Genomic DNA, 115,343 nt, shown 5'->3' on the forward strand with positions numbered 1-115,343 from the left:
TTTTTCTAATGAATTATTACAAATACTTCCTCAACTACGCTTAAAAAAAGAGCAGGCAATAATTTTGATTCCTAGGAGGGGGCACAGTGGTTTTTTAAGTTGTAGAAATTGCGGATATTTAATAAATTGCCCTAACTGCGACGTTCCTTTATCTGTGCATCTTGGTTCACAAGGAAAAAAATGGCTAAGCTGTCATTGGTGTGATCATAAATCTAGATTGATCAATCGATGCCCAGATTGTCATTCAACTGCCTTTAAACCTTTTGGAATAGGTACACAAAGGGTAATAGAGTTTTTAAATGAAGAATTTCCAGACTTAAGAGTACTTCGCTTCGATAGAGATACAACCTCAGGGAAAGATGGTCATAGAGAGATTCTTTCAAAGTTTTCTAAAGGTGATGCTGATATTCTTGTGGGAACTCAAATGTTGGCAAAAGGTATTGATATACCAAATATTACTCTTTCAGTAGTTATTGCAGCAGATGGGTTGCTTCATCGCCCAGATATTTCTGCAGAAGAAAAATCATTACAGTTGTTTTTGCAATTAGCTGGCAGGGCTGGCAGGGCTCAAAAAAAAGGAAAAGTAATTTTTCAAACATATAAACCTAACCACCCGGTTATTTTCTATCTTCAGAAAAGAGATTATGAAGGATTCTTAAGTGAAAACTCGAAATTGAGAAAAGATTCTAATTTATTTCCATTTTGCACTATTTGCCTTCTTAAATTATCAGGTGAAAATTATGAATTAACTGAGTCAATTGCAATAAAATTAGCAAAATATCTACTCAATTTTTGTGAGAAAAAGAACTGGAAATTAATTGGTCCTGCACCTAGTTTAATTGCTAAAGTCGGTAAAAAATTTAGATGGCAGATATTAATACATGGTCCTGAAGGAACAAAGATACCTTTACCTGATAGATCAATATTATGGAAACTTATTCCAAAAAATGTTTTTTTAACTATAGATGTTAATCCAGCAGAATTGTAATTACTTTGATGGTAGTTGAGGTAAATCTGAACCTAATTTAAATCTATAGAATCTTAATAAATAAGCAAATATTATAGTTATTAAAATAATAGATGTCCCAATCAAAAGTTTGTTGAGGCTCCAGAAAGAAAATTCAAGACTATTTATCTGCCCTTGATTTAAATTCCAAATTATTAGATTTTTTGTGATTTCTAAATTTGAATTATTTTTATCGGTAAGTGTAGCTTTATTAGGGTGAATAATTTTGAAAATGAGTTCTAAATTGTCAATACCTTGAATAGAATTTAGATCCAAATCTAATCTGTAAAAGTATTTTTTAAAAAAAATGAAGTTTTTTTGAGTAGTATTAATTTCTATATTTGTTGATTCTCCCGCTAACTCTCCAGCTGTATTTTGGGTGATTTTAAGAACTTGTTTTGTATCTTCTAAATTGAGATTTTTATGTTTCAAAGAAAAGGTTGATTCGCCTTGTTCAATTTCTGCGTCAGGAAAAATATCTTTCATCTTCTTTTCAAATTTTATTTGCCAAGGAAATTTCTTTATATATTTACTTTCTATCACTAAATTATTGGTTATTGAATCAAGTTCACTAAGATCAAGGGTATCCTCAACTTTAACGCAGCCACTTAAAAGTGGAATTAATAATAATAGTATTAAAAAAATTATCAATGAAAAGCCTTTCTGAAAAGGTTTTGTTTCACCAGTTGGATTCTCAGTTACATTAATAAACTTTTTTTTCTTCAAAACTTCTCTTTTTTTGCGCAGTGAGTTAAGAGATTTTTTATTGAGTGATGGGTTGCTTTCAAACTGTACATTCCAATTTTCTGGCTTTTTAATGTCAGGAGAGTCTATAACTTCCATCAAATATTTTGCATTTTCTCTCGTCTTACTATCGTAAGATTTTAGAAGTTCTTTACAAAACCTTTTAGCCTCCTCCTTTTTATTGATACCACAAAGAGCAGTAATTAAGATTGTTCTTAAATTTACTCCCTCTTTGCTTGATAAAGGAAACGATTCGATTATGGGCAAAAGAAATTCAATACAATAATGATATTCACCTTTAGATAAAGCAAGTTCTACTTTTTCTAAAACTTGCTCATAAGTTTTCATGGGTTAGGCGACTATCATTGTACCTATTCCTGAATTTGTAAAAATCTCAAGAAGTAATGAATGTTCTATTCTTCCATCAATTATGTGAGCTGCTTTGACTCCTTGTGCTAAAGCTCTTATACAGCATTCTGTCTTTGGAATCATACCTTCAGTCACAATTTTTTTCTCAATAAAATCTCTTGCCTCTTTGAGATTCGTTTTTTCAACAAGACTATTTTTGTTATCTTTTTCTTTTAAAATCCCTTGAGTATCAGTAAGAAGAATAAGTTTTTCTGCATTTATTGCAGCAGCAATTTCTCCAGCAACAAAATCTGCATTAATGTTATGGGAAATACCCTCCAAGGTTGATCCAATACTAGAAATAATTGGGATATATCCTTTAGAAATAAGAGGATCTAATATTTCGGGATTGATTTTTGTAACCTCTCCCACCAACCCATGGCTTCCATCTCCTAGTTCTCTAGATTGAATTAAGTTCCCATCAAGACCTGATATTCCAACAGCCAAGGATCCAGTTTTATTAATGCCTTTTACAATTTGTTTGTTAACTCTACCCATTAGAACCATCTCGACAATTTCCATTGTTTTTTGATCAGTAATTCTTAATCCATCTTCGAATTTAGGAGATATTTCTAATTTTTTTAACCAATTATTAATCTCAGGTCCACCTCCATGAATTACTATCGGACAAACCCCCACGGTTGATAAAAGGGCTATGTCTCTAAAAAAAGCATTTTTTAAATCATCATCCTCCATAACCGAACCACCATACTTGATAACAATTTTTCTACCTGAAAAACTTTGTATGTATGGAAGTGCTTCGCTTAATATTGATACTCTTTGAGAATCATTCATTATTAGAAATCATTAAAACTAGATAGAAATGAGAAATTAGTTTTTTTCAAATATATCCCTATATTCAATAAAAGAGAATAAAATCAAATTCTTTTTTATTATCGTCGATAATAAATTCTGATTCAAGACCTTTGACGAAAAACCTGTTTAATCTTTCTTGCTTTTCAATCCATTTTTCTAAAGGAACAGCATTTAATTCGAAACGCATTCTGAGACCATTTTTTTCTTCTTTTGTAATTTCTTCAATTTCTTTTAATTGAGGAGGATTATCCTCGTCCCACAAATTTAAAGATTCTAATGACGATTCAAGATGAGCTTTTATCCCATATCTCCACCTTGTAACATCTTTAACTAGTGCTGTTAGTTCTTTTGGTCTATTAAATTTATTTGTCGCAAAATTTGTCTTGTCAAACAACTCTACAGGAGGTATTTCAGAAGTCTTTAAACCTAATCCAATTAGAAAAATAGGTACTCCATAAAAAAAAGTAGGTACACTTAAATTTACTGAGTCTGTAAAATAAGCAGTCATTCCAACAAAAGCTAATATACCCCCAGCGGTTACTATAAAGTTTCCAGGCGATAGGTATTTCTTCATTTTGATTTAGTAGAATGAGTTTGAATGGTCTAACAAGTATTATGCAAGATCCTAACACTGCAAATCAAGGAGATTTAATTTTTAAACTTGATCAAGATAGAGCATGGCTATTAGAAAATCTTGATAAGGGTAAATGGGCAGAAATCAGAAGCGAACTTGCTGCACTTGAAAGGAAAATAAGCAAATTAATTATAAGTGTTCAAGAAAATAATGTTGATATTTGATTTAAAAAGGTATTTCGTCAACTTCGGGTACTAAAGGTGAACTATCCCAACTGGAATTTTTGGTGCTTTCTTTATTTTCAAATGACTTATTTTTTTCTTTTTGATCAGACTTAATAACGCCAACTGGCGATATTTTATGAATCTTTGAAGCTGTTAATTCTGGTTGCTTTTCTTTCGTTCCATCTTTTCTAGTGACAGAATTCATCTTTAGACGTCCCTCAATAACGATATTTTGCCCCTCCTTTAGTTCATCTACCATCTCTTGGGCAATATTTCCCCATCCTATGATCTTGAGATCTCTAGTTGGATCTTCACTACGTAATCCTTTAAAATTAACAATCATTTCTGCAATTGGAGTTTGGTTTTCTTTGGTATACCTCATTTGGGGAGCGCTATTAATGACCGCCTGAATTAAACAATGATTCATTACTTACTATTTAATTAAAGACATACTGATGCAGAATCAAGGAAATTGCTATAAAAATGTTTGGATCCTATCAGGAACTTCGGATGGGCCTGTAATAGCTAATAGGCTTCTTCAACTTAATTATTCAGTGTTTGCAAGTGTTTTAACTTATAGAGCAGGGCAAGCTTATATTGAAAATCCAAAGTTACATATCATTACGGGTAAATTAAATAATAAAGATCAAATAATTAATTTCATAAATAAAAATAAAATCACATGCGTTGTCGATGCTACTCATTCGTTTGCCGTGATAATTTCTAGAAATCTTAATAATGCATGTAAAGAGATTAATATACCTCTCTTACAATTTGAGAGGAAATCTCTAATAAATAACACTAATAATTTTTTTTACATTGATGATTTAAAGGATATAAATAACGTTGATCTAGAAAATAAGAATATTCTACTTGCAATAGGATCAAGATTCCTTAATGATACAGCTAATTATTATATGAATTGTAAAGCAAATGTATTTACAAGGGTACTTCCAACTTATGAGAGTATTACTAAATCTTTTGGATCATGTATTGAAAATTCAAACATTGCAATACTGGAACCGAGTAAAAATAATAAAAGCATTTTAGAAAAAAAACTTTGCGATTTTTGGGAAATAGATTATGTTCTATGCAGAGAATCTGGAAGTTATTCTCAGAAAAACTGGGAGAGTATAGTCTCGGGAACTAAAATGAAGTTATTTTTGGTTAAAAGGCCGAAAGTTAAAAATGATTATTCTTACTCTTTTAATCAATACCACAATTTGATAAATCACATAATTAAAAAATATTGATGTTTTATTAATTATGGAAGTATTAGTTATGATCACAACTGAATCAAGCAAAGCAAATGCTTTGCGAATGGCTAAATTACTTATACAAAATAAACTTGCAGCTTGTGTTTCGATAAAGCAAAATTTTTCAATTTATAAGTGGGATGATGATATTGAAGAAACTAAAGAGTTTGAAATCACAATAAAAAGTAAACTAAAATTTAAAGATCATTTAATTGAATTCTTAAATAAAAATTCCACATATGATGTCCCTCAAATTATTTACAATAAATACCATGCTGAGATGAAATATTATGATTGGTTGAACAAGACTATTTGATTGAATTTATTTTATCAACTCTTTAAGATCAATATTTGATCTTGATCCTAATTGCGTAATTATTTCTCCAGCACAAATTGAAGCTATCTCTCCGCATTTTTTGAGGGAACAATTGTTTATTAATCCATGGATAAATCCTCCCGCATAGATATCTCCCGCTCCAGTAGTATCAATAATCTTGCCTCTCGTTTTTGACTCAATTATTTCAACGTTATTTTTATTAACTATAAGAGAACCATTACTTCCAAGAGTTACTATGACTAATTCACATAAGGAAGATAGGTCTTCTTGGCAGCTTGCTAATTTATCATTTTTACATAGACTTAACACCTCAGATTCATTACAAAAAACGATATCTACATATTCATCAATTAATTCCAAGAAACTCTCACGATGTCTATCTACACAAAATGAATCAGACAATGAAAGGATTATTTTTGTATTAGATTGTTTTGCTATTTTGGCTGCTTTAATAAAAGCATTTTTAGCTAATTCGCTGTCCCATAAATACCCTTCTAAATATAAGTATTTACTTTCCTTAATTACATTAAAGTCAATGTCTTCTGGTTCAAACTCAATAGATGCTCCTAGGTAAGTGCACATAGTTCTTTGTGCATCAGGTGTAATCAAAATGATTGAATGTGCTGTTGAAGCACCTTCAATAGTTGGTGGAGTATTAAATATAGTTTTACTTTGTTTAATATCTTCAGAAAAGAAATTCCCAAGTTGATCATTTTTCACCCTTCCAATAAATTGAACATGATTACCTAATTCTGCTAAACAAACAACGGTATTTGCAGAGGACCCCCCTGATATTTGTTTGATCACTTTGCAATTTTCTAACAATCTCTGAGATTCATCAGAATTAATTAGATTCATTGATCCTTTATCCAGATTATTTATCTCAATAAACTCATCTTCAATATTTACAATAATATCTACTATTGCGTTGCCCAGACCAATGAGATCAAAAGTTTTATTATGTTCAAAATGTCTAAAGGATTCATTCATTAATTTTGAAAGAATTACCTTAAAAGTGCTCTTTTAGGACCATGAATTGGGTCTTCAATTACTATAGTTTGATCTCTGTTCGCCCCTAACGAGACAATGGCAATTGGAACCTCCATTAATTCAGCTAAAAATCTTAGATAATTCATAGCGTTCTCTGGGAGATCAGATAGTTTTCTACAATCTGCAGTTGAACATTGCCAACCTTTTAATTTTTTGAAGATTGGCTTACATTTTTTTAAGTCATCTGAATTTGTAGGAAAGTAGTCTATTTCCTCTCCATCGAGATCATATGCAATGCAAACTTGAATCTCATCTAATTCATCTAAAACATCAAGTTTAGTAACGGCTAAACAATCAAGACCATTTACAGATACAGCATATTTACCAATAACTCCATCAAACCAGCCACATCTTCTCCTTCTCCCAGTAGTGGTTCCAAATTCACTACCTCTATCACAGAGTTGATCATTTATACTCCCTTGCAATTCTGTTGGGAATGGCCCTTCACCTACTCTTGTGGTATAAGCTTTTGCGACACCTATGACTCTATCAATTAAAGTGGGACCCACTCCAGCGCCAATACATGCCCCTCCCGATATAGGGTTTGATGAGGTAACAAAAGGATATGTCCCATGATCTAAGTCAAGTAAAGTCCCTTGAGCACCTTCGAAAAGAATATTCTTCTTGTTTTTTGAGGCTTCATGGATAGTCCTCGTGCAGTCAACAACATGCTTTGATAATCTTTCCCCATAGTCAAGATATTCTTCAACAATGTCTTCTAATTTAAGCGGTTTTATACCATAGATTTTTTCTAGTAAACCGTTTTTTTCTCTTAATGGAATTTTGATTACATCACTTAGCCTTTCCTTATTAAGCAGGTCTCTTATCCTAATACCATTTCTTTGTGACTTATCCGCATAAGTTGGGCCAATCCCACGACCTGTTGTACCTATTTTGTTTGAACCTCTATCAGCCTCCATCGCTTCATCTAATATTCGGTGGTAGGGCATTGTTACATGGGATGTTGATGAAATTTTCAATCCTGAGATATCAATTCCATTATCAATTAACATATCAATTTCTTTAAGCAAGATTTTTGGATCTACAACAGTTCCAGACCCAATTAGACAAGAAGTATTTTTATAAAGTATCCCTGAGGGGATTAAATGTAATTTTAAGACTTTATCATCTACGACTATGGTATGACCCGCATTTACTCCCCCTTGGTAGCGAACGACAACATCTGCCGAACGACTAAGTAAATCAGTTATTTTACCTTTTCCTTCGTCACCCCATTGGGCTCCGATTACAACAACATTGGCCAATTTTAGAAGAGCATTATTTTTGTGCGAATATTTAATATATTCAAAAATCTTGGTTTACTTTTAAAAAGTAAATGAATTGTATCAACTTTCTCTTAGAACCATTTTTTCAGCAAGAGAAAATTCTTTGGTTAAACGCTCTTTAAGTTTATCTGGTAAAGGTCTACTTGCAAAGTTTTTGTAATGACCTGCCATAGCATTTAATGCTGTTTGCATGGTGGTGAATGATTGCGTTTTATTTACCATCCCTCTATTTCTGTATCTGGAAATATAGTCAGTTATGAGAATAAGAGCCTCACTTCTTACTTCATCTTTATCTGGAGAATCTTTTGGAGTATCAACAGCTGTTTGTAATGTTTTGACAACTGAAATTGTATCCTTTGTATAATCTCCTGTCATAGAGGTTTTTGCAGCTATGGAAGGGGAACTAAATAGTGTACAAACAACAATTAAGGATATTGCAAAAGATATGACTTTGGTAAGATTCTTAAAAAATTTTGATGTCCATTTCAGTAACATAACTTAGCTCCCAAAAAAATATGCCTTAAGACTTTTTATTGTACATTATTTCAGATTCGGAAATAAATGTTTCCAACAATTTATCAGTATTAATTTTAGATTTAGTATTATTTTTTCTGCATAAAAATTCTACTTCTTTATTAATAGAATCTCTTCCAATAATTATCTGAAAAGGAATACCAATTAATTCCGCATCTTTAAATTTCACTCCAGCTCTATCATTTCTATCATCAAGAAGAACATCAATTTTATTAATTAAAAAGTTGTTATAGATTTGCTCAGTAAGATCACTTTGAATAGGATCTTTTAGGTTTGTTGGAATAATAATAACTTCAAAAGGAGAAATCTGGATAGGCCAACAAATTCCTTTTTGGTCATAATTCTGTTCAATAGCAGCTTGAGCTATTCTCGTCACTCCTATTCCGTAACAACCCATCCATAAATTTTTTAACTGACCATCCTTATCAGAGAACTTTGCATTTAATTTTTCACTATATTTTTGCCCTAGTTGGAAAATATGTCCAATCTCGATACCTTTTTTTTCTTTAAGTTCTTCATTATCATCAATACTTATTTTATCTCCTTTTTTTGCATTTCTTATATCCCCAATTAGATAGTCTTTCGAAGCAAAAGAAAATTCTTGAAAAACTTTATGAAAATTAACTTTATTCCCACCACTTATAAACTTTGAAAGGCCACTTGCAGAATGGTCAATTATTCTTGTCCATTTTTTATCCCAATTAGAAGTAGCTTTAATAGTCTTATTATCTAAATCTGGCCCGATAAAACCTAAGGGAAAATCAATTAGATTTTTTTCGATATTATTTTTGTCTTCAATCTTTTTAAGATTAAGGAGATTGAAATTATGAAGTTTATTGATTAAGTTGAAAAGCTTTACTTCATTAATATGTTGATCGCCTCTTATGCATGCAAGAATTGGGACCTCAAATTTACCTTCGAACTGTGCAAGGAATACTACTACCTTAATAATCTGACTAGGTTCTAAATTATTATTATCGCAAATTTCGATGATTGTTTTTTGTTGAGGTGTTTCTATTAACCCTGAAATACCATCTTTGAGTGGAATAGGTTGAGAGGGTAGAGAAACAGCTTTTTCAATATTTGCAGCATAAGAACCACTTTGAGTAAACAAAATGGAATCTTCCCCAGCATCAGCAGTGATCATGAATTCTTTAGAGGAAGCACCGCCAATTGCTCCACTATCAGCTTCAACTCCTACAGTCTGCAGTCCACAAGATTTAAAAATATTTTCATAAGCATTGCCCACCTTTTCATAGAAAGAAGCCAGATCGTTTTCTGAAGAATGAAAAGAATAACCATCTTTCATTATAAATTCTCTACTTCTCATCAACCCAAACCTTGGCCTTATCTCATCTCTAAATTTTGTCTGAATTTGATAAAAACATTGAGGTAATTGCTTATAGGACTTGATGATCTCTGATGCAATACTTGTGATCACCTCTTCGTGAGTTGGAGCTAAACCAAATTCTTTACCTTGTCTATCTTTGAGATTAAACATTATTCCTTCTCCTGCAGTATATCCTTCCCACCTTTCACTTTTTCTCCATAAATCTGCAGGATGAAGTTGAGGTAATAGTAATTTTGTACAACCAATACTATTAAGTTCTCTCTCTATTATTGAGGATATTTTTTCAATAACTCTAAGCATTAATGGCATGTATGCATAAATACCGCTGTTAACTCTGCGAATATAACCAGCTTTTAAAAGTAATTGATGTGAAATAATCTCTGCTTCAGAAGGTGTGTCACGAAGTGTCCCCAGAGGAAATGAGGTTGTCACGCGCATACAAAAAAATCCTTAATGATACTTAATTTTATCAATTAAGATGAAAAAAGAATTTAAAGTGTCTTGAGTCCCTAAACGCGGCTAGTCTAAAAATATTCTTTCTGCTAACTTCTTCAGTAATGAAGTTCTAAATCTTTTAAAAGTTCATTATGACTAAAACATTTTCTTAAGCTTATGGAAAATATAGATTCCAATATTTCTAGCGAAGAGGAATTAGTAGGTATTGATGAAGTTCAAAAATTCCTAAACAGATCAAGAGCTTCTGTCTATAGGTATACAAATACAGATTTAAGAAATCTAAACCCTAGCTTTAATCCAAGAAAGTTAAATCCCGAATTTAGAACTGATCAAAAAGATCCTTTAAAATTTCATCCTAATGAAGTAGCGCGATTTGCTAAAGATATTTTAAGAATTAAGGAAGTTACTGTAGAGGTCTTTAATACACCTTCTTCAGCAGCTCAAAATATACTGGTGCAAATATTAGATGAACTAAAATCTATTAGGTCTTTGCTTGAAAAAGATTAATTAAAAAGTTCCCAATCAATGTTTTGATTTATTGACATTTTGATTGTAGGATAATGATGTTTAATTATCTCCTTAATCTTTACCAATTAAGAGTTCTTGAGTTACACGAAATCAAAGCAGTTTACTCAAAGTAAATCAAGCGAAGAATCTTCTCTTGGTTCTGCTCGAAGTGATTTTGAAAGAGATGATGATGACCCCTTAAGTATAAGGAGTTTATCAATAACATTTTTAGGTATTATTTTTGCTTTTTTGACAATTTTTTTACCTTCAATAAGCATTCTAATTGGCAGACCTTTATCTCAAGGAAAAGAGATAATTCATAATCACGATTTTAAAAAAGATGGACCTTAGTTCAATACCTCCATCTCCAATGAAGGGAATAGTAAATATTGTTGTTGAAATACCTGCAGGGAGTAGGAATAAATATGAATATTGCTCTGATGCAGGAATAATGGCTTTGGACAGAGTATTGCATTCTTCAGTTAGATACCCTTTTGATTATGGTTTTATCCCAAATACCCTTGCTGATGATGGAGCTCCTCTTGATGCAATGGTGATAATGGATGAGCCTACTTTTGCTGGTTGTCTAATAAAAGCAAGACCTATTGGAGTATTGGATATGCATGATTGCGGAGCATATGATGGAAAACTTTTATGTGTACCTATGGCTAATCCTAGACAGGCTAATATATTGAGTATTAATCAAATTGCTCCTAATCAGCTTGAGGATGTTGCTGAATTTTTTAGAACAAGTAAAGGACTTGATGGAAGAACAGTTCAAATTGATGGTTGGAGAGATTTTGATGTGGTTGAAAATTTATTGAAAAGTTGCATCCCCCTAAAAAAGAAAAACTTTAAAGTACTTAAGAAATCAAACATTAGTAAATTAAATTGAAAAAAATAATTTTTTATAGTTATTTAAAATGCTCTACTTGCCGAAAAGCTGCAATATGGCTTGAAAGCAAAAATTTCGAATTCCAATTAATTGATATTGTAAAAGAACCACCACTTGTTAATTATTTAAATCTGGCCCTAGAACAATACTCTGATGATAAGAAAAGGATTTTTAATACCAGAGGTAAAGCCTTTAAAACTATTAATCTTGATATTTATAGTTTATCAAGGGAAGAAATTATTAAACTTCTTTCAAGTGATGGCAAATTGATTAAAAGACCATTTTTGATTTACGAAGAAAAAAAAGTAATATTAGGTTTTAACGAAATTGAATATTCAAAAAATTTATATAAGTTTAAAAAATCAAGACTTTATTAATTTTATGCCTGCTTCTATTAAAAGTTTTTTAAAAGAATGGGGTCTACTAGTTCTATTGACTTTCTTCGTTTCTTCTTGTAGATCATTTTTTGCAGAACCACGTTATATACCATCTGGTTCAATGCTCCCAGAATTACAAATAAACGATAGATTAATTATTGAAAAATTTTCGCTAAGAAACTCTTTACCAAAAAGAGGAGATATTGTTGTTTTTAACTCACCTTACTCATTTGACGAAAAACTAATTTCATCAAGATCTAAGCCTTTACCAAAAAAAACATATTGTTTTTTTATGAGTTTCCCCCCAATGTCTTTTATTCCTGGTTTGAGGGATCAAGCTTGCGATGCATATATTAAAAGAGTGGTTGCACTTCCAGGAGAAATTGTAAGTGTAAACACTAAGGGTGAATTAATAATAAATAATAGATTAATTCCTGAACCTTATGTCTCTTATAAATGTCCATTTTCTGTATTTAATAAATGTGGTAAATTTGAAAACATAAAAGTTCCAGAAGATCATTTTTTGGTTTTAGGCGATAATAGGTCAAATAGCTGGGATGGAAGATATTGGCCTGGAAGTAAATTTCTTCATAAAAAGGAGATAATTGGTAAAGCATATTTCAGATTTTGGCCTCTTAGTCAAGTTGGCTTTTTCAATGATTAAAGCCTTTTTTACTCTGGCTTCATTAGAGTAGGTTTTTAAAAAATTTTAATTTAAAGTGCTCCAGAAGCAGTTGAATCAATTATTCCTCCTAGATGTGTTGTAATGTTTAAAGCGCTAATTACAGGAGGTTTATTGGGATCCTTAAAAAGGTCAATTATAGTTATGCCGCCATTACCTTGTTTTATCAGCCAAATATTTGAATAATTAATCCCAAGGATATTACAAATTAGAGTTTTATTGACTGCATCATGAGCAACCAGAAGACTTATATCATTATCTTTTTGAGATAAACAAATTTTGTCAAAAGCTTCTACGGACCTTTCAGATACGTCTTTGATAGATTCACCTTTGGGCATTATTACTTCTTCAGGTTTATCATGCCAATTTTTTAGTAAAGCAGGCCACTGTTCTCTGATTTCTGATTCGAGTTTACCCTCCCATAATCCGTGACCAATTTCTACAAGTGAATCTATTTTTTTTATTTTTAAATCTTTGCTATTTTGAAGGATTATTTGTGCAGTCTCATAAGGCCTATTCATTGAACTTGAAAATGCCTTATTGAAAGAAACATTTCTCAAATATTTAAAAGTCTTTCTAGCTTGATCCCTACCGTTTTCATTTAAAGGGATATCAATTTGACCTTGGAATCTACCTTCTTTGTTCCAGTTTGTTTCACCATGCCTTATTAGAAATATTCTAGAATCTCCAATCTGATTTGGAATATTTTTATTCAGATGGGAAGTTTGATTTAAGCATTCAATTTGGGTCTTAAAAGATTTATCTTTCTTTGAAATATTTAGTATCGAGAAAGAGGCATTTTCTAATCTTATTTTCCTAAAACCTTGCTTAGGCTTTCCTATTAACAAAAGGATTAAACATCTGAGAATCGCATTGTGTCCCACAATTAAAATATTTACATCATCTTTGTCTAGATAAATTTTTAAAATATCATCTACAAAATTTGTTGCTTGAAAAAATAACTCTTGAATTGGTTTATAAGTTTTATTATTATTTCTTTTTAAGATTAGATTTTCTGGATCATTTTTCCATATAGGATAAATTTCTGGGAATTTATTTTTTATTTCATTAATTTTTAGACCAGACCATTCACTAAGATCTACCTCTAGCAAATTATCATCAAATACAATATCTTGTTCTTTATTGAAGGTCTTTGTAATTGTTTTTGCAGTCTCTGCCGCTCTTAAAAGAGGGGAGGAATAGATTTTATCGAAGTTTATTTTTGATAATGCTTTTCCTGCTTTTCGGGCTTGTTCGTAACCTTCATCAGTCAATAATGAATCATCTGTTCTTCCTTGAATTAATCCTTTGGCATTGAAACTGCTTAGTCCATGTCTAATTAAAAATAATCGTATAGTCATTATATAAATTTGAAAATTAAGTTAATTTAATCATCTCATGGTGTGATTAAAATAGATACATAAATATCAGGAATTTCAATGATAATTAAGTATAGTTTTCAACAATATAATAAGATATGATCCTTAAAAATATTTCTAAGTCAAAACTTACTTTAGCTTTCATTTCTGTTGTCATAACTTTTTTTGTATGGCAGCAAGGCTTAAGAGATAGTTTACAAAGACCATCTGTTTCATTTGATATAAGTCAAAAAGAGCAAGAAATTGCTGCATTATCTAACCAATCAATTCCTGAGAATCTTAAAAAATTTTTTATAATAAATGATCCTGTTGATCAAATAAATAAATCACTCTCTGAGGTCTCATTTGATGAACTAACAGAAAGAAATAAATTAATTAGAATAATTACTTCACAATCAAATAATTCTATACTTTATAAAAATATATCCAAAGATTTTCAAAATAAAAACTTTAAATTACTGATTGATGAGATAGAAAAAAAATCCAATAATAATTCATATAAACCAAATTCTCATAAATTTGATTTATTTAAAAGTGATAGATTTTTATATCATCTTTTAAGTCAGAAATTTGATTTTGACGATAGTTCATTAATAACAAAGACATTTTCAAGAAAAATGTTTTTAAAATTATTAGCCATCAGACTAATACCACTTTCAACAATTCTTCTTGGCTCAATTCTGGCTTTAAAAATATTATGGGATACTATATCTTTGAAAAAGTTTGGTTGGCAAGAAATTAAATCCTTAGATTTAGAATTAATAGATATGGTTTTATTAATTGCAGGTGGATTTGTTGTTTTAGGTGAAGTGATATCACCTTTGTTTTCTATCAGTTTAGTTGAACTTTTTTCTAAAAATATCTCTAATGAATTGTCTCAATCTTTGAAAATATTCTTTGGATATCTTTTTATGGCTATTCCACCATTAGGAATAGTTTACTACCAAATTAAATCTTTGCATGGAGAATTTATTTTTAAAAAGGATTATTTACAGTTCAATTTCTTGCCAATAAAATATGCAATTATTCAGGGAATTAAAGGTTGGTTAACAGTAGTTCCTTTTGTTTTATTGATTTCTCTAATTATGAATAGCCTGATTGATAATCAGCATGGTAGTAATCCTTTGCTGGAAATTGTTCTTAATAATAATAATTATTTATCATTTTTCCTATTATTTTTAACAACAACTCTTTTAGCTCCTTTATTTGAAGAGATAATATTTCGCGGTGTTTTACTACCAACTCTTTCAAGAGTTTATGGAATAATTTCGGGCATCATAATTTCAGCTTTTATCTTTGCATTAGCTCATTTAAGTTTAGGAGAAATGCCGCCATTATTTGTTTTAGGGATTGGATTAGGAATTACAAGAATTGCTTCAGGGAGTTTGTTCTCTTCAGTGATTATGCATTCTTTATGGAATGGATTGACTTTTTTAAATTTGTTCTTATTGAGGACATAAAGAATTTAATTTTTTACTTGCGAATCAAACAAATAGATGTTTATTTAATTAATAACACTTCTTTTATTTAAAAATAAATCATAGATGAAACCTTACGGGAATCAACTTAATTTAAAAAAAAAAGTTTCATATGAAAGTGAAAAAAATTCTGAAAAAATATCCATACTCAATATCAAATTTATACATCAAATTTTCGATACCATTAATATCTCCCTTTTGGCATTAATTTTCACCTTATTTTTCTTATCTTTTGATAGTCAAAGAAAATGGTCAAATACATATAAAATCTTATCTACAACAAAAGCTATTAATAGTAATCTCATTGATTATATTTCTAAAATTGAGGAATTTTATATTAGTGAATTTGAGTCTCTCAACATTTATAGAAAAACCAAACCTGAAGATTTAATCTATCTAGATAAATTTGCAGAAATAAAAGAAAGTTTATTTAAGAAAAATTTAAGTAGTTTCATTGAAGGTTTTAGTGATAGCAAATATCAAAGGGGATATTGATGAAAAAATACAAAAAAATTGTTAGTCTAATACCTCTTAATCAAAGAAGATTTAAGTTTCTCTATATTTTTAGCTTACTATTAATATTTTGTTTGTTTGGTAGATTAGTTAAATTGCAAGTCTTTAACGCCTCTGATTTGCAAAGGAAAGCTAGATTAATACAGTCCTCTAAAACTAACTCCTTAAAAAAAAGGAGATCAATTGTTGATAGAAATAATAGACTAATTGCTTATGATAAACCGCTCTATAAATTATGGGCTCATCCAAAATATTTTAATTTTCCTGGGGATTCAATCAACAGACTTCGCAGTATTGAAGAAGTTATAGAAAAATTGTCACCTATCTTAGATATTAATTATGAAATACTCCTTGGGAAATTTAATAATAAAATGATTGGCATCAAGCTTTTGGATAAAATTTCCGAAGAAAAGGCAGAAAAGATTAAGAACCTGCAAATAAGCGGACTTGATTTGTTTAAATATTCGCAGAGATATTATCCACAAGGTGATATTTATTCTAATCTTGTCGGTTTTGTTAATGATGAGAATATAGCTTCTGCAGGTTTAGAGCTTCATTTAGATAATCAAATTAAGGTTTTTAATAAAAGTAATTTAATAAAAAGAGGAGGAGATGGAACTCCTTTACCGGATAATTCAGCTCCAGGTGATTTTATTTCTGATTACAAAAGTTTAGGGTTAACCATAGATTCAAAATTACAGAAAGCGTCATTTAATGCATTATCAAAGCAAGTAAGGAAATGGAATGCAAAGAAGGGATTTGCGATAGTTATGGATGTTAATAATGGACGGATTCTTTCATTGGTTTCAGTCCCGTCATATGATCCAAATAAATTTTGGCAGTATGATTCTGAACTCTTTAGGGGTTGGTATTCTCAAGATTTATTTGAGCCTGGTTCAACTTTTAAACCTATTAATCTTGCCTTAGCTTTAGAAGAAAAAGTAATCCAGAAAGATGGAGTAGTTGAAGATATTGGAAAGATTAATGTTGGAGGATGGACACTTTCTAATTGGGATAAAAAAGGTAATGGATACATCGACTATCCAAAAGTATTGCAGGTTTCAAGTAATGTTGGGATGGTAAAAATAATGCAAAATTTAGAACCCACAATTTATTGGGATTTGTTAAAAAATTTAGGTATAAATCAAAATTTAGAGACTGATTTATTTGAATCAACTGCTGGCCAACTAAAGAGAAAAGATTTATTTGTAAATCAATTAATTGAGCCTGCTGTAACTTCTTTTGGTAAAGGTTTCTCAATCTCCCCACTTAAATTGGTACAACTTCATGCGGCGTTAGCAAATGGGGGTTTTGAAGTCACTCCACATGTAACCTCAACTTTCAAAGAAAGATTTAATAAAAATCCAAAAAAACAATTCTTTTCACACGAGGTTTCTAAAACTGTTCTTGAATGGATGGAGAGCGTAGTTGATAAAGGTAGTGGATCTGGAGCAAAAATTGAAGGTTACAGGATAGCAGGGAAAACAGGCACGTCTCAAAAAGCCTTAAATGGTTCGTATACAAGTAAAAAAGTTTGTAGTTTTGTCGCAACCTTACCAGTTAATGATCCAAAATATACTGTCCTTGTAGTCGTTGATGAGCCATCTAAATCATATGCATATGGTTCAACCGTTGCAGTACCAGTTGCAAAAGAAATTATCGAGAGTTTGATAGTAATTGAACAAATACCTCCTAAGATTAAAGATCACGGAATGATTGTTAAAAAACCATAAAATTTTCCTATTTTCTAAATATTTAGTTCAATATCTGATGATTTCATAAGGAATAAAAGCTAGTTTGTATATATATATGATTATCTAGACATGAAATCAATTTTAGAACAATTGTCCTCAATGACCGTTGTTGTTGCTGATACTGGAGATTTAGAATCGATAAAAAAATTTAAACCAAGGGACGCAACCACCAACCCATCGCTAATACTTGCGGCTGCTAAGAATCCTGATTATGTGAAAATAATTGATAAAGCTTTAGAAAGTTCAGAAAATAACTTGCCTCAAGGATTCTCTGAAATTGAATTAATTAAAGAAACTGTTGATCAAGTTTCTGTATTTTTTGGAAAAGAAATTTTGAAAATTATTTCTGGGCGAGTATCTACAGAAGTTGATGCAAGACTGAGCTTTGATACTGAAGCTACGGTAGAAAAAGCGAGAAAATTGATCCATCTTTACAAAAATTTTGGAATTGAAAAGGAGAGAATTTTGATTAAGATTGCCTCAACTTGGGAGGGAATTAAGGCAGCTGAAATTTTGGAAAAAGAGGGTATTAAGTGCAACTTAACTTTGCTTTTTAACTTCTGCCAAGCTGTAGCTTGTGCCAATGCAGAGATAACTCTAATTTCTCCGTTCGTTGGCCGTATATTGGATTGGCATAAAGCAAAAACTGGTAAAACTAGTTTTGTTGGTGCTGAAGACCCTGGTGTTATTTCAGTTACACAAATTTACAAGTATTTTAAAGAAAAGGGATTCAAGACAGAAGTAATGGGGGCAAGTTTTAGGAATCTTGATGAAATAAAAGAATTAGCTGGTTGCGATCTTTTGACAATCGCACCAAAATTTCTTGAGGAACTAAAAAAAGAAAAAGGAGAGTTAATTAGAAAATTAGATGTAAGTAGCCAAATAAATAATTCTATTGACTACCAATTTGAAGAAAAAGATTTCAGATTAAGTATGTTAGAAGATCAAATGGCGAGTGAGAAGCTTAGTGAAGGTATCACTGGATTTAGCAAGGCTATAGAAGAATTAGAAGAGCTGCTTCTTAGGAGATATTCAGAAATTAAAAATCATAAATTAATTTCTGCTAGCTAAATTTAAGTTTTACTTGAAAAAGAATTAAGTCTCACTTTTTGTTAGAAGTCTTCTGATAACCCTTTTTGCAATATCTTCATAACTCATTTCTCCTGATAATATTTGGGCAATACGTTTAGGTGCTGTTTTTCTCTTGATACCTAATTGATATCCAGTTCTGGGAAATCTATAAAATACCTGGGCTATTCTCCTCCCCCAAGCCATTGATTTCCCCCAAATGTTGTTAATTTTTTTCGTATAAAGATTTAAATCATCTACTTTCCCTGATAGGCACTGATCTATGAATTCTGCGGCATAAAAACTACTAATTAAAGATGGTCTAATCCCTTCAGCTAAAAATGGATCACATAAAGATGCTGCATCTCCAACTGCTAAAACTTTATCACCATTAATTGAGTAGAAGCCATTCCATATTCTTAGTTTCTTGGTAGTTGTTTTATAAGGAAAATCATCAAAACCGAAGCTTCTGAGCACTTGTTTATTTATAGCCTGATTTTCTAAGAGACTATTATTTATAAAAGTACCTAAACCAATATTTAAGCTTTCTCTAAGGGGGAATGCCCATGCAAAACCATATTTTATAAATCCAAACTCAAATCTAACTGCATCTCTCGGTATATCCCCCAACCCTTTCAATCTTAATGAGATTGTGTTGGCAAATTTAGGTTTTCTTGGCCCTAAATTGAAATATCCTGCCCATTTGGATTGGGAACCATCTGCAACAACAAGAAATTCTGAAGTGTATTTTATTTTGTTTTTACAAGTAATTTCCCATTTATCATTTTTTTTTATGATTTTTTCTATTAATAATAGTCTCATAATTTGAGCTCCATTACTCAAGGACTCTTCAAGTAATAATTGATCAAGTTTCTCTCTTTTGATAATCCAAAATGGGGATTCACCAGTCAGATCAGCAGTCACATTATCTGCAGCTTTCCATCTGAATTCCACATTCTTGATTTTTGATTCTATGGAATCTTCTATATCTAAAGGAAGAAATCTTTGCATTGAAGATGCCATCCCTCCTGCACATGGGCAGTGATGTTGGAATTTTTCTTTTTCAATAATTAAAACAGAATATCCTTTCTTTGATAGATTAAGAGCGGTAGAGGATCCTGATAAACCTCCACCAATTATTACAACGTCAAATCCTTTCAAACTTTTAGAATTTCCTTCTCTTTTTCAGACAATTTAGTATCTATTAAAGCAATATATTTATCAGTAATTTTCTGAATTTTAGATTGATTATCTCTCGATTCGTCAATAGAAATAAGACCATCTTTTTCTTCTTTTTTTTCTTTATCAACAGCATCTCTTCTAATATTTCTCAAAGCTACTTTCCCTTCCTCTGCATATTTAGAGGCTAATTTGCAAAATTCTTTTCTTCTCTCTTCTGTTAAAGGAGGAACATTTATTCTTATTACTTTCCCATCATTATTTGGAGTAATACCTAAATCACTCATAGAAATAGATTTCTCTATGGCTTGTAAACATGAAATATCAAACGGTTGTATTGAAATTGTTTGTGAATCAACAGTGCTTATTGTGGCAAGTGATTTGATTGGTGTTTCTGCCCCATAGTACTCAACACTTACTCTGTCTAACAATGAAGCATTAGCTCTACCTGTCCTAATTGTATTAAAGTTTCTTTGCGTTGCTTCAATACTTTTGTTCATATTTTCTTGAATTTCTTGTTCTTTCATAAAAAAAAATTAATAACCTTTAACTAATTAATGAACCTATAGGATCCCCAGCAACAGCTTTAGAGATGTTTCCTTTTTTGAATATATCAAATACCATGATAGGGATATTGTTATCTTTGCATAATGCAATTGCAGTACTATCCATTACTGCAATTTCATCACTAAGAACTTGTTGATAACTAAGAGTAGAAAATTTCTTTGCGTCTTTAAATTTATTAGGATCACAATTATATACTCCATCAACTTTGGTAGCCTTCATAACAACTTCAGCGTTTATCTCGGCTGCCCTCAGAGCTGCTGTAGTGTCAGTTGTGAAAAATGGATTTCCGCATCCACCTCCGAATACTACAACTCTGCCTTTTTCAAGGTGTCTCATAGCTCTTCTTCTAATGTATGGTTCTGCAATTTCCTGCATTTCTATTGCAGTTTGAACCCTGGTTGCAACTCCTACTCTTTCTAAACCATCTTGAAGCGAAATAGCATTCATTACTGTTGCGAGCATTCCAACATAATCAGCCGTGGCTCTATCCATGCCATCAGCAGACCCTTTAAGCCCCCTAAAAATATTCCCTCCCCCAACAACGATTGCAAGTTGTACATTATTATCTATAACTTTTGAAACATCCTCTGCAATTGACTGAACTATGGCTGGATCAATACCATAAGGTTTTTCACCCATTAGTGCTTCACCACTAAGTTTTAAGAGAACTCTTTTGTAAGTCATTCAATAATTGTACTTTTAAGACATTAGCAAGTAAATGTACCAAATTTATTTTTTGTTCAGATATTGCTTGCGTCTTTAAACATTTCTAAACCTCCCTAAAGAAATTTAAATAATAATTTGCTTTAATTAAAATTCAACACACTTTTGTGCTTTTATTCCTTGTTCTTTAAATGGATGTCTTATTAGTTTCATCTCTGTAACAAGGTCTGCGTAATTGATAATTAAATCAGATGCTCCCCTTCCAGTTAAAACAATATGATTTTTTCTATTATTTAATCTTTTTAAAAAAGTTATTATTTCTTCTGGTTTAAGGTAACCAAGTTTTGTAGCAATATTAATTTCATCAAGAATGATAAGTTTAAAAGATTCGTTCTGTATGTATTTTTTGGCTAATTGCCATGCTTCTTGAACTAATTTTTCATCTCTTATCCTGTCTTGTGTTTCCCAAGTAAATCCTTCTCCTAATGAATGCCAAGTAATGTTTGAAGAAAAATTTTTAAGTGCTTTTTCTTCTCCGGTGGTCCAACCTCCTTTGATAAATTGAATTATTGCCACTTTATAGCCATGCCCTAACGTTCTTAAAGCCATACCTAATGATGCAGTTGTCTTGCCCTTACCATTACCTGTAAAAACAATCAATAATCCTTTTTTTGTTTTTCTCATTTGTAGTCTTTCGGCTTGAATATCTTTTCTTTGCTGCATTCTTTCTTTATATGAGCTCTCATCGCTATCCGGTGATAATTTACCTCCCATTCCAAGTTTATCTGCTTGATTATCGAGGTTAAATATTTTTTCGGAAGATGAAGGTTTTTCTTGCATATGAACCTAATTTTAATTTACTGATTATAAATCTTTAAATACTTTTCATTTTTTTTACTTTCAAAAGTGCATTATTAACCGCCTTTTGCTGGTCTCTTTTAGTGATCCAGTGGTGATAAGTTTGAGTATGTAAGCTAACAGAATGTCCCATCATTCTGGCAGCCACAGTATCAGGTAAATCATAAAAGATTGTTCTTACTGCCCAAGCATGCCGTAAATCATAAGGCTTTATTTGTAAAGAGTAACTATTAAATTTGTCTGTAATTTTTTTCCCAATATTCTGTAATGTTGTAATTTTTAGGTCCCTATTAATTTTTGGAAGTAGTTCTGGATTATTGCCAAGTTTGAACAATTCGAACCTTTCAATCCACTCAGGATGGAAAGGCCAAACTTGATGTTCTCCCGTTTTAGTAGTAGGTAGAACTCTAATAATTTTGTCTCCATTATTTGTAAGAGAACTTAAATCACAAAAAAATACTTCATGATTTCTTAATCCATATGTGGCCATAAGACCAAAAACAAATTTCCAAGATTTGTTTGGTATTTTCTCCCAAAGTTTTTCAATTAAATCGTCAGTCGGCAGATCTCTGTATCCAGCTTTATTAAGACCATATCCTTTAGATTTTAATTTCCAATCTTCAGGAAGTTTGATATCTAAAAACTTAGCTAAAACACTTAGAGAGGTGGCGCATTGTTTCCTACTTCTGCTTCCTTCCTTGTAACTTTCAAGGGTTTTTTGAAATATTTTTACCAAATCTTGGTTGTGATGATCATTATATATATTGAGAATTCTTTTAAGATAGGGTTTATAAGAACTTCTCCAAGTAGTTTTTCTAGTGCTATTTAAATATTCATTTTTTCTTTCTTTAAAAAAAAATTCCTCAAATTGATTTAATTTATTTGGAAAATCAAAACTATTTTTATTTCCTTTTTGATTTAACTTTCCTGTCCAATTCATCCAGTCGAATTGGTTTAATTCCAGTTGTAAATTTATTAATTGTAATTTTTTTTTAGCCTCCTCTAATCCAGAAATATCTGCTTTTATACCAAGAGATATTCTTTGGATTTTAAAGTTTTTTTTATCTTCTTTTGAAGGTAGGGAACCTCTAATATTTAATTTATCTCCTCTTTTTTCAATCCTAAGTTTGCTGCCTTGCGTAGCAAATTTATCATTGATAATATAAATTTCCTGAATTACGTTCATTTACTTATATAATTGACCATATAATGACGTTTTTAATGTTGATTTTCAATCTTCATAAATTTTAAATGGATAAAATAGGCGTCTTACTAATGAATTTAGGAGGGCCTGAACGCATTACCGACGTAGGTCCATTCTTATACAATCTTTTTTCTGATCCAGAGATTATCAGGACTCCTTTCCCTGCTTTCCAAAAACCTTTGGCTTGGTTAATTAGTACCCTTAGAAGTACTACTTCACAACAGGCTTATCTATCAATAGGTGGTGGATCACCAATAAGGAGAATAACTGAGCAACAAGCAAGAGAATTGCAATCAAAATTGAGGAATAAAGGCTTTAATGCTACTACTTATATAGCTATGAGGTATTGGCATCCTTTTACGGAATCAGCCATCGCTGACATAAAAGCAGATGGCATAGATCAAATTGTAGTTCTTCCTTTGTATCCACATTTTTCAATCAGTACAAGTGGTTCAAGCTTTAGGGAATTGAAGAAATTGCGAGACTCTGATAATGACTTTAAGAAAATACCCATGAGATGTGTACGGAGTTGGTTCAGTCAATCAGGTTACTTAAAGTCCATGGTTGAATTAATTTCTGAGCAAATTTCACTTTGTGAATCACCTTCAAATGCGCATATTTTTTTTACTGCTCATGGTGTGCCTAAGAGTTATGTAGAAGAAGCTGGAGATCCTTATAAACAACAAATTGAAGATTGTTCGTTGTTAATAATAAATGAACTGGAAAAATATTTAGGTCATAGTAATCCTTATACGCTCTCTTATCAAAGTAGAGTTGGTCCAGTCGAGTGGTTAAAACCTTATACAGAAGAAGTGTTAGCTGATCTTGGGAAGTCAAACGTTAATGATTTGATTGTGGTTCCAATAAGTTTCGTTGGAGAGCATATTGAAACATTGCAAGAAATTGACATTGAATATAAAGAAATTGCTGAAAAAGCTGGCATCAAAAACTTTCGGAGAGTAAAGGCTTTAAATACTCATCCTACTTTTATTGAGGGACTAAGTGATCTAGTGATTTCATGCTTGGAAGGGCCTTTAATAAATATAGAGGAGGCTTCTCAATTACCTGAGAAAGTTAAACTTTATCCCCAAGAAAAATGGCAATGGGGTTGGAATAATAGTTCAGAGGTATGGAATGGAAGAGTTGCTATGATTGTTTTTTTAGTACTTTTCATTGAACTTATTTCAGGCTCTGGACCCTTGCATAGGCTAGGGATTTTATAAGTATCAACATATATTTATTTAAAAAATCAAAACTTATTAAAAAACTTAAAAAAAAATATTCTGACATTACATTTCTAAATGAGGCAAAAGTATTTAATTAAGTTTAGAATTTATAATAAATATTGAATTTCGTAAGTGACTCTTACCTCGAGATCCTTGTTAAAGGATAATTCAAAACATGAAAATCCCATTTGGATAACAGGTGCAGAAGCACTAATGGATTCTTTAAAAATTCATGGTGTAGAGATTATATTTGGATATCCAGGAGGAGCCATTCTTCCAATTTATGATGCTGTTCATAAAGCGGAAAAAGATGGTTGGTTAAAGCACTATATGGTCAGACATGAACAAGGCGGCACCCATGCAGCTGACGGATATGCGAGATCTACGGGTGAAGTAGGAGTTTGCTTTGGAACCTCAGGTCCAGGTGCAACAAATTTGGTTACTGGAATTGCAACTGCACAAATGGATTCAGTCCCTCTAGTAGTCGTTACAGGTCAAGTTCCAAGACCTGCTATTGGGACTGATGCTTTCCAAGAAACTGATATTTTTGGTATAACTCTTCCAATAGTTAAACACTCATGGGTAATAAGAGATCCAGCAGATATAGCAAGAGTTGTTTCAGAGGCTTTTTTTATAGCATCTTCAGGAAGACCTGGCCCTGTTTTAATAGATATACCAAAGGATGTAGGCCAAGAATTCTTTAATTATCAAAGAGTTTTGCCTGGCGAAATTATTCCTAAAGGGTTTAAGAGAATCGGAGATATTAATGATTGTGATATAAAAAAAGCGATTAAATTAATAGAGAATTCTGAGAGACCTCTTCTTTATGTTGGCGGTGGTGCAATATCTTCTGGAGCTCATGATGAAATTAGAATTTTGGCAAAGAACTATCAAATACCAGTCACTACAACTTTAATGGGAAAAGGTGCTTTTGATGAAAAAGATAATTTATCAGTTGGCATGTTGGGAATGCACGGAACTGCTTATGCGAACTTTGCAGTTACGGAATGTGATCTTTTAATTGCTATTGGAGCAAGGTTTGATGACAGAGTAACAGGAAAATTAGATACTTTTGCTCCTAATGCAAAAGTCATCCATATAGATATTGATCCAGCAGAAGTTAATAAAAATAGACGTGTAGATGTTGCAATTGTCTCTGACGTTTCAAAAGCTCTTCGCAAAATTAATCAAAAATATCTAAACAACAAATTTGCTTTTAAGACGAAGAACTGGTTAGAGAAAATAGATTTCTGGAAAAATAAACATCCTTTATATAAACCGCCTGAAGAAGGAGAAATTTATCCTCAGGAAGTTCTTATGAAAATAAGGGAACTTTCACCTGAAGCTTATGTAACTACAGATGTTGGACAACATCAAATGTGGGCTGCTCAGTACCTTAGGAACTCTCCAAGAAAATGGATTAGTAGTGCAGGCCTAGGAACTATGGGTTTTGGATTACCAGCTGCAATTGGGGTCAAAACAGCCTTACCTAATTCAGACGTGATTTGTATAGCTGGAGATGCAAGCGTCTTAATGAATATTCAAGAATTAGGCACTTTGTCCCAATATGGATTGAAGGTAAAGTTGATCATTATTAACAATCGCTGGCAAGGGATGGTTAGGCAATGGCAGGAAAGTTTCTACAATGAAAGGTATTCCTCATCGGATATGAGTTGTGGCGAACCTGATTTTGTAAAACTTGCTGAGTCTTTTGGAGTTAAAGGATACTTAATTTCTGATAGAAAACAGTTACAGAATGAATTGCAACATGCACTTGATCATGACGGCCCTGCCTTAATTAATATTCTTGTAAGAAGAGGTGAAAATTGCTATCCAATGGTGCCTCCTGGGAAAAGTAATGCTCAAATGGTTGGATATGTTAATTGTGAAGACTAATTTTTTTAAACCCTTCTTTTTTTAAAAAATTAAATTAACATAATCTAGAAACTTAGAGTTTTTTGTGACTTGAAAAATTTATCAATAATTTTAATAATCTTCTTGATTATTTTTAACCCTCTAGTAGCTAAGGCGGCTGAAATACTACAAATTAAAAGCTCAAATATTATTTTAGTGGGTGATCAAAATAGGAATTTAACTATTGGATTATTTTGTGTAGATGTAAATGAAAATGATGAGCTAGAAGCAACTAATTTGCTTAAGAGTGAATTCCCAAGGGGAAGCAAAGTAAAAATCAAACCTTTTGGTTCTAAAGAGAATATATTGTTAGCCAAAGTTTTTAATATTAAAGGTACTAAAGAGATGACCGAATTATTAGTCGCTAAAGACTTGACTAGTGAAAATTGTCCAAGTTAAATATCTCTAATAGCAAATAAAATTCCATTGCCTTGAGATTGTTTTGCTCCTTCTCCAGGAATTAAATTCATTTTTTAAATTGTACGTGCATAAATTTGAGATATCTATATTAGTATTGAGGACCTTCTCATTTAAAAGTTGTCTGTAAGCAGATTTTTTAAGATCGAGTTGATTTAAGTTTTGCTCTTTTAAGTGATTTGAATCACCAAAACAATAATCTTTTTTAGTTTTAGTCAAATCGACTGTTGTTTTTTTATTTTCGGCCTTTCTATAAAATTCTTTGAGTGTCACATTATCAACTAAATAATGTTCCTTCGATATCGATGGACCTATTGCAACAAGTAAATCATCTCTAGATGCCCCTAATTTATCAAAAATTTTAACCAGACTTTTTATTATTTTTTTTTCTAAACCTTTTCTTCCACAATGCAAGGCTGCTACATTTCTTGTTCTTTTATCTGCAAAAAATATTGGCATGCAATCAGCTGTGTAAACCCATAAGTTTTGATTGAATTTATTACCAACAAGACCATCTGCATCAACCTTATTCCCTTTTTGCGAATTTGATCCAAAGACTATCACATTACTGTGAATTTGATTAGAAACACAATTTATGTAATTTTCATTAAAGTGATTCCCTAATCTTTGAAGAAATTTTTCAGAACTAGACTTTGTAAAAAATGCATGTTTGAAATTATATTGACTGAGAATAGGAGAAATATAATACTCAAATTTTTTGTTTTGAATAAAAATTTCATCTTTTGAGAAATATATTTCTTCGTAAGGAATAGTTCCTGCTCCTAAACTGAATTTATGAAATTAATTCAATATCTCTCAAGATCCAGAATCCTGCAAATTTTTCGATGTATGGCGTTGACTGTATGGAAATAAATTGATAACCAAAAGAATTTTTTTTATTCTCTATAAACTTTGTACTTAAAATGTTTGCTTCTATTTCTGGCAAATCAGTCACCAGCCACTTATCGTCTTCTGAAGCTTCAAGTATGAGTTGGTTTTTATTGATAACTAATTTAATGGGTTCTAAACAACTGAACCATGCAGAAAGTGCTAAAGATCTATCTTTACTGAAAAGTCTTAATCCTGGAACTAAATAATTATCATCTAAATCTTGCTGAATTGGAAAAATATCTCCAAATTCCACAGGCCAATTTTCTGCTGATTTTAATTCGCCAATTGATATTTCAGAGATAGTTAAAGCATCACCCCTGACTGCTTCAGGTAGTGGTTTAGGAGGGTTTTCCATTTTAGAATTAAAAGTTGGAGCTAATACACCTCTTACATAACCTTTTTCCTTTGGATAAATCTCTTTTTCAAGAAATTCTATTCTATCTAATAAGTCGTAAGTTCTCCTACTTACAAGAGCCTCAATACTTACGGCCTCCAAAGATTTCTTAATGATCGATTTCATTGATGACCTCCAGAATCGAACTATTGAAGGTTTCGCCCAGCCTCGTTTTTTTGCTTCATTTATTGCTTCATTTAGTGCCTTTGTAAGCCATACAGAATTAACTTCATTGGCAGGGCATTTTTTATTCCAAAGAAAAATATCTTCTGCCTTATAACTTCTTGTAGAGCAAATAATTAACTCCCACCTTTTTTTTCCATTAGCTTCAATAATTGGTCTTGAGTAAAAGTCTAATTCCCAATCTGAAGTTTTTAATTGAAGACTTGCTTCTATTTTATTATTTATGCTCATTTATCTTGTTCTTTTTTATTGAAGAGTGCTTTAGTTTTTAGTGCTCTCTCTGTAGCTTCTTGCATAACTTTTTGCTTATCAATAATTAATTCTCCCGCAGAGTTTTCTAGAAGTGCTGTATTGAGACCAATACGCCCTTTTTCGAGGTCAATTTCAGATATTAAAGCTTTAATAGTTTCTCCTTCTCTAAAAACTTCTCTTAAAGAACGAATCGATCCATTTGTTAGTGAGGATTGATGAAGAAGTCCACTAGCTCCTCCTAAATCTATAAAGAAACCATATGGTTTTACTGCTAAAACTTCTCCTTCAATTAATTGACCTAATTCTAGACTTGTAAGTTTAGAGACTAATGATGCCTTTTTTTCAGAGAGAACTAATTTTCTAGATTCTGGATTCACCTCAAGGAACGCTACTTTTAGAGTTTTGCCAACAAAAGATTGATAATCTTGGTTATCTTCAAGTTGTGATCTTGGGATGAATCCTCTCAATCCATCTACATCACAAGTAAGCCCACCTCTATTAAATCCATTAATCAAAACGTTAATTAATTCTCCATTTTTTGCGAAACTTGATACTTTTTCCCAACTTTGCCTGAGAATTAATGCCCGAGCGCTCACTGTTACCATCCCATCAGCATTTTGTTCTTTGATAACTAAAACTTCCATTTCAAGGCCAATAGAAAACTTTTCTTTAAAGTTAGTTATGACACCCAATCCACATTCTTTTTTGGGCATATAACCAGGTGCTTTCCCACCAATGTCTACATAAAGTCCATCACTTTCGATTGCTATAACCTTACCTGTAATTGTTTCTCCTGTAGTCCCAATTGGCTCATTTGCATTTAAAGCCTCCAAAAAAGCACTTTCATCAAAATCGAATTCATCAACTGTTCTTTCAAATTGAAAATCTTTGTTTTGCGTAGAAAAATCAAGTGGTCTATTTAAATCTTGTTGAGAAGTATCAAAAGCTTTAGAGTTTTCATCACTTTCCTCAATTTCTTTTACTAAATCATCTTTAATGATTTGAGGTTTGATTGCAATACTTTCTTTTTTAATTTCTTCTTGCGAATTGTTTTGATCATTATGTATTTCTTGAGATTTTTTTTGAGTATCTTTCTTGCTTATGTGAAGTACCTGAAGAGGTTTTTTATTGCCCTTTGGTTGGATATTATCTTGGGCATTTTTATTACTGGCTCCCATCGTAGGTAAAATAAGAATAATTAATTATTAACATACTTTAAATGTTAGTACTCAAATTTAAAATTAATGAACTTTAAACCAATACCTAATAAATTTGAATATTTAAATTGGCAAGAAATTGAGAGTGTTGCAAAAAACGAAAGATCAACAGTGATTTGGCCATTTGGTGCTGTTGAGCAACATGGGCCGCATTTACCTCTTGCTACAGATAGTATTTTTGTTGATGAAATAATTAGCGAAGTTTTTAAATTATTCTCTGCAGATATTCCATTAAAAAAACTTCCGACTCAATACATTGGTTTTTCTCCAGAGCATAAGGGTTTTGCTGGAACAATCTCTCTTTCCTCAAATTTAATAACCTCAATGATTAAGGAAGTCGGAGGTCAATTATCTGAAATGGGTTTTAAAAGACTGATATTGATTAATGGACATGGAGGTCAAATCTCATTATTAAATACAGCTGCAAGAGAGCTAAGAAGTTTTGCACCAAAGATGGCAGTTTTCCCTTGTTTTTTATGGAGTGGTGTTAACGGATTAAGTGAATTGTTAACAAAAAGTGAGATTGAGGATGGGCTTCATGCCTCTTTAGCTGAAACAAGTTTGATGCTCGCTTTAAAACCAGAATTAGTAGGTGATGAACGCCCAAATGAAAGAGTTAAAGGACAGATCCCAGAAGGTTGGAGTCTAGAGGGCAATGCGCCTACTGCTTGGCTTACTAACGACTTCAGTAAATCAGGTGTTATTGGGGATAGCAGAGAAGCAAATGAGTCTTTAGGAAAAAATCTAAAGGAATTATTGATTAATCATTGGTTCAAATTGATTATGAATCTGATGGAATCAGATTGGCCAAATAATACTTAAATAAGTTTAAGTTAAAATTGTGACTTAACAATTGAAACTATTTTCATGATATTTAAATAAACTCACTATAATCATGTAAAATTCATGCATAATGAGCTAAAGATTACTGACATGCAAACATTAGAATCAAATAAAAAAACTATTGAAGAATCGACTAGTTCGATTTCTTTAAAATTGCCCGACTTCACTACGGATTCTTATAAGGATGCATATAGCAGAATAAATGCAATCGTTATAGAGGGTGAGCAAGAGGCTCATGATAATTACATTTCAATAGCAACTTTAATACCAAATGAGTTAGAGGAGTTAACTAAATTGGCGAGAATGGAAATGAAACATAAAAAAGGCTTTACTGCATGCGGAAGAAATTTAGGCGTAGAAGCTGATATGGAATTTGCTAAAAAATTCTTTTCTAAATTACATGGTAATTTTCAAGTTGCTCTTGAAAAAGGGAATTTAACAACATGTCTGTTAATACAAGCTATCTTAATCGAAGCATTCGCAATTTCTGCTTATAACGTCTATATAAGAGTTGCTGATCCTTTTGCAAAAAAAATAACAGAGGGAGTTGTTAAAGATGAATATCTTCATTTAAATTATGGTCAAGAGTGGCTTAAAGAGAACCTGACTACATGTAAAGAGGAATTAATGGAAGCTAATAAAGTTAATCTTCCCTTAATTAAAAAGATGTTAGATGAAGTAGCAGATGATGCATCAGTTTTAGCCATGGATAGAGAAGAATTAATGGAAGAATTTATGATTGCTTATCAAGATACACTTATGGAAATAGGTTTAGATAATAGAGAAATTGCAAGAATGGCTATGGCAGCTATTGTCTAATTATATTTCTACTTAATTAATTAATTTTAGTAATTAATCTTCCTATTTAAGTAGTTACCTTTGTGCTATTGTTCATAAGATCATATAGAAACCATTAATAAATTTTAAATGTTTGGGTTAATAGGCCACTCAACAAGTTTTGAAGACGCAAAACGAAAAGCTTCGTTACTAGGCTTTGATCATATTGCAGATGGCGACCTAGATGTTTGGTGTACAGCTCCTCCTCAATTGGTTGAAAATGTAGAAGTAAGAAGTGCTACTGGAATATCTATAGAAGGTTCATATATAGATTCTTGCTTTGTTCCTGAAATGCTTTCTAGGTTTAAAACGGCAAGAAGAAAAGTATTAAATGCTATGGAATTAGCGCAGAAAAAAGGAATTAACATTACTGCTTTAGGAGGTTTTACATCTATTATTTTCGAGAATTTTAATCTTCTTCAGCATAAACAAATTAGAAATACTCAATTAGAGTGGGAAAGATTTACTACTGGCAATACTCATACCGCCTGGGTTATTTGTAGGCAACTAGAAACAAATGCCCCTCGCATTGGTATAGATCTTAAAAAGGCAACTGTTGCTGTAATTGGTGCTACAGGGGATATTGGTAGTGCTGTTTGTAGATGGCTTATAAACAAAACTGGGATTTCAGAACTTCTTATGGTCGCAAGACAACAAGAACCACTTGCTCTATTACAAAAAGAATTAGATGGTGGCACGATAAGAAGTTTAGATGAGGCATTGCCTGAGGCGGATATTGTTGTATGGGTTGCAAGTATGCCTAAAACTATTGAAATTGATACTTATAAATTAAAAAAAACATGCTTAATGATTGATGGTGGATACCCTAAAAATCTTGATGAGAAATTTCAGGGTGAAAATATTCATGTTTTAAAAGGAGGCATAGTAGAGTTCTTTAAAGATATTGGCTGGAATATGATGGAGCTTGCAGAAATGCAAAACCCCCAGAGAGAGATGTTTGCTTGCTTTGCAGAAGCCATGATTTTAGAATTTGAGAAGTGCCATACAAACTTTAGTTGGGGAAGAAATAACATTTCTCTTGAAAAAATGGAGTTTATTGGAGCAGCTTCACTAAAACATGGGTTTTCTGCTATAGGACTTGATAAGCAGCCTAAGGTACTAACTGTTTAAATTATGGCTAAACGTTACCTCCTAGATTTTGAAAAGCCTCTTGTGGAACTTGAGAAACAGATAGAGCAAATTAAAGAATTAGCTCGAGATTCAGAAGTAGATGTCAGTCAACAGCTTTTACAGCTTGAAACCTTGGCTGCCAGGAGAAGAGAAGAAATATTTAAATCTCTTACTCCTGCACAAAAGATTCAGGTAGCTAGACATCCTCAAAGACCTAGCACTCTGGACTTTGTTCAAATGTTTTGTGATGACTGGATCGAATTACATGGGGACAGAAATGGTGGCGACGATATGGCACTAATTGGGGGGATAGGTTCGATAAATAATAGATCAGTTTTAATGTTAGGGCACCAGAAAGGAAGAGATACAAAAGAAAATGTAGCAAGAAACTTTGGGATGGCAAAGCCAGGAGGTTATAGGAAAGCTCTTAGATTAATGCAACATGCTGATAGATTTTCCTTGCCAATTCTTACATTTATTGATACTCCAGGAGCATATGCAGGTTTAACCGCTGAAGAACAGGGGCAAGGAGAAGCAATAGCAAGAAACTTAAGGGAGATGTTTGGTTTGAAAGTCCCTATAGTTGCCACTATTATTGGAGAAGGTGGTTCTGGAGGTGCGCTTGGAATAGGTGTTGCTGATAGGTTACTAATGTTTGAACACAGTGTTTATACGGTTGCTAGTCCAGAAGCATGTGCTTCAATTTTGTGGAGGGATTCTGCAAAGGCGCCAGAAGCGGCGTCAGCACTTAAAATTACTGGTAAAGATTTACTTAAATTGGGGATAATTGATGAAGTAATCCCAGAACCTTCTGGTGGAAATAATTGGGCTCCTTTAGAAGCTGGTAATTCTCTGAAGCAGGCTATTGAGAAACACCTTGATTCATTACTTCAAATGACTAAAGATGACCTTATTGAAGGAAGATATAAAAAGTTTAGAGTTTTAGGTAAATTTATTGAAGCGAATAATATTGAAGAGATATATAGTGAAGTTCCCCAAAAAACTGAATAAATTGAAATTAGCTTTTATAACTGGCGCAACAAAAGGTATTGGTAGATCTACCGCAATTACTTTTGCTAATGCTGGTTGGGATTTAATTTTACTTTCCAGAAGCATGGATTTAATGGAGAAATTAAAGAGTGAACTATTGACTACTAATTCAAAAATTAACCTAGTTAGATGCGATTTATCTAATCCTTTAGAGATTGAGAATAATGTGAAAGTAGCAATTGAGAAATATGGATGCCCCTCAGTCTTGATAAATAATGCCGGTTGTGCGTTTAATAGTTCGCTAGTTGCGATGGATTTGGGACAATGGGAACAAACTATGCAAATAAACCTTACAAGTGTTTTTCAAATTTGTAGATCAATTGTTCCTCAAATGAGAAAAAATGGTGGTTTAGTTATTAATGTTAGTAGCCATGCTTCTTATAATGCATTCCCCCAATGGGGAGCCTATTGTGTTTCAAAGTCTGCACTAGCAATGTTTACTAAATGCTTAAGAGAGGAGGAAAGGTCCAACTCTATAAGAGCATGCACAATAACTTTAGGTTCAGTAAATACCCCTCTTTGGGACTCAAAATCAATTAATTCTGATTTTGATAGAACTTCTATGCTTTCCTCAAGCGAGGTGTCAGATACTATTCTTTATATGGCACAAAAACCTGAATCACAATTAATTGAAGACTTAACCTTAATGCCTTCTGGAGGAGCTTTTTGAAAATTATATTTCTCTACTTAAACTTAAAAAAGTAGTTTTTTTTAGGGCCACTTGAACCCGATTGAACAAGAGAATGTGATATAGTGTATAAGCAATCAAGCTTTTAGAAGATACAGTTAATTAAGTTGCATACAATTTTCTGTTAAGAATTTTATGACCTCTACATTACCAAACGATAATATTAGAAACTTTGACGATCAGATCACTAATAAATTAATTTCTGAAATTATTAGAGACAGAATTAAGAATTCTGATAAAAGATTTAGTGCTAATGATAATATTGCAGATTTCATAAATCCTGGAGAACTAGAAATTTTAGAAAAAGAAGTTGCCTCAAGGATAAAAGACTTACTTAAGTCTCTTGTAATAGATGTTGAAAATGACCATAATACCCAGGAGACTGCTGAAAGAGTCTCAAAGATGTATTTAAATGAGGTCTTTAAAGGGAGATATCATGAACAACCGAAAGTTACAAGCTTCCCTAATGACAAGAATCTTGATGAGATTTATACAGTTGGCCCTATATCTGTAAGATCAGCATGTTCACATCACTTAGTTCCTATTCTGGGAGAGTGTTGGATAGGTATTAAACCTGGGAATAAAGTCATAGGCCTTTCAAAATTTGCGAGAGTTGCTGATTGGGTTTTCTCAAGACCACATATTCAAGAAGAAGCCGTAATGATTCTTGCAGATGAAATCGAAAAACTTTGCGAGCCCAAAGGTTTAGGCATTATTGTAAAGGCCCAACATTATTGTATGAAATGGAGGGGAGTTAAAGAGCCAAATACAAGTATGATTAATTCTGTAGTAAGGGGTGACTTTAGACATGATTTAAGTTTAAAGCAAGAATTTTTTGAGCTTGTCAAACAGCAATCTGCTACAAATAATTACTAATTATTTTTTAAAAATTTTATAAGAGCTTCTGTTTTTTTTATATCTTTTAAACCTGGAGATATTTCAATACTGCTTGAAATATCAAGTCCATCAGGTTTTATATCTGTAAGAATTTCATTAATCCATTCAATTGATATTCCACCTGCTAACCACCAAGGTTTGCTAAATTGCAAATTCTTAAGATAAATAGATTTTATTTTTTTCCCTGAGCCTCCATAAGTTTCTCTGTTCCAAGAATCAAGTAATATCGCATCTACAAAATCCTCAAAAGGTTTTATTTTATCTAAGTCCTTTTCTGTCTTTATTCTAAAAGCCTTCCATAATCCAATATTCGGAATTTCGCTCTTTATTTTTTTGCAGTAATCAATATTTTCATCTCCATGTAATTGGATGATAGTTTCACTAGGTTTGCCTAAGAAATTTTTTATGATTGTTTCTATTGGACAGTTCTGTACAACAGATACTCTCTCAATATTTGGATAAGAAGTTTCTAGGGCTTTAAAAATTTTTTTCTTTTTTATAGCTGGTATGTATCTTGGTGACTCTTTAACCGAAATAATCCCTATAGCATGCGCTCCTATTTTAGCAACTTGAAGGGCTTGCTCTTCTGACGTTAGTCCACAAATTTTAACTAAAGTATTACTCTTGGGCATATCATTATCCTGTATGTAAAATTTATATTATTGCTAAATATAGCGGAGATTATTTTTGAAAAGTTGGCAAATTTTTAAAATATGGGGAATTCCCTTCAAAATTCATTCCTATTGGTTTGTTATTCTTTTTTTATTCTCATGGAGTATAAGTAATCAGATTAATTTATCTTCCGGTGATATTTACAATCCTAAAGAAGCTTGGATTGTAGGGTTTTTAACTTCTTTTTTCTTGTTGTCTTCAATTATTTCTCATGAAGTTTTACATACCTTTGTTTCCTTAAATCAGGGTGTAAAAATAAAAAAAATTACTTTTTATTTTCTCGGAGCAATTTTACAAATAGATAAGTATTGTCAAACTGCTATAGGAAATATAAAAATCGCAATTGTTAGACCTCTATCATGTTTCGCTACAGCATTTATCCTACTTTTTATTAGTAATATCAATTCATCTCAAGAATTAATATTCCTTAGTATAGTTTCTAGAGTAGGTATATTAAATTTATTATTAGGCTTCTTAAATTTGCTTCCAATTGGATCTTTAGATGGGGGAAATTTATTGAAAAGTATTATTTGGTATTTTTCAGGGAGTAAAAATAAAGGAAGAAACTTTCTTAATAAAGTAAATTTATCTTTATCTTTTTTAGTTCTTATATTTGGAATAATTTGTTTATTTAGATTTAATTTTTACTATGGTTTTATTCTTTCTTTTTTAGGATTGTTTGGGGTTAATTCTTCAAAATCAGAAAATCAATTTTTTAAAATTGAAAACATACTTAAATTCAGTAAAGTTTCTGAGCTTAAACTAAAGCCTTTGAGGAAAATTGAATTCGATTCTAATTTCTCAGAATTAAATAAATTAGTTAAAAATAAAAATGATGCTTCAGATAAATATTTTTTTGTTACGAATAATGGCAGATGGACTGGTTTTATTGATGAGAATATTTTAAAAAATGTCTCCATAAAAAAATGGGAAAGACACTTTGTTGGAGATTTTAAGAAATCAATAGATAGTTTTGAAAGTGTGTATAGTAACGATAAGTTATGGAAAACTATAGAAAAACTTGAAGAAACAAATGACGGTTTTATACTAGTTCTAAATGCTGCAGATATCCCTTTAGGGATCATTGATAGATCAAAAATTGGAAACTTTATATTTAATAAATTAGGATTTAATTTGCCTTTAGATATAGTCAACAAATTTAACTATAAAAACCAGTATCCCTTGGGGATTGAATTGCCAAGAATAATTAATTTAATGAAGCAGAAAGGAGATCTTTAAGAATTCGTTTCATGAAGATTTTTTTATATTTTTATTATCTATGGCAATATTTTTGAACTTTATATTTGATTTATTATGTATGAATGAATTTCTTAAATGTTGAACTATTGAGTCATTTGTAAGGCCTAGATTTATTTTTGGTGGAGCTTCCTCTCTAAATAATTTGAACCATAAATCTTTTGGAGGATTTGTTTGAATCTCTCCATGTTGAAGGAAGGCACCTTTTTTACGATATTGGGCACTTCCTATTCTCTTAAACCCATCCTGATCAACTAAATCAGAAATTAATGTAGTCCCAAAACAATTATATGTTATGGGTGATTTTCGTAAATTACCATATTGTAAGTTTAAGCCTAATTCTCGAAAACTCTTAATTAACCAATTATTTACCATTTCGTAACTGAAGATTTTATAGTAAGTTTTTTTAAATGTTAATGCATATGTTATTCCTCCTGAATGCAAAACAGCACCCCCTCCAGAGGGACGTCTTACAATGTTGATTTCCCCATTTGATAATAATTTTTCCCAATGAGAAGGAATATCCTTTTGGTGATAACCAATTGAAAGCCAATCTCCAGTCCAATAATAGAACCTCAATGTGAGAATTATATCAGGATTGGAAATAGTCTGTTCTAGAGAATTTAGATCTAAAGCCATTTGATCAAATCCAGGTAAATTATTTGTTGAAAAAATTAAAGCTTGATTTCCTCTTCCCAAAATTAATTTTGTAAGTCTATTTATGATAATTTTCAATAAATATTTTCTTTCAATTTATTAATTACGTAACATCATTTTGTAATAGTGTGTCAAATTCGCTCTTTTGGGTGGAGAATATAGGAAATATTTTTTTACTATGGAGCCAACTCAAACAATAAATTTAATTGCACTTAGCCTAATAGTAGTTATACATGCAGGAGTTTTAGCTCTTAGGTTAGGAATTAGTTTAGGTAGAAACTAAAATCTATTAGAAAATTCATATTTTTAAGGTAATAATATAGTGAGGCTGAATTATTTATTCAGTAAATGTCCCTATAATTTAATTTGTTAAAATCTTCTAATAAAAATAGTAATTTTTACAAAAAATATCTAGCTTCTGCTCTTAAAAGAAAGCAACGGAAACAGGATAATTTAGTATCTTTTGTTTTTTTGATTATAAAAATTTGCTTTTCCCTTCTAGCAACAATAAGTTTAATTAAACTTGGACATAGCTCCAAAGTCAGATTAACAAGACTTAAGGAAATTCAAGACTCATATTCATTTGAAAAATATCGATACAATAATCTGACGAGTAGGTTTGATGATTTATTTTCTTCTGAAGGTGAGCAAAGATTTATGAAGGATCAGGATCAAATAATTTCTAGGGACATTATCAGAGTAATATGGCGTTGATAAGAATGATCCGAGATCATTTTACTTATCATTTTTCTATTAACTTTTTTGCTAGTGAGTAAGAACATTAAGGGTTTAGTCCTAATAACAGGAACAACGTCAGGAGTAGGATTAAATACTCTAAAACCACTTCTGCGCTTTGGATGGGAAGTTATAGCTGTTAATCGATCAAATAAAAGAGCTATGAAAATAGCTGAGGAATTCTTGACAAAAGAGGAGATTAAAAATGTTCATTTTATAGAAATAGATCTCTCTAACTTGGATGATGTTCGAAAAGGTTGCGATCAAATATTGGGAACATTTAAGAAACCAATAAATTCTCTTATTTGTAATGCAGCAGTTTATAAGCCAAGACTAAAGAGGCCTGAAAGATCTCCACAGGGTTTTGAAAATTCGATGGCAGTGAATCATTTTGGGCATTTTCTTTTGATAAACCTTCTGATAGAAAATATTTTATCTTCAGAAAGAGAAATTGTTTTAAATGGAAAATCTACCGTATTCAAACCAAGAATTACAGTATTAGGAACTGTCACAGCAAATTATTCAGAACTTGGAGGGAGGATCCCTATTCCTGCCCCAGCTGATTTAGGGGATTTATCTGGATTTAAAAATGGTTTTTTATCTCCAATAAGTATGGCGAATGGAGGGAAATTCAAACCTGGTAAGGCTTATAAGGATAGTAAACTTTGCAATATGGTGACCGTTCAGGAATTATCAAAAAGATATCCTGCAGAGAAGATTATTGTAAATTCTCTATATCCTGGATGTGTTGCTGATACAAAACTTTTTAGAGACACACCTTGGTTATTTAGATTCCTTTTCCCGATATTTCAAAAATTCATAACAAAAGGATATGTTTCACAAAGACTGGCAGGAGAGAGGGTCGCTCGAGTGGCAACTAATAAAGAATTTGCCAAACCATCAGTCCATTGGAGCTGGGGAAATCGTCAGAAAACTGGTAGAAAAGCTTTTTCTCAAAAGTTGTCCAAAAGAATAATTGATACAAAGACCTCTCAACAAACTTATGATTTAACAAGCCATTTGGTTGGATTAGATTAATTTAGGCTAATCAAATCCTAATAAGTCAAAAATTTCTCTATCTTTAAGTGGATTCCCTTCTAAAGGTTCTACGTTTTCAAGCATATTTTTGGCAAGAGATAAATATTCGTTTTGAACTTCAATAACATCTTCAGTTGGTTCCATTTCAAAAATGGTGCATTTTTTTAGTCTTGATCTTCTTATGGCGTCGACATCTTTAAAGTGGGCCATAGTTTTTAAACCTGTTCTTTCATTGAATTTATCAATTTGATCTGTGTCTTTTGATCTATTCGCGACTACCCCACCTAATCTGACTTTATAATTTTTTGCTTTTGCTTTAATTGCAGAGACAATTCTATTCATAGCGAATATTGAATCGAAGTCATTAGCAGTGACAATTAGACAGTAATTAGCATGTTGCAATGGAGCCGCAAATCCTCCGCAAACGACGTCTCCTAGGACATCAAAAATAACAACGTCAGTATCTTCTAACAAATGATGTTCTTTTAATAGTTTAACTGTCTGACCGGTTACATATCCCCCGCACCCTGTCCCAGCAGGAGGACCTCCGCTTTCAACGCACATTACGCCATTAAAACCTTCAAACATGAAATCGTTTGGCCTCAATTCTTCGCTATGAAAATCTACCTCTTCGAGAATATCGATAACTGTAGGAACCATTTTGTGCGTCAAAGTGAAAGTGCTATCGTGTTTCGGATCGCATCCAATTTGTAGAACCTTTTTACCTAATTTTGAGAATGCTGCAGAAAGGTTTGAAGATGTAGTTGATTTTCCGATGCCACCCTTCCCATACACCGCAATAACTAATGCCCCTTCTTCGATATTTATTTTTGGATCTTGTTTTACTTGAACACTTCCTTCTCCATCAAGAGGTCTATTTATAGTACTTGTCATTTAAAGCTTAAACACATTATTATCTATATTCTTGCAGCGTAAATACACATCAAATATGTTTCTAAACAAATATTTATTTAATTGTATTAAAAGTAAGAAATATGTTCTTATAACTGAATTTTTCTTATTAATTCTGTATAATTATGAGTGAAAATACTCATGACTTAATTATAATTAATTAGTAATAATCAGCTGAAATATGCTTTAGCGTCGTACAGGGTTTCATCACTTATTTCTGGGATTCCCCTCAAGATTGCGTATTTTTCTGTATTTGTTTTGACTTTACCTCTCACAAAAAATGGAACTTTTGTTAATTCGGCTCTACCAGATTCAGTCCAGATAATTCCTTCCTTGTTATTTTTAACTTCTTTATCCTCAGAATTTACAAAATCTTCTGTTTTTGTGGATGTATGTCCTAGATGGCTTTGATGACCATCAACAAACTCAAAGTCATGTTTAAACATATCAATAAGATGCTCTTCTAATCCCATCATTAGGGGATGCACCCAGTCATCAAAAATTACATTTGCACCTTCCCATCCCATTTGTGGGCTATATCTTGCAGGAACATCTTGAACATGCATTGGTGTACTTATTACTGAACAAGGAATGCCAAGTCTCTTAGCACTATGCCTTTCCATTTGAGTACCTAAAACCAATTCAGGGGCGGCTTTCTTTATGGCATCTTCTACTTCTAAATAATTATTAGTAATTAGAGCTTCTAAATTTAGTTCTTTTGCAGTTGCTCTTACTTGTCTTGCCATCTCCCTACTGTATGTCCCAAGACCAACTACTTCAAAACCCAATTCCTCTTTGGCAATTTTTGCAGCCGCGATTACATGTGTTCCATCACCAAAAATAAAAACCCTTTTGCCAGTTAAGTAATTTGAGTCAACAGATTTTGAATACCAAGGAAGTTTTGACTTGTGTTCTAGTTCTTCTTTATTAGTCATAGGGAGATCCAACTTATTATGAACTTCATTTATAAATTCAATTGTATTTTTAATTCCAATTGGAATAGTGTTCGTAAATTCCATTCCAAAGTTCCGTTTAAGCCATTCACATGATGCTTCAGCAATTTCTTGATAAAGACAGATATTTATTTCAGCATCAATTAATCTTTCAATGTCATCTGGACTAGCACCTAATGGAGCAACTACGTTTGTATCTATTCCTTGTTCTGAAAGTATACGTTGGATTTCAATGACATCATCCCTACATCTAAATCCTAGTAATGAAGGACCAAGTATATTTACTTTTGGTCTGCGACCTAATTCCTTCCACCTTAGAGGACTTATTTTTTCTGATGAACTTACTTTCTCTTTTAAAAGAGTTCTTGTTAATTGATAAAAAGTTTCTGATGCTCCCCAATTTTCTTTCTTACTATAAGCAGGTAATTCAAGATTAACAATTGGCATATCAAACCCCATTCCTTTTGCAAGAGCTCCAGGTTGGTCTTGGATAAGTTCTGCTGTACAACTTTCTCCAACTAAAAGAGTTTTTGGTTTAAATCTTTCTACAGCTTCCTTAATGTTTTTCTTAACTAATTCAGCTGTATCGCCTCCGAGGTCTCTAGCCTGGAAAGTTGTATAAGTCACTGGAGGCCTTTGCCCCCTCCTCTCAATCATTGTAAAAAGAAGATCTGCATATGTATCCCCTTGAGGGGCATGAAGAACATAATGTATATCTTTCATTGAAGAGGCAATTCTCATCGCACCAACGTGTGGTGGCCCTTCATATGTCCATAGAGTTAATTCCATATTCTTTTAATGCGTTACTAAAGTTTTTGAAGTTAATATTTGATTCCTTCTTAAAGGTTTGGAGAAGAGACCTGCCAAATCTGCGGCTTGATCAATTCCATGAATTGGGCTAAATACCATTTCTATTGACCACTTAGTACTGATTCCTTCTGCCTCAAGTGGGTTAGCTAAACCCATCCCACAAACTACTAAGTCTGGATTAGATTCCCTCACTCGATCTAATTGTTTTTCTACATGTTGCCCTTCGACAATTTTTGTATTATCAGGTAATAAATTAATCTCCTCTTTCATTAAATCTTTATTTAGGTAAGGAGTGCCTACCTCTATAAGATCCATTTCGCACTCATTATGCAAAAATCTTGCCAAAGATATCTCTAGTTGCGATTCAGGAAGAAGAAATAATCTTTTCCCCTTAAGTATTTCTTTATGAGATTCAAGAGCAAGTTTTGCTCTATCAATTAAAGGCGAAATAATTTCATGAACTTTATGTTCACTAATTTTGAAAGCTTTCGCTGCTGCTAAAAACCATTCAGTACTTCCTTGGATACCAAGAGGAAATGGAGCTGAAATTATTTCACACCCACGATGTTTTAGGTCTCGAATGGTATCACTTAAATAAGGCTGAGTTAATAAAACTTTTGTGTTTTTGCCAATTTTTGGTAATTCTGTTGATTGACGGGGTGGGAAGCTCTCAATATTTGAAATTCCTAAATTTCTAAAAATCTTTTTAAACCTATCCTCTACATTATTTGCAAGAGTCCCAACTAATAATAATTTCTCCTCATCTGATGACTCCATTAATGGAATTAAAGCTTTTAAGGCGCCATCCTCTCCTTGGGTAAAAGTTGTTTCTATCCCACTGCCAGAGTAATTAACAAATCTCACTTGACCTGAAAATCTTTTATTTAATTTCTCTGCAACAGTGGCAAGATCTAATTTGATTACCTCGCTTGGACAAGATCCAACTAGAAAAAGAGTTTTTATTTCTGGTCTTCTCTCAATAAGATCATTTACCACTCGATCTAATTCTTCATGAGCGTCAGCAAGACCAGCAAGATCTTTTTCTTCAAGAATAGCCGTCCCAAATCTTGGTTCAGCAAAAATCATAACTCCAGCAGCGCTTTGAATTAAATGAGCACATGTCCTTGAGCCTACAACTAGAAAAAATGCATCCGGCATTCTTCTGTGGAGCCAAACTATTGAAGTTAAACCACAAAAAACCTCCCTGGGCCCAGTTTCCTTATTAAATTCAACTTTACTCATTAAAAATTTTCAAGAGCTTATATTTCAAGCTTGCATAAACTTTTTAATTTAAGAAAGTAATTAATAAGTTCTCTTACAAAATAAACACATTTAAAAAACTTATATGAATGTTTAAATACTTAAATCGGAATTATGAAAAAAACTTTTGGGGCGTATTTTAATTCCTGTAGAAGGAATTTCCTTGACTTGTTTTTGAAAGCTTCCACACATTTCTAGCTATTTTCGTTGCTAATAATCCTGCTCTTTCCAACTTAGATTTCCCGGGCTTTGCCCCAATTAAAGCTGTCACTTCTGAAGTGGTTAAAGGTGCTCCAGTATTTATAGCTAATTGCGTTAACTCCAGTCTATCTCTGAGGTTCTTAAGATTTACTTTTTCAATTTTATCTTCTTCTAACCAACTAAAAGATGGGTCTTTCTGAGATAGTTTTTGCATCAAGCTTAGGCTAACTAATCCAAGAGTTTGATCAGGTGTTAATTCTTTTTCAGTACCAGAAACATTTGGTTCTTTTTTTTGAGAAGTTCCCATAAAAATTCATATCTTTTACTTGAAGTTATCGTTTTGTGGTAAGCATGCAAGTAAATTTAATAGAAAAAATGAACCATTATCCGTTATAGTCGCCTCAATGGAACCAACTTCTAGCTTAAACAGAGGGGAACGAAAAAAAGGGAGTTCTCTAGTAACGGGATCTGAGGTACAATCTCAGGCCAGTGGTGCTAGCTGTTTTATTACTACTGATTCAGAAAAGTCCTTGGTATCCAGACAAGCTAGTCAAGTTGAGCAAATTGAGTTAAGAACATATGTTTTTTTAGATTCTCTGCAACCTCAATTAGCCGCATATATGGGAACTGTTAGTAGAGGTTTTTTACCTATTCCTGGTGATTCATGTCTTTGGATGGAAGTCTCACCAGGGATGGCTGTTCATAGAGTTACTGACATTGCCCTAAAAGCAAGTAATGTAAGACTTGGTCAGATGATTGTTGAAAGAGCATTTGGATCTCTTGCTCTTTACCATAAAGATCAAAGCACGGTTTTACATTCTGGAGATGTTGTTCTAGATGCTATTGGGAGTGAAGTTAGAAAAAGAACAAAACCTGCTACGAGTTGGACTGAAGTTATTCGAGCAATTACTCCAGATCATGCAGTTTTAATAAATAGACAAAACAGAAGTGGATCAATGATTCAATCTGGAATGAGCATGTTTATATTAGAAACTGAACCAGCTGGTTATGTTTTGAAAGCAGCTAATGAAGCTGAAAAGGCATCTAATATAACTGTTGTTGATGTTAAAGCAGTTGGAGCTTTTGGTAGATTAACTCTCGCCGGGAAAGAAGGAGATGTAGAAGAGGCAGCAGCTGCTTCTATAAGAGCAATTGAAGAAATTTCAAATTATTGAGAAATTTTTATTTAAACCTTTTTTAACTTAAACCTATCTCTTTTTTTAAAAAAGGTGACATAATTTTTGCAGCTTTACCTCTACTACCTAATTTATTTAGTTGTGATTGTGAGAGCTCACCGTAAACACAATTAGCTTCTTTAACCCAAAAAATAGATTCGAACTCCCCATTAGGATATTTGGGGTTCTTAAGAATTTCTCCCCAACATATTCCTGTTGTATCTTTAACTAAGTTTCCTGAGGGATCGCACAAAACCATACAACTTATAAATCTTGCACTTCTATAAGGACTATCAGAAAGTTCATTAATTAATTTTTTAATTTTCTCATCATTATTTTTGGCATAACGAGCAGAATAAATTCCTGGTCGACCATCTAAAACATCTACTTCAAGACCCGAGTCATCAGCTAACGCCCAAGTTTTTGTCTCTAGAGAAGCTGCCTTGGCTTTAAGTAGTGCATTCTCAAAATATGTTTTCCCAGTTTCTTCGACATTTAAATATTCTGGTTGCTTCTCAACCTTTAAAGACAAAACATCCAGCATCTCTGAGATTTCAGATACTTTTCTTTGATTGCCGCTCGCAATAGTTAGAACTGGAAGGTTCAAAATAATATAAGAAATTTATTGTGAATATTATCTTACTTCAAAGCTTGATACGGAGACAGGAAAGGTTGAACATTCCACACCTGTGTAGACAGGGCCTGTCTCGTACGAAAATAACTTAATGTAAATTTTTTCTTAACACAACAGTATGTTTTGATGCACTAACTAATTTGCATAAGTATTGACATATCAATAGTACCAAGGGTGATAAGTTTAACTTATGAATGATAGAAAAAACATTAATGGAGATTTTGTCGAAAACGCTTGACTTATAAGTACTTAATGAAGCATTCTTCGAATTGAACATTCCACATTTAGTATTTAGTAGACAATGGCTACAGAAACAATGGGTATCGCTCTCGGCATGATCGAGACACGCGGACTTGTACCTGCAATCGAAGCAGCAGACGCAATGACAAAGGCAGCAGAAGTTCGCCTTATTGGTCGTGAATTCGTTGGTGGCGGTTATGTCACAGTATTAGTTAGAGGCGAAACAGGCGCAGTTAACGCAGCTGTAAGAGCTGGTGCTGATGCTTGTGAAAGAGTTGGTGACGGTTTAGTTGCAGCTCACATTATTGCTCGTCCTCATAGAGAAGTTGAACCTGCTCTAGGTAATGGTGAATTTCTTGGTCAAAAGGACTAATTAAATAAAGCAAGATTTATAAATTTTGCAAAATAATTATTTTCCCTACACAGACCTAAATTTATCCTTATGAGTAAGAAGTATGACGCAGGGGTAAAGGAGTACAGAGATACCTACTGGACTCCAGAATATGTACCCCTAGACACCGATTTACTAGCCTGTTTCAAATGTACAGGTCAGGAAGGTGTTCCAAGAGAAGAAGTTGCAGCAGCTGTTGCAGCTGAATCTTCAACAGGTACTTGGTCAACAGTTTGGTCCGAGTTACTTACAGACTTAGAATTTTATAAAGGACGTTGTTATCGAATCGAAGACGTTCCTGGAGATCCTGAAGCTTTCTATGCTTTTATTGCATATCCTTTAGATCTTTTTGAAGAAGGCTCAATTACAAACGTATTAACATCTCTTGTAGGAAACGTTTTTGGATTTAAAGCTCTTAGACATCTACGTCTAGAAGATATTAGATTCCCAATTGCTTTCATTAAAACTTGCGGTGGTCCACCAAACGGAATCGTAGTTGAAAGAGATCGACTTAACAAATACGGAAGACCTCTTCTTGGTTGTACCATCAAACCTAAATTAGGATTATCTGGTAAAAACTATGGTCGAGTTGTATATGAATGTCTTAGAGGCGGTCTTGATTTAACGAAGGATGATGAGAATATTAATTCTCAACCATTCCAACGTTGGAGAGAAAGATTTGAGTTTGTTGCAGAAGCAGTTAAGCTTGCTCAGCGAGAAACTGGAGAAGTTAAAGGTCACTATCTAAATTGTACTGCTAACACTCCTGAAGAACTCTATGAGAGAGCTGAATTTGCAAAAGAGCTAGATATGCCAATCATCATGCATGATTATATAACTGGTGGTTTTACTGCAAATACCGGATTAGCTAATTGGTGTCGTAAAAATGGCATGCTTCTGCATATTCACAGAGCTATGCATGCTGTTATTGATAGACATCCAAAGCATGGTATTCACTTCAGAGTTCTTGCAAAATGTTTGAGGCTATCTGGAGGAGACCAACTACATACTGGAACCGTGGTTGGAAAACTAGAAGGTGATCGTCAAACAACTCTTGGTTACATTGACAACTTAAGAGAGTCATTTGTTCCTGAAGATAGATCAAGAGGAAACTTCTTTGATCAAGATTGGGGTTCAATGCCTGGAGTATTTGCAGTCGCATCAGGTGGTATCCATGTTTGGCATATGCCTGCACTTCTTGCGATCTTTGGGGATGATTCCTGTCTTCAGTTCGGTGGAGGAACACATGGTCATCCATGGGGTTCAGCTGCTGGAGCTGCAGCTAACAGAGTTGCTTTAGAAGCTTGTGTAAAAGCCCGTAATGCTGGTCGCGAAATCGAAAAAGAGAGTAGAGACATTCTTATGGAAGCTGCTAAGCATAGTCCTGAATTAGCTATTGCTCTAGAAACTTGGAAGGAAATTAAGTTCGAGTTTGACACTGTCGACAAGCTTGACGTTCAGGGTTAACTCAAGTTTCGAAATTGAGGAGATTAATTCTCCTCAAACTTATAAAATCTCGTTTTTACGAGTAATTACATTCACATTTTGATTAATTATGCCTTTCCAGAGCACAGTAAGCGACTATCAAACAGTTGCAACCCTGGAAACATTCGGTTTCTTACCACCGATGACCCAGGAAGAAATATATGACCAAATTGCGTACATAATTGCTCAAGGTTGGAGTCCAGTTATTGAGCATGTTCATCCAAGTGGATGTATGCAAACTTATTGGTCTTATTGGAAACTCCCATTCTTTGGGGAAAAAGATCTTAACTTGATCGTGAGTGAATTAGAGGCATGTCATAGAGCATACCCTGATCATCATGTAAGAATCATCGGATACGATGCTTACACTCAAAGTCAAGGAACAGCTTTTGTAGTTTTCCAAGGACGTTAAAGCTACTTATCGTAGTTAATATCTTTCTCCAAAAAATTTTTTGGAGAAAGTTTTTCAAAAAAAGTTTTTAAAGAATTTCAAACTTGAAGATTATGTCACAAAAAACTAGCAGAGAGATTGCACTTGAAAGAAGAAAGGCCATGAGTGATAGCGGTAAAAAAGCTGCTGCTTATTCTTCAGCTACCAAAGATAGAGTTCGATCTTCTAAAGATGTACATATTTCTGGGACTCAGTCTTCTTCTAATAATCATAATATTTCAAAACCAGCTACAAAACATATCCCAAAAACTCAAGTAAATAGAAATTCTTCAACAACTTTATCTAGTAAAGAGTTAGTAATAGAGAGAAGAAAAGCAATGTCTACCCATGGAAAATCAGCAATAACTTCATCCGATAGAACACGTACTGATGTTAAAAAAGAAAGTCCTGTAAACATAGTTAAATCAACTATAAATAAAAATCAAGAAAGTCAGGATTCAACTAGTACAGAATCTAAGTCCCTCAAACCCATCGTTAAGAGAAGAATTAATCAGAAGAGAAAGCCTATTACTAATACAAGTAGAGATATTGTTTTAGCGAGAAGAGAAGCTCAATCTAAGCATGGTAAATCAGCAACTAAACAAAATACCAGTGCCGCTTCTTTAGCTAGAAGGGGAGATCCAGATTTAAGTAGTAGAGAAATTTCTCAGAGAGTGAGAGAGTTAAGAAGTAAAACTGGTGCTACAGGCAAAAAAGGTAATGGTAAATGTAGACCATGTGGTCCAAATAAAAATGGCGCCAAACAAAATATTGCAGATGCTAGTTGGAAAGTTGGTAAAAGTGAAACTGATTCAGGTCAAGTAGTGACTGGAACACAAGCTAATAGATCTGTAAAAACTACAGGTAATGAAGCAAGTACATGCAGAACAGTTACTGGCACCCAATACATGGGAGCAGAAGTTGTTGATCAATTTTGTCAAGATAGACCAAGTTATAAACAACCACTTAGGTCTACTGTTACTGCAACAACATCAGGAAATAAAGTGACTGGGAATGAAGTTGGTAGATCTGATAGGGTCACAGGCGATGAGCCAGGGACTTGTAAAAACCTTACAGGTACTGAATATGTATCTTCTAATCAATCACAGAAGTATTGTGGTGATGTTCCAAAAAATCCTTCAAAGGTTAAACACAGTACTACAACCGATGGATTAAAAGTATCTGGATCACTTCCTGGTAGATCAACCCTAGTTACTGGAGATGAATCAGGTTCTGGACATCAGTTAACTGGAGATCAATATCTTGGCTCTGAGCCAAATCCAAAAGGCAAAGCATTTGAAAAAGTAGGTAGTTACAACACTCTTAATGGGAATAATGTAACTGGTACAGGGGTTGGAAGATCAGACTATATGACAGGCAATGAACATGGTAGTTGTAAGAATGTAACTGGCGATGAGTATATAGGATCTCAACAATACGAGAAGTATTGCGGTTCAAAACCAAAACCAGAAGCTAGAAAAGTAGGTTTAAGCCTTTCTTCAAAGTCAAATTTAATAAGCGGCACTATGACAGGAAGATCAAAAATAGTAACTGGAGATGAACCAGGTTCATGCAAAGTGTTAACTGGAACACCATACGCAGGCTTAGATCAGATTAATGAGAATTGTAATACTGAAACTTCTGAAGATATGAAATCACGAGCAACAGTTAATTCTGGAAATAATTCAAATGCCAGACTTACAGGACAACAACCAGGAATTGGCGGGGTAATGACAGGTGCTAAGAAAGGTGCTTGTAAAAACCTAACAGGGACTCCTTATGTTGGTGGAGATCAGTTCTCACAAGCTTGTGATAATCCTCCAAATGATACTGCTTATGCGAATTCGGAAAAGTCAGCAGGTAACTCTTGGAATGAATTCTCTGTTAAATCACCATCAAGAGATAAATATTCTGAAAAAAATACTCAAGGTGTTACGGGTAATGAATATGAAAATGGTTCAAAGGTAACAGGACCTTTTGATATGGCAGTTGATAAAGTCACTGGTACAGAAAAATTTAGATTTGAACCGAATAAAAATATTACCTATAAACAAAAAATGGAAATTGAAGAGGCAGACCGTGCTGCAAAAACACCAGAAAAAAGAGTTGCATCAAGGATTACTGGTGAAGGACAATCAGTGGGAAACGTAACTGGAGATGATTGGGATCGCGGTGATAAGGTAACAGGCACAGAGGGAGCTTCTTCTAGAAAGCGAAATCCATCAAGAGCAGGATTCATGAGTGCAATGCCTCCTATGGAAGTTAAAAGAAATGAGGAAACAGAAAAACCAGATTTCTTGATAACTGGATCTAGTGGTAATACTCGTGAAGGACAACTTGTTACCTTTTCAGGTGGTGCAAGAGGTTAAGTAAATAATGCCTTTAAGAGGACTGGCTAAAGCCAAGAACTACACATTGGGGCCAACCGCTCCAATGAAAACTTTTACTGAAAATATCCATATACAAACTAAAGAATCAAATAATTTACGAAATTCTGGAAAGTCTCATAAATTAACCAATAATATTCAAAATGAAAATCTATTTAGGTATGAAAGCAAAATAAAAAGTGATTTTGACGAAATTGTTCCAACTCTCAAGGAAATTGCTCGAATTCAACATCACGAAGATTTTATAAATAAGGCTCAGAAAATATCAAGACAAAATTTGGGAATAGATTTACCTCTCCATGTATTAGATAAATCTTGGGTTAAACCTCTTGATATGAGAGCTTTATATGCATGGTGTGCTTTCAAACAGCATGATAAACTTAGCGACAATTTTTTTAATAATGATCCTCTTGAAGGTGCTGCTGGAAGTAGGGATGCTGAAGACTTTGAAAAATTTCTCTTAGATTGTGGAATACATTTACTTGATATAACTCCTTGTTCAGATGGAAGATTAGCTCATTCAGTTGCCTATGTAATGAGAATACCTTTTAGTTCAGTAAGAAGAAGATCTCATGCTGGAGCACTGTTTGATATTGAAAATACCGTTAATCGATGGGTAAAAACTGAACATAAAAGATATAGAGAGAATGTTCCTAATGAAGCTCATAAAGATACTAGGTACTTAAAAGTTGTAACTTATCATTTCAGTTCAGTAGATCCTTTGCATCAGGGATGCGCAGCTCATGGGAGTAATGACGAGTTAGCTGCAGCAGAAGGTAGAAATAAATTATATGCTTTCAAAGAGGCTGTAGAGAATAGCTTTTGCTGCGGAGCTTCTGTGGATTTAATGTTAATTGGACTTGATACAGACACTGATTCATTAAAAATACATTTATCAACAAGCGATGGCGGTATAGATTTAGAAAAAACCATTTCTACATTAGAAATTTATAATTCAACAATAAATTTTTCAAAAGAGGATGCGGAGAGAGAAATTTGCCAGACAATCTCTAAGCAATCTTCAAAAGATAAACTCAGTGGACTAGAAAAATTTACGTATAAATTAATTGTCAATAATATTTCTCAAATTGATTATGTTAAGAGTTTTCATAATGGTTCTTATGAAGATATTGGACATGCAGAGAGGTTTATTGGAGTAGGTATAGGTTTCAAAGAAGTACATCTCAGGAATTTAACTTATTTTGCTCATTTAGATACAGTCGAAGAAGGTGCTCCAGATTTAGATGTAGGAGTGAAGATTTTTACTGGATTAAATGTTTCTCAAGATCTACCTATTCCGGTAGTAATAAGATTTGATTACTCTGGAAAAGTTCCCGGAGCAAAAGAGAGGGCAATAAATGATTGTGAAAGAGTTAATAATGCGATATCAATTAGATATAAAAATTTAGTTGATCAAGGTTTGTTACATACTTGCTCTACTATTAGAGATAGGGACAACATTCATTCCGCCCAAATTATTGGAATGTCTTTAGATAAAAAAACAGAGGAGGCTCACTAATTATGTTAATTTGCAAGGTTGTAAAACCACTTGTTTCTACCAATAGGATTCCTGGTTTTGAACATAAACATCTGCAGGTTGTATTAGATGGTTCTTCTAATAAAGTTGCAGTTGATGCTGTTGGCTGTAAGCCAGGAGATTGGGTTATTTGTGTTGGAAGTTCTGCTGCTAGGGAAGCAGCGGGAAGTAAATCTTATCCAAGCGATTTAACGATTGTTGGAATAATTGATCATTGGGATCCTGACAAGTCTTAAAAAGGAGGATGTAAATTGTGGAAATTATGAAGGTATTAGGAAGGATGGTATGCACTCAAAGAGTCGCTGGCTTAGGTTATATGAATTTACGAATTTTAGAAAATAATAAAGGAAAGAAATTAGTTGCTGTTGATCCTGTTGGAGCTAGAGAAGGTAACTGGGTTTTTACTTCTAGTGGCTCTGCCGCTAGATTTGCATGCCCTAATCCAGAAGTTCAAACCGATTTAACAATTGGCGGTATTATTGATTATTGGGAGAGTGACTAAAAATTTTATCTTCAAAAATTTATTGAGAAACTTTGTTGAAGGTATAGTGTAATTAGTCTTAAATAAAGAATGTAATGTGGAAAGAAAGAGAATCACCTTTGAGGATAGAAAAAAGATTTGAATTTGATCAATACTCAAAAATTAGTAAATTCATGGGGGAAATTGAGAAATTATGTAAAGAAAGGGATATCTATCCAAATATCAGCTTTGGTAAGAATTTTGTAAGTCTTTCAATATTTTTAGATAATCAAGAAATATCAAACAAGGAAAAAGACTTTTCAAAGGATATTGATAAATTTTATTTAGAGTATTAGTGCTTTTTAATAATTATTTGGCTTTGCAATATCTCTTTTGATTAAAGCCATTAAATATGTGGGGGCTTTATATCTTCCTGGTAGACATCTATTTAAAGTTTCAAGATGACCCCAACACACTGTCTTTTCTATATCTTTAACTGAGTTACCTTTTAAGATTAAGAGTCTAAGAGCTTTGCAAAATAAAGGATAACCTGCTTCTAGTTCATCTATATTAAGCTTTGCTGCTGACATAGATCAAAGATGAATTATCAAATAATAATCTAAACAAGTATGGTGCAAAATTGGTTCATATTTCAAATTTCTAAATAATTAGAAATTAATGCAGAAATGCGACGCAATCTATCTCAACTAAAACTCCTTTTGGTAGAGATGAAACTTCCACACAGGCTCTTGCTGGAGGATTCTCTATATTAAAAAAATTACTATATATTTTATTGACAATTTGAAAATTACTTAGGTCGGTTAAGTAAATAGTTGTTTTTATTACATCCTCTATTTTTGATCCGCCAGCTTCAAGAACTGCTACGAGATTTTTTAAAACTTGAGTAGTTTCCTTCTCTATATCACCTAAACATGTTATTTCATTACAAACTGGGTCTATAGCAATTTGACCAGAACAATAGATAAAATCCCCAGCTTTTATTGCTTGATTATAAGGTCCGACTGGATCTGGAGCATTTGTTGTTTTAATTACTTGTTTGGGGGACATTTGTTTAATAAGATACCTATCTATTTAAACCCATAAATCTTTATTTGCTCTTAAAAAAGAAAATTCTTCTAAATTTTTTGCTCTTAAGAAAAGATTTATTTTCAATTCTTCATCAAGTAAGAATGGAATTGTTAATTTATTAAGAGAAAGTTTTTTTTCAACTTCCGAAAGTTTATTTTTTATATCTTGATCTTTAGGCTTGAGATTCAATGCCCACAATATGTTTGCCTTTGTATATTCATGTGCACAATATATGAGAGTATTTTTTGGTAAAGATTTGATTCTTCCTAGTGAAGAATACATTTGTTGATAAGTTCCTTCAAAAATTCTTCCACAGCCTCCAGAAAATAATGTATCTCCAATAAAAAGAACAGGATTTATTCCATTCAAAAAGAAGGCAATATGTGAGCTTGTATGCCCTAATACTTCAATTATTTTTACTTCTTCACCTAAAATACTCAAAGTTTCTCCATCCTCTACAGATACATTTTGAAAAGGTATTCGCTTTTTTTCTTTTGATGAAGCAATCACTTTTACATTTGGCCATTTTTCAATAAGAGATTTAGTCCCTCCAATATGGTCTGAATGATGATGAGTTTGCAAAATAGCTTTTAAGTGAAAATTGTTTTCATCTATATATTTAATTACTGGTTCGTGAATAGATGGATCTATAACCACAACGGATTTATCTTTTACCCATAACCAAATGATGTTATCACTTAAAACTCTGAGGCCTATTATATTTCGAACTTTATTTAATTCCATTGTTAACTTAGAATGAAGAATCCTTGGAAGAAATTGATCTATGTTTACTATAGCTTTACCAAAAGGAGCTCTGCTAAAAGATTCAATTTCAACTTTTAAAAGAGCTGGGTTAGATTTCTCTGATGCGTTGGATGAAAATAATAGATCATTAACCTTTGAATCAAATTGCAAAAGAGCTAAAGCTTTATTAGTGAGAAACGGAGATGTTCCTGTTTATGTAAGTTATGGTCAGGCTGATTTGGGTATTGTTGGGTATGACGTTTTACGAGAATCTGAATTAAAAGTAGCAAACTTATTAGATTTAGGATTTGGGGGTTGTCATATGTCTTTGGCGGTTAAGAACAATAGTAATTATTTAAAACCAACTGATCTTCAAGCGAATTGTAAAGTAGCAAGTAAATTTACTAAAACAGCAAGATCTTATTTTGAAGAATTAAATATTCCTGTAGAAATAGTTCATTTGACAGGATCAGTCGAGCTTGGTCCTATTACTGGGATGGCAGAGGCAATAGTTGATTTGGTGGCAACCGGAAAGACTCTTAAAGAGAATGGTTTAATTAAAATACATGATCTTTTCTACTCGACTGCAAGACTAATTGGAAATCCTTTATCTATGAGGTTAGATGATAATCATCTCAGAGATACTATTTTATCAATAGAATCAACTAATGCCGTATAGATGATTAACTAGATGTTTTTTAAAGATTTTAAAAGGATTAAAAAGTTAGGTAAATATTTAACTAAAGATAAAAAAACAATCTATCTAATTTTGATAGTTTTGTTACCTGTTTCTTTTTCTGGAGCTATTCAGCCATTATTAGTTGGTCAAGCAATTACCATCCTCAAGAACGAAACTACAGATGTTTGGCTAAGTAAAACTTTCTTTGGGCAATCAATAAATGCCATAATTTTAACTTTATTTATAACAGTTCTATTTAGGTTAGTTTTACAGGGATATCAAACTTATAATATTCAAGCAGTGGGCCAACGTTTGACAGCAAGAATAAGAAGAGAACTTTTTGATCATTCAATATCTTTATCTCTTAGGTATCACGATAAAATGCCGGTAGGGAAATTGCTAACGAGATTAACAAATGATGTTGATGCTTTGGCCGAAGTCTTTGGCAGTGGTGCAGTTGGAGTCATTGCTGACTTTGTAAGTCTTATAGTAATTTCTTTGACAATGCTGTCAATTGATCAAGGACTTGCAGTCCTATTGCTCTTGACTCAAATCCCTGTTTCGTATTTCATTATTTGGCTTCAAAAGCGTTATAGAAAAGCCAACTATCAAGTAAGAGAAGAGTTATCTCAACTAAACTCTGATTTTCAAGAGAATCTTCAAGGTCTTGAAGTCGTTCAGATGTTCAGAAGAGAGGCTCTTAATAGTAAGAAATTCTCAAATACTGGAATTGCTTATAAAAAAGCAGTAAATGGAACAATATTTTATGACAGTAGCATTTCAGCATTTATAGAGTGGGTTTCGCTTGCAGCAGTTTCCCTGGTTTTAGCAGTTGGAGGTTATCTAGTTACTTCTGGGAATATTGGTTTGGGGACATTGACAACTTTTATTTTATATTCCCAAAGACTCTTTGAACCTTTAAGACAGCTTGCAGAAAGATTTACTCAGATCCAAGGAGGTCTTACAGCGGTTGAGAGAATAAATGAATTATTGGACGAGGAAATTCAAATTAAAGACTCTTCTTCGGCAAAGCATTTTTCAGAAAATGTTCTAAATTCAAATAAGGAATTTAGGGGCAAAATTGAGTTTAGGAATGTTAGTTTTTTCTACAATGAGGGAGAATATATTCTAAAGGATTTATCTTTCTTGATAGATCCAGGAGAGCATGTAGCTTTCGTAGGCCCTACTGGCTCAGGTAAAACAACCATAATCAGATTATTGTGCAGGTTATATGAACCTCAAGAAGGCCAAATCTTAATCGATGATGTTGATATAAAAGATATTCCTATCGCAACCTTAAGAGATATGTTGGGGGTAGTACTCCAAGATACCTTTATCTTTAGTGGAAATGTTGCAGATAATTTGAAACTTAATGCGAAGATAGACAATCTTGAATTGGAAAAACTATGCAAGGAATTAGGACTAAACAGTTTGTTAAAAAAATTACCAGAAGGTTTGAACACTTTTCTTAGAGAAAGAGGGGGCAACCTCTCTTCTGGGGAAAGACAACTTCTTTCAGTAGCTCGTGTAGCAATTAGAAAGCCTGTCATTTTAATAATGGACGAAGCTACAGCGTTTATGGATCCCTCTACAGAAGCTACTTTACAGAAAGATCTTGAGAGAATTCTTACAAAAAGAACTGCACTAGTGATAGCTCACAGATTAGCAACTATTGAAAGTTCAGATAAGATTTTAGTTTTAAAAGGGGGAACATTAGTTGAAGAAGGAACGCACGATGAATTAAGAATGAACGGAGGTTTATATTTCCAGCTCTCTGAGCTTCAACAAAAAGGATTTGCCAATTTTTAATGATTTTTAGAAACCAAGGTTCATCAATAAAAAAATCAAACAGTTTATCTAGGGATCAACTTTTAGATATCTATGGTTTGAATTCTTATGAATTTACTCAAAAAAGTAAGGAAGAAATATTTGTTTGTAGTAAAAGCAAAGAGTTAGATCTAATAGAGCTGGATCAACTTTTGCAAACCGTTGGATGGAGCAGACGACCAATAAGAAGAGTTAAAAGAGCTTTGGATTTTAGTATTTTGGTGGTTAGTTTATGGCGTCATGACGATAAATTCCCAAGGCTGGTAGGATTCGCAAGATGCACTGGCGATGGAATTTTGGAGGCAACAGTATGGGATGTGGCTGTTAATCCTGTTTATCAAGGACTAGGATTGGGGAAAGAATTAATGAAATATATACTAAAAGAATTAAAAAGTATTGGCATTTCAAAAGTCACCCTTTTTGCTGATGCTGAGGTGGTTTCATTTTACAAAAGACAAGGTTGGACATTAGAACCAAGAGGCTCTAAATGCGCTTTCTGGTATGCAAATTAACTTTTTTTGTAGTAGTCAGAATATATAGATTTTATCGATTCGCCTTTTAACCATCTTCTCCTAAAGTTCCAATTCTTGAGTGCTTGGAGAAAAATATTAGTTCTTTCCCACTTCCTTGAACTTGTCAAAATAGGAAAATTTATTTGTTTTAAATCTTTTTTATTATTTAATCTCCTAAAAAAATCCAAATCCTCCATTATAGGTATCTTTCTAAAGCCATTATTCTTAAGATATATTGATCTATGAATTATTAAACCTTGGTCTCCATAAGGTTGTTTGAAAAATTTGCTTCTGAAATTAACAAGAATCTCTAGAAATCTGTAAATTATCTTTTTGTCATTAACTTTAAATTTAAAATAGTAAATAAAATTCTTGTCTCCCTCTATAACAGATTGTATTTTTGTAGGCCAATTTTGAGTTAGTCTAGTATCAGCATGTAAAAATATAAGCCATTCTCCTTTTGCATTTTTAGCTCCAATATCTAACTGTAACCCTCTATTCCTTTCAAAGGAATGATGTACTTTAGCTCCATAAATACTAGCTATATCAATAGTTTTGTCTTTACTACCGCAGTCAATAATCAGAATTTCTCTTTCTTTTTGAATATTCGATAAGTCTGAAAGTAATAATGGCAAATTATTAGCTTCATCGATAGTTGGAATGATAATCGAGATTCTTGACATATTGATTACATTCTTTTTTCGATATCAAGTAAGGTATCAATATCTATTTTGGTATTTAAAAACTTATATCTCAATTTTGTAGATGCCAAATTGTCAATTGTATTTTGAAGAACGTTTTCCTTACTCCATCTAATTTTGATAAAAGGTAAATGCAAATGTTTTGATATTATTTTTGCTGATAAGCCAATAACCCAATAACCTCCATCATTTGATGGCCCTAATATAAGATCATTTTGTCTTAGCTCTTTCAAAGTATTTAATAAATCTAAATGGCATAAATCTGGTAGGTCAGTACCAATAAAAATAATATTTTTTATCTTTTTTTGAATACAAAATTTTTTGTTTATTATTATTTGCCTCTTCATTTTTTCTCCCAAGCAGCCTCTACCTTGTAAATTAAACTTTTCAATGCCTAATTCTTTAGACCATCTTTTACAATTTTTTTCCCCTAAACCAGAAATAGCTAAAGAAATATCAATGAGATTGGTCTCTTGGAGAGATTTAGCGACTGATATGGTGTGGTTGGTCATCACACTTTGTATTTTTGCTGAATTTCTTTTCCCGATCTCTTTAGCTAATCTAGTTTTGCATCTTCCAAAACCGTGCCATTTTGCCATGATGATAAGCAATGCTTTATCCAATTCTTCAACAATGTTTATGATAATTATATGTCTACAAAAAATATAAAATTTCTTCTTGTAAATTTAGATGATACTTTGTTAAGTAATTTTAAATTTATCATGATCTTGTGATGTGATAATGGCCAATTATTAAATTCCAACTAGATTAATAATCTATGAAATAAAATTTTGCAAGCTACTAATTCTATTTGGGCGGAAGTTCAACAGTCACTCCAAAAAACTTTAAGTAAGCCTTCATTCGAGACGTGGATAAGGCCTGCTAAATTTGATTGCTTTCAGAATGGCTTATTGACCTTAATAACACCAAATACATTTTCCAGTGATTGGTTAAGAAAGAATTATTGTGAAACTATCGAAAGAGCTGCAAAAGAAATTTGCGGTCATAATGTAAAAGTTGTTTTTAAATCGGAAACAAATATCAGTAGTAACTTAACAAATAAAGAAAGCATACAAGAACAGAACGTTAATCATAAAACAAAATCTTTTCCTAGTAATAACCATGATATTTCTTCAAAAAATCGATCTAAAAATCCTAACGGTCTAAATTTACGCTACGTATTTAAAAGATTTGTTGTAGGTCCTAACAGCAGGTTGGCTCATGCTGCAGCTTTAGCAGTAGCAGAATCTCCTGGGAGAGAATTTAATCCATTATTTATTTGTGGTGGGGTAGGCCTTGGCAAGACTCATCTAATGCAAGCAATAGGTCATTATCGAGTTGAAATAGATCCAGAAGCAAAAGTGAAATATGTATCTACAGAGACTTTTACAAACGACGTTATTAGTGGTATTAGAAGAGATGGAATGACTGCTATTCGAGATAAATATAGAAATGTCGATTTGATTCTAATAGACGATATACAGTTCTTAGAAGGTAAAGAGTATACACAGGAAGAATTTTTTCATACTTTCAACGCTCTTCACGAATCAGGGAGTCAAATAGTCATAGCCAGTGATAGACCTCCAAATCAATTGTCTGGGATTCAAGAGAGATTGATTTCTAGGTTCTCAATGGGTATGACTGCAGATATTCAACCCCCCGATCTTGAGACGAGGACAGCTATTCTTCAAAAGAAGGCAGAACAAGAGAGTATGAGTCTTCCAAGAGATCTAATTCAATTTATCGCTGGAAGATTTACTTCAAATATACGAGAATTAGAGGGAGCATTCACAAGAGCAGTTGCATTTGCTTCAATAACAGGCTTGCCAATGACAGTCCAATCAATTGCTCCAATGCTGGATCCAAATAGTGTTGGAGTAGTTGTAACTCCCTTACAAGTTATTAAAAAAGTTTCTGATTTCTTTAAAGTTTCTACTGATGAATTGATTAGTTCAAGTAGAAGAAAACCAGTAAGTCAAGCTAGACAAATAGGTATGTACCTTATGAGACAAGGAACCGATTTAAGTCTTCCAAGAATTGGAGATGAATTTGGGGGAAAAGACCATACAACTGTTATGTATGCTATTGAACAAGTTGAAAAAAAATTATCTATAGATCCTAATATTGCAAGTCAAGTTCAAAAAATAAGAGATTTACTTCAAATAGATTCAAGAAAAAATTTATAGTAAATTAGAAATAAAATTTCTAGGATCTTGATCATATCTATGACTGATAGGTATCTTATCTTTTTCATTGTTATTACTTAATATTTCAATTTTGTTTAATGATTGTCTTAATAACCTTGCAGAAATAATTGGCATATCTCTTGGAACTGAGATTCTATTTTTTAAATATCTTAGGGATTTCCCTGAGAGTTTTTCAGGCATTATTACTTCACCTGTGATCATATGTGTTAAAGCTGATCTCAATGATTCTTCAAAGCATTCTTTATCGCATGGATTAACTTTTATCAAATTATCTTTGTGCTTTAGGACTCTTTTGAGAGCAAATCTAATGTAATAATTTGAATCACATTTTTTATTTAATTCAAAATTGCCAAGACCTTCTCCAGAGTCTATTGACTGAGAGTAGGAAATCTGTTTTGTATTGCTTTCTTTATAACATCCGCCCATTTGTGGGGGTAAATCATGAGAGTGAGTATGAAAATCTCCTTGAGTGCCTCTATAAGCACTTGTTCCTTCAAAAAGTGTAAGCCAGTTATCTACATTCCGGTAATTAGATCTTAAATTAAACCCTTTATAATAAATCAATGAAGCATTCATCCTCTCCATATAGGGAATAAAAATTATATCTCCAACTCCTGGCTCTATATCACTGGTATTAGATACTGATGGATCAATAAATCCTGATTTTGATCTACTTAAAATTTCATCGAATTTAGAAATTGATTCTCTAAATCTTTTTTTTCTTAAAGAGTTATCTATAAAATTAAAGCTTTCTCGGCAGAGCCAATTACACCATGATCTGAAGATTTCTCTCTCTAATTCTCGAATTTTAATAAGGTGACTAGATGTTATAAAAGATCCAAGTGCTCCAAATTCATTTTCTAAAAAAGCTATAATATCGTCGCTCTCAGTTATAACTTGCCCTTTAAATTCAATTGCAGGCAATTTTCCCGATCTGACTTTGTCAAGAAACCAACTTTCTTTTTGACCGTAGCAAAACATATTTATTTTTTTGACTCTGTAAGGAATTCTCTTATATTCAAGCCATAACCATATTTTCTGACAGTAAGGACACCATGAATGCCTATCCCTATAAAGAGTAACAATCACATCATTTTCAGTATGCCCAAATAATCTTAAATTTGAGTAGGAATTATTAATACCATTGACTCTATCAAGATCTTCAACTTCGAACTTATTTAAATCAGTCCATGTCAAAATCCCATTCATTATTTGAATTAAATCTATAAACTAAAGTTATAATAATTGATTAAAAAAAGTCTTGGAATTTGAATTCGATTTAATTGTTGTTGGAGCTGGATCTGGGGGACTTGCGGCGGCCAAACGTGCAGCAAGTTATGGAGCAAAAGTTGCAATTATAGAAGTAAATAAAATAGGAGGAACTTGTGTGATAAGGGGATGTGTTCCTAAAAAATTAATGGTTTATGCTGCTAAATGTAAAAAAAATATGGATTCTTCTAAAGGATATGGATTAAAAAATGAAGGCATTAATTTTGAATCAAATATTTTATTGAAGAATGTTAGAGAGGAGGTTTCTAGACTAAGTAATTTACATAGAAATTCTTTAAACAAATTGAATGTAACTATTTTTGAGGGCTTAGGAAGATTTACGAATCAAAATGAATTAGAAATAATTTGTCCAAAAACAAAGAAAGTTAAAAATAAAATAAGTTCAAAGAAAATTCTTATTTCAGTTGGTGGTAAACCAAAGAAATTGGATATTCCTGGGATAGATTTGGCATGGACTAGTGATGATATTTTTGGATTAGAAAATTTTCCCAAATCAATATTAATAGTTGGAGGAGGATATATTGCTTGCGAGTTTGCTTCTATTTTCAGGAATTTAGGTACTGAAGTAACTCAATTAATTAGAGGTCAACATTTACTTAATGGTTTTGATGAGGATCTTTCTTTTTGCTTGGAGGAATCGCCAACGTTTTCTGATATAAACATAATTTCCAATACTCAATTAAAGGCTATTAAGAGGGTGAATGGAAATCTGGAATCTACTTTAGATTCGGGTGATAAACTCCTAACTAATAATATCCTTATTGCTACAGGTAGAGAACCAAATCTTTTCCCTTTAAATTTAGATTTTTTAAATCTAAAGATGGATGGCCAATATTTAGATGTTGATGAACTTAATCAAACAAGCAACGCCAATATTTTTGCAGTTGGCGATATTATAAATAAACCAAATTTAACTCCGGTAGCAATTGAACAAGGGAGAGTTTTTTCGGATAATTTTTTTAATGACCAAAAAAGAAAAGTAAATTATGAAAATATCCCTAAGGCTGTTTTCACTATTCCAGAAATTTCAACAGTTGGGTTAAGTGAGAAAAAAGCTATAGAGATTCACTCTGAAAAAAATATAAAAATTTTCAAATGCAAATTTACCCCTATGTCTAATACTTTTAAGGAGAATAAATCAAAATGTATGCTGAAGATTGTAGTTCATAAGCTTACTGATAAAGTCCTGGGATGCCATATGTTTGGGGAAACATCATCTGAGATTATTCAAATGGCATCAATCTCATTAAATGCAGGGATAACAAAGAAGGACTTTGATATTACAATGGCTTTGCACCCAACTATCTCTGAAGAGTTTGTGACTATGTATGGCTAAAATTATGAATTAGAAAATTTTAATTTTTCTTGAGCAAACAAAATTACTATAAGTAGTGAAAAGTAAATAAATAAACCTATCCTTAATTCAGAGAGATAATTAAATCCATTCAAAAAAAGTATCTTATCGAGAATGTAAAAAATATAAAAATTAATTAAAATAAATCCTTCAATTCTGGTAATTTTCCCTTTGCTCCAGAAAATTGGTAAGCATGCAAAGGTAGTTAAAACCATAAAAGGTAAGTCAACTTTTATTAGGCTTTGTTCAATTACTAAACCTTTAAATCCTGAAAAAATACTACAACTTCCAAGGATGAGAAGTTGATTGAGCAAATTACTTCCTATTACATTACCAATCGCAAGATCTGTTTTGCCTTTAAATGCAGCAATTATTGAAGTCACTAATTCCGGTAAAGATGTTCCGGTAGCGACGATAGTTAAACCAATAACAATTTCATTAACCCCCAAAAGAGAAGCAAGCGTTTGAGAACCATTTACTAAAATATTTGAACCAAAGCTCAAAAGAAAAATTCCTAATATTAACTTTAGAAAAATATTAAGCTTCCCTTTATAGTTATCTTTAAATTCTTCTATCTCTGGTTCAGCATCTTTGGTCTCTTCTCCTTTCTCATTGATGGTATTAATTTCCCATATTGTATTTAAGATTAAACAAAATATTAGAAAAACACCTGCTTGCAATGTTAATAAGCCTGTGGACGACATAGCCCAAACCGCACAAGATATAGCCATTAATAGAGGCACATCTCTTCTAACTATTCTGCTTTTCACCTTCAAAGGTGTTATCAATGAGCTTATTCCCAAAACAACGAGAACATTGAAAATATTGCTTCCAATCACATTGCTTGCCGCAAGAGAGTCACTACCTTTTGAAATTGAACTTAAACTTACCAACAACTCAGGAGAGCTTGTCCCAAGAGAAACAACTGTTAATCCAATTACTATTTGCGGTATTCCTAAAATTAAAGATAAAAATATGGCTCCTTGAATAAAGAACTCTCCTCCAACAAAAAGTAAAACTACTCCTAAAACTATTTCTAATATTGGAAATAAAAAATCACTCATATTTAGAATTTCATTTAGATGATAAAAATTTTCGTAATTGGTTAATAACTATCCTCGAATATCTATAAATTATTGTCAATTTTAATTTGCTGTTAAAATTAATGAAATAGTAAAAATTTTGAAGACTTTAACCATAATAAAACCTGATGATTGGCATTTACATTTAAGAGAAGGTCTTGTATTAAAAAATATCATTCACTTTAGTTCCGAATTTTTTGGAAGAGCTATTATTATGCCAAATACTAAAATTCCCATTACATCTGTTGAAAGTGCGACCTCTTACAAAAAATCTATTGTTGAAGCGTTGCCAGAAAGTTCTAAGTTTGAACCATTAATGACGATATATCTTACAGATGAGACTGATAAAGCAGAATTAATAAATGGTTTCAAAAATAATATCTTTTTCGCAGCAAAATTGTATCCTGCTAATGCTACAACAAATTCCAGTCATGGAGTTAAGAAAATAGAAAATCTATATAAGATTTTCGAATCAATGCAAGATAATGGAATGCCTCTTTTAATTCACGGGGAAGTGACTGATTCTGAAGTAGACATATTTGATAGAGAGGAAGTTTTTATAGATAAAGAACTCTCTCAAATAACTAAAAGATTTCCAAAATTAAAAATCGTTTTAGAACATATAACCACATCTTATGCAGTTGATTTTGTTCAAGAAAATAAAATTGGAGCTACTATCACTCCGCATCATTTGCATATAAATAGAAATGCAATGTTTTTTGGAGGCTTAAATAGTGATTTTTACTGCTTACCAGTTGCTAAAAGGGAAAGTAATAGACTCGCTTTAAGGAGAGCTGCAACAAGTGGGGAAAAATGTTTTTTCTTGGGAACTGACTCTGCTCCACACCTCAGAAAGTGGAAGGCTTTTTGTGGATGTGCTGGCATTTTTAATTCTCCAGTAGCAATAGAAAGCTATTTAACAGTATTTGAAGAGGAAGATGCTCTAGATAATTTTGAAAAGTTTGCAAGTTTAAATGGCCCTAATTTTTATAATGTCCCTCATAACAAAGAAAAATTAAAATTAGTGTCTAGACCAAACAAAATTTCAGATTTTATTGATGTTGAAGAGGAAAACAACATTGTAGGACAGATAAAACCTTTACATGCAGGTGAAACTTTACGATGGCAAGTTGATGGGATAGTAAATTAAAAAGTTATATTTAATCTAACCATTCAAAAAAAGTGAAAATTCCCAATATCTATTAGTTAAATCGGAAACTTAAATATGGGATGAATTAGTGGCGATTTCTTCAGGGAGTCAGGGGGAATTTGTAAACTCGCCAGACTTAAAAATATTTATCTTCTTGCTAAGGTAATTTCTTAGAGTGTAGGCAAAAGTAAGTAGATTTTTAAATTAAATCTATCTTTATACTTGCATATACCCAACTTATAACTAACATATTTCACTAATCAAATGAAAGTTTCTAGTTGGTTGTTGAGACTGTAAAATACTTTCATAATAATTACCCTCATTATAAATCTTGAAGTTAATTAAAACACCATGGGGATCTATTTCTCCAGAAGTAAGTTTGTTCCCCATCTATTACCTAATATTTATTTATGGATTTATTTATATTCTCCCTTACGGGGAAAATATAGTTGGTTTAACTTGGTTTAACTTATTGAAACTAGAAGATGGTCCTCTGGAATGGATTCAGTTTTTTGAATACTTTTTTTCATCAATATTTGGGTTAGTAATTTTTTGCAAAAGTAAAAGTAAAAAATCCTTAAACTCATTTATTTGGTTATTTCTTAGTGCATTAACCTTCTTTATTGCTGCTGAAGAAATAAGTTGGGGTGAGCGAATTACAGGTTTTACAATAGATTCTCTTACAGAAATTAGTATTCAAGGTGAGACTAATCTGCATAATCTCCCATTTTTTCATAATCTATTTCTCGATCCTTTATTGATAATCATTTGTATTTTTTTTGGATGGATTGGATGGAGAAAGTGGCCACACTTAAGCTCAATACCAAGTAAAAAATTAAGTTTATATTTCTTGATAACTGCTTTATATATTTTTTATTATGAAATTTCATGGGCTTCAACTATTGAGCATATAAGAAATGATTTAGAAATTTACGAATTCTTACTCTCTACTGGATTCTTTATGCATTTTTTGGATAATCTGAAATTATCTAAATTTAAATAAAATTATTAAATACTATTTATCTCGCGTATCTAATAATTCAAGAAAAGTGTAAATATTCTTATTTTTCAAGTGTAAGAAAGTGCACAGAAATATCTATTGAATATGCTAATGGTTTTTTAAAATGGTAAAAGAAATCTGGCTTCTTGATCAAAATTCACAAAGGTCAAACTTATTTGTCATCCCACTTCAGAAAATTAGTGCATGGGAAACCTGATTTTTATATTTCTTTTAAGAGGTAACGCTTAGAAACGAAATCTAAGTCCTGTTGTAACTACAAAAGAATTATTTGAGTCAAAGTCTGTGTCAGCACCACCGCCAGCAGCAGCAGCAGCAGCAGCTTCACCACCACCACCAAGACCAGCACCTTCACCACCAACAGCATTTGCATTAGCATTACCATTAGCAGCAGCAGTTGAGAATTCTGCGTAATTCAAATAGGAAACCTCTGCATATAGAGAGGTAGTGTCTGAGACTTCATACTCTACCCCGCCTTTTAATCCAAATGTGAAAAGTTCTTCATCAATTGCTGGAGTAGGTACATTTGCTCCTCCTACAATGGGGTTTGCTTCAGCCATTTCAACAGTGGAAAATCCCAGGCCGGCTCCAAGATAAGTAGAGAATTTTTTATCAGTTGGGAAATCTTTATAACCAAATATCATATAACTTTTAATATCTTCCTCAATTTCTGGGTTAATGTTTGAAGTGACAGGATTTTGTCCCGGAGCTGTTACTGTGATTGAATCACGTGAAACGGTTGTAGCTGAATAATTAAATTCTAATCTCCAATCATCGAATTCTTTACCAATTGCCAAAGAATATTGAAAAGGACTATCAGTACCGAAGGAAACAACACCTGTCCCATCAAGATCACTTTCAAGTTCATTAATGGAGTTTATCCCTCCGCTAATAGAAAGATAAAAACTTTTAGATTCTTCTGCACATATTGGAGAGGTTAAAGAACCCAATAATAGTGATGATATAACGAAGTATTTTCTCATAATTTTGATACTAAATTTCTAGGAAATTATCATTTTAAAACATTGTAGTCTAGAAATATTTTGGAAAAAATATATTAAAAAACAAACTGAATATTATCAATATCAAGGACGTAGCTGACTAAATGGGACGCTCGTCAACACTCGTAACTTAACGCCATTTAAAAGCAGCAGATAAGGACCTGCTGAATGTGTAAACTCTATAGGCTTCGCCATAGTGTAATCTAACGAGTCTATAGATCTCAAAATCATCACTTTTTACATCAATTTCTTTGCAAGTTTGCAATAAAAAGGCTGAGAAGCCTTGGGAGTGCGGCGGAATTGGTAGACCCGCCTGACTTAAAATCCCACAGACTTTGGTGTAGATAGTGAACGCGATTAGCCAAAAAGCTAATCGCTTTATTATTGTTCAAGTGCACGAAAGCGCAGAAAATAGAAACTTAACATGCTCGAAGTTCTTTTAATGTCAAAAGAAATGACGCTTTATTGATTAAAAATCACAAAAGTCAAAATTATTATTCGTTCCACTGCAAAAATCAGTACATGATAATCCTGATTTATTATTTTCCTTTCAACAAGGGAATTCTTAGAAACTAAATCTAAGGCCTGCTGTAACTACAAACGAATTAATAGAATCAAATTCTTCACCTTCTTCAGCATCGAATGATGCCAAATTTAAGTATCCAAGCTCAGTATATAAAGAAGTATTTTCTGCTATTTCATAATCTACTCCTCCTTTTAATCCAAATGTGAATACTTGTGTATCAAAATCACTAGTTACAAAATTAACCCCTGCAAGAGCTATATTTTGTGAAGGGACATCAATAGAAGAAAAACCTAAACCTGCTCCAATATATGGTGTGAATTTTGTATCACTAGGGAAATCTTTATAAGCATAGATCATGTAACTCGTAACATCTGCTTCATAATCTGGAGTAAGAGCTGCAGTAGCACCAACACCTCCAGCTGTTACCGTCAATTCATCACTTGAAATAGTAGTACCTGAATAATTAAATTCTAATTTCCAATCTTCAAATTCTTTACCGATTGCAAATGAATATTGGAAGGGATTGTTAGTGCCATATTCACCATTTATAACTCCAACACTACTCTCAATATCACCCACAAAATTTATCCCTCCTCCAATAGAAAAATAAAAACTTTTAGATTCCTCTGCAAATATTGGAGAGGTAAAAGAACTCAATAATAGTGAAGATGCAACCAAGTATTTTTTCATAGTTTTTAAAATAGGTTTATAAGAAATTATCATTTTAAAAATTTGTAGTCTACAAATATTTTGGAAATAATATATTCAAAAAAAACAAACTGAAAATTATCAATATCAAGGACGTAGCTGACTAAATGGGACACTCGTCAACACTCGTAACTTAACGCCATTTAAAAGCAGCAGATAAGGACCTGCTGAATGTGTAAACTCTATAGACTTCGCCATAGCGTAATCTAAGGAGTCTATAGATCTCAAAATCATCACTTTTTACATCAATTTCTTTGCAAGTTTACAATAAAAGTTACAATAAAAAGGCTGAGAAGCCTTGGGAGTGTGGCGGAATTGGTAGACGCGCCGGACTTAAAATCCGTCGAGCGCTTTAGCTCGTGGGGGTTCAAGTCCCCCCACTCCCACTATATAAATTATTTATTTTTAGTTCTTACGATAACTGCCAATAATTGTTATGTTTTAACTAAGGAACCATAAAATTAAAATGGAAAATATTTTCACTAATCCATTTGCCACTCTAATTGCTTATGTTGCTGTTATCACTGCATATTTATTAGTTATTCCATTATTTCTATTTTACTGGATGAATAATAGATGGAATGTTATGGGCAAATTTGAGAGATTAGGAATTTATGGACTTGTTTTCCTTTTTTTCCCAGGTTTAATTTTATTTTCTCCATTTCTAAATCTTAGATTAAAAGGAAGTAGTAAAGGTTAAATAATTGACTAAAGGTAAAGTTGTTCAAATAGGTATTCTTCTTTCTCTATTAGGATTAATAAGTTTTAAATTATTTTCGCTAATTGGCGTGGATAATTTCACAACGAATACTTTTTCAAGCTGCATTCTATTTTTAATTGTCATTACTTGGGTATCTTCGTATGTTTTTAGGGTTATAAATGGAAAAATGACTTTTATGGAACAAAGGAAGCGTTATAGAAAAGATTATGAAAAAGTTGTTAATGATAAACTAGAAGCTAAGTTCAATGCATTGTCAAAGGAAGAACAAGAAAAACTAATGGAAGATTTAGAAAAAAATCCTTAAGTCCTTATAAGTAAAATTAAAAAATTCATGAAAGAGCACGAAATGAAATTGATCAAAAATAATTATCTATCAAAAGTAGATGAAAAGTTTTATAACTTAAAAAGTAATAACAAATTAGCTTTGATGCCTTTTATTATGGCAGGAGATCCCAATGTTGAGATTACGTCTGAGATATTATTAAAGTTGCAGGATAATGGAGCTGATCTTATTGAATTAGGAATCCCATATAGTGATCCTCTCGCAGATGGACCTACTATTCAACTGTCTGCCTCTCGCGCCTTAAAAGCAGGCACAACTCCAAGAAAAGTAATTACCCTTTTAGATTCTTTAAAAGGCAAATTAAATATTCCCATCGTGCTTTTTTCTTACTTAAATCCTCTTCTATGTTTTGGATTTGAAGAATTTTGTGAAATGGCATCCAATGCTGGAGTTTCTGGACTAATAATTCCTGATCTCCCTCTTGAGGAAGCCTATAAATTTTCGAATGTAGTTAGAACATATTCTATGGACTTAATTTTATTGGTAGCTCCAACTACTCCTTTTGAAAGGATGGAAAAAATATCTAACTATTCGAAAGGTTTTACTTATTTAGTAAGCGTTACGGGTGTTACAGGAGAGAGAAATAAAATGGAAAATAGAGTAGAAAATCTTATTAATAAGTTAAAACAAATAAATAATAATCCAATTGCCGTTGGTTTTGGAATTTCTACTCCTGAACATATTAATAAAGTTCGTGAATGGGGAGCTGATGGAGTAATTATTGGAAGTGCATTTGTAAAACGAATTTCTAGTTCAAGTGAAAAAGATGTTGTTGATCAGGTTGGTAAATTTTGTAAAGATATGAGATTAGCTGCCGATCAAAAAAATTAAACTTAGTAAAAATATTCTTTTTAAATTAATTATTTAAGTATTTATAAATTAATTATCAAATTTATCTTTGTTATTTTTAAGATTCTTCAGTAGGTAATAATCTAATTTGTTTTCTTCCAAGCTTGATTTCGAATTCATCACCTGCTTTTAAATCCAGAAGTGCTGTATATGCTTTCCCAATCAAGAGGTTTCCATTTCCTTGTACCGTAGCTATGTAACTTAGTTTTCTCCCCCCTTTCCCAATTCCTGCAACTCCAGAATCACCAAGATTTATTCCTTTTGCTTCTAAAAGAGCTTCATAAAAGGCTGTGAAATTTAAGCGTTCACCTCCATTTTTTTTAGTGGAAACATACCCACAAGCTCGAACAAGTTCAGACTTGCTAACGTCACCAAGTTCTTTAACTTTTGCAAGAAGTTCACTACCAGTGAGCATAATTAATTATTAGAAAGTTCTTCCTAAATAAGATAGCAATTTGTATGTAATATACGCAATTATTTATTGTATATTTAATCTATTACTTATCTTAAAAAAAAATGGAAAAGTTTGTTGTTTTTGGAAAGTACTGTGAAGATGTATTGATTAAAAGGGAACCATTTCGTAAACAACATCTTAATAGACTTAGAAATTTAAAAGATCAAAATATTTTAGTTACTTTAGGACCAACAAAATGCACTAAATATTTGTTTGGTATTTTCAATGCTACTGATGAAAAACAATTAAGTACTTTTATTGAGGAAGATATATATTGGAAAAAAGGCATATGGACTAATTATGATATATACCCCTGGGTACAAGCTTTTTAAATCTAATTTTAAATTAAATTTAGGTGTTTAAATTATTAATTAGAAAAAATCTTGATTTATAAAAATACATAAAAATATTTATTTTCTAAATTATAAAATATTTATTTTTATGTTATTTTTAATGTTTTTTTATTTTTAAATAAATATATTCAATTATTTAAAGAAAACATTATTTTAAATTAAATATATTTTTCTAAAATATTATTTAGCTACTAGTATCTTGGTTTATTTGGTTTACTAATGAGTCTATATCTAATTGATTATATGGTGGCGTTTGGTTAATCTCTTGATAGTCATTTTTGAAATTGTTTAACCAGTTTTGTTCAATCTTTATGAGATTCTTTGCGACGTTGAACATACCACCTTTCTTATAAAATTCTTTGATTTTGAGAATAATTTCAGATGTTCTACTTGATTTAATTTTTAATTCATAGGCCAAATCCTTTTGATTAAGTCCATGGGTTTTTAACCAATCCTTAATAAAGGAGATTAGTTCTTTTTCTTCCTGTTGAGATAATTTTCTCATTCAAAAAAAAGGGAATAACTTATTAAGCTTATTTTCTGCTCTTTCTCTTATTGATGGAGTCATATATTTACCCCAAATACTAAGTACTGCTGTGAGTGCTACAAAGTCATCACTAAAACCAACTAAGGGCATAAAGTCTGGGAAAAGGTCAAATGGCATAATTAAATAAGCTAATGCAGCCATTAAGGAAATTCTTACTTGTGCTGGAGTATAAGGATCTATAGCCATTTCCAAAACTTCTAGGGCTGGCTTGGCAATTGTTCTTCCTGCTTTAATAAGAATCTTGATAATGATATTCTCATCAAATGTTGAACTCTCTAAAACTTCAGCATCATAGATTTTTTCTTGGGTTTTGTAATTCTCTTTCATCCTAAAAAATGAAATTTAAATATTTTTAATGGAATTTTTAGCTAATGCTATCAACTAATCCATTCTGTATGCCTGCTTTTCTAAGTTTTCTTAAAGCACGTTGAACAACTTGTCGGCAATATTCCCTGCTGCAACTCATATGTCTCGCAACTTCAGCTAAAGTTCTCCATTCATTTGAGCCGTCTAAACCAAATCTTAGGCTTACTATCTTTCTTTCTTTTTCGGTTAGGTTAGCCTTATCTAATAACTTCCAGGCAGATGCTGTTCTTTCGGCTAATTCAGCTAATTCCATAGGAGGGGTTTGATCACTTGGAAGAATATCAACTAGTTCAGAGGGATCTGATTTTGATTTGACAGTGCCTTGAAGACTAACAGTGATACTTCTCACTTCACAAGAGAGGAGTTCATCAATCTCCTCTTTAGTGATTTTCATCTCTTCAGCAAGTTCCTGGCTGTTAGGTGGAATCCCCTTAAGTTGCATAAGCTTTGATTTTGCTGCTCTTAATTTTGTAAGTTTTTCATTAATATTTACTGGGATCCTAATGGTTCTACTTTGAGTCGATAATGCTCTATTCAATCCTTGCCTGATCCACCAATAAGCATAGGTAGAAAATCTATGCCCCCTAGAGGGATCATATTTTTCTACGGCTCTTGTAAGGCCTAAAGTTCCCTCCTGAATTAAGTCCAATAATTCTAATCCTTTACCTTGATATCTTTTAGCAAGATTGACAACCAGTCTGAGGTTGGCTGTTATCATCTCGTTTTTGGCCTTTTCACCAATTTTAATTTTTTTTCTTTCAGCTTCGGAATATTCACAAGCAGGACCTTTGCCACCTGCCTCTTGACATCTATTAAGAAGCACAACCATTTCTTGGACTTTTCTGCCCATAGTGAGTTCTCTTTCGGGAGTCAAAAGTTGATGACGACCTATTTCACCAAGAAAATCGCTTAATGAACTCACGATTTACCTCTTTGTTAATATATTCAACTTATAGTCAATTCAGTAATAAGCCATACATGTAATAATTAATTAATAATTAATTAATAATTATTAGTTAATTAATTAACATTTTTTTCCCAAATTTTCAGATTAAAAATTATAAATTTTAATTATTTAATTTTTTCTTCTTGATTCTAAAACAGCGAGTACATCTCTCCAATTAACTCCTTTATGCATAAGGGCTACTTGAAGATGATAAATTAAATCAGCAGCTTCATTTGAGATTGAATTTTTATCATTATCTTTGCAAGCCATTATAAATTCTGCTGATTCCTCTCCTATTTTTTTTAAAATTGTATTACTGCCTTTTGTTAATAAATGATTTGTGTAACTTTTTTCTGATGGATTTATCGATCTTTCGTTAATTGTATAAAATAATTCAGAGCAAATATTTGAAAAGGGTGTTGTCTTTTTCTTTTTTTTATTATTTTGATTAATTTGGATTTCGTTGAAAAAACAACTTTTTTCCCCAGTGTGACATGCTCCTGAACCATTTTGTTCAATCAAAAGAATTAGTGCATCATTATCGCAGTCGAATCTTATCTCTTTAAGTATTTGGGTACTTCCACTTGTAGCTCCTTTTCTCCAAATTTCTGATCTTGATCTACTCCAGTAATGAACGTTTTTGGTTTCAAGTGTCATTGTCAAAGACTCTTTGTTCATCCAAGCAAGCATAAGAATCGATCCGTCAAGCCAATCTTGTGCTATTGCAGGGATTAATCCATAATTATCAAAGCGTAGATCTTCTATTGAAAAATTATTTGAATAAGTCATTATGTTTGCTATGTTAAATCCTGCTCAGTATGTTTTATTAAAAATTATCCTAACAGTTAATTGATGCATATTCATTCGTTGAAATTTTCATGCAGTAAAAGTTACGAGGATTTCCCCTGTTCACATAGGCAATGGCGCCATAAAGGCCACTGCAGATTTGTGCATGGATATTCAAGATCATTCACCTTTTGCTTTACTGCAAAAAAATTAGACCCAAACGGTTTTGTTGTAGATTTTTCAAGTCTAAAGCCCCTAGAAAATAGACTAAAGGAGCAATTTGACCATACTTTTTTAGTAAATAAAGATGACCCTTTGTTAAATTACTGGAAAAAATTAAATGACTTAGATGCCTTAGATCTGAGAATTATGGATAATGTGGGTATGGAGTTCACTTCTGAATTAATTTGGAGATGGGCTAATGAATACTTGCAAGAAAAGGATAAGGGCAGAACATGTTGTTGGAAAACAGAATCAAAAGAAAATAAATCCAATAAAGCAAGTTATGAGAAAATTCCTGATTGGTTTAAACCTTAGATTAAAGTTGTCTAATTTCAAGTCATATAGAATTCTTTAATTTAGATCTTTAATCAACGATTATCTCTCCATTAGCGAGATAAATATTAATCTCGTCTTTATTAAAGTAATGATTATTCAATATATTATTTGAAATTTTTGTCTCAACTTGTTTTTGAATAATTCTTTTTAGAGGCCTTGCACCATAGGCATGATCGAAACTATTTTCGACAAGTTGATTAATTGCCTCATCCGAAATTTTGAATTTTAAGTTGTTTTTGTTAAGTCTTTTTTCTAAATTTTGAAGCTGGATTTTTGCAATTTCTTTCATGTCATTTAATTCTAAATTATTAAAAATAACTATTTCATCGAGTCGATTTAAAAACTCTGGCTTGAAAAAATTTTTTAGTTCATTATCAATAACTTTTTTAATTTCATTTGTATCTTCTTTTCTAATTGATAAATCATTTATTGATTGACTTCCTAAATTACTTGTAAGAACAATGATTGAATTTTTGAAATTGATTGTACGACCTTGACCATCAGTAATGATTCCATCATCAAGAACCTGCAAAAGAATATCTAAGATATCTTTATGAGCTTTCTCTATCTCATCAAGAAGTATCAATGAATAAGGATTTTTGCGCACAGCTTCAGTTAGTTGACCGCCCGATTCGAAACCTAAATATCCAGGAGGCGCACCTATAATTTTGCTTACTGAATGCTTTTCCATATATTCAGACATATCCAGTCTTGTAATTGAAGAATTTGAATCGAATATAATTTTGGCTGTTACTTTACTCAGCTCTGTTTTCCCAACACCAGTTGGACCTAAGAAGAGGAAACTGGCTAATGGCTTGCTTGGATCATTTAGACCAGTCCTTGATCTCTTAATGGAATCTACAACAGCCTTAATTGCACTATCTTGACCAATAATTTTTTCTTTAAGGATTGACTCGAGGCTCAAAAGTTTATCTTTTTCTGACTGGTTTAAGTTCTGTACTGGAATAGAGGTCCACTTTGAGACAACTTCTGCAATATCATCAAAAGTAACCTCTTGCCTTAAAAGACTTGTCTCTCCGCTTTTGTGGGAATTAACTAGAGACTCACTTTTTTCTTTCAATTTTTTTTGTAGTGAATTTAAAGTTCCAAATTCTAATTCTGCTGCTTTGTTGAGGTCAAAACTCCTTTTGGCTTGATCTATTTGCAATTGAACAGATTCAATTTCTTCTTTTATGGTGCTAATCTCATCAATTTCATCTTTTTCTTTTTTCCATTTAGCACCTAATTCTGCCTGTTTATCTTTAAGGGATATAAGTTCATTATTGATTTTTTTTAATCTTTCTAGAGAAAAATAATCTGTTTCTCTTTTTAAAGATAATTTTTCCATCTCAAACTGCAAAACTTTTCGATCAATCTCATCAATTTCTTCAGGTTTGGAAGTTATGACCATATTTAATCTTGAGGCTGCTTCATCGATTAGATCTATTGCTTTGTCAGGAAGAAATCTATCGTTGATATATCTTTCGCTAAGGGTCGCAGCAGCAACCAAAGCATTATCAGAAATTCTCACACTATGATGAACTTCGTATCTTTCTCTTAATCCTCTTAATATTGATACAGTATCGTCAATCGAAGGAGCATCAATTTTTATTTTTTGGAATCTTCGTTCTAGAGCAGGATCTTTTTCTATATTTTGTTTATGTTCATTAATAGTTGTAGCACCAATACATCTAAGTTCTCCTCTTGCAAGCATTGGTTTCAAAAGGTTGCTCGCATCTAAAGAGCCTCCACTTGCCCCTGCACCAACTACTGTATGAATTTCATCAATAAAAAGAATGATCTTACCGTCTGATTCCTTAACTTTCTTTAATACATTTTTTATTCTTTCTTCAAATTCTCCGCGATATTTTGCTCCAGCTAAAAGTGCACCCATATCTAATGAAATTAGCTGTCTATTTTGTAGTGCAGAGGGTACATCGCCATTAATAATTCTTTGAGCCAAACCTTCAACAATGGCTGTTTTACCAACTCCAGGTTCTCCAATTAGAACAGGATTATTTTTTGTTCTTCTACTTAATATTTGAATTGTCCTTCTAATTTCCTCATCCCTACCAATAACTGGGTCTAGAATTCCCTCTCGTGCAGATTGAGTTAGATCAATACCATATTTTTCCAAAGACTCATTAGAAGTATCAAATTCATTTTGTAATGTTGGATCTGACTTCATTTTCTTTATAATTTCGAGAAATTCTGTAATACCTTTTTGATTTAAAATGTGAAATCTATATTTATCATCATAAGTTAAACCGTAAACCAAGTGTTCTGTTGATATCACTACATCATTTAAAGTATTTTTAATATCATTCGCTTTCAAAAATACTTTGTGAAGAGTATCACCAATATATAAATTATCTTGTTTATTTTTCATTTTCGCTTTCAAATTTAATGAATACATTATTTCTTTCTCAATCTCTTTGATATTTACATTATTTTTTTTCAAGATTGTTTTCGTAAGATTGTCTTGTTTTATGAGAGCTAAAAATAAATTGTCAGAGTCTACGTTTTGTTGATTATTTTTATAAGCAATTTCTTTAGCCAAAATAAAACAGCTCCAAGCTGAATTTGAAAATTCGCTTGGAACTATTTTCATTAATCAAAATATAATTATGACTGTAATAAGTATTAAGTAAAAAAGACTTAAGTATTAAAAGAATTATTCAACAACAACTTTACCTACCATCCCAGCTCCTCTGTGAGGCTCGCAATAGTAATCATAAGTGCCTGCAGTATCGAATGTTTCTTCCCATGACTCTCCTGGAGCAAAAGCTAAGTCTGCATGACTTAATTCCTCATGTCCATCAAAAACAGCATTGTGAGGGGCAAGTTTATTATTGACGAATTTAACTGTATCACCTGCACTAATGGTTACTGTGCTTGGTTCAAATGCAAGCATTCCTGCATCTGTCCCAAGTTTTACTTCAACTGTCTTAGCTGAAACTGATGAAATACCTAGACCTAGAGTTAAAACTATTGCGAATAACCCTGCAAAGATTGAACGTAACATAATTAAAATTTAGTTATTTATATATATTACAAGGCTTTGCGATCCTAACTGCGAGAATTTTAATTGTTATTACAGCTTGGTAACTTTGATAACCTTAAAATATCATTTAGTGACTTGGCATGACTTTTAAGTTTGAAAGTCTCGGGATTAGTGATGGGGACATGATTAAAGTCGTACTTTTTGATACTGAAGCTATCCCACGGGGTAGTTTGGATGGGAAGAATTCTTAATAATATTTTTAGAATTCTTTTTGTAAGGGGTATCGCAAAATATCTCCTCATATTGTTTCTTTTTAAAAGTGTAATTATGGCCTCATCAATTGAAATAAATTTCTGACCTAGAACAAATTTTCTAAAGCCTCTGTACTGCTCTTCTTTGTGATTTTTAATTAGAAACCCACAAATTTGAGCAATATCATTTGCGTGTATAAAGTGAAATTTCGAATCGAGTTTTAAAAATCTTGCTATCCAAAGCCATTTCCCAATTTCTTTCAATCCACTAGTTAGATAACTTACAGGATATTTACTTTTCTTGCCAAGATTTCCTCCGAAAACCAAGGTAGGGAAAACAGCGAAGGTTTTTTCTGCATATGAGCTTTCTCTAAGTCTCTGGAAGCATTTATATTTTGTTTGTATATACTCTGTTCCATAAATTAATGATTCCCTCATTAATTCTGTTTTTGTGTCAAGAATGCTAGCTGTTGAAAAATAAATAATTTTTTCTAACTTTTTAATATCAAGCATTTCAAGTAATTCTTCAAAAGCTTTAATATTTACTTCATAGGCTCTTTTGGGATCTCCCCAAGCTGTGGCAGTATGTATTAAGTAATTAATTTGACTAATTTCCTTTTTATATTTATTTGATTCCCTGATATCGCAAACCAATAACTTGATTTTTTTATTTTCATGAATAGAAATTGGCAGCTTACTTTTATCCCTTACCATGAGAAAAAGCCTGAATTTTGTGTTTTTCAAAAACCAATCAACTAAATATTGGCCAACACATCCATTAGCGCCTGTTATTAATAAGTTTTTATATCCCAAGACTTTGACTAGTAAGTAAGTTTTTTCCCATGTTCAAAAAATGTTTGAGCATTTTCTTCTGGAGTCCCAGGTAAAATCCCATGACCCAAGTTAAGAATATATTTCCTGTCTTTAATTTTATTGAAAGTATTATCTATCCTTTCTTTTATTGATTCTTCATTTCCGAATAAAATGCCAGGGTCAACATTACCTTGAATTCCAATCCCCCTGGGGATTCTTTTACAAGCCTCTTCAATATCTACAGTCCAGTCTAATGAGATTATATCTACTCCAGTTTTTGCCATTCTTTCTAAAACTCCAGCACTTCCTGAAATGTAAAGAATTATCGGTGTTTCAGGGTATTCCGCTTTTACAATTTCAACAACTTTTTTTTGATATGGCCCAGCAAAGATATCGTAATCTTGTGGGCTTAGTTGGCCTGCCCATGAATCAAAAATTTGTACTACTTGCGCTCCAGATTTTATTTGATATTTAAGATATTCACCAATAGATTTTGCAAAATGATCAAGAAGTTTATGAAGTAAATCTGGTTCATTAAAAGCCATTGATTTTATTAAAGAATAATTTTTACTGCTTTTACCTTCAACTACATATGCAGCAAGAGTCCAAGGTGCGCCAACAAACCCTAAAACTGTTGCCTCATTATTCACATCTTTTTTTAGTGAGGTAAGAACTTGTCCAACAAAACTTAAATTCTCACTTGGATTTAATTCTTTTAAATTTTCTACCTGGTTAAGAGTTCTTATTGGGTCCTCAATAATTGGACCTTTACTTTCTATTATTTCAAAATTTATGCCCATCCCTGGAAGAGGCGTGAGAATATCTGAAAAAAGTATCACACCATCTGGTTTGAAAGCATGAAAAGGCTGCATTGAAATCTCATATGATAGTTCTGGATTTTCAGACCTCTCTCTAAAACTTGGGTAACGCTCCCTTAAATCTCTATAGATTTTCATATATCTTCCTGCTTGCCTCATCATCCATACTGGAGGCCTGTTTACTTTTTTACCTAAAGCGGCAGAAAGTAGTAGTGGTAAATCTTGACCCATTTTTAAATTCGATATTCTTAAAAAAAAATCCAACTTAAAAATCTTACAATGTAAAGCAGAGCAAAAACGTTATATGAACATTTATATGAAGTATCAAGTTAAATGAGCCTTCTTATTTTTTTGATTGATGTTTGAAGATGCTCACGCTTAATGGGGGCAAAGCAAGTTCTAGAGCATTTTGATAATCATGAATATTGTAATTTATGGTTTCTTTGCCCCCCATATTTCCTTTGTTACTGCCCCCGTATCTAGAGCCATCTGAATTAAATATTTCTTCATAGAATCCTTCCACAGGGACACCTACTTTGTATGACCCATGAGTATTAGGTGTAAAGTTAGCTACAACAACTAGCCACTCGTTGGTATATTTTTCTCTTCTCATGAAACTTATAACCGAATTAGATTTGTCATTACAATCAATCCATTGGAATCCATAAGGGTCAAAGTCATTTCTCCATAATGCAGGTTCATTCTTATAAAGAACGTTTAGGTCATCAATCAAGTTTCTGATACCTTTATGAGGCTCAAATTCTAGTAACTCCCATTGCAGATCATCCCAAACATTCCATTCTTGTCTTTGCCCAAATTCCATTCCCATAAATATCGTTTTTTTACCAGGGTGTGTCCACATATAAGTTAGTAATGCTCGAGTATTTGCATATTTCTTCCAGTCATCGCCAGGCATTTTATGTAAAAGATGACTTTTCCCATGGACAACCTCATCATGACTAAGTGCCAGCATAAAGTTCTCTGTATAGTTATATGTAATTGAGAAAGTTACACTATTTTGATGGAATTGCCTAAACCAAGGATCTATTTCAAAATAATCAAGCATATCGTGCATCCATCCCATATTCCATTTCAAATTAAAGCCTAATCCTCCCATGTCAGTTGGTTTGGTTACCATTGGCCAAGTTGTTGATTCTTCAGCTATAGAGAGTGCGCCTGGGAAATGTTGGAAGAGTACATGATTAGCCTGTTGAAGAAATTTAACGGCTTCAATATTTTCATTCCCACCATTTTCATTGGGTATCCATTCTCCATCTGGACGTAGATAATCTCTATAAAGCATTGAAGCTACAGCATCAACTCTTATTCCATCAATATGAAACTCTTCAAACCAATAAACGAGGTTGGCAACTAAGAAATTTCTAACTTCATTTCTGCTGTAATTAAATATTAGGGTCCCCCATTCTTTGTGTTCACCTATGCGTGAATCTCCATGTTCATAAAGATGACAACCATCAAAAAATGCTAAACCATGTTTATCTTTTGGAAAATGACCAGGTACCCAATCAAGAATTACTCCTATGCCCTCTTCATGACATTTATTGACAAACTCTCTAAATTCATTTGGGGTGCCAAATCTACTTGTTGGTGCATACCAGCCTGTAACCTGGTATCCCCATGAACCATCGAAAGGATGTTCAGATATTGGCATAAGTTCGATATGTGTAAATCCTCTCTCTTTTACGTAAGGGATTAGTTTTTCGGTTAATTCTGGATAAGTTAATAATCTTGTCCCAGGTTTTAAATCGGCGGCAGGCACTGGGTCTCTTTGTTCACCATTGTCTTCTAGATATTTATTATCTGTTGATTCATGGAGCCAACTTCCTAAATGCATTTCATAAACTGAGATTGGCTTGTTAATTTGACTGGAAGAATCTCTATTTGAAATCCAAGAGCTATCATTCCAATCAAAGTTTTTCAATTTTGAAACTATTGAACCATTTTGAGGCCTTATTTCATGGAGGAAACCATATGGATCAGCTTTCTCATAAATATGACCTTGTTGTGTTCTTATTTCATATTTGTATGTGTCTCCCTCTTGCATTATTGGCATGAATAGTTCCCAAATTCCCCCTAATCTTTTTTGCATTGGATGATGTCTCCCATCCCAAGAATTTATATCTCCAACTATCGAGATTGATTTTGCATTTGGAGCCCAAATGCAAAACATAACTCCTTTTTGATTATTTTCTTCAATGAGATGTGCTCCCATTTTTTCCCAAATATGATGATGATTACCTTCTGCAAAAAGATGTCTATCAACTTCTCCCATCCACTCTTCTCTGTATGACCAAGGGTCATTTTGTGTATGTTTGATCCCACCTCGTGAAACATTTATTTCGTAATCAGAATTTGGATTTTCCGGAAGGATTGCTTCAAAAAGCCATTTATGATTTATGGTTTCTGCTTTGTAGGTTTTATCTTTAAAATTTATTGTAACTTCATCAGCTTCAGGCATCCATACCCTTATTACCCATTGTTCTTCATAAAAATGAGGACCTAATATTTTTAATGGATTATCATTGCAACAATTTTCTAGGTTGATAGCTTCTGATTTAATCCAGTCTGCTTGAATTGTCTCGATCATGACTGGTAGATATTAAGGATTAATAATATCAAATGATTTACCAAAAAAATAATTATTTACTAAAAAAAGGGGTCATTTTCATAAATGTTTTATTAAGGCCGAAACTTAGAGTAATAATTCTATGATTTGCTGAAGGCGCTCCAACATTTCCTTCCCCAAATCCAGGATTAACGCCAATAGCGGGATAAGCTGCTGCAGATATGGATAAGCGAAGCTTGCTTCCCTTAATCAAACAAATATTTGTTGGCTGCATTGTTATTTGATATTTGCATTCTTCACTTGTTTTGGAGTTTTTAACCCTTAAGAATCCTGTTGAAAATTGATTCACCTTCTCATTACCTTCTTCAACTAGAGATAAAGCAAGGCAGATATCGAAATTGGGCTGATCACTTCTTACTAGGATTTCTAATGTGGGAATTCCTCTTAAATATTGATCTTCTTCAAAAGAATTGGTTTGAAAAACACCTACATCCAAGCGTTTATCAATGATACTTCTATTAAACGTTCCTGGATTTGGACCTAGATGACCACCGTCAGATGGAGTAGGTCGCCATGGGTCACTCACAATTGTGAACCATCCTGATCCTTCTGAATTTAAGGTAAGATTTCCATCTTCAACCTCTACATTTGCTGTGCCATCGCTCTTGAGCCCAAAAATAAATTCAGGGTTAACTTTATTATTTAATTCTTCCCATTTATTTAATGAAATATTCCATATTTTTTTCTCGCTTTTTGAATTCTTAGAATTAAATCTTTCATCTGATTTTAAATGTTTATCAAAAAATTTTAATAAAGATTCTTGTGATCCCTCCCACCAATTTAGATGTGTCGCATTCCCAATAATAATCTCTGGGCTCCCACCAGCTTCTTTAGATTTTTTATAAAGATCAAAGGCACCTCTTAAATGTGGATCCCAAAGTCCTCCAATAATTAACATAGGTTGTTTAATCCATGTTGAAATTGGTTTAAATTCTTCAAATGGGCAATCACTATTAAAATTTTTAAGCCATTCCAAAACAAAGCTATTAGGATCATATTTTTTTAAAGTATCAATTCCTTCCCTTAAATAACTTTTATTTTCTAAAGCTGATCTTATCTTTCCCCACTCAAATATTTTTTTTTCTCTTTTCATTTTTAGTGCTGCTATTTGGAGTCCCCATGCAATATTGTTATTCCACCAAAATGCCCCTCCATCAGAACACCAATGATCTTTAATGTTGAACCCAGTCATTGCTGGAGATAAACAATCAGGAGGCGTTGAATATAATTCACCAGTTAGTTGAGTAAATCCTTGATATGAGAAACCATATAAGCCAAGTTTTCCATTACATTCTTCAAGAGACCTCACCCATTCGTGTGTTTCTGAAGTATCGCTAGCTTCTTGTTTGAAACCATTAAAAACTCCCTCAGAAGCACCCATGCCTCTTACATCCTGAATGATTACCATATATCCTTTGGAAGCCCACCATGAAGGATGAGAATAGGTTATTGTTGAAGCTATTTCCCTTCCATAAGGTTGTCTCATTAATAATGCGGGCCATGGCCCATCACCATTAGGCAACCAAATCCTTGATGTAAGTTTGATATTATCTCTAAGTACTAGAGACTTATCAAACCATCTTGAACCATACATTAATCTTTAGATTACATCTGGACAGTGCAGTCCGATAACGTAAATAGAGAAGATCTCAGCATTAACAGGAGTTAATTTGTTTTTTTTTGATACATAATCTATTGCTTTATCTGAACTAGCGGAAATACCTTTTGAATTAAAATCTCTAAACTTATTGCAAATATTAATAGCTTCACTCGGATTCTTTTTAACACTTTCTAATAAGTTTGACTGACTATAAACAGGGTATGAGGATTGAAAAAACAAAAAAAATAAAAATAAAAAAGATTTCATTATTAATAACTTTTTCTAAATTCTACATTAAAAAAAATTTTTAACAAAGATTTCAAATAGATTTTTGGACTTGATTAGCTCTCTTAATCCATTCTTTTAAAAGATTCAAAGTTATGTCAGTTTCACTTTTAGTTCTAAGATTTCTTTCTAATCTCCCAATTTTGCGTTCTAATTCGCAAGGAGTAGATAGTGATAATGATTTAATAGTACCAATACCGCAATGTAAAAGTAGATACGCCTCAGGTGGAGAAATTTCAATTTCTTTTTTAAAAATAGCTATAGCTCTAATTTTCTTTAAATTATTTAATCCACAAAGTGGAGATTTTCTTTGAATATTATTTATGTCTAAGTCTGATAGGTTACTTAGTTTTTCAAAGTCAGTTAGATTTTTTTGAGTAAAGAAAGATTTCTCATGTCTAAAATTATTTGGTAAAAAATCTAAAAAATTCTTGCTTTTCATTATTCTGTAGACTAATTCATTTTTACATTTTTCTGAATTTCTCCTATTACGACTGGTTGACTCACACCATCTGAAATTTTTTCAAGTTTCCTAATCTTTATTTTTACATTAGCACCTGACCTGCTTCCTCTCCTGAGGTTCTCCGATAATTGTTCTAAAGTTGGCTTAATAGATTCTTCAGGGAAGTCCTCATCTGCTTTTGCAATAATCAAATCGAACCCATTGTCATAAACAATTGGGACATATTTTGCATTCTCAATTACTACATTTTCAGTATAACTTTGTATAAATGCCCAACTACTTAAAGAGAGTAATAAAGAGAATATGGTGGCTCCTATAATTCGAAATTTAAACCCAAAATTAAATATAAAAGCTGCTAAAGTGCATATAAAAAGGAATAATCCTAAGAATCCAAAAATTTTGGGTGTGTTATCTAATAGTTCAAAAAAAGACATTTAGTGGCTTTGACCTAATTAATTTCTTATATTTTGTAAGCCTACTCTATTTTTGGGCTCTAACTTGAAAAAAATTAGATCTCTAAATTTAAATACAAAAATTCTTTCTGTAGGAATACTTTTCGCCTTAGGAATTCTAGGCACATTTTTATTAAATAATTTTTTAAGAGATAATTACAATTCCAGGAAATCAGAACTTGAAGATGTTTTTGGGAATTTTTTAAATAAAAAGATTGATTTAGGTAATTATGCCGGAATTAGGTTTCTAGGAATTTCTCTTAAAGATTCAAAACTTACTGATAAAAAAAATATAAATTCTGAAATTAAAGCTCAAAATGTTTATGTAGGTATTATGCCTTTTAGATCTTTATTAAAACAAAAATGGATATTAAAAATAAGGCCCGAGCAAACTGAAATTAATATTGATAGAGATTTTTTTAAAGAGCATGAAGCCAATCGTAATTCTCGAATCAAAAATAAGTCACAATCAAAGTATGAATTAAACTTTAGCATTAACAAATATTCAGACCTAAAGCTTCAAAATTCAGGCTTAGAAACAAAAGTTAAAGGCAATATTATCTATAAGTCCAATAATAAAGAAATTATTGCAAATTTAAAATCTAATTTTTATGGAAAAGGTTTTTTAAAACTAAAATTTAATACAAAATTAAATCAAGAATTTTTAAAACTGGAGTTATTTTCTAGTGGATTAGATCTTAAGAACTCAGAATATATATTTAGGGGCAGAAAAATTAATTTCCAAAAAGGAAATTTTAAATCTAATTTTAGATTTAACAAATCAACAAAGCAAACATTTTGTAAAGGAAGATTTTCATTTACTAATTTAAAAATAAAGCCTGAAGCTTTCTCAGAGAATATAAATTCTGATTCAACAATTTTTTATTGTAGGGATAACAATTTAATTGGAAATTCAGAAAAATTTGATTATGGAACTTTGACTTCAAATTTCAATCTAAATGTCCCATTAAATGAAAGTTATAACAATATAAATTTGAAAGGAAGTATTGGATACATTAATAGTCTGAATCCGGACATTAAATTTTCAGGTAATATTCCTTATTGGGTTGATAAAAGAGGAATTAATCTCGGGGATATAGATTCAAGTTTTAAAATAAATAGAACTCAATTATCTAATTTAAATATTTTCCGAAAAAATGATATAAGAGGATTTATTACTGCTGAAGGAGAATTAAAAGGAAAAATTAGTAATCCTGATCTTTTTGTAAATTTTAATGTTGATTATCCCCACTACAAAGGGATTCGCATAAAAGAAATATGGGAGGGTGAAATTAAAAATGATGATGATCAATTTCTGCTAAATATGAAAAATAGATACTCTCCAATCCCTTCATTCCTCTCAGTGAAATTAAATTCTTCGCTTAAATTAGATAGTGCAACTTTTAGTAGAGTTTTTAACTCCTTTAAAGGCAGTATAGATTTAGTTAAAGAGAATGATAGTTTTATTTGGAATGCTGATAATTTTCCTATTGATGAACTTGAGTTAGCTGTTAACAACAATCAATTCGATAGTATTAATGGAATTATTAATGGTTCGGGATCGATATCATTAGACCAGTCTTCTCTTGATGGAAGACTGTCATGGAGTTTAGGTAAATATAGAAATATAAAGTTAGCAAATTCATTATTTGACTTTAGATTTAAAGATGATGAATTTTATGTAAACTCATCCTTGTATCCAATTGATGGGGGTATAATTGAAGCCGAATACAATACAAAAAAAACTAATTTAATTAATTTAGACTTTAACAATATAAGTACCAGTTGGACTATCCTTACAGCTGTTGATATTTTTAATTTTGATAATAAAAAAGTTGTTCCAACTAGAAAATCTAATATCTTGGATGACTTAGAAATAAATAAAGAAAATATTTCATTTAATGAGAGGATAGATTTTATAAAAGAAATTATTGAAAATAAGAATACTTTAGAAGACAAATTTAACTTACAAAAATATTTAAATAAATTCAAAAGTAGATATAACGCAAAAGTAACTATCGTTGGAGATAGACCACTTAATTACAAACTTAATTCAAAATTGAATGGCTATTTTTACACCACCAATAATGATAATAAGAAAAACAAAGAGGAATTTTCGATTAATTTGGAAGGAGGTTTACTACAAGGTAATGGTTCTTTAAAAATTAAAAAATTACCATTAAGTGCTGCAAATATCTTTTTAAAGAGACCAAGAGATTTTCTTGGCGGTTTGGATATTAATTTACTTTATAATCTTGATACAAAATCTTTCTCGAGTGAAATTTCTTCAAATAATTCATCAATTAAAAATAATAAAATATTATTTGATGAAGGTCTTGTTGAATTTAATAACTCTATTTTTGATGTTAAATTTTCCTTGCTTATTAATGACTCAGAAATTCCAATTAATATTGAAGGAATAATACCTATAAATAAAAAACAAAACTTAGATCTAAGATTGACTGGCAATGGTAAATTTATTGAGCTAATTGATATTTTTGCTGAAGAATACTTTACCTTTAAAAAAGGTGACGTGAATATTAGAACAATAGTAAAAGGTACTATTAATAAACCCATATTAAATGGATTTGTAGCAATAAAAGATTCTGAAATTGATTTTTATGATAATACAATAAAAGATTTAAATAGTTTGATAATTTTTGATTTTGATTATTTAGAGATCAAAAGTTTCAAAGCAAAAGCCGAAAATTCAGGAAATATTTTCATAAAAGGTTCTTTGCCTTTTTATAGTAAAAACAACTATGGGTTAGAAGAGATAAATTTTAAAACAAATAAATTTTCTATAAAGACGGATAATTTTAATTTTTTATTAGATTCCGATATAGATTTAATTGGATCATTTGAAAACCCAGTTTTAAGCGGTAATTTATCTCTTAATAATGGATTTATTAATTTTAATAGAACCAATAAAAAAAATAAAATAGATAATACACTTAATCAAAATGGAAATAAAAAAAATTGGCCAGAACTTGATTGGAATATTAATAAGAATATTGAAATAATTTCAAATGAAACAATTTTGAATTCAGTTCTTTTAGGAGAAACCTTGCCTAGTTATTTGGATAATTTAAGTTTTAATAATCTTATTCTAAAACTTGGACCAGAGTTTAAACTTCAATATTCTGATATAATTCAAGCTAATTTAGATACGAAATTAGACATTAATATAAATGGATCGGTAGGAAAAGATTTAAAAGCTAGAGGTCTTATTTTTCTTGAGAAAGGTAGAGCAAATCTATATACAACTCCCTTCAAACTAGATAGAAATAAAGTTAATTACATTTTGTTTGCAGAGAGAAGTGGTTTGGTGCCATATATAAATTTTTCTCTTGTAAGCAAAGTTCCAGATTCTATAATACCAATAAAAGAAAATAATCAGGATCCTAATATTTCTGGAGATCTTGACGCAGATGCAAATTTAAATAGTTTTGGAACATTTGGAATAGGCAATACAAGGCTTATCAGAATTGAAGCTTCTTATGAGGGATTTTTAGATCAATTGTCTTTTGAAGATGAAAATAAAAGAATAAAATTAAGAAGTACTCCGAGTTATAACAGATCTCAAATCATTGGTTTGATTGGAGGGAACTCTGCTAATTTAATTAATAGAGCATTTATTTCTCAACTAAATAATGCTGATGCTTTTAGCGAGAGATTTCAGCTATCTCTATATCCAGCCTTAATAGAAAATAATGATTCCTTAAATAATATTTTTTCTAATGAAAATTTAGACATAGAAAACGATAGACAATCATATTCTAATGCTGAAAATGCTTCCCAAGCTTGGGTCGCTGAACTAGGGATTGATATTACCGATGCAATCAATTTTGCTTTTCAGACTGTTCCAGGCAGAGATGAGATCCCACCTATAGGAATTTTGACTTTTCAGGCCAATCCAAACTTAGAATTATTAGGTTCTTTTGATTCAAATGGGGATTGGAAAAGTCAAGTTCAATTATTTTTTAGATATTAAGTCACAAAGAAAGTTAGTTTAAAGAATACTTAATTTGAATTATTATTAAATTAATTAAAAAATAAATATGGCCAATATATTTGAAGTCCCTCAACCCAGTAATGATCTTTTAGAAAAAGCTTATCAAGTTCGTTTGGCATCAATAAAAATTAGTCAGACTGAAAATCAAAATAGAATTAAAGCCTTAAATTTTATGGCTGATTATCTAGAAAAAAATACTGAAGAAATTTTAGAGGCTAACAATCAGGACTATAAAAAAGCAGAAAAGGAAGGAATTTCAAATGCTTTACTCTCGAGATTAAAGTTATCAAAAGAAAAATTAAATTCAGGAATTGAAGGAGTAAGGAAGGTTGGAGAATTGGCTGATCCTGTAAATCAAGTTCAAATAAAAAGAGAGCTCTCCAAGGGACTTATCCTTGAAAGAAAAACCGTGCCTATAGGAGTTCTAGGGGTTATTTTTGAATCCAGACCAGATGCTGTAATGCAGATTAGTTCCTTAGCAATAAGATCAGGTAATGGAGTAATGCTTAAGGGCGGTAGTGAAGCTAATTTTACAAACACATCAATAGTAAAAGCATTGCAAGAAGGTTTAAGCAAATCAGGTTTTGATAATAATGCAATTTGTTTACTAACAAGCAGAAAAGATAGCATGTCGATGTTAAATCTTGAGAAATATATTAATTTAATAATTCCCAGAGGAAGTAATGAATTAGTTAAATTTATTCAAGAGAATACAAAAATTCCTGTTCTAGGCCATGCTGATGGAATTTGTCATTTGTTTATAGATATTGAGGCAAATCTTGAGATGGCTTTATCAGTCGCTTTGGACAGTAAAATTCAATATCCTGCAGCATGCAATGCAATTGAAACTTTATTAGTCCATAAAGATATCGCACCAGCTTTTCTAGAAAAGGCCATACCTTTGTTTAATTCTAATAATGTTAAATTAATTGGAGATAAAAGATCAGTTGAATTAGGGTTAAAGTATGAGGCTAGTACAGAAGATTGGCAAACTGAATATTTAGATTTAATTTTATCGATAAAAATTGTTGATGATTTGGCGGAGGCAATCACACATATTCAAAAATATAGTTCAAAACATACTGATGGAATAATTACTGAAAATTTGAGTACTGCTAATAAATTTATGAATCTAGTTGATAGTGCAGGTGTTTTTCATAATTGCTCTACTAGGTTTGCAGATGGGTTTAGATATGGATTCGGAGCTGAAGTAGGGATATCTACTCAAACGCTTCCCCCAAGAGGACCTGTAGGCCTAGAGGGTCTGGTTACATATAAATATTTCCTAAAAGGAAATGGGAATATAGTTGATGATTTTTCATCTGGACAGGCTATCTATTCCCATAAGGATCTTTAAATTTTTTTAAAATGGAAACATTTTTAAAAATTGAGAATATTAAACTTTGGGCTAGAGTGGGTGTTCTTAGAGAAGAAAGGGAATTAGGACAACTCTTTAGTGTGGATATATTTTTGTGGACTGATTTTGATAAGTGTACTGCAAATGATGATATAAAAAAAACAGTTGACTATTCAAAATTAGTGCATCTTTTAAAAGATCAATCAAAGAAAATATATTGTTATACAATCGAAAAATATTCCAACGCAATTTTAGAAATCATTGATCAGAAATTTAATGTTTCTAAAATTAAAATTATTTTGACAAAATGCAATCCTCCAATAACAGGTTTCGATGGAAAGGTGTCAATAATAAGAATTCTTGAAAATAATTAAAGTATTGGAAAGAAGAAATCCTATCATTTTGATTCATGGGCTTTGGAATACTTCAAGTATTTTTTCTTCTATTACCCCACAACTTGATAATCTTGGCATTGAATATTTTGCCCCAACCCTTGAACATTCATATGGAATGACTTCAATTCTTGATTTGGCTAATAAATTAAACGATTTAATTTTACAGAAATACGGTTTAGAAAAAGAAATAGATATTTTGGGATTTTCCATGGGAGGAATAATTGGTAGGCACTGGCTTCAAAAATTTAATGGATATAAAAGAACAAGAAGATTAATATCTATAGGTTCCCCTCACAAAGGAACTTTGATGGCACAATTAATACCTAAATACCCTTTTAAAGGAATATCCGAAATGAAAATAAATAGTAAGTTTTTGAGAGGACTCGCGAATAATGATTTTTTTCTTGATGATATTGAGTGTATAAATTTCTTTACTTATTGGGATTTGATGGTTTTCCCCGGCTGGTGGACGAATTTAAATTTTGGGAAAAGAATATCAGTAAAAGTATTCAAACATAGAAATCTTGTAAGAAATAAATCTGTGGTTGATAAAATAATAGATGAAATTATTATGTAGCTCCAGATAACCCTAAGTGTCTTATTAAGGAATCTGTTTGTGGTTCTCTTCCTCTGAATAGTTTGAATATGTCTAAGGGAGGTAAGCTCCCACCCAAGCTAAGTATTGTATTTTTGAATTTTTTTCCTATTAACTTTAAATCTTCAGAGTTTTCTAGATCAGCTTCTTCAAACATTGAAAATGCATCAGCACTTAGAACTTCAGCCCATTTATATGAGTAATACCCTGCAGAATATCCGCCTGCAAATATATGACTAAAACAACAAAGAAAATGATCTTCTTGAATTGGTTCAATAACAGTAGTTTGTTTTGCAATTTCTCTTCTAATCTCATCTGCTGTTTTACCTTCGTTTTTATCAATATTACTGTGCAATCTGAGGTCTGTAATTGCAAAATGTAGTTGTCTGAGAGTAGCCATACCACAATTAAAAGTTCTATTCTTTAGTAGCTTCTCAAAATTCTCATCGGATAATTTTTCTCCTGTTTTATAGTGCTTAGCAATATTCATAAGTGTATTTTTATGAAAACACCAGTTTTCCATAAATTGACTTGGAAGTTCGACTGCATCCCACTCAACGTTATTGATGCCAGCTGCTTGAGGAAGATTTACAGTAGTAAGCATGTGTTGAAGACCATGACCAAATTCATGGAAAAGTGTCTGAACTTCTTCAAAACTCATCAAACTAGGTTTATTTTTTGATGGTGGAGTTTGATTACAAACGAGATAAGCTACTGGGAGGGTTTTTTTGCCAATATTATTTTTATTCAAACATTCATCCATCCAAGCCCCACCTCTCTTTGATTCAGGCCTCGAATATGGATCTAGGTAAAAGGATGCTATTTTCTCATCTTCTTTGTTGAGGATATTAAAAAATAAGACGTCATCATTCCACAAAGGAGCCTCACCAGTTACCTCGACTACTTTAATTTCAAAAAGTTTCTCACTTAATTTAAATAAACCTTTCAAAACATCATTTAGTGGGAACCAAGGTCTCAAAGACTCTTGATCCAAATTGAGCTTTTCCTTTCTAAGAAGTTCAGACCAATAACTGATATCCCATGGCTCAATATTCTGCGATTTTGGAAACCCATTAGCTTTAGAAAACTTATCTAGCTTTTCTAATTCAATTTTTGCGGTTTTGAATGCTGGTTCTCTCAATTCTTCTAAAAGGTTTTCTACATTTTTGATTTCTTTAGCCATTTTCGTTGACAAACTTAGTTCTGCCCAACTTTTATAACCGAGAAGATTAGCTTGTTTAGTTCTAAGAGATAATATTTCTTCAATGATTTGAGAATTATTTTTTTCTCCTTGAGAAGCCCTACTAACGAATGCCTTGTATAGTTTTTCTCTAAGATTACGCTCAGTGGCATATGTCATGAACGAAGTATAAGTTGGGATATCTAGACTTAATTTCCAAGGACCATTTTTAATGTTAACTTCTTCATCTTTTTTTAAGTGATTGTGTGCAGAAATTGCCATCAATTCAAGTACTCGTTCAGGAAGACCATCGACTTCAGACTTTTTATTTAGTATTAAAAACCATTCGTTTGTGGCATCAAGAACATTGTTACTGAATTCAGTTGACAGCTTTCCAAGTTTTTCTGAAATTTTGTTAAATTCTTCTTGATCATTTTTTTGTAGTGAAATACCTCTATGTTGCATCTCAAGAATTTCTTTATCTAAAATTCTTTTTTTAATTTGATCAAAGTTATTAGTTTCCTTAAGTTTGACTAGTGAATTATAGATTATTTTACTTTGCCCAAATTTGTTACTTATGCTAATTATTTCGGGAAGAAATTTTGAATAAATATCTCTTAAACTTTCAGAATTTTTTACAGCATTTAGATGACTTATTACTCCCCAACTCCATCTAAGAATTTCATTGACTTCATTTAAAGGATTTATTACTTTATCCCAATTTAAATCATTCTGAATCAAATAGTTAGATAAATCTTTCTCTATATTTTTAAAATCTTCGGTGATCTTTTTTAGTACTACTGGAAATTGGTTCCTGATATTTTCGGGAGTAAAAAATTTAAATTCTGGTAATTCTCCATATTTAAAAATTGAGGTATCCATTTATTAAAAAAATTTAATTAACTAATTTTGAAATTACTCCTACTAACTTAGCTAAAGTTAACTGCTGACTGAGAGCATTGGTTGAAGATTCGTATAAATTTATCGCGATCTTAGGCCAAAAACCTATCACTAAAGTAGGCAACAATAAACTGAACCCAATTGTCAATTCTCTACCATTCATTTCTTTAACTGTAGCCAGTGCAGGAATTCTAGGACCAAAGAATACTCTTCTACACATTGATAATAAATAAATAGGAGTTAGGACTAGACCGATAGCTGCTATAAGAATCGTAATTGATCTAAAAATAGAGCTGAAGCCTTCTTGACTTGTGATACCTAAAAATACAGTTATTTCACTTATAAAACCACTCATGCCAGGTAGTGCTAGAGAAGCTAGAGAGCTTGCCAAGAAAAAAGCAAAAGTTATTGGCAATACCTTTGCTAATCCACCCATATTTGGAATTGAAAGAGTATTTGTTCTCTCATAGAATGATCCAGTAACGAAAAACATAGCTGCTGCTATAAGTCCGTGACTAATCATTTGGAGCATTGCTCCACTGATCCCTAACGCATCTACCGCTCCAATCCCCAAGAGAACAAAACCCATATGACTTACTGAGCTACATGCAATTCTTCTTTTGACATTATCTTGTGCGAATGCATTCAATGCTCCATAAATTATATTGATGATTCCAAGAATGATTAATGCAGGCGCAATTTGGAGATGTACTTCAGGTAATATTTGAACGTTGAATCTTAAAAGAGCATAGCCGCCCATTTTTAAAAGTATTCCAGCAAGTAACATTGATACTGGTGCATTAGCCTCTCCATGAGCATCAGGAAGCCAGGTATGCAGTGGAAAGATTGGAAGTTTTACTCCGAAACCAATTAAAAATCCTATATAAGATAACAACGCTAGGCTACCTGATACATGTTTATTGGTTAAGTCGCTAATATTTAAAGTAAAGGTATCGCCATTCAAAGCTAGAGCTAAACCACTTATAAGTATTAATAAGGATGCTAAGGCAGTATAAAGAATAAATTTAGTTGCTGCATATAACTTTTTTTTCCCTCCCCAAATTGCAATAAGGAGATATACCGGAACTAACTCAAGTTCCCAAGCTAAGAAAAATAATAGGAAATCTTGAGATAGGAAAACTAATGCTTGAGCTGATGCTTGGACTAATAAAAGAGCAAAATATAAATTAGATTTTTTCTTAATTTTCCAACTTGCCGCAGCTGATAAAAATGTAATTAATCCACTCAAAGCTACTAAAGGAGCAGATAAACCATCTACACCAAGAGACCACTCTAAGCCTATTGAGGGCAACCAGGAAGTTCTTTCTACCAGCTGCAAAGAGCTGTCTGTGGTATTAAATTTTTGGAAAAGAACGCCAATTATTAGTAAAAAGTCTATAAATAAAAAACTTAATGAGATATTTCTAGGGAGTGTATTATCTTCTCCTTCCTTTGAGTTCAAGAAAGGCATTATTAATGCCCCAATTAAAGGTAGTAAAACAATGGATGATAGCCAAGGAAAAGATTCTAAATTCATTTATGGAATGAATAATTTTTTTATTCTAGTTGAAGTTGTTCTAGCTTGAGACTATAACATTAAAAATGCCTAAGTAAAACTACTCACCAGAGATAGTGCTAAATTGACTGCCTGTCGTTTGAAGGTTTAAGAATGGAGCCCTGCTAGCTACACCTGACTTCTCCCATGCTTTTACCATGGCTTGACTAACGTTTCTGCCATTTTCTTTTTTACATAAAGCTAAGATACTTGGTCCAGCACCACTTATTGCGCATCCTAGAGCACCTGCATTTAGTGCGGCATCTTTTACTTCTAGTCCACCTTTAATAAGTTTCCATCTGTAGGGTTCATGTAGCTTATCGAACATTCCCTCTTTTATTAGTTCCTCATTTCCTGCTTTTAAGCCATTAAGTAACAAAGTAAGTGCCCCCATATTTGTCACCGCATCACATATTGGAACATTCTTGGGCATAACCTTTCTTGCTTCACTTGTGCTTAGACGAATAGCAGGTATTGCTACAACTGCTTTAATTGAATCGTGCCAATCGCATCTAATGATTCTCCATCTTTGAGAAGAAGACCTAGCTGTCAAACAAAGCCCACCTAAGAGAGAGGGGACTACATTATCAGGATGACCCTCTATATCAATAGCAAGTTCAAGGAGTTTTTCTTTAGGCAATGGAGAGTTCATTATTGCATTAGCTCCGATCAGTCCAGCAACTATGGCTGTAGCACTACTTCCAAGTCCGCGTGCAGGGGGCACTGCCAACTTAACTCTTGCTTCAAGTGCATAAGGATCCATATTTGCACTTTCCCAGACTTTCTGAGCTGCTCTAAAGACTAAGTTTTCAGGTCCTCCTCTCAAGTGATTACCATCTGTGCTTTCCATTATTAGATCAAATCTATCTCCACCGCCTTCAATCCTCGTAAAAATAAACTCATTATATAGATCTAATGCTGCACCAAGACAATCGAATCCAGGCCCTAAATTAGCAGTTGTGGAAGGTACTGTTACTCTTATTTTTTTACCTACTTTAGGGATAGACATTTTTTTTACTAATTTTTTAAAAGCATTTTTGCTCTGCATGCTGCACTAAAAAGTCCAAACTCTTCATCTAGAATTACTTTTATAGGAATTCTTTTAAGAATATCTTTTAATCTCCCTTTGTCGAAAAATTGTTTCATAAATAAATCTGATTTAAAGTTTTTGAAATGTTTTGATGCGGTTCCCCCCGAAATCCATAACCCGCCAAAGCACAGTTCTTGAAGAGCAACATCTCCCAATAAAGAGGCATAAGCGCCTAACCAAATCCTTTCAACTTCAATCATTAGCTGATCCCCTTTTTTAGAAAAATTGCAAATTTTCTCAGGTAGTTCTTTTCTCAGATCATCAGAAATTTTCATTCCTTCAAAATATTTTTGTAGCGGATGGTTCTCAGCATCAGATTTGCTTAGTCTCCATTCGGCAATTCTTGATAAACCATTGCCGCTAACAATTCTTTCACAAGATATCCTTTCAATATTAAGGGACTTTTTGAGCCAAATCTTTAATTCCCATTCTAATTTTGACTTTGGCGAATATTCAACATGCCCCCCTTCGCTAGCTAAAACTTTTACTTTATTTTCTGATATTATTCCTCTTGCAATGCCCAAACCTGTCCCAGCTCCAACAATGGCATGCAAATCATTATTAGTACCTTCATAGAGGTTCCCATTTTGAATTGTTGAATATTGATTTTCTTTTAAGAATGGTATTCCATAAATTTGTACTGCAAAATCATTTATTAGCTCGCAGCTTTTGAAATTAAATTGGTTTTTTAATACATTTCCAGAAATATTCCATGACAAGTTAATGATTTTTGCATTGTTGTTAGATAAAGGACCAGCTACGGCGAAACATGCAGAAGAAGGATGAGGTATATTTTTGCATTCTTTTTTGAGGAAATCTTCTAGGATAAGTTCAAAAGAATCCCATTCAGAAGATAAATATTTCTTTTTGTATAACAATTTAGGCGAATCATCATTTATTACTTTTTCGAATATTCCCAATAGGACCTTAGTACCTCCTAAATCACAAGCCAGAAAATTCATCTATTTGAAATTATTTTGTTCTCCCTTTTTTTTCTATTAATTCATCCATTAATTTGTATAGATTAGGGAGGTCGAGAATTCCTAAATTTGTTCCATCCAAAGCTCTTAAAGCGACTGAATCAATTTCCTCTTCTTTATCTCCAATTACTGCAATTAATGGGATTCTACCGATTGTAGCTTCTCTTATCTTATATCCTATCTTTTCATTTCTAATGTCAACTTTTGATCGGTAGCCTTTGATATTCAAAAATTGATTGAATTCTTGACATTTTTCTATATTTCTATCAGTAATACTTAATATTATTATTTGATAAGGAGCAAGCCAAATTGGGAATTTTGCCTCATATTGTTCAATTAAGATACCGATAAATCTTTCAAATGATCCTAAAATTGCTCTGTGAAGCATAACTGGATTTCTTTTTTCATTATCAATATCTACATAAGTTGCATCCAATCTAATTGGCATTGAGAAATCAACTTGAATAGTTCCGCATTGCCAGACTCTATTAAGACAATCTTTTAACGAGAATTCTATTTTGGGACCATAAAAAGCCCCTTCTCCAGGTTGTAGTTCCCATTTTAAATTTTTATCGTTTAATGCTTTGGTAAGAGCCTCTTCGGATTTATCCCAAATGTCATCGCTGCCTACCCTTTTTTCAGGACGAGTAGATAATTTGATAATAATTTCATCAAAACCAAAAGTTTTATAAACCTCAAAAACAAGCTCAATAAAGGTAGATACCTCTTCTTGAATTTGCTCTTCGGTGCAGAAGATGTGAGCATCATCTTGAGTGAAATTTCTAACTCGCATTAGGCCGTGTAATGCCCCTGAGGGTTCATTTCTGTGACAAGAACCAAATTCAGCAAGACGAATAGGCAAATCTTTGTAACTTTTTAAACCTTGATTAAACACTTGAACATGGCAAGGACAGTTCATGGGCTTTATTGCATAAGTTCTATTTTCTGAGGAGGTTGTGAACATATCATCTCTAAACTTTTCCCAATGGCCTGATTTTTCCCAAAGAGATCTGTCGACTGCTTGAGGAGTTCTTATCTCTTGATAGTTATTTTTCCTAAGTATTTCTCTTATGTATTTCATAAGTACTTGATAGATTGTCCACCCATTAGGCTGCCAAAAAATCATTCCAGGAGATTCTTCTGATATATAAAAAAGGGAATGTTTTTTTCCAAGTTTTCTATGATCCCTTTTTTCCGCCTCTTCAATTCTTGTTAGATAGTCATTGAGTTCTTTTTCTTTAGCCCATGCAGTTCCATATATTCTCTGTAATGATTCATTTTCACTATTACCTCTCCAGTATGAACCTGATAATTTAAGTAACTTAAAGTGCCTTAAATGTCTGGTGTTGGGTACGTGAGGCCCTCTACACATATCTATATATTCTTCGTGCTTATATAAATTAATTAGACCCTCTTCATGAATTTCTTCAATTATTCGTAATTTAAAAGTCTCATCTCTTTCTTTAAAAGTTTTAATTGCTTCTTCCTTGGGAACTTGTAAAATTTCAACGTCATAATTTGTTTTTATTAATTTATTAATTCGTTCTTCAATTTTGTTTAAGTCGTCAGGAGTAAATCTATATTCTGAAAATATATCGTAGTAAAATCCATCTTCAATTACAGGACCTATGGCCATTTTTATATTTGGGTAAATTTGTTTAACTGCGTGACCAATAAGATGCGCAAAAGAATGTCTTATTATCTCAACCCCCTCTTTGTCTTTAGAAGTTATTATTACAACTTTGGCATCATTTTTTATTGGTAGAGTTGCATCAAGTAAAACATCGTTTACTTTCCCAGCAATAGTTGCCTTAGCTAATCCTTCACCTATACTCTTAGCAATTTCTAGAGTAGTTACAGAATTTTCGAAAACCTTTTTTGAACCATCAGGTAATGTAATTACTGGCATAATTTATTTCTCCATTTCAAGGAATCCAAGTTTAGATTTAACTCTTTTTAGAGTTTTATTTGCTAAATCTTCAGCCTTCTCTTTTCCTTCTTTGAGAATATTATTTAATTGATATGGATCATTAATTAAGAGTTTATATTTTTTCTGAATAGGTTCTAAAGATTCTATAAGTTGTTCGGTAATTAATTTTTTAAATGTTCCCCATCCTGTCTCGGAGAATTCATTTTCACATTGAGAAATTTCTTTACCAGATAATATTGAATAAATCATCAGAAGATTTTTAGATTCTGCTCTCTCAGGGTTATTAAATTCTATTCCAATATAACTATCACTTTTTGCCCTTTTTATTTTCTTCGTGATTATTTCAGGAGTATCTAACAAATTGATCCTACTGCCTTCATTAGGATCGCTTTTACTCATCTTTTTTGAACCATCAATCAAACTCATTATTTTAGAACCATTCTTCATGATTATTGGTTGAGGGATTTTTAAAATATTTTTATTTTTACTAAATCTCGCATTAATTCTTTGTTGTGCAATATCTCTGGCAAGTTCAAGATGTTGTTTTTGATCTTCACCTACTGGTACAAAGTCAGCGTCATATAGAAGAATGTCTGCAGCCATTAAGATCGGATAGTCAAATAATCCAATGGATACATTATTTCCTTGTTGTATGGATTTTTCCTTGAATTGAATCATTCTTTCCATCCAATTTATAGGAGTCATGCAATTTAATATCCAACAAAGTTCTGAATGTGCAGAAATCTGACTTTGGACAAAAATTGAGCATATATTGGGATCTATCCCACAAGCGACGTACAAAGCCGCAGTAGAGATAGTGTTCTGAGATAATTCTTTGGGATTATATGAAGCTGTGATTGCGTGTAAATCAACTACACAAAGGAATGTTTCATATTGCTCTTGAAGCGTAACCCAATTATTTATGGCCCCAAGCCAATTCCCAATATGTAAATCACCAGTTGGTTGAACTCCCGAAAGAATTCTTTTTTTATTTGTCATCCTCTTCTACTTCGCTAGATTGGATCTCTTCAGTTGAAGTACTTTTTACAGGCCTTGCAAAAGGGTCAGGTGCTGTTTTTGTCTTTTCTTCATGTGGATTTTGTGATTGTCTGCTCGGAGAAGAATTTTTATTATTTTTTGCATATTCTGTGATTGATTCAATTAATTTTTCGTCTTTGATCATTTCGCTGAGCGTTCTAACAGAGAAACCTAAAACTGCAACGGTAGATCTCAATTGAAAGGTCTCTTGTATTGATTTAACAGCTTTCATTTCGTTATCACTCAATCTAATGCGGAATCCTCCTCCATCTCTTCTTCCGCCCGATCTATCTCTGAAGTTAGATCTTTCATTGTTAGAACGACCTCTGTAGTTTTCTTGCCCAGGATTATTGCTGAAATTTGAATTAGACATCTTGATGTTTCTTAATTTATTTAAATAGTCTATTAACTTAGCATCTTGTTATGCAATAAGTCTTTTTAAAAGCCTTATATTTTTATCTTTTGATTAAAGACTTATGAAATTTTGCTTTTCTCATTCACAACTTGCATTAAAATAAAATTAGAAAAATAAAGCATTGTGTTTGATATTAGTAAAGACAACCTTTTAATGGATTTCATAAAGTTTCCAAAAAAAAATCTTATTATTATTTTATTATTATTAGGTTTTGGGGAATGGTTTGTCAGTGACTTAATTCATTTTGCAGGAGGATCAATAGGATTTTTCGCGTTGTGTTTGGGTGGATATTTTTACTTGAAGAATGATAAGCCTAAATTCAATGAGCCAAATAATTTAGATGGTTGGATAAATCTATGTAATGAAGATTTAAAATTTTTTGAAGAACTTGAAGCAACAAATGAATTAGAAAAACAGAATTCAAAAAGACAAAAAATACTTGAATCAATTCTTAATAGATGTGAAAAAGAAAAAATAAGTTGTATTGGACAAAAAGATTATCAAAGTTGTCAGTCTGTTTTGAAAAGTCATTTTAAATCAGATAAGTTTGACTTTGATTTATATGAAAAATTACCAAAATATAGTTCTTCTCAAGTTATTCCAGAAGAAGCTTTAAAGAGTGATGCAATATTGTATTTTATAAATTTGCCTTTGTCTGCGAATGATTTTTTGTGGCTGGAAAAGTTTCCTAAAAATATGTCAATCTGGTTGGTGGCTTTAACTTCCAACGAAATAGAAGCCGTAAATCAGATAGAAGACCTTAAGTCTCAAATTTCAAGTGACTTTATAAATAAAATTATTACTTTTGATATGAATAAGAATGAGATAATAAACATACCTTTTTCGTTAAGAAAGTTTTTCATAAGTTCATCTAAAAATATTGAAAATACAAAAAAAAGGCTCTTGAAAGAACTTCATGTTGCATGGCAATCTGAAATTGAAGGAATAAGAAGAATGCAGTTAAAAGGTATACAAAGAAAAAATCAAATTCTCGTCGCAACAACTGTTTTCTTATCTCCAATCCCATCGATTGATGTTATGGCAATGACAGTACTAAATTCATTAATGATTAAAGAAATTAAGTCTATATGGGGATGTAATTGGTCTCCTGAAATCTTAGATAAAGTATCTAAAGAGATTTTAAAAACTGCAATTGCTCAGGGAGTTATTGAATGGAGTGGACAAACTTTAATTGGTATAACAAAATTACATGGACCAAATTGGTTTGTCTCTGGAACATTTCAGGCTGTCAGTGCCGCTTATTTGACAAGAGTAGTATCCAGTTCTTTGGCTGATTTTATGGCAATAACAAAAGGAGTAGAAGAACCTGATTTGGATTTTATAAAGAAAAATTCTGAGAAAATTGTTGAAAAAGCTTTTGAAAAAGAAAAAATAAATTGGAAAGGATTTATTTATGATCTTAGAAAACCACTTATGAAACTATCTTTTAGTTCATAATCTAAGGATGAATGTCAAATATGAGAAAAAATATACTTTTTTTAAGTTTGTTACTTGTTCTTTCTCTTGCTTCAGGCTCATGTAAGAAAATATCAAATAAAAATGAAAGTAAGGAGGTAATACTAGCAAGTTTCACTGTTTTATCGGACATAATTAGCAATATTGCTAAAGATGATTTTATTGTTAGATCAATAACGAAACCTGGAGTTGAAGTTCATGGCTACCAACCAACTCCAAGCGATTTGGTAAATGCCTCTAATGCTTTTGTTTTCATTGATAATGGATTTGGATTTGAATTATGGGCTGAAAAATTTGTTACTAATTTAAAAGTTAAAAGAATTACTGTCGCGGAAGATTTAAATCCTATTTTTATCAGTGAAGATTTTTATAAAGGGAAACCCAATCCTCATGCATGGATTTCTCCTAAAAGAGGGATCCAATACGTGGATATTCTCGTGGATTCTTTATCAGAATTGAGGCCATCCAAAAGGACATTATTTGAAGAAAATGGAAATCTTTATAAAGAAAAACTCTATAAAATAGATAAAGAATTCTCACTTTTTATTAATAACTTAAATAAAGAGAGGAGGTATCTAGTAAGTTGTGAAGGTGCTTTTTCATATTTAACAAATGATTATGGATTAGAGGAAGTATATTTGTGGCCAGTAAATGCTGAGAGTCAAATTACTCCTAAAAGAATGACAAGAACAATCTCACTAGTTAAAGAAAAAAATGTCCCATCTGTATTTTGCGAAAGTACTGTAAGTAACGAATCTCAAATAGTTGTCGCAAACGAAACTGGGGCTAATTTTGGAGGAAATCTTTTTGTTGATTCATTATCTGATGATAGTGGGCCTGCTAGTTCCTATCTAAAAATGCTTGAGCATAATTTGGATTTGATTAAAAAAGGGCTTTTTTGAATTATGGAAACAATTAATTATCAAAACTTTAGGATTGATGCTGAGAATATTTGCGTAGATTACAACGGTAAGGTGGCTTTATATGATGCCAATTTAAGGTTGAAACCTGGCCAGATTTGTGGGTTAGTAGGGATTAATGGTGCTGGTAAAACAACTTTTTTTAATGCTTTAACTGGCTTTGTAAATATTTCAAAGGGAAAAATTAGAATTAATGGAGAGTCTGTAAGATCTGCTCAAAAAGATCAGACAATCGCTTATGTTCCTCAAAATGAAGGAATTGATAGTCAATTTCCAATAAGTGTTTGGGATGTAGTGATGATGGGAAGATATGGTTCGATGAATATTTTTAGGTGTCCTAGAGAGTCTGATGTTCAGGCGGTTAAAGATGCTATTGAGAGAGTTGATCTTACTGATCATTTATCTACGCCTATTGGGAACTTATCTGGAGGTCAGAGAAAACGAACTTTTTTAGCTAGAGCAATTGCTCAAAGAGCTTCAATATTACTTCTTGATGAGCCTTTTTCAGGTGTTGATATAAGAACTGAGAAACTTATCTCGGAATTATTTATCCAATTTAAAAATGAGGGGAAAACTATATTATTATCAACGCACGATATGATTCATGTCCGTGAATTTTGTGATTTGGTTCTTTTAATAAATAAAACTGTTGTAGCTTACGGCGAGACCTCTGAAGTGTTTACCCCTGAAAATATTACAACCACTTTTGGAGGGATCTCACCTGATTTCTTGTTTGGACCTGAATCCTAAATTTTGAATTATATGGAGCTCTGTTCTTTTTTAACTTTAGATTCATTCATAACAGATCCTTTAACTCATGACTTTATGAGAAAAGCACTTCTTATGAGTTCATTGGTTGCAGCTGTTTGTGGTTTCCTATCAAGTTATTTGACTCTTAAAGGATGGGCTTTAATGGGAGATGCAGTGTCACATTCAGTAATGCCTGGTGTTGTGGTTGCTTATGCATTAGGTCTTCCTTTCTCATTAGGGGCATTTATTTTCGGAGTTGGTTCTGTAGCATTGATAGGGTTTATTAAACAGAAATCTAGAGTTAAGGAAGATACTGTTATTGGGTTGGTATTTACTGGATTTTTCGCTCTTGGAATTGTATTGGTTTCTAAGATTAAAAGTAATATAGATCTGCACTCTATTCTTTTTGGTAGTCCATTAGGAATATCACTTTCAGATGTAAAACAAACTATATTCATTTCTTTATTAGTCGTAATACTTTTATCAATTTTTAGAAAAGACTTAATGCTTTATTGTTTTGATCCTAGGCATGCAAAAACAGTTGGGATTAACGTATTTTTTCTTCACTATTTACTACTAACATGCTTATCTTTGGCAGCTGTTGTGGGCTTGCAGTCTGTTGGAATTATTTTGGTGGTTGCAATGTTGATTACACCAGGTGCTACAGCATATTTACTTACGGACAAGTTTGATAACATGACAGTAATTTCAGTATTAAGTGCAATTATCTCAAGCCTTATAGGAATATATGTTAGTTTTTGGTTTGATCTTGAAACAGGTGGATCAATTGTTTTAGCGCAAACTTTTATATTTTTATTCGCTTTTTTATTCGCTCCAAGATACGGGATATTTAAGTTAAAGAAATTATTTGCTGGGTATAAATGATAGTGGTTGAAGAAACTTTAAATAAAAAGTGGAATTGGTGGCCATTATTCCCTCTATATCCTTATGGGAAAAAGAAAACAATTTTAAGAGAATTAATTCCTGATCAAATATGGTGCTTGGAACAAATACAGGGACTTTATTATGTTGCGGTTCCAATAAGAATGACGGTAATAAAGGTTGATCATGGATTGATGCTATTAAATCCACTGCCTCCGACTAAAGAATTGATAAATGAGTTAGAAAAATTAATTGCGATTCACGGTAAAGTAAAAACAATAATTCTACCGAGTGCCTCTGGACTTGAGCATAAAATAGGACTGCCAGCTCTTTCAAGAATTTTTAAAGATGCAGAAATTTGGCTTTGTCCTGGACAATGGAGTTTCCCCGTAAATCTACCATTAGATTTTTTAGGAATTCCATCAAAAAGATCAAGAATATTGTTTGAGGAAGGTACTCCACATACAAACTCCTTTAAGTGGTCTTCATTAGGCCCCCTGAATTTAGGACTTGGAAGGTATCAAGAGATAAGCTGTTTCCATTATTCTACGAAAACTCTTCATGTAACAGACGCAATAATTGGAATAGACTCCACACCACCTGAGATATTTAATTTTGATCCAACTCCTCTTCTTTTTCATTCCAGGGAGAGAGGAGATGAACCTTTGATTGATTCCATCGAAAAAAGAAAGAAAGGATGGAAAAGATTAGTCTTATTTTCATCTTTTTTGAAACCAGGTAAATTAGATATTCCAACTTTAAAAAAAATATTTAAGTATTCATTCAAAAAAGATCTTCGAAATTGGAGATCTCATTTTGGTATTTATCCCTTTTCATGGGACGAAGATTGGGAATCCTCTCTTGTTGAAATAATGGGTAAAGATACTCCTAAGATTCAAATTGCACCAGTTTTACAAAAATTAATTTTTCCGCGTTCAAAAGAAGTTTTACTTAAATGGTTAGAAAATATCAAGTGTTTTGAAGATATGGAATATTTAATTCCAGCTCATTTTACAGCCCCCATAAAATTTACAATCGAAGATTGTCAAAAATTAATTAATGAAATTAATTCCCAAAAGTGGGACAAACTTTCTGATGATAATAAATTTTTGATGGGGTTATATAAAAAGTTATTTGAACTAGGAGTAATTCCTGAAGAAGTAAATCTTTAAGAACTATTATTCTTCAATAGACATGTTCTCATCATTTTTAAGAGTTTGTTCTAGCTCTTTTCTTTGCTCCATTTGTCTTAAGAAATATCCTGTCATCATTGCAGAGGATAATAAATTAGCAATATTATCTTTTGAAGATGTTATTTTTACATCAAATTGATCTGAAGGAAGCATTCCAAGAAGACCTTGAACATTATGTCTAATAATTTCTTGAATATCTTCACTAGCTGATTTTGCAACTCTTTGCAAAACTTCTGGAGATTGTTTTTGCAAATATTGGATTAAATCATTCTCATCGTTTGGATCATTATTTTCAGTAGCAAGAAATTCTGGATTAAACATTTCTACAACTTCAAGATATAAAAACCCTACAACATAAAGTACCCATTAATCTAAATTATTAAGAGCAGGGAACCGAATAGGTCCAATTTTATTAAAAGGCCAATATCTAAAAATAGCTTTACCAATAACCTTTTCATAGGGTAAAAATCCCCAAACATGGGAGTCCATACTGTTATTTCTATTATCTCCCATCACCCATAATGACTCTTCAGGGACAATAAAAGGCCCTATAGAATAATTAATATTTTTGTCAAAAACGTCATTTTTTTGTGCGATATCATTTAGGTAAAGGTCACCGTCTCTTACTTCTACCTTGTCTCCAGGTATTCCTATTACTCTTTTTATTAGTGCAGTATCTGCTTCATAACCAGCATTAATTAATTGTTCTGGAACTTTAAAAACAACTATTTTGTTTTTTAATTTTGTAAGATTTGACTTGGATGTGATTTTGGGGGTTATTTTCTCAACAAGAATTTTATCTTGTATTTGAAGAGTTGGAAGCATTGAACCGGATGGGATCCATCTTGGCTCTATAACCTGCCATCGTATAATTAAAGCTATAGAAATCCAGATTAAAAGATTTTTTAAATCCTTTAGTATTAAATTTCTTTTTTCTTGAGTTTTAGACATGTTTTATTTAATTCACTTATAAGAAAAATCCAAAAGCATTTATATAAATTATGACATCATCTGTTGAATGCAAAAATTTTCTTAGAAGTTTACAACTTTTGAATCTTCTCATAAAAATAGGAGTTCAAAATTTAATACTATGTCCTGGTAGTAGATCAGCACCTTTAGCAATGGCTTCTGGAGAATTAAATAAATTAGGACTGGTAAATATTTTTAATTCAATAGATGAGAGATCTGCTGGATTCCATTCTCTTGGGATTTCTGCTGCATCAGGTAATGTTTCTTTAGTTATTACTACTTCTGGAACTGCTGTAAGTAACTTATTGCCAGCAGCAGTTGAAGCAGACCGATCTTGTAAAGGTGTTATATTTCTTACTGCTGATAGACCCTTAAGATTAAAAGATTGTGGCGCTAATCAAACAGTAAATCAAGAAGATTTTTTGAGTTCAGTCTGCAGAAGGGTTTTAAGTACAAATCTAAATGGACTGCATGAAACACAAGAAAATGAAATCTTGAATTTAGTTCGAATTACTGAGAAACAAATATCAACCTTCCCTGGCCCTATTCATATAAATATTCCTATTGATAAGCCTTTAGGTATTTCATCTTTGAATAAAAAAAATGTATTAGAGGTTTTTGAGAGAATTTATTTAAAGAAAAAATATATCTTTCAGGAAGTTGAAATAAAGTCTGATAAAAACAAATTCTTAGAAATTTCAAAAAGTTTAAATTTAGATGAATCCGGCATTATTTTGGTAGGTCCCTATCAAGGTTCCATAAATGATTTAACTTCTTTCAATAAATCTTTAGAACGATTACAAGAAATTACAGGTTGGCCAGTATTTGCAGATCCTGTTTCAGGAGTTTATTCTGATTTGAGAGGATTAGTTGTGAATTGGGAATTAGTCTTAAGAAAAAATAAAAATTCGATAAATTGTCATCAACTTTTGAGGCTTGGCCCTATGTCATCCTCAATTGATCTGGAGAAGTTCTTAATAAACTTTGAAGGGATACAAATACTTATAAAAGAAAAAAACTATAGAAAATTGGACCCTATAAAAAAATCATTTGAATATGATTTTGGGCTATCAAATTTTACTAATCTATTGTTAGAAGAATTATCAATCAACGAAAAAAACAAAAAGTCTCTTACTCCTATGGCTCTAGATTTAATAGAGGAAGGCGACCAGATTAAAGAAATTTTAAAAGAGAAAATTACTCAAGGTAATCAAATTACTGAGTATATGCTTGCAAATCTTGTCCCAAAACTATGGCCAGCTGAAAATCCTATAATGCTTTCCGCGAGTAGCCCGATTAGAGATTGGCTTACATTTTCTGAGAATGGTACTTTAACAAGAAATTGTTTCAGCTTTAGGGGAGCTTCTGGCATAGACGGTACTTTATCTCTTGCATTAGGTATTTCTAGAATTAAAAATCCTCTACTTCTTGTGACTGGAGATTTGGCTTTTCTTCATGATATAAACGGTTGGCTGATTGAAAATTCAATCGATATTAATTTAACAATTCTTCTGATAAATAATAATGGCGGAAATATATTTAATCGTATTTATAAAGAAAATTTAAAAGAAGATGAATTAAAAAAACTTTTTCTTATGCCAAAAGAAATAAACTGGCCAAAACTCGCAGAGGGTTATCAAGTAAACTTCAAAAGTGTGGCAAATTTTAAAAAATTACGAGAGGCATTCGATTGGAGCATTTCTATCCAGAAATCTGTAATAATTAAAATTGATATTGATCCAGAAAATGAAATTTGTGAAAAAAATGCCCTGCTAGAAAAAATAATTGGCAGTTAAATTTATCATTTTCTATCTTTGAATAATTAGGTTTCATGAAAGTATTACCTGGTAAAACAACTTTAAATTGGTCAGAATGTAAATCTTATGAGGATATATTGTTTCACAAATCAGATGAGGGAATTGCGAGAATTGCCATTAATCGGCCTGAAAAAAGAAATGCATTTAGGCCACAAACTGTAGATGAACTCATTAACGCATTTAATATTGTAAGAAATGATGAAACTATTGGCGTAGTTCTTTTTACAGGTGCGGGACCTGACAAGCAAGGTATTTATTCTTTTTGCTCTGGAGGTGATCAGAGTGTAAGAGGTAAAAATGGATATAAAAATGATGAAGGGAAGCAGAGATTAAATGTACTTGAACTTCAAAGATTAATAAGAAGTTTACCTAAAGTGGTTATTGCCTTAGTTCCAGGGTTTGCAATTGGAGGAGGCCAGGTACTTCATTTAATTTGTGATCTCAGTATCGCCTCTGAAAATGCAATATTTGGTCAAACAGGTCCAAGAGTCGGTAGTTTTGATGCGGGTTTTGGATCTAGTTATTTGGCAAGACTTGTTGGTCAAAGAAAAGCAAAAGAAATTTGGTTTTTATGTAGAAAATATAATTCCAAGGAAGCTCTTAAGATGGGGTTGATAAATGCAATTACAAAGATTGAAGAATTAGAAGCTGAGGGTGTAATCTGGGCAAGAGAGATTTTACGAAATAGTCCAACTGCTATTCGTATTCTTAAAGCTTCATTCAATGCGGAGAATGATGGGATTGCGGGTATTCAAGAATTATCTGGATACACAACTCAATTATTCTATTCGACTGAAGAAGCTCAAGAAGGTAGAGATGCCTTTCTTGAAAAGCGTCCACCAGACTTTTCTGACTATAAGTGGACACCCTAGTTTATTTTTCAAAAGAACTTTTTAAATATTATCAATGAGAATTCTTCTTGCCGCTGCTGAATGTGCTCCAATGATCAAAGTTGGAGGTATGGGAGATGTGGTTGGTTCGTTACCTCCATCTTTGATAAAACTTGGTCATGATGTAAGAGTAATAATTCCAGGATATGGAAAATTGTGGAGTCTTTTAGAGGTATCGAACGAACCAGTCTTTAGAGCAAATACCATGGGCACTGATTTCGCAGTATATGAAGCAAAACATCCCATTCATAATTATGTGATTTACCTAGTGGGTCATCCAACATTTGACTCTGACCAAATATACGGAGGCGAAAATGAGGACTGGCGCTTTACATTTTTTGCTAGTGCTACTGCAGAATTTGCTTGGAATTGTTGGAAACCTCAAGTTCTCCATTGCCATGATTGGCACACTGGAATGATTCCTGTGTGGATGCATCAGGACCCCGAAATTAGTACTGTCTTTACAATTCATAATTTAAAATATCAAGGCCCTTGGAGATGGAAACTTGAAAAAATGACTTGGTGTCCTTGGTATATGCATGGAGACCACACAATGGCTGCAGCAATGTTGTATGCAGATAGGGTCAATGCCGTTTCTCCGACTTATGCAGATGAGATTAAAACCCATGAATATGGGGAAAGCCTTGAAGGTTTACTTAATTATATTTCAGGTAAATTAAGGGGAATTCTTAATGGCATAGATCTTGATGAATGGAATCCAGCTAAAGATCCAGTTTTACCTGCAAAATTTAGTATTAAGAATTTAGAAAATAGGCTAGAAAATAAAAAAATTCTGCAGAGAGAAATGGGTCTCGAAGTTAATCCTAAAAAATATCTTTTAGGTATGGTCAGTAGGTTAGTTGATCAGAAAGGGGTTGACTTACTTCTACAAGTTTCAAGAAGACTTTTAGCATATACCGATTCGCAAATAGTTGTTTTAGGGACTGGAGATAGATACTTAGAGTCAGGATTATGGCAACTTGCATTAGATTATCCAGGAAGATTTTCTGTATTTCTTACCTATGATGATTCTCTTTCAAGGCTTATATATGGTGGCTCTGATGCCTTTTTAATGCCAAGTAGATTCGAACCTTGTGGTATTAGTCAATTACTTGCTATGAGGTATGGTTCTATTCCTATAGTAAGGCGAGTAGGAGGTTTAGTTGACACAGTTTTGCCTCATGATCCAGAAAATAATAGTGGGACAGGGTTTTGCTTCGATCGATTTGAGCCAATAGATTTCTATACATCTTTAGTAAGGTCTTGGGAGGCCTTTAGGCATAAAGATAGTTGGGAATTATTACAAAAAAGAGCAATGAGCCAAGAGTTTAGTTGGCAAAGATCCGCACTCGAATACGAAATTATGTATAGGGATGTTTGTGGAATAAAAGAACCATCTCCTGATTTTGCTGAAGTTGAAAAGTTCTCTTACGGACAATCAGCTGATCCATCCTTAAAAAAAGTATGACTTAATTTTTGAATGGAATTCTCTTTATCAGAATTAAACAATGTTTTGGGGGATATTAAAAATCTAAGTGAGGGTAAAAGAGATTTTTTAAATTTTAGAAATATAAGTATTGATAGTAGAACTTTATTAAAAAATGAACTTTTTATAGCTATCAAAGGTAAAAATTTTGACGGACATAGTTTTCTTCCAGAGGTTTTAAATAAAGGAGTTAAATCAGTAGTAATTAGAAAAGGGATGCAGAAATTACTTCCAAGTGATTTTCCTTATTGGGTCGTAAATGACACATTAGAAGCATTTCAGAAATTGGCGTTGCTAAAAAGAAAAAAATTAAATATCCCTGTTGTAGCGATAACTGGTTCAGTAGGTAAAACAACAACAAAAGAAATGATTGGTGGAGTTTTAAATAAACTTGGAAGAATTAAATTATCTCATGCAAATTTTAATAATGAGATCGGAGTTGGTCTTACTATCTTTGCTACAGAGATAGAAGATAAAGTTTTAGTTCTTGAGATGGGGATGAGAGGTCCTGGACAGATCGAGAATTTATCTAAATTTAGTGAACCAGATATTGCAGTTATTACTAATATTGGAACAGCTCATATTGGTTTGTTAGGCTCGAAAAAAAATATTACTTATGCAAAGTGTGAAATTAGTAAGTTCTTAAATCCCAAGGGAGTTGTAATAATTCCAGCAAATGATCCATCTCTAGAGATAACTTTAAAAGAATTTTGGAAAGGTAGAGTGATAAAAGTAAGACTATTAAATATAGAAAACCTAAAGAGGAGTTTTAAGAAAGATGATAATTTGCGAGGATTTTATAATCCTTCGAAAAAAACAATTTTAATTGAAGAAAATACCTTTGAAATTTCATTAGAGGGATTTCACAATGCTTCGAATTTTTTATATGCTTATGCTGTTGCTAAAGAGCTAGGGATTGATTTTGCAAGTTTAAATAAATTTAATTTCGCAAGTTTAGAAGGAAGGAATAAAATTCTTAAATCAGTAAAAACAACAATATATGATGAGTCATATAATGCTTCGCCAGAGTCAGTAAAAGCATGTATTAAAACTCTCCTTGAAAAACCTAGAAATAAATTTTTCATATTTGGAAGTATGCAAGAATTGGGAAAAGAATCTGAAAAATATCATAAAGAAATATTCAGCTTAGTTAATAATTCAGACATAAAAAAATGTTTATTTATTTGCGATAAAAAAAATGAAAAAATTTACAGCAACTATCTAAAAGATAATAAAAAATTTTTAGTTTTTAATAATATTAAAGATGTACCTAAAGAGATAAACAAATCTACAAAAAAAGGTGATTCTATTCTTATAAAAGGGAGCAGATGTTGGCAGCTTGAAAAAATTATTGAATTAATTAATTAGATCAAGATTTCTTCCTTTCCCAATTTTCTATATTAACTTGCTTAGTTCTTGAGATTGCTAATGAATTATTTTTGGAGTCTTTGGTGATCACTGAACCGGCACCTGTTGTTACTGATTCCCCGAGATTAATAGGAGCAACAAAAACTGTATTTGCACCAATACTGGAATTTTTACCAATTTTTGTTTGATGTTTTTTCTGACCATCAAAATTTGCAGTAATAGTCCCTGCTCCTATATTTGTAGATCTTCCAATAATAGAATCGCCAATATAACTTAAGTGGTTTACTTTAGATTCTTCCTCTAATTGACTATTTTTGATTTCAACAAAATTTCCTATTTTGCTATAGGAAGATATTTTTGAGTTTGGTCTTATATGACTATAAGGACCAATTTTTATATAATCCATTATTTGTGAGTCATAAACAGTAGAGTTTGAAATTTCACAATGTAATCCCACATTAGAATTCTCAATAAAAGTATTTGGTCCAATAATGCAATGATTATTTATTTTGGCATTTCCTCTTATATGAGTATTAGCTTCTATGATTACATCTTTACCAATTTCGGCTTCTTCACTAATTGAACAACTTGCTTTATTTATAAAAGTTACACCATTGAGCATATGCTTTTCTTTAATTGAATTCTGAATATTTTCCTCGCACTCTGATAGTTGAATTCTGTTATTAATTCCCTGAAGCTCTCCATTGTCCTCTACCTCGAGGCTTAAGGAATTCTTTAGCAAAGATATTGTATCTGTTAGGTAAATTTCGTTTTGATTATTATTACTTTGCAAGGTATTAATTATTTTTGACAAGTTACCCCAGTTAAAACAGTAAATACCTGCATTTATTAATGAATTTTCTCGTTCTAGATCGTTACAATCTTTTTCTTCAACAATTCTCTCTATAAAATCCTCCTTCAAAAATACTCTGCCATATCCATGAGGATTTGTTTTCTTTGTGGTGATTAAAGAAACATCAGCATTTTTTGATTCGTGTAAACTTAAAAGCTTTTTTAGAGTCCTAGGCGTAATGAGTGGTACATCACCGTTAAGTACCAAAAGTTGCCCTTCGTGTTTTTTTACTTCTCTACAAAGTACTTGGATAGCATGACCAGTCCCCGATTGAGGTTCTTGAATAATAACATTGATTTTTTTATCATTTGGAATTGACTTTTGTACTTCTTTTGATTTGTGTCCTGTGATTACAAAGATTTGATCAGGTTTTAATTCAGCACACGAATCAATTACTCTTTGTAGAAGACTTTTGCCAGAAATTTTATGTAGAACTTTTGGCAATGAGCTTTCCATCCTAGTGCCCTTGCCTGCCGCTAATATCGCAACACTTAACATGTTTATTTGAAATACTTATTTAAATTTAACTCTTGACGGATAACTTCGTCATTCCCCACTTTTCTCTCCATTTATTTGTAGATAATAAATTTGATAATAATTGCTCATCTAATCTTTTCTTAATTATATCGTCTTTACTTGAGTTTAAATCTTTATCTCTATATGGAATACTAGCTTTAGTTAAGAGATGTTCCTCTTCCATCAAGGAAAGCTTTTCAAAATTGAAATTGGGTTTCAATTTATTCTTATCAAAATTTGATATTGCGACAGTTCCCTGACTCCAAAAAGTTCTGTTATTAAAACTTGGTTTAATAGTGAAAATCTCTAATCCGAAATTTCTTAAAGTTTTTCTTACTGCCGCTGAAGAAGAATAAGTTATTAAATAACCCTGAGAATTGAGCTTTTCCGCGACTTTAGATAAAAATTCAATTGTCCATACTTGTGGGCATTTTTGCGGAGAAAACCCATCTAAATAAATCAGATCGAATTTAATTGATGAAGGAATAATGTTGATTTTTTTTCTGGCATCACCCCATAAAAAACTGCATTTAAAAAATTGATCCTCAAAGTAATCTTTGCAATACAATGATTTAAATATTGTTTTGACTTTTGGATCCCATAATTTCAGGAAAGATTCATTTCTAAGTGAATATTCAAGAGGCTTTTTATCAATCTCCAAAGCATATAAATTTAAATACGATTTTTGTTTAATTAATTCATTTAATAAAGAAGCGGAATTGTATCCTAAACCAAAACATATATCCAAGACATTAAGAGATTTACCTTTAAATCTTTTCAAATTAGAAGTAGCTGTAAACTTTGATTTTGTCTCCTCCAGCGCACCTAATAGGCTATGGAAATTCTCTTGAAAAAATAAACTTCTTAATGAGTAACTCCCGTCCTTTGTTAAAACTTCAATTAATTCAGACAAAAACTTTTTAAATTAGTTAGTAAGTTTGGCGAGGTCTTCCCAAAAATTGGGATACGAGACGTTAGCAGCATCTGCCCTCATGATTTTTGAGGTCCCTTTGGCAAGAAGTGAAGCAATAGCAAGACTCATTGCTACTCTATGATCGGTCTCGCTGTCGACTTCCGCAGAATGAAATTTTGATTGTCCATTAATAATTAGCCCATCCTCTTTTTCTTTTATTTCAGCACCGAATTTTTGCAACTGTCTTGCCATTACTTTTAATCGATCAGTTTCTTTAACTCTTAATTCTTGGGCATCATTAATTTTAGAAACTCCATTACAAAAACAAGCAGCTACAGTAAGGATGGGAATTTCATCGATAAGTTTTGGGAGGATATCACCTTCAATAGTGAATGATCTCAAGTTATTTGCGCTCTTTACTTTTATAGAACCAATAGGTTCACCTGCAATCGTCGATTTATCTAAAATCTCATAATCGCACCCCATTGAGTCCATTACATTTAATATTCCTGTTCTAGTAGGATTTAATCCCACATTCTTAATTAAAATCTCCGAATTTGGAACAATAGATGCAGCAATCATCCAAAATGAAGCAGAGCTTATGTCCCCAGGGATTAATATTCTCTGACCAATTAAGTTACCCCCTGACTTTATAACTATATTCCTCCCAAGCTCTCCTCTGATACTTATGTCTGCTCCAAATGCTTTTAACATTCTTTCGGTATGATCCCTTGACGATGCGGGTTCTAGAACAGAAGTGGTTCCAGAAGCTTTGAGGCCTGCTAATAATATTGCAGATTTTACTTGAGCACTCGCTACAGGTGTCCCAATAACACATCCTTTAAGTTTATTTCCATCAATTGAAATTGGAGCTTTGTTACCTTTCTCCCTACCAAAAATTTTTCCACCCATTAAAGATAATGGTTTGCCCACTCTTCCCATTGGCCTTTTATTAAGAGAAGCATCTCCTGTTAAAATAAAATTCTTACCTTCTTGCCCCGCTAGTAACCCCATTAACAACCTCATGGTGGTTCCCGAATTCCCGCAATTAAGTATTTCTTTTGGCTCTTTTATTCCATCGAGACCCAATCCTGTAATCGTAAAAGATTCATCTTTTTTTATTTCTGGTATCTTTGCACCTAATTTTCTTAGACAATCAGCAGTTGAAAGTGGATCTTCAGAATGTAAAAATCCTTCAATAGTAGTTTCACCCTCAGCAATACTGCCTATTATCAAAGCTCTATGAGAGATAGATTTATCCCCAGGTACTTTAATTTTTCCTTTTATTTTGCCTCCACCTTTTAATGTACGGATATTATTCATTTTAAAATTAATACCTGATAAAAGTTTTTATAAATTCAAATTAGATATATATT

The 115,343-nt window shown here is 32.2% G+C and carries 119 protein-coding genes and 1 tRNA gene (1 of these 120 only partly in view); 61 read left to right on the forward strand and 59 right to left on the reverse strand.

Going from position 1 to position 115,343, the window contains the following annotated elements:
• Positions 1-988, forward strand: the 3' end of a protein-coding gene (priA, locus tag HA151_RS02615; RefSeq protein WP_209105959.1) for a replication restart helicase PriA. It extends 1,289 nt beyond the left edge of the window; only the last 988 of its 2,277 coding nucleotides appear in the window; the start codon falls outside the window, past its left edge; the stop codon is at positions 986-988.
• Here priA and HA151_RS02620 read toward each other — a convergent pair whose 3' ends face one another.
• The 3 genes from HA151_RS02620 to HA151_RS02630 form a co-directional block, all read right to left on the reverse strand.
• Positions 989-2,098, reverse strand: a complete 1,110-nt coding sequence (locus HA151_RS02620; protein ID WP_209105960.1) for a DUF3153 domain-containing protein — start codon at positions 2,096-2,098, stop codon at positions 989-991.
• Between the two features lie 3 nt (positions 2,099-2,101).
• Positions 2,102-2,953 carry an acetylglutamate kinase gene (gene argB, locus HA151_RS02625; RefSeq protein ID WP_209105961.1) on the reverse strand — a complete coding sequence of 284 codons (852 nt, stop codon included), beginning with the start codon at positions 2,951-2,953 and terminating at the stop codon, positions 2,102-2,104.
• A gap of 64 nt (positions 2,954-3,017) precedes the next feature.
• Entirely contained in the window at positions 3,018-3,548 is a 531-nt protein-coding gene (locus HA151_RS02630; RefSeq protein ID WP_209105962.1) for a DUF2854 domain-containing protein, read from the reverse strand.
• A 41-nt stretch (positions 3,549-3,589) separates the two neighbouring features.
• Between HA151_RS02630 and HA151_RS02635 the strand changes: the two genes are divergently transcribed.
• Positions 3,590-3,772, forward strand: a complete 183-nt coding sequence (locus HA151_RS02635) for a hypothetical protein (RefSeq protein WP_209106133.1) — start codon at positions 3,590-3,592, stop codon at positions 3,770-3,772.
• Between the two features lies 1 nt (position 3,773).
• On the opposite strand, the gene HA151_RS02640 is transcribed toward HA151_RS02635, so the two are convergent.
• A complete protein-coding gene (locus HA151_RS02640) occupies positions 3,774-4,199 on the reverse strand; it encodes a single-stranded DNA-binding protein (protein WP_209105963.1) in 426 nt (141 codons plus the stop codon).
• 28 nt (positions 4,200-4,227) lie between these two features.
• On the opposite strand from HA151_RS02640, the gene HA151_RS02645 reads away from it, so the two are divergent.
• Both HA151_RS02645 and cutA read left to right on the forward strand, forming a co-directional pair.
• Positions 4,228-5,025 (forward strand): precorrin-6A/cobalt-precorrin-6A reductase, encoded by a 798-nt coding sequence (locus HA151_RS02645; RefSeq protein ID WP_209105964.1) that lies wholly within the window; start codon positions 4,228-4,230, stop codon positions 5,023-5,025.
• A 13-nt stretch (positions 5,026-5,038) separates the two neighbouring features.
• Positions 5,039-5,344: a divalent-cation tolerance protein CutA gene (cutA, locus tag HA151_RS02650; RefSeq protein WP_209105965.1), complete on the forward strand. Its 306-nt coding sequence runs from the start codon at positions 5,039-5,041 to the stop codon at positions 5,342-5,344.
• A gap of 6 nt (positions 5,345-5,350) precedes the next feature.
• On the opposite strand, the gene HA151_RS02655 is transcribed toward cutA, so the two are convergent.
• The 4 genes from HA151_RS02655 to HA151_RS02670 form a co-directional block, all read right to left on the reverse strand.
• Complete coding sequence (locus tag HA151_RS02655) at positions 5,351-6,355, reverse strand: adenosine kinase (RefSeq protein ID WP_209105966.1); 1,005 nt, start codon at positions 6,353-6,355, stop codon at positions 5,351-5,353.
• Between the two features lie 14 nt (positions 6,356-6,369).
• A complete protein-coding gene (locus tag HA151_RS02660) occupies positions 6,370-7,680 on the reverse strand; it encodes an adenylosuccinate synthase (RefSeq protein WP_209105967.1) in 1,311 nt (436 codons plus the stop codon).
• An 81-nt stretch (positions 7,681-7,761) separates the two neighbouring features.
• On the reverse strand, positions 7,762-8,196 hold the full coding sequence (psb27, locus tag HA151_RS02665; protein WP_209105968.1) for a photosystem II protein Psb27: 435 nt from the start codon (positions 8,194-8,196) through the stop codon (positions 7,762-7,764).
• A 25-nt stretch (positions 8,197-8,221) separates the two neighbouring features.
• Positions 8,222-10,024 carry a proline--tRNA ligase gene (locus tag HA151_RS02670; RefSeq protein ID WP_209105969.1) on the reverse strand — a complete coding sequence of 601 codons (1,803 nt, stop codon included), beginning with the start codon at positions 10,022-10,024 and terminating at the stop codon, positions 8,222-8,224.
• A 174-nt stretch (positions 10,025-10,198) separates the two neighbouring features.
• Here HA151_RS02670 and HA151_RS02675 point away from each other — a divergent pair, with 174 nt between their 5' ends.
• The 5 genes from HA151_RS02675 to lepB (HA151_RS02695) all read left to right on the forward strand — a co-directional run bounded on the left by HA151_RS02675 (position 10,199) and on the right by lepB (HA151_RS02695) (position 12,485).
• Entirely contained in the window at positions 10,199-10,549 is a 351-nt protein-coding gene (locus tag HA151_RS02675) for a resolvase (RefSeq protein ID WP_209105970.1), read from the forward strand.
• A gap of 96 nt (positions 10,550-10,645) precedes the next feature.
• Positions 10,646-10,900, forward strand: a complete 255-nt coding sequence (locus HA151_RS02680; RefSeq protein WP_209105971.1) for a hypothetical protein — start codon at positions 10,646-10,648, stop codon at positions 10,898-10,900.
• Positions 10,890-11,444 carry an inorganic diphosphatase gene (locus HA151_RS02685; protein ID WP_209105972.1) on the forward strand — a complete coding sequence of 185 codons (555 nt, stop codon included), beginning with the start codon at positions 10,890-10,892 and terminating at the stop codon, positions 11,442-11,444. Before HA151_RS02680 ends, HA151_RS02685 begins: the two co-directional genes overlap by 11 nt.
• Entirely contained in the window at positions 11,441-11,821 is a 381-nt protein-coding gene (locus tag HA151_RS02690) for a Spx/MgsR family RNA polymerase-binding regulatory protein (protein ID WP_209105973.1), read from the forward strand. Before HA151_RS02685 ends, HA151_RS02690 begins: the two co-directional genes overlap by 4 nt.
• Before the next feature lie 4 nt (positions 11,822-11,825).
• Positions 11,826-12,485 carry a signal peptidase I gene (lepB, locus tag HA151_RS02695; RefSeq protein WP_209105974.1) on the forward strand — a complete coding sequence of 220 codons (660 nt, stop codon included), beginning with the start codon at positions 11,826-11,828 and terminating at the stop codon, positions 12,483-12,485.
• A 50-nt stretch (positions 12,486-12,535) separates the two neighbouring features.
• On the opposite strand, the gene HA151_RS02700 is transcribed toward lepB (HA151_RS02695), so the two are convergent.
• Complete coding sequence (locus HA151_RS02700) at positions 12,536-13,864, reverse strand: histidine phosphatase family protein (protein ID WP_209105975.1); 1,329 nt, start codon at positions 13,862-13,864, stop codon at positions 12,536-12,538.
• Between the two features lie 116 nt (positions 13,865-13,980).
• Here HA151_RS02700 and HA151_RS02705 point away from each other — a divergent pair, with 116 nt between their 5' ends.
• The 4 genes from HA151_RS02705 (at position 13,981) to tal (ending at position 18,698) form a co-directional block, all read left to right on the forward strand.
• Positions 13,981-15,342 carry a CPBP family intramembrane glutamic endopeptidase gene (locus HA151_RS02705; RefSeq protein ID WP_209105976.1) on the forward strand — a complete coding sequence of 454 codons (1,362 nt, stop codon included), beginning with the start codon at positions 13,981-13,983 and terminating at the stop codon, positions 15,340-15,342.
• 84 nt (positions 15,343-15,426) lie between these two features.
• Complete coding sequence (locus HA151_RS02710; protein ID WP_209105977.1) at positions 15,427-15,855, forward strand: hypothetical protein; 429 nt, start codon at positions 15,427-15,429, stop codon at positions 15,853-15,855.
• The gene (locus tag HA151_RS02715) at positions 15,855-17,606 is read left to right on the forward strand and encodes a peptidoglycan D,D-transpeptidase FtsI family protein (RefSeq protein ID WP_209105978.1); all 1,752 of its coding nucleotides are present in this window, start codon (positions 15,855-15,857) and stop codon (positions 17,604-17,606) included. Before HA151_RS02710 ends, HA151_RS02715 begins: the two co-directional genes overlap by 1 nt.
• Positions 17,607-17,696: 90 nt before the next feature.
• On the forward strand, positions 17,697-18,698 hold the full coding sequence (tal, locus tag HA151_RS02720) for a transaldolase (RefSeq protein WP_209105979.1): 1,002 nt from the start codon (positions 17,697-17,699) through the stop codon (positions 18,696-18,698).
• 24 nt (positions 18,699-18,722) lie between these two features.
• Here the strand turns inward: tal and HA151_RS02725 are convergent, their stop codons facing one another.
• The 5 genes from HA151_RS02725 to HA151_RS02745 form a co-directional block, all read right to left on the reverse strand.
• Positions 18,723-19,856, reverse strand: a complete 1,134-nt coding sequence (locus HA151_RS02725; RefSeq protein WP_209105980.1) for an NAD(P)/FAD-dependent oxidoreductase — start codon at positions 19,854-19,856, stop codon at positions 18,723-18,725.
• Positions 19,853-20,401 (reverse strand): ribosome recycling factor, encoded by a 549-nt coding sequence (frr, locus tag HA151_RS02730; protein WP_209105981.1) that lies wholly within the window; start codon positions 20,399-20,401, stop codon positions 19,853-19,855. Before frr ends, HA151_RS02725 begins: the two co-directional genes overlap by 4 nt.
• Positions 20,402-20,420: 19 nt before the next feature.
• Positions 20,421-21,125 carry a UMP kinase gene (gene pyrH, locus HA151_RS02735; RefSeq protein ID WP_209105982.1) on the reverse strand — a complete coding sequence of 235 codons (705 nt, stop codon included), beginning with the start codon at positions 21,123-21,125 and terminating at the stop codon, positions 20,421-20,423.
• Positions 21,126-21,251: 126 nt separating this feature from the next.
• Positions 21,252-21,944 carry a cob(I)yrinic acid a,c-diamide adenosyltransferase gene (gene cobO / locus HA151_RS02740; RefSeq protein ID WP_209105983.1) on the reverse strand — a complete coding sequence of 231 codons (693 nt, stop codon included), beginning with the start codon at positions 21,942-21,944 and terminating at the stop codon, positions 21,252-21,254.
• Between the two features lie 34 nt (positions 21,945-21,978).
• Positions 21,979-23,148: a site-specific integrase gene (locus HA151_RS02745; RefSeq protein WP_209105984.1), complete on the reverse strand. Its 1,170-nt coding sequence runs from the start codon at positions 23,146-23,148 to the stop codon at positions 21,979-21,981.
• Positions 23,149-23,213: 65 nt separating this feature from the next.
• Here HA151_RS02745 and hemH point away from each other — a divergent pair, with 65 nt between their 5' ends.
• The 3 genes from hemH (at position 23,214) to HA151_RS02760 (ending at position 26,705) form a co-directional block, all read left to right on the forward strand.
• Positions 23,214-24,389, forward strand: a complete 1,176-nt coding sequence (hemH, locus tag HA151_RS02750; RefSeq protein ID WP_209105985.1) for a ferrochelatase — start codon at positions 23,214-23,216, stop codon at positions 24,387-24,389.
• 135 nt (positions 24,390-24,524) lie between these two features.
• Positions 24,525-26,288, forward strand: coding sequence for a biosynthetic-type acetolactate synthase large subunit (gene ilvB / locus HA151_RS02755; protein ID WP_209105986.1), 1,764 nt, complete (start codon positions 24,525-24,527; stop codon positions 26,286-26,288).
• 69 nt (positions 26,289-26,357) lie between these two features.
• Positions 26,358-26,705 carry a hypothetical protein gene (locus HA151_RS02760; RefSeq protein ID WP_209105987.1) on the forward strand — a complete coding sequence of 116 codons (348 nt, stop codon included), beginning with the start codon at positions 26,358-26,360 and terminating at the stop codon, positions 26,703-26,705.
• Positions 26,706-26,711: 6 nt separating this feature from the next.
• Here the strand turns inward: HA151_RS02760 and pgeF are convergent, their stop codons facing one another.
• The 3 genes from pgeF to HA151_RS02775 are packed head-to-tail and all read right to left on the reverse strand — an operon-like array spanning position 26,712 to position 29,621.
• Positions 26,712-27,494 carry a peptidoglycan editing factor PgeF gene (gene pgeF, locus HA151_RS02765; protein ID WP_348535617.1) on the reverse strand — a complete coding sequence of 261 codons (783 nt, stop codon included), beginning with the start codon at positions 27,492-27,494 and terminating at the stop codon, positions 26,712-26,714.
• A gap of 22 nt (positions 27,495-27,516) precedes the next feature.
• Positions 27,517-28,422 (reverse strand): Tab2 family RNA-binding protein, encoded by a 906-nt coding sequence (locus HA151_RS02770; protein WP_209105988.1) that lies wholly within the window; start codon positions 28,420-28,422, stop codon positions 27,517-27,519.
• Positions 28,419-29,621 (reverse strand): S1 RNA-binding domain-containing protein, encoded by a 1,203-nt coding sequence (locus HA151_RS02775; protein WP_209105989.1) that lies wholly within the window; start codon positions 29,619-29,621, stop codon positions 28,419-28,421. The genes HA151_RS02770 and HA151_RS02775 overlap by 4 nt, the downstream gene beginning before the upstream one ends.
• A gap of 66 nt (positions 29,622-29,687) precedes the next feature.
• Here HA151_RS02775 and HA151_RS02780 point away from each other — a divergent pair, with 66 nt between their 5' ends.
• From HA151_RS02780 to folE, 6 genes are all read left to right on the forward strand, one after another.
• A complete protein-coding gene (locus tag HA151_RS02780) occupies positions 29,688-30,482 on the forward strand; it encodes a creatininase family protein (RefSeq protein WP_209105990.1) in 795 nt (264 codons plus the stop codon).
• 111 nt (positions 30,483-30,593) lie between these two features.
• Entirely contained in the window at positions 30,594-31,322 is a 729-nt protein-coding gene (locus HA151_RS02785) for an aldehyde oxygenase (deformylating) (RefSeq protein ID WP_209105991.1), read from the forward strand.
• 108 nt (positions 31,323-31,430) lie between these two features.
• A complete protein-coding gene (locus HA151_RS02790) occupies positions 31,431-32,471 on the forward strand; it encodes a long-chain acyl-[acyl-carrier-protein] reductase (RefSeq protein ID WP_209105992.1) in 1,041 nt (346 codons plus the stop codon).
• Positions 32,472-32,474: 3 nt separating this feature from the next.
• Positions 32,475-33,482 carry an acetyl-CoA carboxylase carboxyltransferase subunit alpha gene (locus HA151_RS02795; protein ID WP_209105993.1) on the forward strand — a complete coding sequence of 336 codons (1,008 nt, stop codon included), beginning with the start codon at positions 32,475-32,477 and terminating at the stop codon, positions 33,480-33,482.
• A complete protein-coding gene (locus HA151_RS02800; RefSeq protein WP_209105994.1) occupies positions 33,457-34,191 on the forward strand; it encodes an SDR family oxidoreductase in 735 nt (244 codons plus the stop codon). The genes HA151_RS02795 and HA151_RS02800 overlap by 26 nt, the downstream gene beginning before the upstream one ends.
• Before the next feature lie 153 nt (positions 34,192-34,344).
• Entirely contained in the window at positions 34,345-35,085 is a 741-nt protein-coding gene (folE, locus tag HA151_RS02805; RefSeq protein WP_209105995.1) for a GTP cyclohydrolase I, read from the forward strand.
• On the opposite strand, the gene HA151_RS02810 is transcribed toward folE, so the two are convergent.
• The gene (locus HA151_RS02810; RefSeq protein WP_209105996.1) at positions 35,082-35,738 is read right to left on the reverse strand and encodes a phosphoribosylanthranilate isomerase; all 657 of its coding nucleotides are present in this window, start codon (positions 35,736-35,738) and stop codon (positions 35,082-35,084) included. The genes folE and HA151_RS02810 overlap by 4 nt on opposite strands.
• A gap of 55 nt (positions 35,739-35,793) precedes the next feature.
• On the opposite strand from HA151_RS02810, the gene HA151_RS02815 reads away from it, so the two are divergent.
• Positions 35,794-37,017, forward strand: coding sequence for a site-2 protease family protein (locus HA151_RS02815; RefSeq protein WP_209105997.1), 1,224 nt, complete (start codon positions 35,794-35,796; stop codon positions 37,015-37,017).
• Between the two features lie 9 nt (positions 37,018-37,026).
• On the opposite strand, the gene HA151_RS02820 is transcribed toward HA151_RS02815, so the two are convergent.
• Positions 37,027-37,770, reverse strand: a complete 744-nt coding sequence (locus HA151_RS02820; RefSeq protein ID WP_209105998.1) for a lipoyl protein ligase domain-containing protein — start codon at positions 37,768-37,770, stop codon at positions 37,027-37,029.
• Between the two features lie 100 nt (positions 37,771-37,870).
• On the opposite strand from HA151_RS02820, the gene psaM reads away from it, so the two are divergent.
• The 3 genes from psaM (at position 37,871) to HA151_RS02835 (ending at position 39,465) form a co-directional block, all read left to right on the forward strand.
• Positions 37,871-37,975 carry a photosystem I reaction center subunit XII gene (gene psaM, locus HA151_RS02825; RefSeq protein WP_072012882.1) on the forward strand — a complete coding sequence of 35 codons (105 nt, stop codon included), beginning with the start codon at positions 37,871-37,873 and terminating at the stop codon, positions 37,973-37,975.
• 188 nt (positions 37,976-38,163) lie between these two features.
• The gene (locus HA151_RS02830) at positions 38,164-38,406 is read left to right on the forward strand and encodes a hypothetical protein (RefSeq protein ID WP_373922064.1); all 243 of its coding nucleotides are present in this window, start codon (positions 38,164-38,166) and stop codon (positions 38,404-38,406) included.
• A 54-nt stretch (positions 38,407-38,460) separates the two neighbouring features.
• Positions 38,461-39,465: a protochlorophyllide reductase gene (locus HA151_RS02835; RefSeq protein WP_209106000.1), complete on the forward strand. Its 1,005-nt coding sequence runs from the start codon at positions 38,461-38,463 to the stop codon at positions 39,463-39,465.
• A 6-nt stretch (positions 39,466-39,471) separates the two neighbouring features.
• On the opposite strand, the gene bchL is transcribed toward HA151_RS02835, so the two are convergent.
• The 4 genes from bchL to HA151_RS02855 all read right to left on the reverse strand — a co-directional run bounded on the left by bchL (position 39,472) and on the right by HA151_RS02855 (position 43,908).
• The gene (bchL, locus tag HA151_RS02840; RefSeq protein ID WP_079317699.1) at positions 39,472-40,359 is read right to left on the reverse strand and encodes a ferredoxin:protochlorophyllide reductase (ATP-dependent) iron-sulfur ATP-binding protein; all 888 of its coding nucleotides are present in this window, start codon (positions 40,357-40,359) and stop codon (positions 39,472-39,474) included.
• A 188-nt stretch (positions 40,360-40,547) separates the two neighbouring features.
• Positions 40,548-42,119 (reverse strand): ferredoxin:protochlorophyllide reductase (ATP-dependent) subunit B, encoded by a 1,572-nt coding sequence (locus tag HA151_RS02845; protein WP_209106001.1) that lies wholly within the window; start codon positions 42,117-42,119, stop codon positions 40,548-40,550.
• Positions 42,120-42,125: 6 nt separating this feature from the next.
• Entirely contained in the window at positions 42,126-43,382 is a 1,257-nt protein-coding gene (locus HA151_RS02850; RefSeq protein WP_209106002.1) for a ferredoxin:protochlorophyllide reductase (ATP-dependent) subunit N, read from the reverse strand.
• Positions 43,383-43,539: 157 nt separating this feature from the next.
• Positions 43,540-43,908: a hypothetical protein gene (locus HA151_RS02855; RefSeq protein ID WP_025906778.1), complete on the reverse strand. Its 369-nt coding sequence runs from the start codon at positions 43,906-43,908 to the stop codon at positions 43,540-43,542.
• Positions 43,909-44,005: 97 nt separating this feature from the next.
• On the opposite strand from HA151_RS02855, the gene HA151_RS02860 reads away from it, so the two are divergent.
• Positions 44,006-44,776: a BMC domain-containing protein gene (locus tag HA151_RS02860; RefSeq protein ID WP_209106135.1), complete on the forward strand. Its 771-nt coding sequence runs from the start codon at positions 44,006-44,008 to the stop codon at positions 44,774-44,776.
• 22 nt (positions 44,777-44,798) lie between these two features.
• On the opposite strand, the gene rdgB is transcribed toward HA151_RS02860, so the two are convergent.
• On the reverse strand, positions 44,799-45,383 hold the full coding sequence (gene rdgB, locus HA151_RS02865; protein WP_025945799.1) for an RdgB/HAM1 family non-canonical purine NTP pyrophosphatase: 585 nt from the start codon (positions 45,381-45,383) through the stop codon (positions 44,799-44,801).
• 328 nt (positions 45,384-45,711) lie between these two features.
• On the opposite strand from rdgB, the gene HA151_RS02870 reads away from it, so the two are divergent.
• From HA151_RS02870 to HA151_RS02905, 8 genes are all read left to right on the forward strand, one after another.
• Positions 45,712-46,023 carry a BMC domain-containing protein gene (locus HA151_RS02870; protein ID WP_002807869.1) on the forward strand — a complete coding sequence of 104 codons (312 nt, stop codon included), beginning with the start codon at positions 45,712-45,714 and terminating at the stop codon, positions 46,021-46,023.
• A gap of 69 nt (positions 46,024-46,092) precedes the next feature.
• The gene (locus HA151_RS02875) at positions 46,093-47,508 is read left to right on the forward strand and encodes a form I ribulose bisphosphate carboxylase large subunit (RefSeq protein WP_011862567.1); all 1,416 of its coding nucleotides are present in this window, start codon (positions 46,093-46,095) and stop codon (positions 47,506-47,508) included.
• A gap of 88 nt (positions 47,509-47,596) precedes the next feature.
• A complete protein-coding gene (locus tag HA151_RS02880; protein ID WP_011862568.1) occupies positions 47,597-47,938 on the forward strand; it encodes a ribulose bisphosphate carboxylase small subunit in 342 nt (113 codons plus the stop codon).
• Positions 47,939-48,030: 92 nt separating this feature from the next.
• A complete protein-coding gene (csoS2, locus tag HA151_RS02885) occupies positions 48,031-50,325 on the forward strand; it encodes a carboxysome assembly protein CsoS2 (protein WP_209106003.1) in 2,295 nt (764 codons plus the stop codon).
• Positions 50,326-50,332: 7 nt separating this feature from the next.
• Positions 50,333-51,862: a carboxysome shell carbonic anhydrase gene (locus HA151_RS02890; RefSeq protein ID WP_209106004.1), complete on the forward strand. Its 1,530-nt coding sequence runs from the start codon at positions 50,333-50,335 to the stop codon at positions 51,860-51,862.
• A 2-nt stretch (positions 51,863-51,864) separates the two neighbouring features.
• Positions 51,865-52,116 carry a carboxysome peptide A gene (locus tag HA151_RS02895; RefSeq protein WP_002805244.1) on the forward strand — a complete coding sequence of 84 codons (252 nt, stop codon included), beginning with the start codon at positions 51,865-51,867 and terminating at the stop codon, positions 52,114-52,116.
• A gap of 17 nt (positions 52,117-52,133) precedes the next feature.
• Positions 52,134-52,382, forward strand: a complete 249-nt coding sequence (locus tag HA151_RS02900) for a carboxysome peptide B (RefSeq protein WP_209106005.1) — start codon at positions 52,134-52,136, stop codon at positions 52,380-52,382.
• A gap of 74 nt (positions 52,383-52,456) precedes the next feature.
• Positions 52,457-52,696, forward strand: coding sequence for a 4a-hydroxytetrahydrobiopterin dehydratase (locus HA151_RS02905; protein WP_209106006.1), 240 nt, complete (start codon positions 52,457-52,459; stop codon positions 52,694-52,696).
• A 6-nt stretch (positions 52,697-52,702) separates the two neighbouring features.
• Here HA151_RS02905 and HA151_RS02910 read toward each other — a convergent pair whose 3' ends face one another.
• The 3 genes from HA151_RS02910 to gloB form a co-directional block, all read right to left on the reverse strand.
• Positions 52,703-52,930, reverse strand: coding sequence for a DUF3136 domain-containing protein (locus tag HA151_RS02910; protein ID WP_002806681.1), 228 nt, complete (start codon positions 52,928-52,930; stop codon positions 52,703-52,705).
• Positions 52,931-53,015: 85 nt separating this feature from the next.
• Complete coding sequence (locus tag HA151_RS02915; RefSeq protein ID WP_209106007.1) at positions 53,016-53,408, reverse strand: Rid family detoxifying hydrolase; 393 nt, start codon at positions 53,406-53,408, stop codon at positions 53,016-53,018.
• 24 nt (positions 53,409-53,432) lie between these two features.
• Complete coding sequence (gloB, locus tag HA151_RS02920; RefSeq protein WP_209106008.1) at positions 53,433-54,173, reverse strand: hydroxyacylglutathione hydrolase; 741 nt, start codon at positions 54,171-54,173, stop codon at positions 53,433-53,435.
• Between the two features lie 40 nt (positions 54,174-54,213).
• Between gloB and hisG the strand changes: the two genes are divergently transcribed.
• The 3 genes from hisG to HA151_RS02935 are packed head-to-tail and all read left to right on the forward strand — an operon-like array spanning position 54,214 to position 57,191.
• A complete protein-coding gene (hisG, locus tag HA151_RS02925) occupies positions 54,214-54,852 on the forward strand; it encodes an ATP phosphoribosyltransferase (protein WP_209106009.1) in 639 nt (212 codons plus the stop codon).
• A 12-nt stretch (positions 54,853-54,864) separates the two neighbouring features.
• Positions 54,865-56,661 carry an ABC transporter ATP-binding protein gene (locus HA151_RS02930; protein ID WP_209106010.1) on the forward strand — a complete coding sequence of 599 codons (1,797 nt, stop codon included), beginning with the start codon at positions 54,865-54,867 and terminating at the stop codon, positions 56,659-56,661.
• Positions 56,661-57,191, forward strand: coding sequence for a GNAT family N-acetyltransferase (locus HA151_RS02935; RefSeq protein ID WP_209106011.1), 531 nt, complete (start codon positions 56,661-56,663; stop codon positions 57,189-57,191). The genes HA151_RS02930 and HA151_RS02935 overlap by 1 nt, the downstream gene beginning before the upstream one ends.
• Here HA151_RS02935 and HA151_RS02940 read toward each other — a convergent pair.
• Entirely contained in the window at positions 57,188-57,874 is a 687-nt protein-coding gene (locus HA151_RS02940) for a TIGR04283 family arsenosugar biosynthesis glycosyltransferase (protein WP_209106012.1), read from the reverse strand. The genes HA151_RS02935 and HA151_RS02940 overlap by 4 nt on opposite strands.
• Before the next feature lie 5 nt (positions 57,875-57,879).
• Complete coding sequence (locus tag HA151_RS02945; RefSeq protein WP_209106013.1) at positions 57,880-58,491, reverse strand: TIGR04282 family arsenosugar biosynthesis glycosyltransferase; 612 nt, start codon at positions 58,489-58,491, stop codon at positions 57,880-57,882.
• 192 nt (positions 58,492-58,683) lie between these two features.
• Here HA151_RS02945 and dnaA point away from each other — a divergent pair, with 192 nt between their 5' ends.
• On the forward strand, positions 58,684-60,078 hold the full coding sequence (gene dnaA, locus HA151_RS02950; protein WP_209106014.1) for a chromosomal replication initiator protein DnaA: 1,395 nt from the start codon (positions 58,684-58,686) through the stop codon (positions 60,076-60,078).
• Here dnaA and HA151_RS02955 read toward each other — a convergent pair.
• Positions 60,073-61,308, reverse strand: coding sequence for a glutathione S-transferase (locus tag HA151_RS02955; RefSeq protein WP_209106015.1), 1,236 nt, complete (start codon positions 61,306-61,308; stop codon positions 60,073-60,075). The two genes, dnaA and HA151_RS02955, sit on opposite strands and share 6 nt — an antisense overlap.
• A gap of 52 nt (positions 61,309-61,360) precedes the next feature.
• On the opposite strand from HA151_RS02955, the gene gorA reads away from it, so the two are divergent.
• Complete coding sequence (gene gorA, locus HA151_RS02960; protein WP_209106016.1) at positions 61,361-62,725, forward strand: glutathione-disulfide reductase; 1,365 nt, start codon at positions 61,361-61,363, stop codon at positions 62,723-62,725.
• A 2-nt stretch (positions 62,726-62,727) separates the two neighbouring features.
• Here gorA and HA151_RS02965 read toward each other — a convergent pair whose 3' ends face one another.
• On the reverse strand, positions 62,728-63,807 hold the full coding sequence (locus HA151_RS02965) for a calcium/sodium antiporter (RefSeq protein ID WP_209106017.1): 1,080 nt from the start codon (positions 63,805-63,807) through the stop codon (positions 62,728-62,730).
• Between the two features lie 118 nt (positions 63,808-63,925).
• Between HA151_RS02965 and pyrC the strand changes: the two genes are divergently transcribed.
• Entirely contained in the window at positions 63,926-64,975 is a 1,050-nt protein-coding gene (gene pyrC / locus HA151_RS02970; RefSeq protein WP_209106018.1) for a dihydroorotase, read from the forward strand.
• Positions 64,976-65,306: 331 nt separating this feature from the next.
• Positions 65,307-65,978, forward strand: coding sequence for a pectate lyase (locus HA151_RS02975; protein ID WP_209106019.1), 672 nt, complete (start codon positions 65,307-65,309; stop codon positions 65,976-65,978).
• A 242-nt stretch (positions 65,979-66,220) separates the two neighbouring features.
• Here the strand turns inward: HA151_RS02975 and HA151_RS02980 are convergent, their stop codons facing one another.
• Together HA151_RS02980 and HA151_RS02985 are read right to left on the reverse strand one after the other, a co-directional pair.
• A complete protein-coding gene (locus tag HA151_RS02980) occupies positions 66,221-66,976 on the reverse strand; it encodes an outer membrane protein (RefSeq protein WP_209106020.1) in 756 nt (251 codons plus the stop codon).
• Positions 66,977-67,559: 583 nt separating this feature from the next.
• Positions 67,560-68,210, reverse strand: coding sequence for an outer membrane protein (locus HA151_RS02985; protein WP_209106021.1), 651 nt, complete (start codon positions 68,208-68,210; stop codon positions 67,560-67,562).
• Between the two features lie 318 nt (positions 68,211-68,528).
• Between HA151_RS02985 and HA151_RS02990 the strand changes: the two genes are divergently transcribed.
• The 4 genes from HA151_RS02990 to trpA all read left to right on the forward strand — a co-directional run bounded on the left by HA151_RS02990 (position 68,529) and on the right by trpA (position 70,123).
• Positions 68,529-68,614, forward strand: a tRNA-Leu gene (locus tag HA151_RS02990).
• Between the two features lie 80 nt (positions 68,615-68,694).
• Entirely contained in the window at positions 68,695-68,928 is a 234-nt protein-coding gene (locus tag HA151_RS02995) for an NAD(P)H-quinone oxidoreductase subunit L (RefSeq protein ID WP_209106022.1), read from the forward strand.
• Positions 68,929-68,932: 4 nt separating this feature from the next.
• Complete coding sequence (locus HA151_RS03000; RefSeq protein ID WP_209106023.1) at positions 68,933-69,253, forward strand: DUF3007 family protein; 321 nt, start codon at positions 68,933-68,935, stop codon at positions 69,251-69,253.
• A gap of 27 nt (positions 69,254-69,280) precedes the next feature.
• On the forward strand, positions 69,281-70,123 hold the full coding sequence (gene trpA, locus HA151_RS03005) for a tryptophan synthase subunit alpha (RefSeq protein WP_209106024.1): 843 nt from the start codon (positions 69,281-69,283) through the stop codon (positions 70,121-70,123).
• Between the two features lie 76 nt (positions 70,124-70,199).
• Here the strand turns inward: trpA and HA151_RS03010 are convergent, their stop codons facing one another.
• Positions 70,200-70,556, reverse strand: coding sequence for an AbrB family transcriptional regulator (locus HA151_RS03010; RefSeq protein WP_209106025.1), 357 nt, complete (start codon positions 70,554-70,556; stop codon positions 70,200-70,202).
• Between the two features lie 101 nt (positions 70,557-70,657).
• On the opposite strand from HA151_RS03010, the gene HA151_RS03015 reads away from it, so the two are divergent.
• Positions 70,658-70,927 carry a YciI family protein gene (locus HA151_RS03015; RefSeq protein ID WP_209106026.1) on the forward strand — a complete coding sequence of 90 codons (270 nt, stop codon included), beginning with the start codon at positions 70,658-70,660 and terminating at the stop codon, positions 70,925-70,927.
• 205 nt (positions 70,928-71,132) lie between these two features.
• Here the strand turns inward: HA151_RS03015 and HA151_RS03020 are convergent, their stop codons facing one another.
• The 4 genes from HA151_RS03020 to hisIE all read right to left on the reverse strand — a co-directional run bounded on the left by HA151_RS03020 (position 71,133) and on the right by hisIE (position 73,596).
• Positions 71,133-71,453 (reverse strand): hypothetical protein, encoded by a 321-nt coding sequence (locus HA151_RS03020; protein ID WP_209106027.1) that lies wholly within the window; start codon positions 71,451-71,453, stop codon positions 71,133-71,135.
• Positions 71,454-71,822, reverse strand: a complete 369-nt coding sequence (locus HA151_RS03025; RefSeq protein WP_209106028.1) for a YkvA family protein — start codon at positions 71,820-71,822, stop codon at positions 71,454-71,456.
• A 37-nt stretch (positions 71,823-71,859) separates the two neighbouring features.
• Positions 71,860-72,783, reverse strand: coding sequence for a sigma-70 family RNA polymerase sigma factor (locus HA151_RS03030; RefSeq protein ID WP_209106029.1), 924 nt, complete (start codon positions 72,781-72,783; stop codon positions 71,860-71,862).
• 153 nt (positions 72,784-72,936) lie between these two features.
• Entirely contained in the window at positions 72,937-73,596 is a 660-nt protein-coding gene (hisIE, locus tag HA151_RS03035; protein ID WP_209106030.1) for a bifunctional phosphoribosyl-AMP cyclohydrolase/phosphoribosyl-ATP diphosphatase HisIE, read from the reverse strand.
• A 63-nt stretch (positions 73,597-73,659) separates the two neighbouring features.
• Here hisIE and HA151_RS03040 point away from each other — a divergent pair, with 63 nt between their 5' ends.
• Positions 73,660-74,130: a 6-carboxytetrahydropterin synthase gene (locus HA151_RS03040; RefSeq protein WP_209106031.1), complete on the forward strand. Its 471-nt coding sequence runs from the start codon at positions 73,660-73,662 to the stop codon at positions 74,128-74,130.
• Positions 74,131-74,179: 49 nt separating this feature from the next.
• Here the strand turns inward: HA151_RS03040 and HA151_RS03045 are convergent, their stop codons facing one another.
• The 9 genes from HA151_RS03045 to HA151_RS03085 form a co-directional block, all read right to left on the reverse strand.
• Positions 74,180-76,762: an ATP-dependent Clp protease ATP-binding subunit gene (locus HA151_RS03045; protein ID WP_209106032.1), complete on the reverse strand. Its 2,583-nt coding sequence runs from the start codon at positions 76,760-76,762 to the stop codon at positions 74,180-74,182.
• 63 nt (positions 76,763-76,825) lie between these two features.
• Positions 76,826-77,176: a plastocyanin gene (gene petE, locus HA151_RS03050; RefSeq protein WP_209089128.1), complete on the reverse strand. Its 351-nt coding sequence runs from the start codon at positions 77,174-77,176 to the stop codon at positions 76,826-76,828.
• A gap of 59 nt (positions 77,177-77,235) precedes the next feature.
• Positions 77,236-78,219, reverse strand: a complete 984-nt coding sequence (locus HA151_RS03055; protein ID WP_209106033.1) for an NAD-dependent epimerase/dehydratase family protein — start codon at positions 78,217-78,219, stop codon at positions 77,236-77,238.
• Positions 78,220-78,227: 8 nt separating this feature from the next.
• On the reverse strand, positions 78,228-79,268 hold the full coding sequence (hemE, locus tag HA151_RS03060; protein ID WP_209106034.1) for a uroporphyrinogen decarboxylase: 1,041 nt from the start codon (positions 79,266-79,268) through the stop codon (positions 78,228-78,230).
• A gap of 112 nt (positions 79,269-79,380) precedes the next feature.
• Positions 79,381-81,645 carry a 1,4-alpha-glucan branching protein GlgB gene (glgB, locus tag HA151_RS03065; RefSeq protein WP_209106035.1) on the reverse strand — a complete coding sequence of 755 codons (2,265 nt, stop codon included), beginning with the start codon at positions 81,643-81,645 and terminating at the stop codon, positions 79,381-79,383.
• Positions 81,646-81,697: 52 nt separating this feature from the next.
• Positions 81,698-83,278: a CocE/NonD family hydrolase gene (locus HA151_RS03070; RefSeq protein WP_209106036.1), complete on the reverse strand. Its 1,581-nt coding sequence runs from the start codon at positions 83,276-83,278 to the stop codon at positions 81,698-81,700.
• Between the two features lie 6 nt (positions 83,279-83,284).
• A complete protein-coding gene (locus HA151_RS03075; RefSeq protein ID WP_209106037.1) occupies positions 83,285-83,551 on the reverse strand; it encodes a hypothetical protein in 267 nt (88 codons plus the stop codon).
• Between the two features lie 52 nt (positions 83,552-83,603).
• Complete coding sequence (locus tag HA151_RS03080; protein WP_209106038.1) at positions 83,604-84,011, reverse strand: DUF4332 domain-containing protein; 408 nt, start codon at positions 84,009-84,011, stop codon at positions 83,604-83,606.
• 11 nt (positions 84,012-84,022) lie between these two features.
• Positions 84,023-84,466, reverse strand: coding sequence for a DUF2518 family protein (locus tag HA151_RS03085; protein WP_209106039.1), 444 nt, complete (start codon positions 84,464-84,466; stop codon positions 84,023-84,025).
• A gap of 64 nt (positions 84,467-84,530) precedes the next feature.
• Between HA151_RS03085 and HA151_RS03090 the strand changes: the two genes are divergently transcribed.
• The 4 genes from HA151_RS03090 to HA151_RS03105 all read left to right on the forward strand — a co-directional run bounded on the left by HA151_RS03090 (position 84,531) and on the right by HA151_RS03105 (position 90,828).
• On the forward strand, positions 84,531-88,478 hold the full coding sequence (locus HA151_RS03090; RefSeq protein WP_245151554.1) for a translocation/assembly module TamB domain-containing protein: 3,948 nt from the start codon (positions 84,531-84,533) through the stop codon (positions 88,476-88,478).
• A 67-nt stretch (positions 88,479-88,545) separates the two neighbouring features.
• Complete coding sequence (locus HA151_RS03095) at positions 88,546-89,856, forward strand: glutamate-5-semialdehyde dehydrogenase (protein WP_209106040.1); 1,311 nt, start codon at positions 88,546-88,548, stop codon at positions 89,854-89,856.
• An 11-nt stretch (positions 89,857-89,867) separates the two neighbouring features.
• Positions 89,868-90,230, forward strand: a complete 363-nt coding sequence (folB, locus tag HA151_RS03100; protein WP_209106041.1) for a dihydroneopterin aldolase — start codon at positions 89,868-89,870, stop codon at positions 90,228-90,230.
• A gap of 4 nt (positions 90,231-90,234) precedes the next feature.
• Positions 90,235-90,828, forward strand: coding sequence for an esterase/lipase family protein (locus HA151_RS03105; RefSeq protein WP_209106137.1), 594 nt, complete (start codon positions 90,235-90,237; stop codon positions 90,826-90,828).
• Here HA151_RS03105 and HA151_RS03110 read toward each other — a convergent pair.
• The 7 genes from HA151_RS03110 to HA151_RS03140 form a co-directional block, all read right to left on the reverse strand.
• Positions 90,821-92,908: a M3 family metallopeptidase gene (locus HA151_RS03110; protein ID WP_209106042.1), complete on the reverse strand. Its 2,088-nt coding sequence runs from the start codon at positions 92,906-92,908 to the stop codon at positions 90,821-90,823. The genes HA151_RS03105 and HA151_RS03110 overlap by 8 nt on opposite strands.
• A gap of 13 nt (positions 92,909-92,921) precedes the next feature.
• Positions 92,922-94,463, reverse strand: coding sequence for an NAD(P)H-quinone oxidoreductase subunit 4 (locus HA151_RS03115; protein ID WP_209106043.1), 1,542 nt, complete (start codon positions 94,461-94,463; stop codon positions 92,922-92,924).
• A 79-nt stretch (positions 94,464-94,542) separates the two neighbouring features.
• Entirely contained in the window at positions 94,543-95,490 is a 948-nt protein-coding gene (gene thrB / locus HA151_RS03120) for a homoserine kinase (RefSeq protein ID WP_209106044.1), read from the reverse strand.
• Between the two features lie 8 nt (positions 95,491-95,498).
• The gene (locus HA151_RS03125) at positions 95,499-96,533 is read right to left on the reverse strand and encodes a glucokinase (protein WP_209106045.1); all 1,035 of its coding nucleotides are present in this window, start codon (positions 96,531-96,533) and stop codon (positions 95,499-95,501) included.
• A 10-nt stretch (positions 96,534-96,543) separates the two neighbouring features.
• Positions 96,544-98,460 (reverse strand): threonine--tRNA ligase, encoded by a 1,917-nt coding sequence (gene thrS / locus HA151_RS03130; RefSeq protein ID WP_209106046.1) that lies wholly within the window; start codon positions 98,458-98,460, stop codon positions 96,544-96,546.
• Positions 98,461-98,463: 3 nt separating this feature from the next.
• On the reverse strand, positions 98,464-99,480 hold the full coding sequence (gene trpS / locus HA151_RS03135) for a tryptophan--tRNA ligase (protein WP_209106047.1): 1,017 nt from the start codon (positions 99,478-99,480) through the stop codon (positions 98,464-98,466).
• Complete coding sequence (locus HA151_RS03140) at positions 99,470-99,892, reverse strand: hypothetical protein (protein WP_209106048.1); 423 nt, start codon at positions 99,890-99,892, stop codon at positions 99,470-99,472. The genes trpS and HA151_RS03140 overlap by 11 nt, the downstream gene beginning before the upstream one ends.
• A 165-nt stretch (positions 99,893-100,057) precedes the next feature.
• On the opposite strand from HA151_RS03140, the gene HA151_RS03145 reads away from it, so the two are divergent.
• From HA151_RS03145 to HA151_RS03165, 5 genes are read left to right on the forward strand one after another with little or no spacing between them, the layout of a single operon-like run.
• A complete protein-coding gene (locus tag HA151_RS03145; protein ID WP_209106049.1) occupies positions 100,058-101,392 on the forward strand; it encodes a DUF697 domain-containing protein in 1,335 nt (444 codons plus the stop codon).
• A gap of 20 nt (positions 101,393-101,412) precedes the next feature.
• Positions 101,413-102,312: a metal ABC transporter substrate-binding protein gene (locus tag HA151_RS03150; protein ID WP_209106138.1), complete on the forward strand. Its 900-nt coding sequence runs from the start codon at positions 101,413-101,415 to the stop codon at positions 102,310-102,312.
• 3 nt (positions 102,313-102,315) lie between these two features.
• Positions 102,316-103,080, forward strand: coding sequence for a metal ABC transporter ATP-binding protein (locus HA151_RS03155; RefSeq protein ID WP_209106050.1), 765 nt, complete (start codon positions 102,316-102,318; stop codon positions 103,078-103,080).
• 12 nt (positions 103,081-103,092) lie between these two features.
• The gene (locus tag HA151_RS03160) at positions 103,093-103,965 is read left to right on the forward strand and encodes a metal ABC transporter permease (RefSeq protein ID WP_032514960.1); all 873 of its coding nucleotides are present in this window, start codon (positions 103,093-103,095) and stop codon (positions 103,963-103,965) included.
• Entirely contained in the window at positions 103,962-105,134 is a 1,173-nt protein-coding gene (locus tag HA151_RS03165; protein ID WP_209106051.1) for a DUF4336 domain-containing protein, read from the forward strand. The genes HA151_RS03160 and HA151_RS03165 overlap by 4 nt, the downstream gene beginning before the upstream one ends.
• A gap of 6 nt (positions 105,135-105,140) precedes the next feature.
• Here the strand turns inward: HA151_RS03165 and HA151_RS03170 are convergent, their stop codons facing one another.
• Together HA151_RS03170 and lepB (HA151_RS03175) are read right to left on the reverse strand one after the other, a co-directional pair.
• Positions 105,141-105,476 carry a DUF760 domain-containing protein gene (locus HA151_RS03170; RefSeq protein ID WP_012007422.1) on the reverse strand — a complete coding sequence of 112 codons (336 nt, stop codon included), beginning with the start codon at positions 105,474-105,476 and terminating at the stop codon, positions 105,141-105,143.
• A gap of 45 nt (positions 105,477-105,521) precedes the next feature.
• The gene (lepB, locus tag HA151_RS03175) at positions 105,522-106,106 is read right to left on the reverse strand and encodes a signal peptidase I (RefSeq protein ID WP_209106052.1); all 585 of its coding nucleotides are present in this window, start codon (positions 106,104-106,106) and stop codon (positions 105,522-105,524) included.
• Between the two features lie 50 nt (positions 106,107-106,156).
• Here lepB (HA151_RS03175) and menD point away from each other — a divergent pair, with 50 nt between their 5' ends.
• The 4 genes from menD to HA151_RS03195 are packed head-to-tail and all read left to right on the forward strand — an operon-like array spanning position 106,157 to position 111,685.
• Positions 106,157-107,920 carry a 2-succinyl-5-enolpyruvyl-6-hydroxy-3-cyclohexene-1-carboxylic-acid synthase gene (gene menD / locus HA151_RS03180; RefSeq protein WP_209106053.1) on the forward strand — a complete coding sequence of 588 codons (1,764 nt, stop codon included), beginning with the start codon at positions 106,157-106,159 and terminating at the stop codon, positions 107,918-107,920.
• Between the two features lie 35 nt (positions 107,921-107,955).
• Positions 107,956-108,813, forward strand: a complete 858-nt coding sequence (gene menB, locus HA151_RS03185) for a 1,4-dihydroxy-2-naphthoyl-CoA synthase (RefSeq protein WP_209106054.1) — start codon at positions 107,956-107,958, stop codon at positions 108,811-108,813.
• A 34-nt stretch (positions 108,814-108,847) separates the two neighbouring features.
• Entirely contained in the window at positions 108,848-110,299 is a 1,452-nt protein-coding gene (gene glgA / locus HA151_RS03190; protein ID WP_209106055.1) for a glycogen synthase GlgA, read from the forward strand.
• Between the two features lie 12 nt (positions 110,300-110,311).
• Positions 110,312-111,685: a UDP-N-acetylmuramoyl-tripeptide--D-alanyl-D-alanine ligase gene (locus HA151_RS03195; protein WP_209106056.1), complete on the forward strand. Its 1,374-nt coding sequence runs from the start codon at positions 110,312-110,314 to the stop codon at positions 111,683-111,685.
• 1 nt (position 111,686) lies between these two features.
• Here the strand turns inward: HA151_RS03195 and glmU are convergent, their stop codons facing one another.
• From glmU to aroA, 3 genes are read right to left on the reverse strand one after another with little or no spacing between them, the layout of a single operon-like run.
• On the reverse strand, positions 111,687-113,036 hold the full coding sequence (gene glmU / locus HA151_RS03200) for a bifunctional UDP-N-acetylglucosamine diphosphorylase/glucosamine-1-phosphate N-acetyltransferase GlmU (protein ID WP_209106057.1): 1,350 nt from the start codon (positions 113,034-113,036) through the stop codon (positions 111,687-111,689).
• 25 nt (positions 113,037-113,061) lie between these two features.
• Positions 113,062-113,967: an MnmC family methyltransferase gene (locus HA151_RS03205; RefSeq protein ID WP_209106058.1), complete on the reverse strand. Its 906-nt coding sequence runs from the start codon at positions 113,965-113,967 to the stop codon at positions 113,062-113,064.
• Between the two features lie 12 nt (positions 113,968-113,979).
• Positions 113,980-115,290 (reverse strand): 3-phosphoshikimate 1-carboxyvinyltransferase, encoded by a 1,311-nt coding sequence (aroA, locus tag HA151_RS03210; RefSeq protein ID WP_209106059.1) that lies wholly within the window; start codon positions 115,288-115,290, stop codon positions 113,980-113,982.
• Between the last annotated feature and the right edge of the window lie 53 nt (positions 115,291-115,343).

Origin of the sequence: Prochlorococcus marinus XMU1419 (assembly GCF_017695955.1) — a bacterium.
GTDB classification, from domain to species: domain Bacteria; phylum Cyanobacteriota; class Cyanobacteriia; order PCC-6307; family Cyanobiaceae; genus Prochlorococcus_A; species Prochlorococcus_A marinus_AD.

What these genes read in the sequence shown, in the direction of transcription:
- HA151_RS02620 (WP_209105960.1), bottom strand. Translation starts at nt 2,098, where the DNA reads ATGAAAACTTATGAGCAAGTTTTAGAAAAAGTAGAACTTGCTTTATCT.
- argB (WP_209105961.1), bottom strand. Translation starts at nt 2,953, where the DNA reads ATGAATGATTCTCAAAGAGTATCAATATTAAGCGAAGCACTTCCATAC.
- HA151_RS02630 (WP_209105962.1), bottom strand. Translation starts at nt 3,548, where the DNA reads ATGAAGAAATACCTATCGCCTGGAAACTTTATAGTAACCGCTGGGGGT.
- HA151_RS02635 (WP_209106133.1), top strand. Translation starts at nt 3,590, where the DNA reads ATGCAAGATCCTAACACTGCAAATCAAGGAGATTTAATTTTTAAACTT.
- HA151_RS02640 (WP_209105963.1), bottom strand. Translation starts at nt 4,199, where the DNA reads ATGAATCATTGTTTAATTCAGGCGGTCATTAATAGCGCTCCCCAAATG.
- HA151_RS02645 (WP_209105964.1), top strand. Translation starts at nt 4,228, where the DNA reads ATGCAGAATCAAGGAAATTGCTATAAAAATGTTTGGATCCTATCAGGA.
- cutA (WP_209105965.1), top strand. Translation starts at nt 5,039, where the DNA reads ATGGAAGTATTAGTTATGATCACAACTGAATCAAGCAAAGCAAATGCT.
- HA151_RS02655 (WP_209105966.1), bottom strand. Translation starts at nt 6,355, where the DNA reads ATGAATGAATCCTTTAGACATTTTGAACATAATAAAACTTTTGATCTC.
- psb27 (WP_209105968.1), bottom strand. Translation starts at nt 8,196, where the DNA reads ATGTTACTGAAATGGACATCAAAATTTTTTAAGAATCTTACCAAAGTC.
- HA151_RS02670 (WP_209105969.1), bottom strand. Translation starts at nt 10,024, where the DNA reads ATGCGCGTGACAACCTCATTTCCTCTGGGGACACTTCGTGACACACCT.
- HA151_RS02675 (WP_209105970.1), top strand. Translation starts at nt 10,199, where the DNA reads ATGGAAAATATAGATTCCAATATTTCTAGCGAAGAGGAATTAGTAGGT.
- HA151_RS02685 (WP_209105972.1), top strand. Translation starts at nt 10,890, where the DNA reads ATGGACCTTAGTTCAATACCTCCATCTCCAATGAAGGGAATAGTAAAT.
- lepB (WP_209105974.1), top strand. Translation starts at nt 11,826, where the DNA reads ATGCCTGCTTCTATTAAAAGTTTTTTAAAAGAATGGGGTCTACTAGTT.
- HA151_RS02700 (WP_209105975.1), bottom strand. Translation starts at nt 13,864, where the DNA reads ATGACTATACGATTATTTTTAATTAGACATGGACTAAGCAGTTTCAAT.
- HA151_RS02705 (WP_209105976.1), top strand. Translation starts at nt 13,981, where the DNA reads ATGATCCTTAAAAATATTTCTAAGTCAAAACTTACTTTAGCTTTCATT.
- HA151_RS02710 (WP_209105977.1), top strand. Translation starts at nt 15,427, where the DNA reads ATGAAACCTTACGGGAATCAACTTAATTTAAAAAAAAAAGTTTCATAT.
- HA151_RS02715 (WP_209105978.1), top strand. Translation starts at nt 15,855, where the DNA reads ATGAAAAAATACAAAAAAATTGTTAGTCTAATACCTCTTAATCAAAGA.
- tal (WP_209105979.1), top strand. Translation starts at nt 17,697, where the DNA reads ATGAAATCAATTTTAGAACAATTGTCCTCAATGACCGTTGTTGTTGCT.
- frr (WP_209105981.1), bottom strand. Translation starts at nt 20,401, where the DNA reads ATGAAAGAACAAGAAATTCAAGAAAATATGAACAAAAGTATTGAAGCA.
- pyrH (WP_209105982.1), bottom strand. Translation starts at nt 21,125, where the DNA reads ATGACTTACAAAAGAGTTCTCTTAAAACTTAGTGGTGAAGCACTAATG.
- cobO (WP_209105983.1), bottom strand. Translation starts at nt 21,944, where the DNA reads ATGCAAGAAAAACCTTCATCTTCCGAAAAAATATTTAACCTCGATAAT.
- HA151_RS02745 (WP_209105984.1), bottom strand. Translation starts at nt 23,148, where the DNA reads ATGAACGTAATTCAGGAAATTTATATTATCAATGATAAATTTGCTACG.
- hemH (WP_209105985.1), top strand. Translation starts at nt 23,214, where the DNA reads ATGGATAAAATAGGCGTCTTACTAATGAATTTAGGAGGGCCTGAACGC.
- HA151_RS02770 (WP_209105988.1), bottom strand. Translation starts at nt 28,422, where the DNA reads ATGAGCATAAATAATAAAATAGAAGCAAGTCTTCAATTAAAAACTTCA.
- HA151_RS02775 (WP_209105989.1), bottom strand. Translation starts at nt 29,621, where the DNA reads ATGGGAGCCAGTAATAAAAATGCCCAAGATAATATCCAACCAAAGGGC.
- HA151_RS02780 (WP_209105990.1), top strand. Translation starts at nt 29,688, where the DNA reads ATGAACTTTAAACCAATACCTAATAAATTTGAATATTTAAATTGGCAA.
- HA151_RS02785 (WP_209105991.1), top strand. Translation starts at nt 30,594, where the DNA reads ATGCAAACATTAGAATCAAATAAAAAAACTATTGAAGAATCGACTAGT.
- HA151_RS02790 (WP_209105992.1), top strand. Translation starts at nt 31,431, where the DNA reads ATGTTTGGGTTAATAGGCCACTCAACAAGTTTTGAAGACGCAAAACGA.
- HA151_RS02795 (WP_209105993.1), top strand. Translation starts at nt 32,475, where the DNA reads ATGGCTAAACGTTACCTCCTAGATTTTGAAAAGCCTCTTGTGGAACTT.
- folE (WP_209105995.1), top strand. Translation starts at nt 34,345, where the DNA reads ATGACCTCTACATTACCAAACGATAATATTAGAAACTTTGACGATCAG.
- HA151_RS02810 (WP_209105996.1), bottom strand. Translation starts at nt 35,738, where the DNA reads ATGCCCAAGAGTAATACTTTAGTTAAAATTTGTGGACTAACGTCAGAA.
- psaM (WP_072012882.1), top strand. Translation starts at nt 37,871, where the DNA reads ATGGAGCCAACTCAAACAATAAATTTAATTGCACTTAGCCTAATAGTA.
- bchL (WP_079317699.1), bottom strand. Translation starts at nt 40,359, where the DNA reads ATGACAAGTACTATAAATAGACCTCTTGATGGAGAAGGAAGTGTTCAA.
- HA151_RS02845 (WP_209106001.1), bottom strand. Translation starts at nt 42,119, where the DNA reads ATGGAATTAACTCTATGGACATATGAAGGGCCACCACACGTTGGTGCG.
- HA151_RS02850 (WP_209106002.1), bottom strand. Translation starts at nt 43,382, where the DNA reads ATGAGTAAAGTTGAATTTAATAAGGAAACTGGGCCCAGGGAGGTTTTT.
- HA151_RS02855 (WP_025906778.1), bottom strand. Translation starts at nt 43,908, where the DNA reads ATGGGAACTTCTCAAAAAAAAGAACCAAATGTTTCTGGTACTGAAAAA.
- HA151_RS02860 (WP_209106135.1), top strand. Translation starts at nt 44,006, where the DNA reads ATGGAACCAACTTCTAGCTTAAACAGAGGGGAACGAAAAAAAGGGAGT.
- HA151_RS02870 (WP_002807869.1), top strand. Translation starts at nt 45,712, where the DNA reads ATGGCTACAGAAACAATGGGTATCGCTCTCGGCATGATCGAGACACGC.
- HA151_RS02875 (WP_011862567.1), top strand. Translation starts at nt 46,093, where the DNA reads ATGAGTAAGAAGTATGACGCAGGGGTAAAGGAGTACAGAGATACCTAC.
- HA151_RS02880 (WP_011862568.1), top strand. Translation starts at nt 47,597, where the DNA reads ATGCCTTTCCAGAGCACAGTAAGCGACTATCAAACAGTTGCAACCCTG.
- csoS2 (WP_209106003.1), top strand. Translation starts at nt 48,031, where the DNA reads ATGTCACAAAAAACTAGCAGAGAGATTGCACTTGAAAGAAGAAAGGCC.
- HA151_RS02890 (WP_209106004.1), top strand. Translation starts at nt 50,333, where the DNA reads ATGCCTTTAAGAGGACTGGCTAAAGCCAAGAACTACACATTGGGGCCA.
- HA151_RS02895 (WP_002805244.1), top strand. Translation starts at nt 51,865, where the DNA reads ATGTTAATTTGCAAGGTTGTAAAACCACTTGTTTCTACCAATAGGATT.
- HA151_RS02905 (WP_209106006.1), top strand. Translation starts at nt 52,457, where the DNA reads ATGTGGAAAGAAAGAGAATCACCTTTGAGGATAGAAAAAAGATTTGAA.
- HA151_RS02910 (WP_002806681.1), bottom strand. Translation starts at nt 52,930, where the DNA reads ATGTCAGCAGCAAAGCTTAATATAGATGAACTAGAAGCAGGTTATCCT.
- HA151_RS02915 (WP_209106007.1), bottom strand. Translation starts at nt 53,408, where the DNA reads ATGTCCCCCAAACAAGTAATTAAAACAACAAATGCTCCAGATCCAGTC.
- gloB (WP_209106008.1), bottom strand. Translation starts at nt 54,173, where the DNA reads ATGGAATTAAATAAAGTTCGAAATATAATAGGCCTCAGAGTTTTAAGT.
- hisG (WP_209106009.1), top strand. Translation starts at nt 54,214, where the DNA reads ATGTTTACTATAGCTTTACCAAAAGGAGCTCTGCTAAAAGATTCAATT.
- HA151_RS02930 (WP_209106010.1), top strand. Translation starts at nt 54,865, where the DNA reads ATGTTTTTTAAAGATTTTAAAAGGATTAAAAAGTTAGGTAAATATTTA.
- HA151_RS02935 (WP_209106011.1), top strand. Translation starts at nt 56,661, where the DNA reads ATGATTTTTAGAAACCAAGGTTCATCAATAAAAAAATCAAACAGTTTA.
- HA151_RS02940 (WP_209106012.1), bottom strand. Translation starts at nt 57,874, where the DNA reads ATGTCAAGAATCTCGATTATCATTCCAACTATCGATGAAGCTAATAAT.
- HA151_RS02945 (WP_209106013.1), bottom strand. Translation starts at nt 58,491, where the DNA reads ATGGCAAAATGGCACGGTTTTGGAAGATGCAAAACTAGATTAGCTAAA.
- HA151_RS02955 (WP_209106015.1), bottom strand. Translation starts at nt 61,308, where the DNA reads ATGAATGGGATTTTGACATGGACTGATTTAAATAAGTTCGAAGTTGAA.
- HA151_RS02965 (WP_209106017.1), bottom strand. Translation starts at nt 63,807, where the DNA reads ATGAGTGATTTTTTATTTCCAATATTAGAAATAGTTTTAGGAGTAGTT.
- HA151_RS02980 (WP_209106020.1), bottom strand. Translation starts at nt 66,976, where the DNA reads ATGAGAAAATACTTCGTTATATCATCACTATTATTGGGTTCTTTAACC.
- HA151_RS02985 (WP_209106021.1), bottom strand. Translation starts at nt 68,210, where the DNA reads ATGAAAAAATACTTGGTTGCATCTTCACTATTATTGAGTTCTTTTACC.
- HA151_RS02995 (WP_209106022.1), top strand. Translation starts at nt 68,695, where the DNA reads ATGGAAAATATTTTCACTAATCCATTTGCCACTCTAATTGCTTATGTT.
- trpA (WP_209106024.1), top strand. Translation starts at nt 69,281, where the DNA reads ATGAAAGAGCACGAAATGAAATTGATCAAAAATAATTATCTATCAAAA.
- HA151_RS03010 (WP_209106025.1), bottom strand. Translation starts at nt 70,556, where the DNA reads ATGCTCACTGGTAGTGAACTTCTTGCAAAAGTTAAAGAACTTGGTGAC.
- HA151_RS03015 (WP_209106026.1), top strand. Translation starts at nt 70,658, where the DNA reads ATGGAAAAGTTTGTTGTTTTTGGAAAGTACTGTGAAGATGTATTGATT.
- HA151_RS03020 (WP_209106027.1), bottom strand. Translation starts at nt 71,453, where the DNA reads ATGAGAAAATTATCTCAACAGGAAGAAAAAGAACTAATCTCCTTTATT.
- HA151_RS03025 (WP_209106028.1), bottom strand. Translation starts at nt 71,822, where the DNA reads ATGAAAGAGAATTACAAAACCCAAGAAAAAATCTATGATGCTGAAGTT.
- hisIE (WP_209106030.1), bottom strand. Translation starts at nt 73,596, where the DNA reads ATGACTTATTCAAATAATTTTTCAATAGAAGATCTACGCTTTGATAAT.
- HA151_RS03040 (WP_209106031.1), top strand. Translation starts at nt 73,660, where the DNA reads ATGCATATTCATTCGTTGAAATTTTCATGCAGTAAAAGTTACGAGGAT.
- HA151_RS03045 (WP_209106032.1), bottom strand. Translation starts at nt 76,762, where the DNA reads ATGAAAATAGTTCCAAGCGAATTTTCAAATTCAGCTTGGAGCTGTTTT.
- petE (WP_209089128.1), bottom strand. Translation starts at nt 77,176, where the DNA reads ATGTTACGTTCAATCTTTGCAGGGTTATTCGCAATAGTTTTAACTCTA.
- hemE (WP_209106034.1), bottom strand. Translation starts at nt 79,268, where the DNA reads ATGGGTCAAGATTTACCACTACTACTTTCTGCCGCTTTAGGTAAAAAA.
- glgB (WP_209106035.1), bottom strand. Translation starts at nt 81,645, where the DNA reads ATGATCGAGACAATTCAAGCAGACTGGATTAAATCAGAAGCTATCAAC.
- HA151_RS03070 (WP_209106036.1), bottom strand. Translation starts at nt 83,278, where the DNA reads ATGTATGGTTCAAGATGGTTTGATAAGTCTCTAGTACTTAGAGATAAT.
- HA151_RS03075 (WP_209106037.1), bottom strand. Translation starts at nt 83,551, where the DNA reads ATGAAATCTTTTTTATTTTTATTTTTTTTGTTTTTTCAATCCTCATAC.
- HA151_RS03080 (WP_209106038.1), bottom strand. Translation starts at nt 84,011, where the DNA reads ATGAAAAGCAAGAATTTTTTAGATTTTTTACCAAATAATTTTAGACAT.
- HA151_RS03085 (WP_209106039.1), bottom strand. Translation starts at nt 84,466, where the DNA reads ATGTCTTTTTTTGAACTATTAGATAACACACCCAAAATTTTTGGATTC.
- HA151_RS03095 (WP_209106040.1), top strand. Translation starts at nt 88,546, where the DNA reads ATGGCCAATATATTTGAAGTCCCTCAACCCAGTAATGATCTTTTAGAA.
- folB (WP_209106041.1), top strand. Translation starts at nt 89,868, where the DNA reads ATGGAAACATTTTTAAAAATTGAGAATATTAAACTTTGGGCTAGAGTG.
- HA151_RS03110 (WP_209106042.1), bottom strand. Translation starts at nt 92,908, where the DNA reads ATGGATACCTCAATTTTTAAATATGGAGAATTACCAGAATTTAAATTT.
- HA151_RS03115 (WP_209106043.1), bottom strand. Translation starts at nt 94,463, where the DNA reads ATGAATTTAGAATCTTTTCCTTGGCTATCATCCATTGTTTTACTACCT.
- thrB (WP_209106044.1), bottom strand. Translation starts at nt 95,490, where the DNA reads ATGTCTATCCCTAAAGTAGGTAAAAAAATAAGAGTAACAGTACCTTCC.
- HA151_RS03125 (WP_209106045.1), bottom strand. Translation starts at nt 96,533, where the DNA reads ATGAATTTTCTGGCTTGTGATTTAGGAGGTACTAAGGTCCTATTGGGA.
- thrS (WP_209106046.1), bottom strand. Translation starts at nt 98,460, where the DNA reads ATGCCAGTAATTACATTACCTGATGGTTCAAAAAAGGTTTTCGAAAAT.
- trpS (WP_209106047.1), bottom strand. Translation starts at nt 99,480, where the DNA reads ATGACAAATAAAAAAAGAATTCTTTCGGGAGTTCAACCAACTGGTGAT.
- HA151_RS03140 (WP_209106048.1), bottom strand. Translation starts at nt 99,892, where the DNA reads ATGTCTAATTCAAATTTCAGCAATAATCCTGGGCAAGAAAACTACAGA.
- HA151_RS03150 (WP_209106138.1), top strand. Translation starts at nt 101,413, where the DNA reads ATGAGAAAAAATATACTTTTTTTAAGTTTGTTACTTGTTCTTTCTCTT.
- HA151_RS03155 (WP_209106050.1), top strand. Translation starts at nt 102,316, where the DNA reads ATGGAAACAATTAATTATCAAAACTTTAGGATTGATGCTGAGAATATT.
- HA151_RS03160 (WP_032514960.1), top strand. Translation starts at nt 103,093, where the DNA reads ATGGAGCTCTGTTCTTTTTTAACTTTAGATTCATTCATAACAGATCCT.
- HA151_RS03165 (WP_209106051.1), top strand. Translation starts at nt 103,962, where the DNA reads ATGATAGTGGTTGAAGAAACTTTAAATAAAAAGTGGAATTGGTGGCCA.
- HA151_RS03170 (WP_012007422.1), bottom strand. Translation starts at nt 105,476, where the DNA reads ATGTTTAATCCAGAATTTCTTGCTACTGAAAATAATGATCCAAACGAT.
- lepB (WP_209106052.1), bottom strand. Translation starts at nt 106,106, where the DNA reads ATGTCTAAAACTCAAGAAAAAAGAAATTTAATACTAAAGGATTTAAAA.
- menD (WP_209106053.1), top strand. Translation starts at nt 106,157, where the DNA reads ATGACATCATCTGTTGAATGCAAAAATTTTCTTAGAAGTTTACAACTT.
- menB (WP_209106054.1), top strand. Translation starts at nt 107,956, where the DNA reads ATGAAAGTATTACCTGGTAAAACAACTTTAAATTGGTCAGAATGTAAA.
- glgA (WP_209106055.1), top strand. Translation starts at nt 108,848, where the DNA reads ATGAGAATTCTTCTTGCCGCTGCTGAATGTGCTCCAATGATCAAAGTT.
- HA151_RS03195 (WP_209106056.1), top strand. Translation starts at nt 110,312, where the DNA reads ATGGAATTCTCTTTATCAGAATTAAACAATGTTTTGGGGGATATTAAA.
- glmU (WP_209106057.1), bottom strand. Translation starts at nt 113,036, where the DNA reads ATGTTAAGTGTTGCGATATTAGCGGCAGGCAAGGGCACTAGGATGGAA.
- aroA (WP_209106059.1), bottom strand. Translation starts at nt 115,290, where the DNA reads ATGAATAATATCCGTACATTAAAAGGTGGAGGCAAAATAAAAGGAAAA.